Annotated in this window: 97 protein-coding genes, 3 tRNA genes and 1 pseudogene (1 of these 101 running past the window's edge); 70 read left to right on the plus strand and 31 right to left on the minus strand. The window is 55.5% G+C overall.

Features of this window, described 5'->3' with window-relative positions:
- Positions 1–973 precede the first annotated feature (973 nt).
- Complete coding sequence (locus AB1644_07550; protein ID MEW6050899.1) at positions 974–1,498, plus strand: transposase; 525 nt, start codon at positions 974–976, stop codon at positions 1,496–1,498.
- Positions 1,499–1,646: 148 nt separating this feature from the next.
- On the opposite strand, the gene AB1644_07555 is transcribed toward AB1644_07550, so the two are convergent.
- Complete coding sequence (locus AB1644_07555) at positions 1,647–2,597, minus strand: Gfo/Idh/MocA family oxidoreductase (protein MEW6050900.1); 951 nt, start codon at positions 2,595–2,597, stop codon at positions 1,647–1,649.
- Positions 2,598–2,854: 257 nt separating this feature from the next.
- Here AB1644_07555 and AB1644_07560 point away from each other — a divergent pair, with 257 nt between their 5' ends.
- The 10 genes from AB1644_07560 (at position 2,855) to AB1644_07605 (ending at position 13,470) form a co-directional block, all read left to right on the plus strand.
- Positions 2,855–3,388 (plus strand): hypothetical protein, encoded by a 534-nt coding sequence (locus AB1644_07560; GenBank protein MEW6050901.1) that lies wholly within the window; start codon positions 2,855–2,857, stop codon positions 3,386–3,388.
- 9 nt (positions 3,389–3,397) lie between these two features.
- Positions 3,398–5,371, plus strand: coding sequence for a homoaconitase (gene lysF / locus AB1644_07565; protein MEW6050902.1), 1,974 nt, complete (start codon positions 3,398–3,400; stop codon positions 5,369–5,371).
- A 15-nt stretch (positions 5,372–5,386) separates the two neighbouring features.
- Complete coding sequence (locus AB1644_07570) at positions 5,387–6,760, plus strand: MmgE/PrpD family protein (GenBank protein MEW6050903.1); 1,374 nt, start codon at positions 5,387–5,389, stop codon at positions 6,758–6,760.
- Positions 6,761–6,903: 143 nt separating this feature from the next.
- Complete coding sequence (hisS, locus tag AB1644_07575; protein MEW6050904.1) at positions 6,904–8,343, plus strand: histidine--tRNA ligase; 1,440 nt, start codon at positions 6,904–6,906, stop codon at positions 8,341–8,343.
- A gap of 37 nt (positions 8,344–8,380) precedes the next feature.
- Positions 8,381–9,472 (plus strand): 4Fe-4S binding protein, encoded by a 1,092-nt coding sequence (locus AB1644_07580; GenBank protein ID MEW6050905.1) that lies wholly within the window; start codon positions 8,381–8,383, stop codon positions 9,470–9,472.
- A 93-nt stretch (positions 9,473–9,565) separates the two neighbouring features.
- A complete protein-coding gene (locus tag AB1644_07585) occupies positions 9,566–10,327 on the plus strand; it encodes a methyltransferase domain-containing protein (protein MEW6050906.1) in 762 nt (253 codons plus the stop codon).
- A 43-nt stretch (positions 10,328–10,370) separates the two neighbouring features.
- Positions 10,371–11,849 carry a hypothetical protein gene (locus AB1644_07590; GenBank protein MEW6050907.1) on the plus strand — a complete coding sequence of 493 codons (1,479 nt, stop codon included), beginning with the start codon at positions 10,371–10,373 and terminating at the stop codon, positions 11,847–11,849.
- Between the two features lie 120 nt (positions 11,850–11,969).
- Positions 11,970–12,941 (plus strand): ROK family protein, encoded by a 972-nt coding sequence (locus tag AB1644_07595; GenBank protein ID MEW6050908.1) that lies wholly within the window; start codon positions 11,970–11,972, stop codon positions 12,939–12,941.
- Positions 12,942–12,959: 18 nt separating this feature from the next.
- The gene (locus AB1644_07600; protein MEW6050909.1) at positions 12,960–13,334 is read left to right on the plus strand and encodes a hypothetical protein; all 375 of its coding nucleotides are present in this window, start codon (positions 12,960–12,962) and stop codon (positions 13,332–13,334) included.
- A gap of 63 nt (positions 13,335–13,397) precedes the next feature.
- A tRNA-Phe gene (locus AB1644_07605) sits at positions 13,398–13,470 on the plus strand.
- Positions 13,471–13,519: 49 nt separating this feature from the next.
- On the opposite strand, the gene AB1644_07610 is transcribed toward AB1644_07605, so the two are convergent.
- Positions 13,520–13,651: a hypothetical protein gene (locus AB1644_07610; GenBank protein MEW6050910.1), complete on the minus strand. Its 132-nt coding sequence runs from the start codon at positions 13,649–13,651 to the stop codon at positions 13,520–13,522.
- A gap of 225 nt (positions 13,652–13,876) precedes the next feature.
- Here AB1644_07610 and AB1644_07615 point away from each other — a divergent pair, with 225 nt between their 5' ends.
- From AB1644_07615 to nrfD, 3 genes are read left to right on the plus strand one after another with little or no spacing between them, the layout of a single operon-like run.
- Positions 13,877–14,617 carry a hypothetical protein gene (locus AB1644_07615; GenBank protein ID MEW6050911.1) on the plus strand — a complete coding sequence of 247 codons (741 nt, stop codon included), beginning with the start codon at positions 13,877–13,879 and terminating at the stop codon, positions 14,615–14,617.
- Positions 14,614–15,387 carry a 4Fe-4S dicluster domain-containing protein gene (locus AB1644_07620; GenBank protein ID MEW6050912.1) on the plus strand — a complete coding sequence of 258 codons (774 nt, stop codon included), beginning with the start codon at positions 14,614–14,616 and terminating at the stop codon, positions 15,385–15,387. Before AB1644_07615 ends, AB1644_07620 begins: the two co-directional genes overlap by 4 nt.
- 3 nt (positions 15,388–15,390) lie before the next feature.
- On the plus strand, positions 15,391–16,599 hold the full coding sequence (gene nrfD / locus AB1644_07625; protein MEW6050913.1) for an NrfD/PsrC family molybdoenzyme membrane anchor subunit: 1,209 nt from the start codon (positions 15,391–15,393) through the stop codon (positions 16,597–16,599).
- 87 nt (positions 16,600–16,686) lie between these two features.
- Here nrfD and AB1644_07630 read toward each other — a convergent pair whose 3' ends face one another.
- Entirely contained in the window at positions 16,687–17,130 is a 444-nt protein-coding gene (locus AB1644_07630; protein ID MEW6050914.1) for a hypothetical protein, read from the minus strand.
- 227 nt (positions 17,131–17,357) lie between these two features.
- On the opposite strand from AB1644_07630, the gene AB1644_07635 reads away from it, so the two are divergent.
- The 33 genes from AB1644_07635 to AB1644_07795 all read left to right on the plus strand — a co-directional run bounded on the left by AB1644_07635 (position 17,358) and on the right by AB1644_07795 (position 56,595).
- The gene (locus tag AB1644_07635) at positions 17,358–18,566 is read left to right on the plus strand and encodes a PLP-dependent aminotransferase family protein (protein MEW6050915.1); all 1,209 of its coding nucleotides are present in this window, start codon (positions 17,358–17,360) and stop codon (positions 18,564–18,566) included.
- Between the two features lie 106 nt (positions 18,567–18,672).
- Positions 18,673–19,524 (plus strand): diaminopimelate epimerase, encoded by an 852-nt coding sequence (dapF, locus tag AB1644_07640; protein ID MEW6050916.1) that lies wholly within the window; start codon positions 18,673–18,675, stop codon positions 19,522–19,524.
- Positions 19,525–19,533: 9 nt separating this feature from the next.
- Complete coding sequence (locus AB1644_07645) at positions 19,534–20,127, plus strand: aminodeoxychorismate/anthranilate synthase component II (GenBank protein ID MEW6050917.1); 594 nt, start codon at positions 19,534–19,536, stop codon at positions 20,125–20,127.
- An 81-nt stretch (positions 20,128–20,208) separates the two neighbouring features.
- Positions 20,209–21,486 carry an MFS transporter gene (locus AB1644_07650; protein MEW6050918.1) on the plus strand — a complete coding sequence of 426 codons (1,278 nt, stop codon included), beginning with the start codon at positions 20,209–20,211 and terminating at the stop codon, positions 21,484–21,486.
- Between the two features lie 97 nt (positions 21,487–21,583).
- Positions 21,584–23,386, plus strand: coding sequence for an arginine--tRNA ligase (argS, locus tag AB1644_07655; GenBank protein ID MEW6050919.1), 1,803 nt, complete (start codon positions 21,584–21,586; stop codon positions 23,384–23,386).
- 28 nt (positions 23,387–23,414) lie between these two features.
- The gene (gene aroF, locus AB1644_07660) at positions 23,415–24,431 is read left to right on the plus strand and encodes a 3-deoxy-7-phosphoheptulonate synthase (GenBank protein ID MEW6050920.1); all 1,017 of its coding nucleotides are present in this window, start codon (positions 23,415–23,417) and stop codon (positions 24,429–24,431) included.
- Positions 24,428–25,771 (plus strand): 3-phosphoshikimate 1-carboxyvinyltransferase, encoded by a 1,344-nt coding sequence (aroA, locus tag AB1644_07665; GenBank protein ID MEW6050921.1) that lies wholly within the window; start codon positions 24,428–24,430, stop codon positions 25,769–25,771. The genes aroF and aroA overlap by 4 nt, the downstream gene beginning before the upstream one ends.
- Positions 25,768–26,616, plus strand: coding sequence for a hypothetical protein (locus AB1644_07670; GenBank protein ID MEW6050922.1), 849 nt, complete (start codon positions 25,768–25,770; stop codon positions 26,614–26,616). Before aroA ends, AB1644_07670 begins: the two co-directional genes overlap by 4 nt.
- A gap of 11 nt (positions 26,617–26,627) precedes the next feature.
- Positions 26,628–27,203 (plus strand): shikimate kinase, encoded by a 576-nt coding sequence (locus tag AB1644_07675; GenBank protein MEW6050923.1) that lies wholly within the window; start codon positions 26,628–26,630, stop codon positions 27,201–27,203.
- Positions 27,178–28,308, plus strand: a complete 1,131-nt coding sequence (locus AB1644_07680) for a 3-dehydroquinate synthase family protein (GenBank protein ID MEW6050924.1) — start codon at positions 27,178–27,180, stop codon at positions 28,306–28,308. The genes AB1644_07675 and AB1644_07680 overlap by 26 nt, the downstream gene beginning before the upstream one ends.
- Positions 28,286–28,726 carry a type II 3-dehydroquinate dehydratase gene (aroQ, locus tag AB1644_07685; protein MEW6050925.1) on the plus strand — a complete coding sequence of 147 codons (441 nt, stop codon included), beginning with the start codon at positions 28,286–28,288 and terminating at the stop codon, positions 28,724–28,726. The genes AB1644_07680 and aroQ overlap by 23 nt, the downstream gene beginning before the upstream one ends.
- A gap of 94 nt (positions 28,727–28,820) precedes the next feature.
- Positions 28,821–30,176 carry an MATE family efflux transporter gene (locus AB1644_07690; protein ID MEW6050926.1) on the plus strand — a complete coding sequence of 452 codons (1,356 nt, stop codon included), beginning with the start codon at positions 28,821–28,823 and terminating at the stop codon, positions 30,174–30,176.
- Between the two features lie 111 nt (positions 30,177–30,287).
- Positions 30,288–31,058: a fumarylacetoacetate hydrolase family protein gene (locus AB1644_07695; GenBank protein MEW6050927.1), complete on the plus strand. Its 771-nt coding sequence runs from the start codon at positions 30,288–30,290 to the stop codon at positions 31,056–31,058.
- On the plus strand, positions 31,039–32,847 hold the full coding sequence (locus AB1644_07700) for a M1 family aminopeptidase (GenBank protein MEW6050928.1): 1,809 nt from the start codon (positions 31,039–31,041) through the stop codon (positions 32,845–32,847). Before AB1644_07695 ends, AB1644_07700 begins: the two co-directional genes overlap by 20 nt.
- Complete coding sequence (locus AB1644_07705; protein ID MEW6050929.1) at positions 32,847–33,749, plus strand: hypothetical protein; 903 nt, start codon at positions 32,847–32,849, stop codon at positions 33,747–33,749. The genes AB1644_07700 and AB1644_07705 overlap by 1 nt, the downstream gene beginning before the upstream one ends.
- Positions 33,742–34,932 carry a DHHA1 domain-containing protein gene (locus tag AB1644_07710; GenBank protein MEW6050930.1) on the plus strand — a complete coding sequence of 397 codons (1,191 nt, stop codon included), beginning with the start codon at positions 33,742–33,744 and terminating at the stop codon, positions 34,930–34,932. The genes AB1644_07705 and AB1644_07710 overlap by 8 nt, the downstream gene beginning before the upstream one ends.
- Positions 34,925–38,290: an LPS assembly protein LptD gene (gene lptD, locus AB1644_07715; GenBank protein ID MEW6050931.1), complete on the plus strand. Its 3,366-nt coding sequence runs from the start codon at positions 34,925–34,927 to the stop codon at positions 38,288–38,290. Before AB1644_07710 ends, lptD begins: the two co-directional genes overlap by 8 nt.
- 135 nt (positions 38,291–38,425) lie before the next feature.
- Positions 38,426–38,701 carry an HU family DNA-binding protein gene (locus AB1644_07720; GenBank protein ID MEW6050932.1) on the plus strand — a complete coding sequence of 92 codons (276 nt, stop codon included), beginning with the start codon at positions 38,426–38,428 and terminating at the stop codon, positions 38,699–38,701.
- A gap of 104 nt (positions 38,702–38,805) precedes the next feature.
- Positions 38,806–41,109 carry a DNA translocase FtsK 4TM domain-containing protein gene (locus AB1644_07725; protein ID MEW6050933.1) on the plus strand — a complete coding sequence of 768 codons (2,304 nt, stop codon included), beginning with the start codon at positions 38,806–38,808 and terminating at the stop codon, positions 41,107–41,109.
- Positions 41,110–41,136: 27 nt separating this feature from the next.
- The gene (locus AB1644_07730) at positions 41,137–41,745 is read left to right on the plus strand and encodes an outer membrane lipoprotein carrier protein LolA (GenBank protein ID MEW6050934.1); all 609 of its coding nucleotides are present in this window, start codon (positions 41,137–41,139) and stop codon (positions 41,743–41,745) included.
- A 4-nt stretch (positions 41,746–41,749) separates the two neighbouring features.
- Complete coding sequence (gene rimO, locus AB1644_07735; protein ID MEW6050935.1) at positions 41,750–43,072, plus strand: 30S ribosomal protein S12 methylthiotransferase RimO; 1,323 nt, start codon at positions 41,750–41,752, stop codon at positions 43,070–43,072.
- Between the two features lie 3 nt (positions 43,073–43,075).
- Complete coding sequence (locus AB1644_07740; protein ID MEW6050936.1) at positions 43,076–43,720, plus strand: lytic transglycosylase domain-containing protein; 645 nt, start codon at positions 43,076–43,078, stop codon at positions 43,718–43,720.
- Positions 43,717–44,652: an outer membrane protein assembly factor BamD gene (bamD, locus tag AB1644_07745; GenBank protein MEW6050937.1), complete on the plus strand. Its 936-nt coding sequence runs from the start codon at positions 43,717–43,719 to the stop codon at positions 44,650–44,652. Before AB1644_07740 ends, bamD begins: the two co-directional genes overlap by 4 nt.
- Complete coding sequence (gene nadD / locus AB1644_07750; protein MEW6050938.1) at positions 44,621–45,247, plus strand: nicotinate (nicotinamide) nucleotide adenylyltransferase; 627 nt, start codon at positions 44,621–44,623, stop codon at positions 45,245–45,247. The genes bamD and nadD overlap by 32 nt, the downstream gene beginning before the upstream one ends.
- Complete coding sequence (gene polA, locus AB1644_07755; GenBank protein ID MEW6050939.1) at positions 45,244–47,967, plus strand: DNA polymerase I; 2,724 nt, start codon at positions 45,244–45,246, stop codon at positions 47,965–47,967. The genes nadD and polA overlap by 4 nt, the downstream gene beginning before the upstream one ends.
- Positions 47,968–47,992: 25 nt before the next feature.
- On the plus strand, positions 47,993–48,610 hold the full coding sequence (locus AB1644_07760) for a hypothetical protein (GenBank protein MEW6050940.1): 618 nt from the start codon (positions 47,993–47,995) through the stop codon (positions 48,608–48,610).
- Between the two features lie 87 nt (positions 48,611–48,697).
- Positions 48,698–49,291, plus strand: a complete 594-nt coding sequence (gene coaE, locus AB1644_07765; GenBank protein ID MEW6050941.1) for a dephospho-CoA kinase — start codon at positions 48,698–48,700, stop codon at positions 49,289–49,291.
- A gap of 82 nt (positions 49,292–49,373) precedes the next feature.
- A complete protein-coding gene (locus tag AB1644_07770) occupies positions 49,374–51,386 on the plus strand; it encodes a transketolase (protein ID MEW6050942.1) in 2,013 nt (670 codons plus the stop codon).
- An 11-nt stretch (positions 51,387–51,397) separates the two neighbouring features.
- The gene (locus AB1644_07775; protein ID MEW6050943.1) at positions 51,398–52,570 is read left to right on the plus strand and encodes a pyridoxal phosphate-dependent aminotransferase; all 1,173 of its coding nucleotides are present in this window, start codon (positions 51,398–51,400) and stop codon (positions 52,568–52,570) included.
- 97 nt (positions 52,571–52,667) lie between these two features.
- Entirely contained in the window at positions 52,668–53,459 is a 792-nt protein-coding gene (locus AB1644_07780; protein ID MEW6050944.1) for a C40 family peptidase, read from the plus strand.
- Positions 53,459–54,487: an enolase C-terminal domain-like protein gene (locus AB1644_07785; protein ID MEW6050945.1), complete on the plus strand. Its 1,029-nt coding sequence runs from the start codon at positions 53,459–53,461 to the stop codon at positions 54,485–54,487. Before AB1644_07780 ends, AB1644_07785 begins: the two co-directional genes overlap by 1 nt.
- Positions 54,474–56,354, plus strand: a complete 1,881-nt coding sequence (locus AB1644_07790) for an N-acetylmuramoyl-L-alanine amidase (protein ID MEW6050946.1) — start codon at positions 54,474–54,476, stop codon at positions 56,352–56,354. The genes AB1644_07785 and AB1644_07790 overlap by 14 nt, the downstream gene beginning before the upstream one ends.
- Positions 56,344–56,595 carry a hypothetical protein gene (locus AB1644_07795; protein ID MEW6050947.1) on the plus strand — a complete coding sequence of 84 codons (252 nt, stop codon included), beginning with the start codon at positions 56,344–56,346 and terminating at the stop codon, positions 56,593–56,595. Before AB1644_07790 ends, AB1644_07795 begins: the two co-directional genes overlap by 11 nt.
- Before the next feature lie 82 nt (positions 56,596–56,677).
- Here the strand turns inward: AB1644_07795 and AB1644_07800 are convergent, their stop codons facing one another.
- The 12 genes from AB1644_07800 to AB1644_07855 form a co-directional block, all read right to left on the minus strand.
- Positions 56,678–57,316, minus strand: a complete 639-nt coding sequence (locus AB1644_07800) for a hypothetical protein (protein ID MEW6050948.1) — start codon at positions 57,314–57,316, stop codon at positions 56,678–56,680.
- Between the two features lie 389 nt (positions 57,317–57,705).
- Positions 57,706–59,082, minus strand: a complete 1,377-nt coding sequence (hemG, locus tag AB1644_07805) for a protoporphyrinogen oxidase (GenBank protein ID MEW6050949.1) — start codon at positions 59,080–59,082, stop codon at positions 57,706–57,708.
- A complete protein-coding gene (gene hemH, locus AB1644_07810) occupies positions 59,069–60,025 on the minus strand; it encodes a ferrochelatase (protein ID MEW6050950.1) in 957 nt (318 codons plus the stop codon). Before hemH ends, hemG begins: the two co-directional genes overlap by 14 nt.
- Before the next feature lie 9 nt (positions 60,026–60,034).
- On the minus strand, positions 60,035–61,432 hold the full coding sequence (gene hemN, locus AB1644_07815; GenBank protein MEW6050951.1) for an oxygen-independent coproporphyrinogen III oxidase: 1,398 nt from the start codon (positions 61,430–61,432) through the stop codon (positions 60,035–60,037).
- On the minus strand, positions 61,429–62,460 hold the full coding sequence (hemE, locus tag AB1644_07820) for a uroporphyrinogen decarboxylase (GenBank protein MEW6050952.1): 1,032 nt from the start codon (positions 62,458–62,460) through the stop codon (positions 61,429–61,431). The genes hemN and hemE overlap by 4 nt, the downstream gene beginning before the upstream one ends.
- On the minus strand, positions 62,451–63,758 hold the full coding sequence (gene hemL, locus AB1644_07825; protein MEW6050953.1) for a glutamate-1-semialdehyde 2,1-aminomutase: 1,308 nt from the start codon (positions 63,756–63,758) through the stop codon (positions 62,451–62,453). The genes hemE and hemL overlap by 10 nt, the downstream gene beginning before the upstream one ends.
- Positions 63,745–64,719, minus strand: coding sequence for a porphobilinogen synthase (hemB, locus tag AB1644_07830; protein MEW6050954.1), 975 nt, complete (start codon positions 64,717–64,719; stop codon positions 63,745–63,747). Before hemB ends, hemL begins: the two co-directional genes overlap by 14 nt.
- On the minus strand, positions 64,707–65,420 hold the full coding sequence (locus AB1644_07835) for a uroporphyrinogen-III synthase (GenBank protein ID MEW6050955.1): 714 nt from the start codon (positions 65,418–65,420) through the stop codon (positions 64,707–64,709). Before AB1644_07835 ends, hemB begins: the two co-directional genes overlap by 13 nt.
- Entirely contained in the window at positions 65,408–66,334 is a 927-nt protein-coding gene (gene hemC, locus AB1644_07840) for a hydroxymethylbilane synthase (GenBank protein ID MEW6050956.1), read from the minus strand. Before hemC ends, AB1644_07835 begins: the two co-directional genes overlap by 13 nt.
- Positions 66,335–66,339: 5 nt before the next feature.
- Positions 66,340–67,596, minus strand: a complete 1,257-nt coding sequence (hemA, locus tag AB1644_07845; protein ID MEW6050957.1) for a glutamyl-tRNA reductase — start codon at positions 67,594–67,596, stop codon at positions 66,340–66,342.
- A 211-nt stretch (positions 67,597–67,807) separates the two neighbouring features.
- The gene (locus AB1644_07850; GenBank protein ID MEW6050958.1) at positions 67,808–68,818 is read right to left on the minus strand and encodes a radical SAM protein; all 1,011 of its coding nucleotides are present in this window, start codon (positions 68,816–68,818) and stop codon (positions 67,808–67,810) included.
- A 161-nt stretch (positions 68,819–68,979) separates the two neighbouring features.
- Positions 68,980–70,185: a radical SAM protein gene (locus tag AB1644_07855; GenBank protein ID MEW6050959.1), complete on the minus strand. Its 1,206-nt coding sequence runs from the start codon at positions 70,183–70,185 to the stop codon at positions 68,980–68,982.
- A gap of 377 nt (positions 70,186–70,562) precedes the next feature.
- Between AB1644_07855 and rlmB the strand changes: the two are divergent.
- From rlmB to AB1644_07880, 5 genes and pseudogenes are all read left to right on the plus strand, one after another.
- Positions 70,563–71,069 (plus strand): annotated as a pseudogene (gene rlmB, locus AB1644_07860) (23S rRNA (guanosine(2251)-2'-O)-methyltransferase RlmB).
- Between the two features lie 92 nt (positions 71,070–71,161).
- On the plus strand, positions 71,162–71,749 hold the full coding sequence (locus AB1644_07865; protein ID MEW6050960.1) for a YceI family protein: 588 nt from the start codon (positions 71,162–71,164) through the stop codon (positions 71,747–71,749).
- 242 nt (positions 71,750–71,991) lie between these two features.
- Entirely contained in the window at positions 71,992–74,076 is a 2,085-nt protein-coding gene (fusA, locus tag AB1644_07870; GenBank protein MEW6050961.1) for an elongation factor G, read from the plus strand.
- Between the two features lie 288 nt (positions 74,077–74,364).
- A complete protein-coding gene (gene lexA / locus AB1644_07875; protein ID MEW6050962.1) occupies positions 74,365–74,979 on the plus strand; it encodes a transcriptional repressor LexA in 615 nt (204 codons plus the stop codon).
- Between the two features lie 85 nt (positions 74,980–75,064).
- Positions 75,065–75,137, plus strand: a tRNA-Thr gene (locus AB1644_07880).
- Between the two features lie 30 nt (positions 75,138–75,167).
- Here AB1644_07880 and AB1644_07885 read toward each other — a convergent pair.
- The 3 genes from AB1644_07885 to AB1644_07895 form a co-directional block, all read right to left on the minus strand.
- The gene (locus tag AB1644_07885; protein MEW6050963.1) at positions 75,168–75,944 is read right to left on the minus strand and encodes a hypothetical protein; all 777 of its coding nucleotides are present in this window, start codon (positions 75,942–75,944) and stop codon (positions 75,168–75,170) included.
- A 233-nt stretch (positions 75,945–76,177) separates the two neighbouring features.
- Complete coding sequence (locus AB1644_07890; protein MEW6050964.1) at positions 76,178–77,389, minus strand: 6-phosphofructokinase; 1,212 nt, start codon at positions 77,387–77,389, stop codon at positions 76,178–76,180.
- A gap of 189 nt (positions 77,390–77,578) precedes the next feature.
- Positions 77,579–77,782, minus strand: a complete 204-nt coding sequence (locus AB1644_07895; GenBank protein ID MEW6050965.1) for a hypothetical protein — start codon at positions 77,780–77,782, stop codon at positions 77,579–77,581.
- Between the two features lie 482 nt (positions 77,783–78,264).
- Here AB1644_07895 and ccsA (AB1644_07900) point away from each other — a divergent pair, with 482 nt between their 5' ends.
- The 8 genes from ccsA (AB1644_07900) (at position 78,265) to AB1644_07935 (ending at position 89,194) form a co-directional block, all read left to right on the plus strand.
- Positions 78,265–78,918 carry a cytochrome c biogenesis protein CcsA gene (gene ccsA, locus AB1644_07900; GenBank protein ID MEW6050966.1) on the plus strand — a complete coding sequence of 218 codons (654 nt, stop codon included), beginning with the start codon at positions 78,265–78,267 and terminating at the stop codon, positions 78,916–78,918.
- A 3-nt stretch (positions 78,919–78,921) separates the two neighbouring features.
- A complete protein-coding gene (locus tag AB1644_07905; protein MEW6050967.1) occupies positions 78,922–79,035 on the plus strand; it encodes a CcmD family protein in 114 nt (37 codons plus the stop codon).
- Positions 79,032–79,472, plus strand: coding sequence for a cytochrome c maturation protein CcmE (locus AB1644_07910; protein ID MEW6050968.1), 441 nt, complete (start codon positions 79,032–79,034; stop codon positions 79,470–79,472). The genes AB1644_07905 and AB1644_07910 overlap by 4 nt, the downstream gene beginning before the upstream one ends.
- 2 nt (positions 79,473–79,474) lie before the next feature.
- Positions 79,475–81,889, plus strand: a complete 2,415-nt coding sequence (ccsA, locus tag AB1644_07915) for a cytochrome c biogenesis protein CcsA (protein ID MEW6050969.1) — start codon at positions 79,475–79,477, stop codon at positions 81,887–81,889.
- A gap of 248 nt (positions 81,890–82,137) precedes the next feature.
- On the plus strand, positions 82,138–84,111 hold the full coding sequence (locus AB1644_07920; protein ID MEW6050970.1) for a cytochrome c3 family protein: 1,974 nt from the start codon (positions 82,138–82,140) through the stop codon (positions 84,109–84,111).
- Positions 84,112–84,410: 299 nt separating this feature from the next.
- The gene (locus AB1644_07925) at positions 84,411–85,154 is read left to right on the plus strand and encodes an ABC transporter ATP-binding protein (GenBank protein ID MEW6050971.1); all 744 of its coding nucleotides are present in this window, start codon (positions 84,411–84,413) and stop codon (positions 85,152–85,154) included.
- Positions 85,151–87,805: a Gldg family protein gene (locus AB1644_07930; protein MEW6050972.1), complete on the plus strand. Its 2,655-nt coding sequence runs from the start codon at positions 85,151–85,153 to the stop codon at positions 87,803–87,805. Before AB1644_07925 ends, AB1644_07930 begins: the two co-directional genes overlap by 4 nt.
- Positions 87,806–87,808: 3 nt before the next feature.
- The gene (locus AB1644_07935; GenBank protein ID MEW6050973.1) at positions 87,809–89,194 is read left to right on the plus strand and encodes a DUF4340 domain-containing protein; all 1,386 of its coding nucleotides are present in this window, start codon (positions 87,809–87,811) and stop codon (positions 89,192–89,194) included.
- Positions 89,195–89,284: 90 nt separating this feature from the next.
- Here AB1644_07935 and AB1644_07940 read toward each other — a convergent pair whose 3' ends face one another.
- The 13 genes from AB1644_07940 to AB1644_08000 all read right to left on the minus strand — a co-directional run bounded on the left by AB1644_07940 (position 89,285) and on the right by AB1644_08000 (position 104,839).
- A complete protein-coding gene (locus AB1644_07940) occupies positions 89,285–90,418 on the minus strand; it encodes a cytochrome c3 family protein (protein MEW6050974.1) in 1,134 nt (377 codons plus the stop codon).
- Positions 90,419–90,524: 106 nt separating this feature from the next.
- Positions 90,525–91,562 (minus strand): hypothetical protein, encoded by a 1,038-nt coding sequence (locus tag AB1644_07945; GenBank protein MEW6050975.1) that lies wholly within the window; start codon positions 91,560–91,562, stop codon positions 90,525–90,527.
- Between the two features lie 427 nt (positions 91,563–91,989).
- Positions 91,990–92,955: an NHL repeat-containing protein gene (locus AB1644_07950; protein MEW6050976.1), complete on the minus strand. Its 966-nt coding sequence runs from the start codon at positions 92,953–92,955 to the stop codon at positions 91,990–91,992.
- 2 nt (positions 92,956–92,957) lie between these two features.
- A complete protein-coding gene (locus tag AB1644_07955; GenBank protein ID MEW6050977.1) occupies positions 92,958–93,548 on the minus strand; it encodes a hypothetical protein in 591 nt (196 codons plus the stop codon).
- Positions 93,549–93,560: 12 nt separating this feature from the next.
- Positions 93,561–94,148, minus strand: coding sequence for a hypothetical protein (locus tag AB1644_07960; protein ID MEW6050978.1), 588 nt, complete (start codon positions 94,146–94,148; stop codon positions 93,561–93,563).
- Between the two features lie 18 nt (positions 94,149–94,166).
- Positions 94,167–95,879: a hypothetical protein gene (locus AB1644_07965; protein MEW6050979.1), complete on the minus strand. Its 1,713-nt coding sequence runs from the start codon at positions 95,877–95,879 to the stop codon at positions 94,167–94,169.
- On the minus strand, positions 95,879–98,035 hold the full coding sequence (locus AB1644_07970; GenBank protein MEW6050980.1) for a hypothetical protein: 2,157 nt from the start codon (positions 98,033–98,035) through the stop codon (positions 95,879–95,881). The genes AB1644_07965 and AB1644_07970 overlap by 1 nt, the downstream gene beginning before the upstream one ends.
- Positions 98,020–98,994 carry a cytochrome c3 family protein gene (locus tag AB1644_07975; protein MEW6050981.1) on the minus strand — a complete coding sequence of 325 codons (975 nt, stop codon included), beginning with the start codon at positions 98,992–98,994 and terminating at the stop codon, positions 98,020–98,022. Before AB1644_07975 ends, AB1644_07970 begins: the two co-directional genes overlap by 16 nt.
- Complete coding sequence (locus tag AB1644_07980; GenBank protein MEW6050982.1) at positions 98,991–99,902, minus strand: hypothetical protein; 912 nt, start codon at positions 99,900–99,902, stop codon at positions 98,991–98,993. The genes AB1644_07975 and AB1644_07980 overlap by 4 nt, the downstream gene beginning before the upstream one ends.
- 12 nt (positions 99,903–99,914) lie before the next feature.
- Complete coding sequence (locus tag AB1644_07985) at positions 99,915–103,115, minus strand: cytochrome c3 family protein (GenBank protein ID MEW6050983.1); 3,201 nt, start codon at positions 103,113–103,115, stop codon at positions 99,915–99,917.
- A gap of 9 nt (positions 103,116–103,124) precedes the next feature.
- Positions 103,125–103,661 (minus strand): hypothetical protein, encoded by a 537-nt coding sequence (locus tag AB1644_07990; GenBank protein MEW6050984.1) that lies wholly within the window; start codon positions 103,659–103,661, stop codon positions 103,125–103,127.
- Between the two features lie 264 nt (positions 103,662–103,925).
- Entirely contained in the window at positions 103,926–104,714 is a 789-nt protein-coding gene (locus AB1644_07995; GenBank protein ID MEW6050985.1) for a hypothetical protein, read from the minus strand.
- 53 nt (positions 104,715–104,767) lie between these two features.
- Positions 104,768–104,839: transfer RNA gene (locus tag AB1644_08000), tRNA-Arg, on the minus strand.
- 791 nt (positions 104,840–105,630) lie between these two features.
- On the opposite strand from AB1644_08000, the gene AB1644_08005 reads away from it, so the two are divergent.
- From AB1644_08005 to pnp, 10 genes are all read left to right on the plus strand, one after another.
- A complete protein-coding gene (locus tag AB1644_08005) occupies positions 105,631–107,349 on the plus strand; it encodes a proline--tRNA ligase (protein MEW6050986.1) in 1,719 nt (572 codons plus the stop codon).
- A 99-nt stretch (positions 107,350–107,448) separates the two neighbouring features.
- The gene (locus AB1644_08010) at positions 107,449–107,898 is read left to right on the plus strand and encodes a hypothetical protein (GenBank protein MEW6050987.1); all 450 of its coding nucleotides are present in this window, start codon (positions 107,449–107,451) and stop codon (positions 107,896–107,898) included.
- A gap of 15 nt (positions 107,899–107,913) precedes the next feature.
- On the plus strand, positions 107,914–109,320 hold the full coding sequence (gene nusA / locus AB1644_08015; GenBank protein ID MEW6050988.1) for a transcription termination factor NusA: 1,407 nt from the start codon (positions 107,914–107,916) through the stop codon (positions 109,318–109,320).
- A 65-nt stretch (positions 109,321–109,385) separates the two neighbouring features.
- On the plus strand, positions 109,386–111,674 hold the full coding sequence (gene infB, locus AB1644_08020) for a translation initiation factor IF-2 (GenBank protein ID MEW6050989.1): 2,289 nt from the start codon (positions 109,386–109,388) through the stop codon (positions 111,672–111,674).
- Positions 111,675–111,736: 62 nt separating this feature from the next.
- Positions 111,737–112,102 carry a 30S ribosome-binding factor RbfA gene (gene rbfA, locus AB1644_08025; protein ID MEW6050990.1) on the plus strand — a complete coding sequence of 122 codons (366 nt, stop codon included), beginning with the start codon at positions 111,737–111,739 and terminating at the stop codon, positions 112,100–112,102.
- On the plus strand, positions 112,083–113,090 hold the full coding sequence (locus tag AB1644_08030) for a bifunctional oligoribonuclease/PAP phosphatase NrnA (protein MEW6050991.1): 1,008 nt from the start codon (positions 112,083–112,085) through the stop codon (positions 113,088–113,090). The genes rbfA and AB1644_08030 overlap by 20 nt, the downstream gene beginning before the upstream one ends.
- Positions 113,083–114,027, plus strand: coding sequence for a tRNA pseudouridine(55) synthase TruB (gene truB / locus AB1644_08035; GenBank protein ID MEW6050992.1), 945 nt, complete (start codon positions 113,083–113,085; stop codon positions 114,025–114,027). The genes AB1644_08030 and truB overlap by 8 nt, the downstream gene beginning before the upstream one ends.
- Positions 114,024–114,977 (plus strand): bifunctional riboflavin kinase/FAD synthetase, encoded by a 954-nt coding sequence (locus AB1644_08040; protein MEW6050993.1) that lies wholly within the window; start codon positions 114,024–114,026, stop codon positions 114,975–114,977. Before truB ends, AB1644_08040 begins: the two co-directional genes overlap by 4 nt.
- Positions 114,968–115,237 (plus strand): 30S ribosomal protein S15, encoded by a 270-nt coding sequence (gene rpsO / locus AB1644_08045; GenBank protein MEW6050994.1) that lies wholly within the window; start codon positions 114,968–114,970, stop codon positions 115,235–115,237. Before AB1644_08040 ends, rpsO begins: the two co-directional genes overlap by 10 nt.
- A 22-nt stretch (positions 115,238–115,259) precedes the next feature.
- Positions 115,260–115,343, plus strand: the 5' end (the start) of a protein-coding gene (gene pnp, locus AB1644_08050; protein ID MEW6050995.1) for a polyribonucleotide nucleotidyltransferase. Its footprint extends 2,016 nt past the window's final position; only the first 84 of its 2,100 coding nucleotides appear in the window; the start codon lies at positions 115,260–115,262; its stop codon lies off the right edge, out of view.

A 115,343-nucleotide genomic window follows, 5' to 3' on the forward strand; every position in this document is an offset into this window, starting at 1 on the left:
CCGCACCCAGGCATCGATCACCCGTTGCTCCTCAGAAGACAGCGCGATTGGCTCGGCGATATTCATCGCTGGCCAAAATATCAAAGTTCAAATCAAATGTCAATACAATTATGAAACACTACACTAGGATGTCACGAAAGCTAGTTCCTGAATCCGGTGCGGGTGATCTGCATTCGCGATTAGTGATACTGTTTGTTGTAGCCAGCGTTTGTGCCCTCACACTCGCGTGCCCAAAAGGGTACAGGTATTACCGCGTAACATCACCAGGTTTCCATGCTGTTAATGTGAAGCCTTGGACGACATTCAGGCGTCACTACGATGGATTTGATATTGAGACGCGGGCACAACTTGGACCTGCACTTGGGCAAATAACAATTGATGTAATTGTCAGCAATCAATCTGTTGAGAGTCTCTCATATTGCATGGATAAGGTCATGCTAGAGGACCGATGCAAACAATCAATTAACTTCGAAGGTGCTGTGATTCACCACGGAACGAGGACATCAGGCTCACTTCAGGAGTCAGACATTTGTGCGAAGGCTGTTCCCGGGAAACATGTTGCGATTGGGTTAACCTTTTCATCACCCCAAGAGAATGGAATGGATACTGCACGTGACTCGTGCATTGCGCAACTGCTTGCGACTATCGGTACAGTTACGACTTTCCCCCAACACGAGGTGATCCTCATTGACAGTGTGAACTATTCGGGTTTGGTGAAAGGTGGATGGAGATAAGGTCCAAGGTACATTCGACGTCAGACAGATTCAGAGATGGCACCCGGCAGACATCGATGCCAATGAAGGGCTCTCTGGTGGGGGCGGTGGCGGTTTGCAGTGCCCCAGCCCAGCCTTGTCGGGGACGTACTACCTGCCATTCCCACCCGCAAGCGGGTGGGGCACCCCGCGGTTGGTGGCTGTTAACGTCGTGCAAGAGAGTGATTGACAACAACCGACCTGATGCTTAGTACTGGGGCATGCCGAAACTTCGACACTATGACCATCTGGGAACTGCTCGCTTCGTCACCTTCAGTTGTTATAATCGTCAGCAATTGCTTACGAATCTCGTGGCCAGAGAGACCGTTCTCGCAGAACTCTCCAGATTACGCGGCGTGTATCGCATCCGCCTTCTTGGATATGTAATTATGCCGGAGCATGTACATCTGGTCCTTCTTCCGCCGGACGATCTCAGGCTCGGCCCGACGATTGGCGTATTTAAGACTCGTTCTGCGCACACGATCCTGAGTTGGATGCGATCCGACCCACAGCATGCCTGGTGGATACAAAGGCGTGCTTCGGGGGGCGCCGCGGTGTGGGAACGGCGGTGCTATGATCACAACTGTAGGACGCCCGAGATTGTGATTGAGAAGATCAAGTACTGTCACGACAATCCGGTGAAGCGAGGACTGGCGGATCGACCAGAGGACTGGCAGTGGTCGAGCTGTCGTTGGTATCTGGGACAGCGTGAGGGAGTGCTGGAGATCGACGGGATAGAGTTGTAAAACACGCACGAATGAAAATATTATAATCCAACCAGCAAGAGCGTGGGTGGCCCACCTGCTTGCAGGTGGGGTTCAAGAGGATAATTGACGGTTAAACCCACCCGCAAGCGGGTGGGGCACCAATCACTCGCTCGGTGGCTTCAGACGCCTACTTCTTCACCAGCATCTCATGCGAATGCTCATTTGGGCCGGTGGCCTGTGCTTCGCGAATCTCATGCGCAAGTCTGACTGAGGGATACGCATCCTTCAAACCAAAGCCGTTGCCGGCAAGCGTTCGCTTGTAGACTTCGGTGTGAAGCTCGGTGAATCCCTCGGAGAACTCCGCCTCTGTCCCATCGATAGTGATTGAGCGGAAAGTCGTCTGTTCTTTCTTGAGCGCCTCCGCATGTAGATCGGTGCGGTCGATGGACAGAAACCACCGCACGCGTGCCCGCTCGAGTTCAAGATAGCCACCTGTACGAGTCGGAGTTGCCTGATGCACCTCACTGTGCTGGACATCGCCAAAGAACCAGATAAGCAGATCGAAAAAATGAATGCCTATGTTGGTAGCCAGCCCGCCGGAGCGGTCCGCTTGCCCTTTCCATGAAACCAGATACCAGGCGCCGCGAGAGGTGATGTAGGTCAGCACGACATCATGCTTTTTGCCCGATTTCTCGGCGCGCAGTTTGTCGTGCAGCGCGATTAAGGCAGGGTGGACGCGCAACTGGAGAATGGTGTTTACCTTGCGGCCATGCTCTTTTTCGAGTTCCTCAAGCGCCTCGAGGTTCCACGGGTTCAGCGCCAGTGGTTTCTCGCAGATGGCATCGGCACCGATGCGCAGCGCAAACCGTACATGGGCATCGTGCAGATAGTTCGGCGAACAGATCGAGACATAATGCGCTCGGTGCTCCTCACCCATGCGACGGAGTTTCTCCAGGTGCCGATCGAACCGCTCGAACTCGGTGAAGAACTTGGCCTGGGGGAAGAAGCGGTCGAGAATCCCGACTGAATCGTTCGGGTCGACAGCTGCGAGAAGGTTGTTACCGGTATCCTTGATGGCTTTCAGGTGGCGCGGGGCGACAAAGCCGCCAACACCAGTTATGGCAAAGTTTCTGGACATCTGTGCTCCTCTGGTTCTGTATCGGCAAACCGGCAGGTGTCATTGGCACGCCGCTCGGAACGGTGTAAGCTATCGCTATGATAGGATTCGTCAAGGAGTTTGTTTTGAGGAGCGATCCATAGCTCGTGCATCCGTCGGAGAACGTCAGCACTCCGTACTCCGAAAGTGTGTCTGCCAAAAACCAGTTGACCCACAACGGCATACGTCCTTATTTTGCCTCACGATTTGGTGCTTGAAATGACTGGAAGAGGATATCTATGAAAGATTTCGTGCTGCGGCTGTTGCCGGAGATTCAGCAGATAAAGAACAAAGAACTCCAGACCCAGGTGATGGAATGCTGGCAGGATGCCATCAAATTCCGTGGCTGGACCGAAGAACTGCTTCGGAATATACCATTCACCTTGCTGGCGCAGAATGTCAAGATCACGTTTATCGACCATGTCCGGGCGGTCTGTAAGATGTGCATTGCTGTCGATGAGGTGCTTGATGAATGCCATGGCCCTCGCAAAGCACATGTTAACAGGGATTATCTCATAGCCGGAGCGCTTCTGGCCGATGTCGGCAAGTTGCTTGAGTTCGAGATAGTCGATGGCAAACCGGTGAAGTCGACCTATGGCCAGCATATTCGTCATCCGTTCAGCGGAGTCGGATTGGCGTTCAAGCATGGGTTACCATCGGAAGTGATGCATATCATCGCCACGCATTCTAAAGAAGGGACCGGCGAAAAACGGAGCCCGGAGAGCATCATTTTCCACCATGCTGATTTCATTGATTTTGATCTGGTGCAGTGAGTGCCTGAGATGTCACAGAACTTAGTCGAAAAGATCGCACAGAAATACGCCGTCGGTTTGGAACCGGGACATGAGGTTCATGCCGGTGATTACCTGTCGATTCAGCCGGCGCACGTGATGACGCACGACAACACCGGCGCGGTGATTCCCAAGTTCAAGGAGATCGGCGCCACGAAGATTCACAATGTCCGCCAGCCGGCGTTCACGCTGGATCACGATATTCAGAACACCGACGAGAAAAACGTTTCAAAATACGCCAAGATTCAGGCGTTCGCAAAAGAGAAGGGGGTCGATTTCTATCCGGCCGGACGAGGTATTGGGCACCAAATTATGTGTGAGGAAGGATACGCCTGGCCAGGAACGATGGTTGTCGCTTCCGACAGCCACTCCAACATGTACGGCGGACTCGGCTGCCTGGGCACACCGATAGTCAGAACTGACGCCGCTGCCATCTGGGCGACCGGTCGCACCTGGTGGCAGGTGCCGCCGGTGGCAAAAGTGGAACTGACCGGCAGACTCCGTCCGGGAGCAACCGGCAAGGACGTGATTATTACATTGTGTGGTGTTTTCAACAAGGATGAAGTCCTCAATCACGCGGTGGAGTTTGTGGGGGATGGTGTGGCGACACTTTCTGTCGATGATCGGCTGGCTATTGCCAACATGACTACCGAATGGGGGGCGCTGGCGGGTCTGTTTCCAATAGACACTGTCACGATCAATTGGCTGCGCAGTCGGGTTGCGACAATAGCAAAGCGTGGATTGGCGGGAGTAGCATCGGATGCCGACGGGAACGGCATACACCCGCGCATGAATGAAACGCGTCTCAGACAGCTTGAATCGAATATACCGAGAGCGGATTCAGTCGCTGTATACGTCAAGACACTCTTGCTCGACTTGGGCACGGTATCCCCACATGTCTCTGGCCCTGACCATGTGAAGGTGATGACCTCGATTCCGGAGATCCGCAAAAAGCAGGTAAAGATTCAGAAAGCGTACCTGGTGTCCTGTGTCAACAGCCGCGTGGAAGATCTGGCGGCAGCAGCAAAGACGATTCGAGGGAAGAAGGTGTCGCCGGGTGTTAAGTTCTATGTGGCTGCGGCCTCGAACGAAGTTCAGGCTGAGAGCGAACGGAGAGGTGACTGGCAGGTGCTGCTGGACGCCGGTGCAATCCCGCTTCCTCCCGGATGTGGCCCCTGTATCGGGTTGGGTACCGGACTTCTGGAGGACGGCGAAGTTGGAATCTCGGCCACCAACCGGAATTTCAAAGGGAGGATGGGCTCCCGGAGTGCGCAAACGTATTTAGCATCGCCGGAGGTCGTGGCAGCCTCGGCAGTGACGGGGATGATCGACCTGCCCGGGTTTGGTGATGAAGTTAAGGTAAAAGCATCGATCAAGGAACCAGTCTCTGCCATAGCTTCGACCGGCAGAGTAAAAGTGCTGCCTGGGTTCTCGGAGACGATCGTTGGGGAGCTAATCTTCTGCCACCAGGATAATATCAACACCGACGGCATTTATCCCGGCAAGTACACTTATATGGATGACTTCACGCCGGAGCAGCAGGCGCAGGTGGTCATGGAAAACTACGATCCGGAGTTCATTCAGATCGTGAAGAAAGGTGACATTCTGGTCGGCGGATTCAACTTTGGCACCGGCAGTTCGCGCGAGCAGGCGGCGACATCGCTCAAATATCGCGGCATTCAACTGGTCGTGGCCGGGTCGTTCAACGAGACGTACAAGCGGAACGCGTTGAACAATGGATTTCTTGCTATCGAAGCGCCGGAGTTTGTGCTCGCGTTGAAAGGTCGTTTCGGTACAGGGAAGCTTTCGGTCCGAACCGGCGTAATGGTGAGACTCGATTTTGTCAACTCGACACTTTCCGGCGAGAGGAAAACGTATCCTATCAGTCCGGTAGGTGCTGCGGCGCAGGAACTGATACTGGTCGGCGGATTGGAAAACTGGGTGAAAAGGAATCTTAACAAGTAACGATACGGGCAATCAATGACAACAGATAAATCGATGTCGCGACAGATATCTGAGTTTGCAGTGGGGCTTTCGTATAAAGACCTTCCATCAGATGTAGTTCACGAGGTCAAGCGGTATATCTATGACTCGGTCGGCTGCGCGTACGGCGGATATCATACCAAAGACGTGCAAATCCTCCGCGACATCTATACCGATTTGGGGGGCAAGGAGGAAGCGACCCTCATTGGGTTCGGCGACAAAATGCCGGCGGTGAATGCCACACTTGTAAATTCGCTCATGGTGCGGGCGCTCGATTTCAATGACATCTACTGGAAAGAAGACCCATCGCATCCCTCGGATATCATCCCGGCGGCTTGGGCGGTGGGGGAGATGGTGGATGCGTCTATGAAAGAGGTCATAGTTGCTATCGTTCTCGCCTATGAATTTGAAATGCGACTCTGCGAATTCGCCGTGCCTGGAGTGCGAGAACGTAAATGGCATCACGCCACGTTGACGCAGTTCGTGTCGCCCATAGTGGCCGGAAAGCTCCTGGGGCTGACAGTTGACCAGATGGTGAACGCTATCGGCATCAACGGTTGCCACAACCATACTATCGGTTGCCCGACCGCCGGTAAGTTGACCATGATGAAAAATACAGTCGATCCGATGGCCACTCAGAGCGGGGTGTTCGCGGCACTCATGGCGCAGAAAGGGTACAGCGGCACCGAGGCAGTGTTCGACGGCAAAGAGGGGCTGATGGATGTGTTCGGCCCGAACTGGGCGAAAGACAAGCTGGTCGGCAATCTGGGTGACAAGTTCAAGATTCGTGAATGCAGCATGAAAGCATTCCCGACCGAGGCGCTCACGCACACGCATATCACCTGCACTTTGAAAGTGATTCGTGACAACAATATCAGCTATGACAACATCGAACAGGTGACGGTGACTACAATCGCCCGGGCCTGCGACATTCTGTTCGACCCGCACAAGTATCGTCCGGAGTCGCGTGAGACGGCGGACCATTCGCTGCCGTACTGTATCGCGGCGGCGATTGTGGATCGGAAGATAACCACGCAATCCTTCTCGGACGAGAAGCTCAAGGACCCGCGCATTTGGCAGGTGATCGACAAGATCAAAGGTGAGGCATCGACCGAGTTTGAGAAGATGTTCCCGACCAAGCAGCCCTCGAAAGTGGTTGTGCGAACGAAGGACGGGCGGGAGTTTTCGGCCTATCTGGAGTATCCGAAAGGGGACCCGCGCGAGCCGATGAGCATGGAAGATCTGGAATCGAAGTTCAACGCGCTGTCCGATCCCCTTCTCAAACCTGAACGTCAGAAGGAAGTCAAAGAGAAGATATTCAACTGCGAGAAGCTGTCGGCGCGCGAGTTCATGAAGGGGCTGGTGGCGTAATGACAATATGCCGAGATTGCTTCGGCGAAGCGCCTCGCAATGACTCGTAAGGTGAGTATCGAGAGATTTGATTGTTGGCAGGAAATAGTAGGTCGGGTTCCGAGTCCACTTCGGGCGAGAAATCCGACAATCGTTAGGGTCAAATGGTCAAAGAGAAAACGCACAAAGTCAGACCGCAGGTCCTGAAGGGGTTTCGGGATTATCCGCCCGAAGAGCAGATCGCCCGCGAAAAGATGTTGGGTAAGGTCCGTGAAGCGGTCGAGTTGATGGGGTTTCTGCCGCTGCAGACGGCATCGCTTGAATTTGCCGAGACGTTGCTTGGCTCTCATTACACCAAGGACTCACTGGCGGAACTATTTGGATTCCATGGTCCTGACGATGTGGAAATGGCGTTGCGTTACGAGTTTACGCTGTCGTTGGCTCGCTACGTCGCCAGCCAGTCGGATTTGGCCATGCCGTTTCGTCGGTATCAGTACGGTAATGTCTGGCGAGTAGACAAACCTGGGCCGGGTCGGTTCCGCGAGTTCATGCAGTTCGACATCGACATTGTGGGTACCCAGAATCTTTTGGCCGATGCCGAAATCATCGCGGCGATGGTGACAATACTTGAGCATCTCGGTGTGGAACGATTCAAGGTCAGATTCTCCGATCGCAAACTGTTAAATGGTGTCATCGTGTGGGCAGGTGTGCCGCATGAGCGGGCTCCGGATGTCATGCGGGTAATTGACAAACTGGAGAAGCAGGGAAAAGAAGCGGTGATGCTGGAACTTGGGCCAGGAAGAACGGATAAGTCGGGGGACAAGATCACAGGACTCAACTTGAGCGCGAACCAGATCGACAGGATTGGACAGTTTCTCGAACTGGCCTCTGCACACGAGGGGGACCCGCTGAAGAAGATTGAGCAATTGGCAGGCGGCGTGACGGCCTCAGCTGAGGGAGTCAGTGAGCTTACGCAGATCGCTTCGCACCTTCAGGCCATGGGCGTCTCGACAGATAAGACGACGATTGACCTCACTATCGTTCGTGGCCTTGGTTACTACACCGGCCCGGTATTCGAAACCACGCTGCTTGACCTGCCTGAATTCGGCTCGGTCTTTTCCGGCGGGCGGTATGACAATCTGGTGGAGCGATTCCTCAACAAGTCCATCCCTGCAGTCGGCACATCGATGGGGGTTGATCGGTTACTCGCCGCGTTGATTCAACTGAAGGCGCTGAAGCTGACGTCGTCGACCTCGCAGGTGCTGGTGACGGTGATGGACCGGGAACGGCTGGCGGATTACTTGGCCATTCTCAGAGAGCTGCGAGGGGCAGGAATTCCATCGGAAATCTACTCGGGCGATACCAAGAATCTGACCAAGCAGATCAAGTACGGTGATAAAGTGGGGATACCATTTGCCGTAATTGCCGGTTCCGATGAGTTTGCCTCGAATCAGGTCACGGTCAAAAATATGGCGGCCGGAGCGCAAAAGGCCCACGGCACCGCCAACCGGGAGCAGTGGCTGGCTGCGGAGGGGTTTCAGGAGCGGATTGCCAGGTCCGACCTGGTCAGGTATCTCAAAGAACGGCTTACGCCTGCGTCATAATCGACCATTCTTGACTATAATCAAGGCCGACAACCCCATGACATCCGATATTCCCGGCATGGAATCGAAAGTCGCCACCCGGAGGCAAATACCGGTCGGGGTACAGTTGCGGAGAAGGCACGAACGGAACAGCGCTCAGCCATTTCGATTCTACGCTCAGTTGTTTTCGCTGGCGATCAATCTCTGGATAGGCGCGCAGTTCTATCTCTGGTACAGTTCACTTCAATCCGGAGTCGGTGGCCCGATAGTCTCCCGTCCGCCCGGGGTGGAGGGATGGCTACCCATCGGTTCGCTGGTGGGGTCACGGTACTTCTTCGCTACCGGCATTCTTAATACGATCCATCCGGCGGGACTGGTCATCCTGGTGGTGATCCTTCTGACAGCCTTCGTGTTCAAGAAGGGATTCTGTTCATGGGTCTGTCCGATTGGATTCATCTCGGAGATGCTCGGGGACCTTTCAGACAAACTATTCCGAAAGAGAATCAAACCACCCCGCTGGCTGGACTATCCGCTTCGCTCGCTCAAGTATCTTCTGCTGTTGTTCTTTGTCTACGCTGTGTTTATCAGCATGACTTCTGATTCCATCAAGGCGTTTCTCTATTCGGATTACAACGTGGTTTCGGATATCCTGATGCTTCGCTTTTTCACCGATATCAGCATGTTCGCACTGTCGGTAATAGCCGTGCTTTTCGCATCTTCGCTTATCGTGCGTGGCTTTTGGTGCCGCTACCTGTGCCCGTATGGTGCGTTGCTTGGGTTGGCGAATCTGATTTCCCCCACCCGGATCCGCCGCAACGCCTCTTCCTGCATTGATTGCGCCGCGTGCGCCAAAGTCTGCCCAGCGTTCATCAAGGTGGACAGAGTAACTGAAGTGGTCTCGGATGAGTGTGTCGGTTGCATGGCGTGTGTGGATTCCTGCCCGGTGAAACAGACGCTTGAGATTCACATGGTGAGAAAGAACCGAACCGTCTCAAGCGTCAAATGGGCTGTGGTACTGGTCATCTTCTTCTGGGGCGCCCTGCTGGCGGCCAAGCTGTTTGGTCCGTGGGGCAATTCAATCACCACAGAGCAGTATCGCGAGTACATACCCGGAGTCGAGAAGGGACAGTACACACACCCATCATACTAACCAACGAACATGCTCACGCGGTAGCCATAGGTCGGGTTCCGAGTCAGCTTCGGATGAGAAACCCGACAATGATCATAGATAGTAGCCGCCGGTATGCACAAGCAGTCCTTCTTTGAGCAATACGCGCACGAATACGATGCGCTCACGAACGCCTCCACACGGGTCGATAAACATCGTCAGGAGGTAGCGGCGCTGATTGAGCGGTTCAATCCAACCCGCGTGCTCGATGCCGGCTGCGCCACCGGATTGACCAGTTCGCTGTTTGCGGAGGCCGGCGTTGCCACCGTGGGTCTTGATCGGTCGCGTGCGATGCTGACGGTGGCACGCCGTAAGTTCGCCGGAGCAAGCTTGCCGCTTCGCTTTCAATATGGGAGGTTTGAGGCATTACCCAGGAGTCTCGACGTGCGTTTCGATCTGATCGTCTGTCTGGCGAACAGTATCACCGGCGTGAATTCGATAGCGAATCTGAAGCGCAGTCTGATGAACTTCAAGCGAGCGCTCAAACCGGGTGGAGCGCTCGTCATCCAGCTGCGAAATATCAATGCCATCAAACAGGGAGAGATCGTGCCGGTCCGTGCCACTCAGCACGACGGTATCCTTTATCTCAGATATATGGAGCGGATCGGCTCCCGCACGATCCTTCACATCGTTCGGGCAGACCTGAGCAGCCGTCCGGTAACATTCGAACCGTTCCGTAATGAGAGTGAGAACTTCTCGTTTGCACAGATCCGGTCGGCGTTACGAGCGATAGGCTGGCGTCATATCACGGCTTACTCCGATCTGACACTAAAGAGTCGATTCGTCCGACACTCGGTCGACTTGGTCTTCGTGGCGTACCCCCCGACGGCGCGTTAATCGTTGCTTTCAACAGCAGTTTCCGTATCTTCCCGCCTTCAATATGAAGCTACTTTACGCCATTCTCGCGCTGGTTCCTCTTTACGGAGGGGGAACACCTGCTCAACCGGCCCCACGCACCGTCAGCCGGTCGGTATCGGTAGAAGCATTCCGCCCGGTCGGCAACACCAGAATCTGGACATTCGTGAGTCGGGACTCAGCCGTCGGCCAGCTTACCTCGACCATCGTTGAGCGGACTGTCCTCGACGGTCACGATGCTGTGAAGATATCCGAAAAGTTGAGTTTCGACTACCGGAAGATTGGTTCGGAGTTGACGATCAGCACCGAAGGGGACCATTTCGTTGCGCCGCAAGGGGCGTACCTTGGTGACGATCTGTCGGTATCGATAGCGGGCCAGACGGAGGCGCTGAGCATCCGTCGACAGGGGGACAGTGTTGTTACGACCTTCACACGCGCCGGCTCGAAAGTTTCGCAGGCGCGGTATTTTCCGTCGTACGGGCTGGCCTGGGATAACAACTTTCTCGACCAACTGGAAATTCTGCTGGCCCTGCGGGACCTGACGGTCGGCGATGTTGTTATCGACACCGTATTCGCCGCTCAACCGATGGTGACGTCGCCGGTACACGCCCGTGTGGATCGCTTTGGGTTTGTCCGGCTATTTGAAGGGCGGTCCGATTCCTGTTTCATAATCACGCTGATTGAGCCGCAGCAATGGGTGCTGTTTTTCACGCCAGACAAGCGACTGGTGAAAGTGGAAATGCCGGGCCAGAGCACCAAGGTATACCTCGATCTCGTTCGTCAAACTACGCAGCCGAAACCGCAAGCGGCCAGGTTGAACCTCGCGTTACTTTCTCGAATGATCCCTTCGTACCTGGGGTATTTCATCATAACCGTTCTGGCGCTGGCCTTCTACGTGCGTGGCGGTTACCGGTGGGGAGTTTCGTATATCGCGCTGATCGTTGGAGCCATACTGGCCGTGTCGGTCCCCTGGGTGCAGGAACCGATGCAGATGTGGCTGATCACCAAGTGGCTTATTCCACAGGTGACCAAGGGGGGCTCCCTCTACTTCTGGGGGTTGCTGCCCGGACTGGCGGCGGGTCTGTTCCAGACGATCCTCCTTCTGGTTGCCTTGTTTGCCGTGGTGCGGTGGCGCCGTCCTTCGACCTCCCGGATCGCCGTGATTGGGGCCTTCTGCGGCGCCGGAATTGGTCTGCTGGAGGCAGGCTACCTCGGATATGCCACTCATGCAACGACCGTCTTCTCGTTCCAGTTGCTGGAGCGCGGTTCCCTGATCCTCTTCCACGTGACCGCGGGGCTTGTCGTCGGTGATGCGCTGACAATGGACGATAGCAGTTTGCTCAAAGTGCTCGGGATCACAGTGCTGGTGAATACATTCTTCCGGTACCTGCCGGTTTTCGTCCAGCAGAAAGCGCTTTCCATTGAGATCACGTATTTCCTCATGTCTTTCGCCTGCCTGGCTATGGTGGCAGCGACGCTGCTGTATCGGCGAAAAGCCGAATAGTCCTTTGATGTTGACGGGAATGTCGGCGCTCGCTATTATCGGGCCTGTCCGAGCGGTTGTGCGGCCATGAAGTTGTTGGCCGGTGTGGTCATTTCATGCGATAGGGAGTTCGCGAAGTAGATGTCGCTAAAAGTAGCCTTTGCCGGTGTGGATATCGGCGGCACGAATATCAAGTATGGGCTCGTGGATCCAAAGGGAAAGGTCCTGTTTCGCGAGCAACGCCCCACCATGGTGGAAAAAGGGGCTGAACCGCTCATGCATCTCGTCACGAACATTGCGGAGCGTCTGTTGTATTATGCCGCAGACGAGGAGTTCGAGATCAAGAGTCTGGGAGTAGGGACTCCGGGAGCGGTCGACACGCGGATTGGCAAGGTGATCAGCCTGAGCCCGAATATCAATGGCTGGCAGGGGATGGAGATAGGACGGATTCTTCGCGAACGTCTCAATCTCCCCGTTCATGTCGATAACGATGTCAACGCCATGGCGCTCGCCGAATCCAAGTTTGGCGCCGGGGTCGGTTACAATTCGGTAATCTGTGTGGCAGTAGGTACGGGCGTAGGTGGCGGTATCGTAATCGATGGCAAGATATGGCGCGGCGCGAACTACACGGCCGGTGAAATTGGGCACCTTTCTATCGATTTCGATGGCCCCAAATGCAGGTGCGGTAGCCGGGGATGTCTTGAAGTGTACTGCTCATCCGAGGCGATGATTGAACGCGTTAAGATACTGCTTAACAATCAGTTAACGCCGACGCTTGAAGAAGTACTTGATGGCAATCTTGAAAACCTCAGCATCAAGAAGTTGTTTGCCGCGGTTAAGCGTGGGGATGAGATCGCCCAGCAAGTGGTGGATGAAACTGCCGGGTATCTGGGAGCCGGTCTGGCCGGGGTGGTGAACCTTTTGAACCCGGAGATCGTAATAATCGGTGGCGGTATTGCCGATGGCGGCGGTGGGTTTATTGAAGCCATAACGGCGGAGATACGCAAGCGGGCGTTTGGCTCGGCTGTCGAGAAACTGCGTGTCGCCAAGGCTACGCTGGGTAACGATGCCGGGTTTATCGGCGCCAGCATTCTGGGTGAATACAAGAACTGAGTTGCGGAGGATCGCATCATGGGACCGGAGACGCCGAGCTTGCCACTTACATTCAATCTGACCAAATGGCATGGCTACGGCCTTGCCGGGATCTATCTGCTGTATGCCGGGGTGAAGATCATCCTGTCGTTTCTCGACAGAACGTACGCCGACATGGGACAGTCATTCCTGTTTCTGATCGTCGGTATCATCCTCATATCGGTTGTCTTCGCGTACCGCGATCTGAAAGCGTGGGGTTGGTATGGTCTGGTAGTTATGAACGCGGTCGTCATTCTCCTTAGTTTGTTCGGACTTAGCCATTATGAATATATCGTGATGATGGTATTGTCGCTGGCATCGCTGGCGCTTTTGTTTGCCGCTCCGACCAAACGGTTCGTGTTCAAGAGCCGATAAAACCATTTGACATCGCCGAAAATCCGGATAATTTTCCGGTTCCCGACAAGCAAAGTCTGTTCTGGCGCCCTAGCTCAGTTGGTAGAGCAACGGACTGAAAATCCGTGTGTCCGCAGTTCGATTCTGCGGGGCGCCATTTTCTTTGTCTCACCTGCCGCGCAATAATGCCGTGGAATCTCAGTGCCTTACCTGAGGGCTGTGCTCTTTGGTGCTCGGTTGAATCGATGAAACTGAAAGAGAATGACACCGAGCAGGACCGCCACCAAAGCGACGGCGACGACTGCGATCAAGATCAGAAGGATGAGCCAGATTGACATTCAACCGCTCCTTTGTCTTAAGGTACCAGTCAGCCTGCCCGTTTGGGAGAGGCTCTGTATCGTGAACTGATCTGTGTCGGTCGCTATACACTCGAAAGTGGATAGTGTACTCCCGAGTGTACTTTCACGCCTTATGAGAATAAAACAAGTTGACTGTTTAGGCCATTATTGTATAGTTTCCAATGTACGGGATTTAGAAACTAACGCAAGACAAATAAAACCGGAATGAATCGACTCCCTCGGCAACTGACTCCGCTACTGGTGATCTTTGTGGTCGCTATAGGCAGTCTGTTCGTCGCACGTCATCTGCTCGTCCCAAGGACTTTCGGCGAATACGGTCACTATCGCGCCGCCGCGGTAGGGGAGATCGCCGGACAGGAGTTCACCTATGCGGGATCGCTCGCGTGCGCAGATTGTCATAGCGATGTCTACGACCTCAAGCAAAACTCATTTCATGCCGGCGTGGCATGCGAGGTCTGTCATGGACCGGCCAAAAGACATGTCGACGCCCCGGATGAGTTCGTCCCGGAGAAGCCGAAAGGCCGTGGGTTCTGCCCCTTGTGTCACGGTTATAACCCATCGCGCCCCTCCGGTTTTCCGCAGATTTTGCCCGATGTTCATAATGCCGGAAAAGCGTGTATGACCTGTCACGAGCCGCATAATCCGACGCTACCGCACCCACCGGAGGAATGCAGCGCTTGCCATCGCGAGATAGCCAGCAAAAAGATGGTCTCGCGGCACACGAACGTAGCATGTACCGTTTGTCATACCGTTCCCCCCGAACATTATCAAAACCCGCGACTGGCGCTGGCCAAGAAACCTCTCAGCAAGGCGGTGTGTGGCCAGTGTCATGCGAGCGACGCTTCGAGTTCAAGAGAAATCCCACGGGTCGATATGACCGCGCACGGCGGTCGGTACCAATGCTGGGATTGCCATTACCCCCATTATCCGGAGGCAATACAATGAAGAAACTCGGTACGGATATGCCCCGGCGAGAATTCCTTGAGAATTGCTCGCGCGCCTTGCCCCCCTGGCTGCTTGTTTTTTCGGTGGTCGGTTCGGCCGAGTCCCTGGTAGCAGACGAAGAAGGCCAATATGATGCCTCAAAGCACAACTATGCCATGGGCGTCGATATTCATCGATGTATCGGGTGTGGTCGTTGTGCCGATGCCTGTAAGAAGGAGAATAAGGTCCCGCTGGAGCCCACTTTCTTCCGAACCTGGGTCGAGCGATACATAATTCCGACGAGCGGGGAGGCAAGAGTCGACAGCCCCAACGGCGGTATTGACGGATTCCCTGAACCACAGGAGGATATCGATGTCCTCCGGACCTTCTTCGTCCCCAAGCTGTGTAACCACTGTGCCAATCCACCGTGCGTGCAGGTCTGTCCTGTCGGGGCGACGTTTGAGTCGCGCGACGGCGTCGTTCTGGTAGATGATTCCTATTGCGTCGGTTGCCGGTATTGTATCCAGGCATGCCCCTATGGCGCTCGGTACCTGCATCCGGAAAAGAAAGTCGCCGATAAGTGCACATTCTGTTACCATCGGATCACAAAAGGACTGGCGCCGGCATGCGTCGAGGTATGTCCGACCCAGGCGCGAATTTTCGGAGAATCCGGCCAACAGAGCAGCCCGCTCCGACATTTCTTGCGCTTCAATGATGTGAGCGTGCTCAAACCCTGGCTTAATACCTCGCCGAAAGTGTACTATGCAAACGCAGATGGGGAAGTGAGGTAACCCGTGTTATTCGCATCGATTGCGGCGGTCCAGAACCTTCCCGAAGCGACCGGCTACATGTATCCGAATGAATTTGAGCTCCATTGGGGCTTGCTTATTGTCGTTTACCCTTATTTGACCGGTCTGGTCGCCGGGGCCTTTATTCTGGCGTCTCTGGAACGGGTATTTAACGTAAAAGCTCTTCAGCCGGTGTATCGCCTGTCCCTTTTGACGGCCCTGTCGTTTATGCTGGCGGCCCCGCTTCCCCTTCTGGCCCACCTGGGTCACCCGGAGAGAGCTCTGGAAATGTTCCTGACACCACACACGCAGTCGGCCATGGCCATGTTTGGCTTTGTATACGCCTGGTATCTTGCGGTGGTATTATTGCTGGAAATCTGGTTTGACTACCGTAAGGCGATCGTAATGTGGTCCCGTGAATCGAAAGGTGTCAGGAAGTTCATCTACAAAGTGTTGAGTCTCGGAGCTACAGATACCACAGACGCCGCCGTCAATTTCGATGACAAAATCGGTCGGGTCATCACCATTATCGGTATCCCCTCGGCTTTCTTGCTGCACGGCTATGTCGGTTTCATCTTCGGCTCGGTCAAGGCGAACCCGTGGTGGAGCTCCGTGCTTATGCCGATCGTGTTTCTCTTTTCAGCGATTGTCTCGGGCATCGCTTTGGTGCTGCTCGTCTACATGGTTACAACGATGCTTCGCTGGAAGCAGATAAGCATGACCTGTCTCAACAAGCTGGGGGAATTGCTATTGTATGCCCTTATTGTCGATTTCGCTCTCGAGTTGCTCGATTTCATACATCGCTTATATGAATCGGAAGAATCCATCAATATCCTCCGCGAGATGATCTCAGGGCGGTTATTCATCAGCCTCATCGTCACACAGATTCTACTCGGAACCGCAATCCCCATGCTCTCATTGGCCTGGGCCCGCTTCGGTCGTCTGCCCGATGAAATGCGTAAAATCTTGTTCCTGATCGCTGCTTTCCTTGTTCAAGTTGGTATCTTCAGCACGCGCTGGAATGTCGTGATCGGAGGACAGCTCTTCTCGAAGAGTCTGCGAGGATTAACCGTGTACAAGTTAGAGCTCATGGGCCTTGAGGGTCTGTTCATGGCTATGGCGCTGCTGGCGCTTCCGTTTGTCATCCTCTTTGTCCTCACGAAGTTGTTGCCACCCTGGGCACCATCTGAAGCATCAGTCTCAACCGAGACCTAAATCTCCCAGGATACTTTTCCGTATTTGGGGGAATTTAATGTGGTGAGTGCCTTGGCGCCGAAATTGGCAATACCGGTGTTCTGAAATTCAGTGCGCTTGCGAACTCGACGACGAACAGTTTCCGCACGTCCCGCCACCACACGCCTTGATCTCGCTGGTGATCATGTCGACGCGAATATCGGCTTCCATGCGAATCCCCTTTTCCGTACCTATCACGGAGATAACGATGCACTGGTCAGAAGGTCGAGAAGGAACAAGGCCCAGAAACGCCGAAAGTCCCTGTTGGAGTGCCGCCAGGTGCTTACGGGTGAGAAACTCCCATGTTTCGCTTAGAGTAGGCATAGCGGCCAGCACGGCTTCCGGCTTCGCCTCAAGGACTTCCTGGGCAGGTCTATTTGCCACCAACTTGCGTAACAAAGAGGGGTTTCCTACTGACCCACCACAGGTGAGTTTCGAAAGCGAGTAATGCACCACGCGGTCCTGCTGGTCCAGCGTGACAGTCAGTTGTTCTGTGACATCCTGGCACGGCATCCTTAAATATACTGTCGCTCACCCAAGTCCGTCAAGGTATCTTCCGAAAGGGACTGCTATTACTACAGTGAATACCTTAGGGGCAAGTCACGATGGCTGCCCGGCACCTAACAAGTTGTTCTTTTGTGGTTTTCTTTTTACACGGGGAGTGTATATTGGTGTTGTACGTAGACTGGACCGTCCGGTTTATTCGGACGATATAGCTGATAAGGGAAAGGATGACGTCTATGATTACCGATGTCAATCACCGCGTTCATACCGATAAATGGGGCATTGCCGAGCACGTTATCCGATTGGAGACATCGATCATCCGCGAGATACTAAAGATCTCGTCGCAGCCGGGCGTGATCTCCTTTGCGGGAGGGCTGCCTGCCCCGGAGTTGTTTCCGATCTCTGATCTCAAGAAGATCATGGTGGAGGTGCTGGACAAGTATGGTCCCGCCAGCTTGCAGTACGCGCTCTCTCGCGGCATCACGCCGCTTCGGGAGCTGATCGCAAAGCGTGCGACAGAGCGCGGGACACCATCGGATGTGGACAATATTCTCGTCACGGCGGGCGCGCAGCAAGGGATCGAGCTTCTGGCACGGGCGTTCGTGGACCGGGGCGATTACGTCCTGGTCGAGAACCCTACCTACGTCGGCGCGCTGCAGGCGTTCAATTACTACCAGGCGCGCTACGTGACAGTGGCTATGGATGACGAGGGGATGATCACCGACCAGGTCGAGCAGATGCTCATCAAGTACAAACCGAAACTTATCTACACGGTCTCGAATTTCCAGAATCCGACAGGGATCAGCATGTCGGAAAGCCGGCGCCGGGAGCTGGTCGAGCTGGCGATCAAATACGAAGTGCCCATCATGGATGATAATCCGTATGGCGACATTCGGTTCATGGGACAGCGCATTCCTACCGTTAAGTCGATGGGGGGGGATTCCGTGATCGCACTGCGGACTTTCAGCAAATTGGTCTGTCCGGGCTTCCGGATAGGCTGGATGAACGGCCCCAAACCGATCATGCATCAATTCGAGAAAGTGAAGCAGTGCTCTGACCTTCACACCAATTCGTTCAATCAATATGTGCTCTATGAGTATGTTGTCCGCGGCCTGCTGGAGCCACACATCGAGAAGATCAAAGCCGACTATCTGATGAAGCGGAATCTAATGCTCAAGACGCTGGAGGAGAGCTTCCCTTCGGAAGTCACCTGGACCCGCCCCGAAGGAGGGCTGTTCCTCTGGTTGACCCTTCCGTCTAAAATGTCGGCCAAGGAACTGTTCCCGAAGGCGGTGGCCCAGAAGGTGGCCTATGTGTACGGGTCGCCGTTTTTTGCCAACGGCGGCGGCGACAACACTATGCGCCTCAATTATTCCACGGCGTCTCCGAGCGAGATCGTGGAAGGGATCAATCGGCTGGCCAAGCTGATCAAGGAGAATCTCTGATCGGTTACCTGCGCACAGAAAATCCGTGGGTCAGTATGACAAAAACCCGCCTCAGGGCGGGTTTTTTCATTGCCCATTGAGCTGTCCCGAATAGATTAGCAGGGCGATGAAGATGCTGTTTTTCAAATATCACGCACTCGGCAACAGTTTCCTTGTAGTCGAATCGGGTCCATCCCGGCGGACCCGGACCGAGTTGTCCCGACTGGCCCGGACGATCTGTGATCCGCAGCGAGGGATCGGCGCCGACGGCGTGCTCCATCTGTCTGCACACAAGGGAGTAGATCGCAGGGTGGATGTATACAACGCCGACGGCAGCTGGGCGGAGAGGTCGGGGAACGGGCTTCGGATCGCCGCCTTGTACCTGGCGATGCGCGCTCCAACAAAGCGCCAATTCACATTCCACATGGGGGGCGAGCGATGTGTGGCTGAGCTCACGAATAGAATCTCGGGCGGGCAGTTAGTTCGTGCCGATTTGGGGAAGCCGGACTTTGTTGCTCGCAACGTGCCGATGCGGGCGGATCGGAAATACGTTATCAACAGCCCGATCAAAGTGGGCGGCACGAGGCTCGACCTCACCTGTTTGTCCGTCGGCAACCCGCACTGTGTGTTGTTCGTTGATGGTTTCGACTTCGACTGGAAAAAGCTGGGGCGCGAACTAGAGACGGCATCGATCTTCCCAAAAGGGACAAACGTAGAATTTGTCCGACCGATCTCCCGTCGAAAGCTGCAGGTCAGGGACTGGGAGCGGGGTGTCGGTGCGACGGGATCGTCCGGTACCGGCGCCGCCGCAGCCACCTGTGCGGCAGTCATGCTTGGCCTGGCCGAAAGAAACTGCGAAGTGCAGTTCGAATCCGGCTCGCTCCGGGTGTACTGGCGTCAGGATACCGGCAGCATAGAACTCTCGGGTCCGGTGCAGTTCATCGCACAGGGCGAGTTTCAATTGCCGCCGAAACTCTGATGGCACTCCATGGTATTCGTTCTGGACAATTACGACTCATTCACGTTCAACCTCGTGCAGTATTTTTCTACGCTTGGGGTAGAGGTGAAAGTGGCACTTAATGACCAAGTATCCATCGAGGATGTGCAACGTGTGAGTCCGAGCGCAATTGTGTTGTCACCGGGCCCGGGGCGTCCCGAGAATGCGGGTATCATGAATGCGCTGATCAGGACGTTGGCGGGCTCCTGTCCCATTCTCGGCGTCTGCCTCGGACACCAGGCGATCGCCCAGGTATACGGCTCAACTATCGTATATGCATCGGCCATCATGCACGGAAAGGTGTCGACTGTCAGGCACGACAATTCACGCCTTTACCAGGGGGTTGCCAATCCGTTCAGCGCGACACGGTATCATTCGCTGGCGGTCGACAGGAAAACTCTGGCCCCAGAATTACGGATTACCGCCTGGAGTGATGATGGGACTATAATGGGAATCGAACATCTGACAATGCCGGTGTTTGGCGTTCAATATCATCCGGAATCGATCATGACACCGGACGGCATGACTATTCTGCAAAACTTCTGCAAGATAGCAGCCTCGCATCGCGCCGGTACTGCCGCGTGATGAGACAACAACCGGCGTACGAGAGATGTGACCATGCGCCCTCGTGCTGAAACCATAAGTGAGGGTGCAGGTAAGCACGCGGTGCCCCGAACGGGGTGGCATGCCTGGCTGGACGAATACCTCTTTCATGTGCGCCTGTTTACGCGCAACGCCCGGTTGTACCTGCTGGCGGCGTTCCTGGTTGGGATCAATTTCGAGGTATTTCAACTACTTCTGAACCTGTACCTGAGGGAGCTTGGCTTTACAGACACGCGAATCGGACTCGTGAACTCCTTCCGCGCCGTTGGGATGGCGTTCAGCGCGATCCCCGTGGCGATGGCGCTGGCACGGATACGATTGAAACCAATGCTTCTGGCGGCTGTTGGGCTGTTCGCACTCTGCAGCTACTTTGTGGTCAGTACATCGATCTTTCCCGTCGTGCTCGCTTTCTCCGCATTGGCGGGCACGGCCTTCACTGTCACGCGTGTGGCCGCGGCGCCGTTTTACATGCGCCATTCAACGCCCAGAGAGCGCACGCACCTGTTTTCGTTCTCGTTCGGGGTGATGCTGCTGGCGGCCATGGTCGGTTCTCTGACGGCCGGCAAGGCGGCGGAATTGATCGCCGAGTGGTCCGGTAGTCTGCTTTTGGGGTATCGCTACACGCTGTACGCGACGATCGCCATTAGCTTGCTGAGTATTATACCATTCTCATTGATCCGCGAGCACAGTGTCTCGAACGACGAGAATCGCCTGTCGTTCTCTCGGGAACAATGGCGGCGGCGCAGGGGATTTCTCTTCAGGATCGGTTTCGCCAATTTCCTCATAGGTCTGGGGGCCGGATTGATCATTCCTTTCCTGAATCTTTATTTCCGGGACCGTTTTGACCTGGAGCCTGACACGATCGGCTTGTTCTATTTCTGTGTTACGTGCGCCATGTTTGCCGGGACCGTGGCGGCACCGATGCTTACCAGGCGATTCGGTCTGGTGCGTGCTATCGTACTCACGCAGCTGGCTTCGATACCGTTTATGCTGGTGCTTTCGTACACATACTATCTGCCGGTGGCATTCGGAGCATTCGTTATCCGTGGTGGGCTCATGAATATCGGCGTACCGCTGGGAACCAATTTCGGCATGGAGATGTGCGAGCGACGCGAGCAGGGGCTGGTCAACGCGCTCCTGATGGTCAGTTGGACCTCCGCCTGGATGATATCGGCCGCGATCGGCGGGCGACTTATCGACTTGTACGGCTACTCGCTTACCTTCAATATTACGATCGCTCTCTATATTGTCTCGTCGGTTTTCTACTACTGGTCTTTTCGGAACGCGGAACGTCGCAACGGTCGCCACGGCTGGGCAATCACGGAAGGGGAGTCGGCATAGCTGGACCACTAACAGTGCCTGTAATGGTCAACATTCCAATTGCCGAAGGCAATTCGGATAACCATATTTGTTGCTGAAGTGTGATACAGAATCAGGTATGTCAGTCAAAGAGAAATACAAAAGAGAGTTCGCTGCCGCGACGGCCGATGCCTTCCGTCGCACCTATAGGGACATAGGTGTTCAGTTTGGCAACACTGGTCCGTTTAATGAGGCGGAAATCCTCGCTGCTATCGAACACCCGAAGGACCCACAAATGGGTTGGTTGGCAGTTCCAGTACATCGATTCTCGGGATTGCTGGGGCAGAGTCCGGTCAAGATCGCGGCATCCGTTCAGTCGAATTATCAGTTCTCAAAAGGGACAGCTTTTGCAACGCTTGCGGTCAACGCTTTTGTCAATGCCCGCGTCCCCGTTAATGAACTGGCAACGAGAGTGCTCTCAGAAGCATTGTCGCAAGGGCAATCCTACGGCTCTCTCGATATCGGCGCTGGCAAGCGGTGTCTGGTCGAGTATTCGTCACCAAATATCGCCAAGCCATTTGGGGTAGGGCATCTTCGGTCTACTGTGATTGGCAATTCACTCCGTCGGATATTCAAGAAGCTTGGCTATAACGTCACTGGTATCAATTACCCGGGGGATTGGGGGACCCAGTTCGGCAAAATGATCGTAGCCTATCGACGCTGGGGGAAACCGGGGATGCTCGAGGGGGAGAAGGCGATAGCAAACCTGCTTGACCTGTACGTGCGGTTTCATGCCGAAGTAGAGACCGATAGGTCGTTGGACGAAGAGGCGAGAACCGAGTTCAAGCGATTGGAAGAGGGTGTTCCCGAGGCAGTACGACTGTGGGAGCAGTTCAAGACCATCTCCAACGCCGAATTCGACCGAATCTATGGGCGGCTCGGTGTGGAGTTCGATCTTGTGTACGGGGAATCGTTCCTCAATGACAAGATGGAGACCGTGATCGACAGGCTATCCAAGGCGGGGTTGACCAAAATGTCCGATGGCGCGTTGATTGTCGATCTGCATGAGCCGAATCTGCCGCCCGCCCTTCTGCGCAAGGCAGACGGCGCCACGCTCTACCTGACGCGTGACCTGGCCGGAGCATACTATCGCTGGGATCGATTCCGTTTCGATGAATCCTTGTATGTGGTCGGATCCTCGCAGGCGGATCATTTCAAGCAGATGATCGCCGTTATTTCGCGATTGGAAGAGGCTGAGAAGACACTCCCCGCCGAGAGAATCTCCGCGCGTATCAGGCATGTTGATTTTGGGTGGGTCAAGTTCGGCGACAAGACGATGTCCACCCGGCGAGGGAATATCATCTTTCTTGAAGACGTGCTGGATCAGGCGGTGACTCTGGCCCGGAGTAAGATAAGAGAGAAGAATCCCAGCTTGGCGCATTTTGAAGAAACCGCCCAGATGATCGGCGTGGGCGCGGTCATTTTCTCCCAGTTGTCGGTGAGGCGCCACAAGGATGTCAATTTTGTCTGGGAGGAAGTGCTCAATTTCGAAGGGGAGACCGGACCGTACCTTCAGTACACGCACGCCCGGCTCTGCTCTCTGGCGCGACTCTATGGCAAACCGATCGCCGCCGATGTCGATTGCAGACTGCTTGACAAATTCGAAGAGCAACGAATTTTGGAGCTGTTGGCGGATTTCCCGGAAACAGTCGAACTCGCCGCAAAGAACTATGATCCACACCATGTATCGGTGTACCTGCTGCGCCTGGCCGGCGCCTTCAACAAATTCTACCAGCGAAAGGACAGCCAGGGCAGAATTGACAAGATTATTTCGGAGAATGTCAAGTTGACCGCCGCACGGATGGCACTGGTGAAGGCGGTGCAAACTGTCCTTCACGAGGGGCTGTATCTGCTTGGTCTGAAAGCACCGGAGGAGATGTGATCGTGCGTTCCGTCGTTTGGAGTACATTGTGCTGATTGTCATGGGAAGAAACGCTACGCCGGAAATGGTGGCGGCGGTGTGCGAGGTGATACGGGAGATGGGGTTGTCGGCTCACGCGATTCCGGGCATGCATCGAACTGCCATAGGCGTGACCGGGAACAAGTCGCAGGTGGATTCGGACAGAGTCCTTACTCTCCCCGGTGTGGAAGATATCGTTCATATCACCCAACCGTATAAACTGGTGAGCCGCGAGTTCTCTGGTGCAGATACTATTGTGAGTGTCGGCGACGTGAGGATCGGCGGCTCCAATTTCGTCGTTATGGCCGGTCCCTGTTCGGTAGAGAGTCGCGAGCAGTGCTTTGTCGTGGCAGAACAAGTGGCCAAAGCCGGAATCAAGGTGTTCAGGGGAGGGGCTTTTAAGCCGCGCACGTCACCATACAGTTTTCAGGGACTTGGTATGCAGGGGCTGGAGATATTGAGCGAGGTGCGCTCGCGATTTGGCCTTTTGATCGTCACCGAAGCCGTGGATACCGAGACACTCGATGCCGTCGCGGAGCACTCAGATATCGTACAGATCGGCGCTCGCAACATGCAAAACTACTCGCTGCTGAAAAAGGCGGGGCGATGTACCAAGGCGGTGCTCCTGAAACGAGGCCTGTCCGCCACGATCGAGGAGTTCCTCATGGCGGCAGAGTACATTCTGTCCGAAGGGAATGCGCGCGTTATCCTCTGTGAGCGTGGTGTGAGGACCTTTGCCGATCACGCTCGCAACACCCTCGACCTCTCGGCCGTGCCGTATGTCAAACGGACCAGCCATCTGCCGATCATCACCGACCCGAGTCATGGCACGGGCCGGAAGGACAAGGTGATTCCGCTGTCGCGCGCATCGATTGCGGTTGGCGCCGATGGCCTCCTCATTGAAGTACACCACGAGCCGTCACGCGCCCTGTCAGATGGTCCACAAGCGATCACGCCGACTGATCTCCGCCAGCTCATGACCGAGCTCAGGGCGCTGGCGCCGGTGCTTGGCCGAGTTGTCACATGAAGCGGACCATCAAACCGGCCCGCAAGTTCGGTGGGACGCTGTCTGTCCCAGGCGATAAGTCGATTGCCCATCGGGCAGCGCTACTGTCTATCCTGTCAAACGGACCAATAGTCGCCCGTAACTTCCCGGATAATGCTGACTGCCGCAGCTCACTTAACGCCGCAGCCATGTTCGGTGTACGGGTTGAACAGGCAGGCAGCACGGTTACCCTGCATCCCCCCGCCAAGTTGAGCCTGCCTCCTGATGCCATCATCGACTGCGGCAACTCCGGCACGACCGCACGGTTGCTTGCGGGATTGATAGCAGGGTCAGGATTGGAAGCCACGCTGACTGGTGACGAATCGCTCAGACGCAGACCCATGAAGCGAGTGATCGATCCTCTCACTGCCATGGGAGCCAGTTTAGCTGGCACCGAGAACCGCCTGCCGTTGAAAGTGGTCGGCAGCAAACTACTGCCGTTTGAATACACGCTCAAGGTGCCATCGGCACAGGTGAAATCGGCGTTGCTGCTGGCCGGCCTTGCCTCCAAATGCTCCGTAGTAGTGAGAGAAGAAACACCGACACGGGATCACACGGAGAATGTGATCGAGGCTATCGGTGAGGGGATTACCGTTCGTGAGATCAAGCCAGTCGTCGAACCGGATCCAGTGGACCCGAGGAGAAAACGAACCCGCATGCCGGAGTCGTTCAAGCGCGAGGTTGCGCTATCGGCTCAGACGCGCATTGACGGAGGCGATATCGACATTCCGGGGGACATATCCACCGCGTCGTTCTTCCTGGCGGCAGCGGCAATTTCCGGCAAGAGCATAACAGTGACCAACGTCGGACTCAACCCGCTCCGCACGGAGTTCCTGGACCATCTGAAGGCCATTGGCTGTACTGTTGCCATCACGGATAAAACAGTGGTGTCCGGTGAAGCGAGAGGCAACGTGACCGTTGTCGGCAGCCAGTTGAAAAGTCGAAAACTTCACGGTGACACGATTGTTGGCTTGATCGATGAAATTCCGATGGTTGCCGTCATGGCTGCATTTGCCGATGGCACAACCATTATTCGCGACGCCGCAGAATTACGTGTGAAGGAATCTGATAGACTCATGGCAGTGTCGGAGAATCTTCGTCGAATGGGGGTCAAGTGCGGCTTACTCGCGGACGGCCTGGTGATCGAAGGGCGGAAAGAGATAACCGGCGCGGACATTCAATCGTACGGCGACCACCGCATTGCCATGGCGTTCTCGATAGCGGCTCTTTTCGCAGTCGGACCGTCGACAATTGATGAAGACAACGTTGTGGCTGTCTCCTGCCCTCAGTTTTACGACTTGCTGAGCAGCATTGCGTCATGAGCGAATCAATTCGCCTGGGTTTGATCGGGGAGAACATCGCCTATTCCAGATCGCCTGATATCTTCCAGGCGATCTTCAGCGTGACAGGGAGATCCGGAGAATTCAAAATCTACTCGGTCTTGCAAGCTGACTTGCCACACACGATAGAGACGCTTCGAACTTTGCCGCTCGACGGCCTGGCCGTGACGGTGCCGTTCAAACGAACAGTGATCTCGCTCCTCGATGAACTGGACGCGGTTTCGACCTTACTTCAGGCAGTGAACTGTATCCGATTCGATGGGAGTTTCACTCGTGGATTCAACACCGATGTTGACGGCTTCGCCGCAGGCTTACAGCCGCTCCGAGCCAAAGTTACCGGCTGTCGGGCGCTGATACTGGGCGCGGGGGGAGCTGCCTCTGCAGCGATCTACAGCCTGATTCATGAGTTCGGTGTTCGTGAGATCGTGGTGGCGGCCAGACCGGGGAGAAACCTCGATCTCCTAACAAACCAGTTTGCTGCCTATCCAGACGTGGCGTTCAACACCTTCACGCTTGACTCGTTAGAATCCGGCGATTATGCGACCTGCGGACTGATAGTGAATTGCACTCCGTTGGGCGGTTGGCATTTTCCTGAAATCTGCCCATTGCCGGCTTCCTTTATATGGCCGTCAGATGCCGTCTACTATGACATGAACTACAACGACAACGGTATCGGGGTCCAGATCGCAAGAGAGGCAGGTTTGATCGCCATCGACGGGTCTTCGATGCTCGTCGCCCAGGCGATCCGGTCGTATGAAATATGGACAGGGGTACAGTCACCGTTTGAGCCTGTCTATGAAGCTTGCTTTGGTCGATCCAGTCGATAGGTGTTGCGATAATGAATCGTGCTTCTGCATGCTCACTCTTTCTCGTCGGTTTTTCCGGGTCGGGAAAGACGACCGTCGGGAAAATGCTGGCACATAGGTGCAAAATCCCCTTTATCGACACAGATACGCAAATAGCACGTCGCGCCGGCAAGAGCATAAAGGACATATTTGCGGAGCACGGGGAGTCTTATTTTCGCAAACTCGAGTCAACAGTGATTCGCGATTTGACGACATCGAAAGTCCGAAAAATAGTGGCCCTTGGTGGGGGAGCATACCAGAACAGAGTAAATCGACAGTTGATCGACCGTGCCGGTATCATCATATATCTCTCCTGTTCGGTTCGTGAGCTATATCGGCGACTCAGCCGGCACACCGACAGACCGTTGCTGAGAGCTGCCCAAAAGGGCGGCAGTGAACCACGGCACGTGCAAATGCATCGCATAAAGAAGTTGCTCTCCACTCGGATTCATGCCTACCATATGGCCAACATCCGCGTATCTACAACCGGTAAGACAGTCAAAGAAATCGTGGTTCAGATCGAAAGAAAGTTGAAAGCACTCGATGCCGCGCGTTCTGGTCAGGCTTGATGATCGCTCTTATCCCATAGAGATCGGCAGAGCACACGTATCCGTTCTGCGGAAGCTGCTTCGCCGGCATGTGGGTTACGGACGAGTGTTTGCGTTGTGTGATGCCAAGTGGTACGCGCTCCACGGGGTGCGGTTCTTCGGGCAACTTTCGAAGACTCGGCTGCAAACGGAAGTATATGTTCTCCCAGACGGCGAGCGAACAAAGAGCGCACAGGTGCTGGCTCACGTGTATGACTACCTGCTGTCATCACGTATAGCACGGGATGATTTTATCCTGGCCTGCGGCGGCGGAGTGGTTTCGGACCTGGCCGGTTACGCCGCGGCTACGACACTGCGCGGACTGTCGTGGGGCGTGGTCCCAACCACGCTGGTTGGCATGGTGGACGCCGCAATTGGCGGCAAAACAGGAATCAATCATCGAAGCGGCAAAAATCTCATCGGTGCAATCTGGCAGCCGAAGTTTGTCTGGACCAACCTCGATTATCTTCACACCTTGCCCAAGCGACATCTTGTCGCCGGCATGGGTGAGATTCTCAAGACAGCGGGTCTGGCAGGGGGACCCTTGCTGGTTCGTTTCGCGCGTTTTCTTGACCGTGGCATCGAGTTGGGGAGCCCGGAAATGGTCGACCTCGTTGTTCGAACAACTGTCTACAAAGCTGGTCTGTTGGCCAAGGACGAACGAGACCTGGGCAAGCGGATGTTTCTCAATTATGGCCATACGTTTGGTCACGCGATCGAACGAGCGCTCGGTTATGGTGCCCTGCTGCATGGAGAAGCAGTGATCCTGGGTATTGCTGCTGCGCTCGAACTCGCGGAAACGGCGCTCAAAACAAAACCGTCGTTGCTGAGTGGATACGCTGAATCAGTTGATCGGATGGTCGCCCTTGTGCCGCGCCGTCAGATCGAACTTCACGATGTTATACAGGCCATGTCGCTGGACAAAAAGCGCGCCGCGCAAAAACTCCGCTTTATTCTACTAAAAGCACCGGGCAGACCGGTGATAGTCGATGCCGTATCTGCATCGCAGGTGTCTCATGCTCTAAGACAGATGCTCTCTCGATATCAGGACATTGGAGGAACGGATGGCAAAGGTACTGGTCGTTAATGGTCCAAATCTCAATCTTTTGGGGAAGCGCCAGCCCGAAGTCTACGGCACGCAACCATTGGACGAACTCAACAGGCGGTTGAACGATCTGGCGAAAGAGATCAACCTTGAACTGCAGTTCTTTCAGTCCAACTCTGAGGGGGCGATCATAGACTTCATTCAGCGTGAAGCAACTGGGTCAATGGGGATGATCATCAATCCGGGATCGCTGACCCATTACAGCTATGCGATTCGCGACGCCATCGAAGCGGTCAATATCGAGACCATTGAAGTGCACTTATCCAATATCTACTCACGCGAGGAATTCCGGCGGCATTCCACGATCGCGGCTGTCTGCCGGGGCCAGGTAACCGGTTTCGGATTCTATGGCTACGCCATGGCACTTTCCTATTTTTCTGACACCCTTCGCGACAAATAGTTCGCTACCATGTTAGTGTCTCAGTAGATACGGGCATAGAATCACCACTGCCGGTCGAATCACTCACGGCGAAATCGCGTTCCGATGAGCAATCATGCATACCTCGGCCACAACTAAGATCACCTCCGGTCCGATCGGGCGAACGGTCCTCTCACTCGCCGTACCTGTGGTGCTTGGGATGTTCATGGAAATCGCGCTCTCGGTCGTGAACTTCTTCTGGGTCGGCAAACTCGGTCCGTCGGCGCAGGATGCAGTCACCAGTTCCATGGTCATCACCTGGACAGTCTTCTGCGGTTTCACGATGATCAACATTGGCCTGACCGCGATCGTTTCGCGCCATGTGGGGGCGAAGGAGCCAGAACAAGCAGCCTTTCACGCCCGCCAGGGCCTGCTCATGGCGTTGGCGCTTGGACTCGTGTTTACCGTACTTGGCTTTATACTGGCGCCGGTTATCCTCAGATTCATGCACACGAGCGACACAACGCTCGTGCACGCACTTCCGTATTTGCGGATCTTCTTTCTGACGGCGGTCTTTTTTGCCTTGTACGACACGTCCGCGTCCATTTTCAGAGCATCCGGGGACACCAAAACGCCAACTGTGGTGGGAGCCAGTTTGATCGCATTCCAGATGATCCTCGATCCGTTGCTGATTTTCGGGATTGGGCCATTTCCAAAACTCGGCGTCGCGGGTGCCGCTGTGGCCACCCTTGTCGCCATTTCACTGGCAGCTCTGGTGTTATTGTGGTTTCTAATGAAAGGAAAACTCGGATACGCGATAGGCACGCCATTCAGGACCCGTCCTGATCTTTCCGCAATGAGAAAAATCGCACGCATCGGTCTGCCTATAACCATCCAGCAACTGACGTTCACTGCGGTCTACTGGTTTCTCATCAATATCGTCCATCACTATGGCGAGTCGGCGGGTGCCGCCATGGGGATCGGCAATCGCATGGAATCAATCTCGTATCTGACCTGCTACGGCTTTTCAGTTGCCGCCTCGACCATGGTGGGTCAGAACCTTGGCGCCGGGAACGCCGATCGCGCCGCACGCTGCGCCTGGAGTTCCGCGGGATTGGCGGTGGCATTCACGTTCGTCATTTCAATACTCTTCCTGACAATACCACACTTCATCGCGCGGATTTTCACCAGTGACCCGGAGGTCATGGCGATCGCCGTCGATTACCTTCGGATTCTGGGACTGTCGCAGTTCACCATGGCCATAGAGATTGTCCTGGAGGGTTCATTCAGTGGGGCCGGGGACACCGTTTCTCCCATGGTAGTGATGATCCCCGGTGCGATCGCACGGGTTCCACTTGCGTACTACCTGTGCTTTGGACTGGATTGGGGGATCAACGGCGTCTGGTGGACCCTTACAATAACCACAACGGTGAAAGCGGCAGCGTTGGCGCTGTGGTTCAAGCGCGGCCGGTGGCAAGCCAAGAAGCTTTGACAATATCTTGTTGACCGTCGTGGTCGAATCGTCTTATTTCATTGCAAGAATATGAGTTGCACGAGAGCGCGAGCGGTATTGGCGCGCGCTCGGTCTACTGCCGGAGGTAGCATGCCGTTGAAATACATTCGTTTCGCACATATGAGACTTGGAGGGGAGCACTTTGGTGCGATAGATGATCAAACAGTGACAATGTTGGATAACGCTCCTTGGCTTGGCGGGAAACCGACCGGGGAGAAATTATCCGTGGACAGCATCAAGCTGCTTGCACCGGTAGCGCCATCGAAGATTGTCTGTGTGGGATTGAATTATCATGCACACGTGGCGGCGTCGTTATCCGCTGACAAACCGCCCGAAGAGCCACTCCTGTTTCTCAAACCACCGTCGTCGATCATCGGCCCTGGTGACAAGATCGTACATCCACCCCAGTCTCAACGGGTAGACTACGAAGCGGAATTGGGCGTCGTAATCGGCTGCAAGGCGACCAAAGTCTCAGTCCGACAAGCAGAAAGCTGCATCTTCGGATATACCTGCATCAACGATGTCACGGCGCGAGACCTTCAGAAAAAGGACGGCCAGTGGTCGCGGGCCAAAGGGTTCGATACATTTTGTCCGATCGGGCCCTGGATAGTGACCGACTTGAATTATCGAGACGTGCTGGTCGAAGGGATTCTGAATGATACGGTGATGCAGTCGGGTCGAACGTCGATGATGATCTTCGACGTGCCGTTTCTTATAAGCTATATTTCACAGGCTATGACTCTGTACCCCGGGGACCTGATCTCAACTGGTACACCATCGGGAATCGCCCCCATGAAACCAAGTGACAAGATCCAGGTCCGCATAGAAGGGATAGGGACCCTTGAGAACATTGTCGCATAGTCTTGGACTGGTTTTGCTCATGGCGGCCGGGCCAGTCACGGCATTTGACAAGTTGACAATCGATGCCACGTTGAATCCATCGGCTCAGACCATCAACGGGCGAGTGACGGTTGAATTCTCAGTCCCTGATTCTAATTGGGAAGAGGTGCTTTTCCGACTCTACTCCAATTTTCCGTGTGACAGTCCGTCGACGCGGACCGACTTACCCGACAACAAACCGTGCGGGACGGAAATACACGGCGTCACCGTCAACGGCGCGGACGTACGCAATGAAGCGAAGATCGAGGGGACCGATCTGGACGTACCGATTCCAAAAGCGAATCACAGTAGCGGCCCGCTTGAGATAACAATTGATTTTGCCACGCACATTTCAGACACGGGCATGGATTACGGCCGTCAGGCGGACGGCTATTTCCTCTATGGTTGGTTTCCAATGCCGGCGCCCCGACGCGGTAACGAGTGGCTGAAGATACAGTACGGTCCGGAATCCGAACTGGTCGGTGATTGCTTCGACATTACGGCCATAATCCATGTGCCCGATTCACTCGAACTCGTGAGCCCTGGCATAGCTCATATAGATTCGACTGATGGAATCAGAGCGTACACCTGTAATCTACAAGAGTCCCATGACTTCCCCGTCTGCATTCTCCCGAAAGGGTATGAATCAGGCACGCGTACGTTGGACCACATTCAACTGACAATTCGTTATCGGCCTGAAGACAGTGTTGTTTTGGACACGGTGGCCGAGCAGATCGGTCACACCATGGCGTTCATGTCGGAAAACGTCGGACCGTATCCATTCGGTGAACTGGTGGTCGTTATCGGGGGACCGTGGATTCGTGGCGGGTTGGAACTGCCGCGACTGATTCTCCTTGAGCGACCGCGCTCCCGTTTCGCTCCGGCGCTGTATCGTTCACTGGTGGTTCATGAGACGATCCATGAGTGGTTCTATGGAATCCTCAACTCCAACCAGGCCCTTGATCCCTGGATGGATGAGGCAGCCACGGAATATTTCACGGAACGGGTGATCCGAGACATATCGGGCGGTGAGGGAGACCGCTTCTCCTATTGGGGAATCAGTGCATCATTCCAGGACATGCGTCGGCTGGCTGCTCGCTCAGTATGGACGTTGGTCCCCGTCACGCTCCGGTCCGAACAGTATGCGGAGCCATTCGAGTATTTCAATGCTGTGTATGATAAGGGATGCCTGGTGGTGCAGACTTTGGTCAACCACCTGAACGACACCGACCGCCGTCGATTCTGGCACGACTACTATCAGCAATTCTCTTTTCGTTCGCCGACGCCATTGGATTTCGTGACCCTTCTCGCCCAGTATCCGCCGTATAGTTCGGTTTCGCATGTACAGCATATTTTGAACAGTAACGAACCGATCGATTACCAGGTTGAAGACATATCGATTCGTGAAACCTCCCGTAATGACACTATCCTCTCTGATTCGGCAGCCGAGCGAGTCTCGCAGTATACGACCAAAGTCACCTGCGTGTTCTATCACCCGCTGCCGCTGCCGGTGGCGTTGCGGGTCGAATATCTCGATGGTACTGCCCGGGACACCACAATCGTGCCGGACCCCGGCTACCATACGTATAGCTTCGTGGGCTCGAGCCCGGGGCAAACGGCAATACTTGATCCGTACTATCAGATAAGTCTTGATGTCAATCTGTTGAACAACTCATTGAGTCGCCAAGGTGGCAGAGGTGTGGCACTCCGCTTGATGTCCGGGCTCACATTTCTCCTTCAATCATTGTTTCAGTCGGTGTGGGGATTCTGATGGTGACAGTTATACGCGCCGGGGTCTCCACGTTCCGTCGAAACCTGCCGATCTGGTACGGGCTCTATGTGGGAAAACTGGCCTTGTCGCTTCTGGTAGCGGTACCGGTACTCGTGCTGATCCATGCCGTGGTCGACCGATCGGTTTTCGCTCAGGCGGTTTCGCGAGAGTGGTCGCTGGGTGTCATTTCGGAGCTGGTGGCGGCCAAAGAAAACTTGCTGAGCAGCTTTATGCTGATGACGCTGGCACTTGCGGCCGCGGCATTTCTGTTGAAACAGTTTCTAAATGGCGGAATCTATACCTCTCTCGTGTCGTCCGGAAAACCGGGAATACGGCGCTTTTTCGCCGAATGCGGGGGACGATTCACCGACCATATTCGCATCTCGCTTATTATGGCCCCGATCTACCTGGCGTTGGCGGTGGTTGCGCTGGTGGTTGTATCGTTAGTGCCGGATCGCATTTTCGGCCTTTGGGGAAACGCCTATCTTCATACTATGATTCTCAAAGTAGCGATCACTTATGTCATTATTCTGCTCGGCAGCCTGTTCTCGGATGTCGTGCGTCTGCATGCCACCGTGCAGTCAGGGATTCCAGTCGGTACGTGGTTCAAGCTGTCCTTGAACTATGTGGGTAGGCATGGTGTACAAACGTGTGTCGTGTATCTTGTCTATTTTGCGCCGATGGTCATCTGCTGGCTCTTATGTGAACGGCTCGCTCTGGTTGCCACAAGCCGAATTCAGAGCCTGAGCGGCGTTGTTCTTGAACTGCTGCTGTTTCAGATTTGCTCGCTCTTTCGAACAGGTCAAGCGCTCCTGTCTATAGCCACGCTGGCGCCTTTGGTTGCAACACACGCCGAACGAGCAGTGACAGCAACAGCCGACTCGGGGATCCCGCATGACTGAGCGTCTGTACTATCGCCAGCCTGGGCTTTTGGAGTTCGATGCTGTCATCGCGGACATCGGCAACAGCGGCGATCTGTTCTATACCGTCCTCGACCGGTCGGCGTTCTATCCCACATCGGGCGGTCAGCTTCACGATACAGGCAGAATAGGCGATATCGACATTGTTGAGGTGATCGAATCCATAGATGGCGATGTCTGGCACTTGTCGAAAAGCTCGCCCGGGGAGAAGGGTAATCGGGTGCATGGGGAGATCAACGGCGACCGCCGCTGGAGAAACAGGCAGCTGCACACGGCTCAGCATATTTTGAGCCAGGCGTTTATCCGACGCCATGGCTGGGAGACGGTTTCAGTACACTTGGGCGAGGAGTACGGTGCCATCGAATTGGCGAGTGCGGCGCTCGATCAGCAAAGCCTGGTCGAGACCGAACAACTTGCCGCAAGTGTCATCAGGCAAAACCTGGCAGTAGAGATCCTTTTCATTGACTCAAACGACATCGCCTCGACGCCGCTTCGCAAAATTCCGGATCGTCAAGGGACTATTCGTGTCATAAAGATCGGCGAATTCGACTGGTCTGCCTGTGGTGGCACGCACTGCGTCAGTACAGCCGAAGTCAGTCTTATCAAGATCGTTGGTTTAGAAACTATTAGGGGGCATTCCTTAGTGCGGTTTTTGGCCGGCGCGCAAGCGCTTGAGGATTACAGCGCCCGGTTCGGCATCACTGATGAGCTGGCACGGTCGCTCACCTGTCATTTCGCCGATCTGCCGGCGAGATTCGACAAGATGTCAGCCGAGAATCGTGAGCTTCGCAAGCAACTGTCCGACGCCCGGAAACGCCTGCTGCCGATACTGGCCGATGAGATCGCACAAATCGCCATTGCATACCCCGAACCAAGAGTTGTATCGTCAGTCCAATCTTCAATGGATGGCGCTACCGCCTCACAGCTTGCCCAACTCGTTGCTGACAAAGTGTCGGGTGCAGCGCTCGTGCTGGTCGATGGGCGCCTGGTATTGGCCGTGCCGGACGCTAGGAAATGGCATGCCGGTGAGTTAATCAAAGCGATCGCATCATCACTGGGTCTGCGTGGCGGCGGCTCCAATCGCGTGGCGCAGATGGGGGGACTTGACGCCAGCAGATTGCCCGAGATCGAGAAACTGTTGAGGGAGAGGCTGACGCGTGCGTAGGCTGAGCCTGTTTGGTCTGGTCGTTCTCTCCGCCTGGGCGGCTTCGGCTTATGCCCAGCGCTCCGACCGGCTCGATCTGCAGCATGCCGACTTGCTTGAGGTTGTCCTCTCTTCAGCGCAAGATACGACCTTCGTTATCGGTGCGGTCGTCTTTCAGTCCGACAACGGCCTGATCTACTGTGATTCGGCGGTCTGGCTCAAGGGAAAGCGGGTGCGGCTTATCGGTTCGGTCATTATCGATGACCCCGCGTATCGGTTAACCGCCGATTCGGTGGATTACAATCTGGTCAACGGGGACGCTGTCGCCCGGGGTAAATATGTTGAGCTGTGGTCGCGCGACGATTCACTGTTCGCGGTGGGACACCATGCTTTCTACAACAAACAGAAGAAGTATTTCAACATGGAGGAGCGGCCTACCTTGTATCTCAAGTACCCGGACAGCGCTTCGATGGTCGAAGTAACGGCCGATTTCATCGAATACGACGCAAAGGTGGAGCGGGCAGAGGCCACCGGCTCGGTCGTGATCGTATCGAAGGATGTAACCGCAGAGTCCGGGTGTGCCGTGATGTATCCCAAGACCAATGCCCTCGATCTGACAGAATCACCGGTGGCGCGGCGCGGTAAGTCTGAGATAAGCGGCCAACTCATCGCCATAACGTCCGTGAACAACAGCATCGCGCAAATAGATGTCCTCGATTCGGCCAAGGGAACATTCGTGGAACCATCCGAGGGAACCAGTGACTCGTACGATAACTCCGTCCTCAAAGGGAAGCGGATCATCATGGATTTCGATGATGGTCTGCTTAGCCGCATCACGTGCTATGGCGAGGCGTACTCGTGGTACTATCCGGCGTCGCGCGACAATAAAGAAACGAACGAGAACAGCGTATCCGGCGACACGATTAAGTTTGCGGTCAAGGAGGAACGACTGCAGTCGGTGACGGTGGTCGGCGGAGCCGTGGGGACATATATTGCATCGAAGACTACAGCCGCAGACACGGCCTTGGTGACCAAAGCAGACACGATTGACTACAGCAGCCATTATATCAGATATGACTTGAAGGATTCTTTAATTACGCTCCTGCGACAGGCTCACGTAACATCAGGGAGCGTTGCTCTCGATGCTCACCGCATCGTTTTTGACACTAAGAAGCGGGTGATCGAAGCGTTCTCAGCCGATGTGAAGAGCGACAGCATACCGACTGATACGACACTCACTGCCCATCTCCAACCGAACATAATACCGGTATCGCTGAAGGATAAGAGCGAGACGATCCTCGGCGATTACCTCGACTATTCCATAGACACGGAAAAGGGGCGGATCGTCCAGTCCAAGTCTAAATACGAGACCGGATTCTATTATGGCGAGAAGGTGTTTCGGGCGCGGAAGGACATCTTCTACGTGGACGAAGGGCGCTACACCACCTGCGACGCCGATGAACCGCATTTTCATTTTTATTCCACGCACATGAAACTGATGGAAGGGAACAAGTTGATCGCCAAACCGGTAGTGCTCAATATCGGTCGACTTCCGATCCTGGCGTTGCCGTACTACGTGTTCCCGTTGAAGAAGGGGAGGCATTCTGGTTTCCTGCCGTTTCAACTTGGCAATATCGAGCGCGGCGAGCGGTATGTCCGAAATGTCGGGTATTACTGGGCCGCCTCTGATTATTGGGATACACAGGGAGCGCTGGACTATTACGAGCGGTCCAGCACGATCAATCTCTATGGCCGATTCAACTATCGGAAGTTGTACAATTTTGACGGGACGGTCTCAGGGAACTACACCAGAACCAGCGATTACAGTACGACAATCGGCACCGATACGCGTCGCACCCGGTGGACCATACAGGCCCGGCATAACCAGGACATAACGCCGTCGCTGAAGATTAGCGCCGACGGTCAGTACCAATCTGATGCATCGTACTACAAGGACTATTCGCTCGACCTCAACCAGCGCTTGAACCGGACCACCCGATCTCAGGTGAATTTCACGAAGCGGTTCTCACGGAGCGTTTCGCTCTCCGGTAAATTCTCACATGACCTGAATCTGGATGAACAGAGCAGAGTGGATTACCTGCCGAGTGCGGGGCTCTCGGTACCCGCCATCAAGCCGTTCGGCAGCGGCTCCCGCGATGCCGAAGGAGTGTTGAAAACCAGATGGTACCACGCCCTCACCATGACCTGGCGTCCCACCATGACCAACTACTCTTCACGCGTCACCCGCTACCAGTATACAACACCGGACTCCACCGAATCGGTCAGTTATCGGAGTCGGAAGGAATACACCAAGTACGATCACGCCGTCGGTCTGTCATTCCCGCTGACCATCGCCAAGTACTTCATCTTCAACCCCTCCGTCAGCTATAGCGAGAACTGGACCAAAGTGAATCGGACGGATCAGTCCGATTCGCTGGGAATCAACCCGTCCAGACTCTACCGCACCTACCTGTATAGCGGTGGGGCGTCGCTCTCCACCAAGCTGTACGGAACGGTTTCACCGAACCTGTTTGGCCTTACCGGCCTCCGGCAGGTTCTCTCGCCGTCTGTGTCCTATGGATTTTCACCGAAAGTCGATCCTGAACCGGTCGTTCGTGCCTACGTCGGAGGGTATGGAAGCACAGCGCGTTCCTCCAGTATGACCTTGTCCCTTAATCAGGTGTATCAGGCAAAGGTCAGACGGGACGAAGAAGAGAGGTCACTTGACCTGCTCTCGATAACCAGCAGCACCAACTATAATCTGGAGACAACGGGGCGGAAGTTCTCGGATCTGAACACGACTTTCAATTCGAATGTCCTGCCCAATGTACGACTCAACGGGTCAATGGTACATTCGCTGTATAAACCCGGCACCAATGATCTGGATCTGTGGTCGCCATATCTGATGAGCTTTGGCGTCAGCACGACATTCGGCCTCGCCGGGAGGTCGTTCTTGTTCGACGATGCCGGCAGCGGTCCGGTTCAGCGCGATACCGCGACCACTCCCGGGCAAACTCCGACGGTATTGCCGACGCACCAGGGAAGAAGCGGTTGGAACCTGAGCGCCACTTACTCTTACAACGAGTCCGGCCGGGGTTCGCAATTCGTCAAGTCCAGTTATATCCAATTCAGCCTCGCCTTCAAGCTGACATCATCCACCGACATTTCCTACTCTCAGTATTACGATTTCACCGGCAAGGGAACGATCAACAACCAGGTCTCCATTACCAAGCAGTTGCACTGCTGGCGCGGTGAACTCTGGTGGGTTCCGATCGGCTCAAATCGCGGTTATGGTTTCCGCCTTTATGTAATTGCTATACCGGCGCTCAAAATCGACAACACGCAGAGCCCGACCAGCGGCAGCCTGCTCTACCGATGATCGGTACTATAGTCTCGCGTGAACACGGGCACAGTTGTCCACCTGTTTTTTTCTTGACTGTCTCGTGTTCGATCGTACCATGCCGTATGCACTGATGATGAATCCAGAGTCAATCGAACAGGAAAGGGAATTCCTATGACCAAGGATGACATGATAGCCATGATCGCGACCGGCGCCGGTCTTACGCGAAGACAGGCAACACAGGCGCTTGAGACGTTCATGAGCGGGGTGACAGCACAGTTGAAGTCCGGAAGAAAAGTCAGCTTTTCCGGGTTTGGCACCTTCGCGGTGTCCAAACGCAAGGCCCGGACAGGGCGCAATCCGCGCACCGGAGCCCCCATCACCATCCCGGCGTCCAAGGTGCCGGTCTTCCGGGCAGGTACTCGCCTCAAAGAAGCTATCCGAAAATAGGTTCACGTATAGTTGGTCTCGGGCGGGCAGCACATGCGGCCCGCCCATTTGTTTACAGTTTTAATTGCATTTTCGCCGTTCTGACGCCACTTTTGGTACCTGCTATGGCGCGAAAGAAATCTCATAAGGGAAGAAAGACGGTAGCGGCGGTACTGGCGCTGCTGGCCCTGTTTATCCTGATCTCGTTGGTCACCCACCGGGCATCGGATGATGCCTATATTCGCGGCGAGGCGGACTACAACACCAGCCCATATGAATTCAGGTTTGGCAATGAGGCGGGGATGTTCGGGGCCTATTTGTCATACTTGTTATACTTCTTGATAGGCTGGCTCTCGATATTCATTCCGCTGGGGCTGGGTTCGCTGTCATTGCGGCTATTCTCGGAGAAGCTGGCGGAGCGACTCCCCATACGAGTTTCACTGCTCTTTGCGGTGGGCATTATGGGTACTATGATCGTCGACGTCTCGGTCGTAGCAGACGGGACCTCGGGGGAAGGGGATGCGCTGTTCGGCGGTTACACGATTGAGCTCCTTACTCGCATTGCGGTGAAACTCGTCGGTACTATGGGCGCCTACGTGGTTCTGGGAGGAACGATCGGTGTACTCCTCGTTCTGTACACCTATTTCACCCCCATTTTCCTCGGACAGCTGCGCCAGGCGGGCGTATCGCCGCTCAAACGTTTGGGACAATTGATTTTTTCGGGCCTTAAGTCGCTTCTCAGTTTTCGCTGGTTGTTCCGGCGGTCCCGATCGAGAGGCGAACTGCCCGAATCAGCCGCACAGGAGTTCGACAGCTTATTGAACAACGAAATTGCGGCCTCTCGCGCCGAGGTTTCCGAAGCGGCTTTTGAAGCCCAGAAAGAACTGGACATAACCGGGTCCGAGAAGGTCGCGCGCCGGAAGACAACCATGAAAAAGGCCGCCGAACCGGTGCAGATCTCTTCGCTGAATTTCAAATACCCAACCATGGATCTGCTTGAGGAGAATACAAGCGACGGCACAGCCGTAAGTACTGATGAATTAAACGCTACGGCCAGGATGCTTAAAGAAACGCTTGAGACATTCGGCGTATCGATTGAGGGAAATATCGACCGCTATCCGGGACCTATCATAACGCGATACGAGTTCAAGCCTGGGGTCGGTGTGAAGGTCAACCAGATCGTTAACCTCTCCGACGATCTCGCCCTAGCGCTCAAGGCCAAACGAATTCGAATCATAGCCCCCATTCCAGGTAAAGCGGCGGTTGGGGTCGAAATCCCCAATCGCATGCCGCAGAAAGTATTTCTGCGCGACATACTGAGTGCAGACGAATTCAAGAACGCTTCCATCCGCCTGCCGCTGGCGCTCGGCAAGACGATTTCCGGAAAGCCGTTCGTGACGGATCTCACCCGCATGCCGCATCTGCTGATCGCCGGCGCGACCGGGTCGGGGAAATCGGTCTGCATGAACGCGCTGATCACATCTTTGTTGTATCGGCTTCATCCGCTGCAGGTGCGGTTCATATTTGTCGATCCCAAGATGCTCGAACTCTCGGTCTACTCCGGCATTCCACACTTAGGGAGACCGGTGGTGACAACACCCAAGCAGGCCGAGAAGGTGTTTGCCGACACGGTCGCCGAGATGGAGAATCGCTACCGCAAGCTGGCGTCGGCCGGCGTCCGGAATATCGAGGATTTCAACCGTAAGCAACAGGCTGAAGAAACCAAGCTGCCGTATATCGTGCTGTTTGTCGATGAGTTGGCGGACCTGATGATGTCGTCGACTTCGTCCAAAACCGAACTTCTCATCACACGTCTGGCACAAATGGCGCGGGCAGTCGGCATTCATTTGATACTGGCGACCCAGCGCCCCTCGGTTGATGTCATTACCGGTCTCATCAAAGCGAACTTCCCGGCGCGTATAGCGTTTCAGGTTGCCTCAAAAGTGGATTCGCGGACGATCATCGATGCCAACGGCGCCGAGAAATTGCTGGGCTCCGGTGATATGCTGTTTCTGTCGGCTGGGCAGCCTGAACCGATGCGTCTGCATGGTGCGTTCTTGTCCAGCGACGAGACCGACAGAATTGTCACGTTCATTCGCGATCAGGGGATTGGGATGATGCCGCTCGAGGGGATCTCACAGTCCGCGGCTGACAACGGGGACACCGAAGTTGACCTGGGGGACCCGTTGTTCCGCGAGGCATGTGAAGTAGTCGTACGCCACAAGCAGGGCTCGGTATCGCTCTTGCAGAGACGACTTGGCATCGGATACCAGCGCGCCGCCCGTCTGATCGACAAGCTTGAGGAAGCGGGCATTGTGTCGCCGTTCGACGGCTCCAAAGCACGCGAAGTCATAGTCGATCGGAGCTATCTGGAGACCTTGTTCGGCAGCGCTCCGGCTGCTGCTCGGACGGAATCCGAACAGAACTGAGGCCGGTTCCAATCCGTATAACTCAAGATGAGAATCCTCCTCACGATTACATTCTTGTGCCTCGGGCTGGCTGCTCCGTCGTCCGTCGTGGCCGATCAATTCACCGAAATCAAGGCAAGGCTGGCGGAGTCGAACTGCACGCGATTCGAGTTCCGAAGCATTCTGTTTTCATCGATCTTCAAACAGACCGACACGTCCCGTGGAACGGCCTATATTGCCAGAGACGGACGGTACCGGATTAACCTTGGTCCGGATCAGTATGTCAACGATGGTTCGTATCTGTACTCATACAGCCCATCCAGTAACCAGGTGGTGATGCAGAAAGCGGATTCGACGACTGCATTCAGCAAGGAGGTTTCGTACCTGACACGGCTTGACGAATTCTTCAAAACCATTATACTTAAGGCCAATTCTGAATATCGGTTGATTAAATTAACCGATCGAATGCAGAATCTTCCCGATTCGATGAATCTCGTCATCAATAAGAAGGCACGGACAATCGAACGGATCGAGTATTTCGACATAAACGATGAGAAGGTACGGATCGAATTTTTGAAGCAAACGACCGGCAGCGAATGCGATGACAAGCAGTTGGCGCCGGATTTTCCGGATTCCGCAGAACGCGTAAAGCTGTAGCGATATGAAGTTTTTCGTGCATAAGCTGGGGTGTCCTAAGAATGACGTCGACGCCGACTACATCTCGGCGAGGCTCATTGACGAAGGGCATGAACCGGCCGGTTCGCCGGAAGAGGCGGAGTCAATCATCGTCAACACGTGCGGTTTCATCCTGCCCGCCAAGCAGGAGTCCGTCAACGAGCTTCTCCGGCTCGGCCGCCTAAAGAAAAGCGGACAACTGAGAACGCTGTATGCTGCCGGCTGCCTGGCTCAACGGAACGGCGACGAACTTCTGAAGGGGATGCCCGAACTGGACGGCTCGTTCGGTCTCGGAGCACTGGATTCGATTGCCCAGGCAGTGTCGAGTTCCCGGCGCACCGACACAACGGTCAAGATGGAGTCGCGCAAACTCGGATACCTGAGCTGGAAGAACCGATTCATCGCCGACTCACTTCCATATTCGTATCTCAAAATTTCGGACGGCTGTGACCGTGGCTGTACTTACTGTGCCATACCGCTTATGCGTGGGAAATTCCGAAGTCGCCCGATGGAAGGGGTTGTTCGTGAAGCGGAGTATCTGGCGCGAAACGGCAAAAAGGAACTCATTCTGGTATCCCAGGAAGCCACCATGTATGGCTACGGCTTGCCTGGACGGCCAACAATCGTCGACCTCTTGAAAGAGCTGGAGCAAATAGACGGGGTGGAGTGGATTCGGCTCATGTACCTTCACCCGGCAATGCTCGATGATAAAGTCATCAATTACCTGCTTTCTGGAACGAAGACGTTGCCATATTTCGATCTGCCCCTGCAGCATGTCAACAGCGCGCTCCTCAGGAACATGCACAGGCAGATCGACAGGCCAGGCATCCAGCGATTACTCTCGAACATTCGTGACAAAGGTGCGCCTGCAACCATCCGGACCACCTTCATAGTCGGGTTCCCCGGCGAGACAGAGGTGCAATTCGAGGAGCTTCGCGACTTTATTGCCGATCAGCAGTTCGATCGTTTGGGTGTGTTTACATACTCCCGGGAAGATGACACACCGGCGGCTCAACTCGCTGGGCAGGTCCCTGAAGAAACGAAAGTACGAAGAATGGACGAATTGATGACGGTCCAGAGGGACATTGCGTTCGCCAATAATCAGGCACTTATCGGAAGCGAGTTAGCCGTTGTGATCGACTCCGTTACAGCAGAAGGCGCCGGCACGGGGCGTACGAAGGCGGATTGCCCCGACATCGACCAGGAAGTTACGGTGCGGGGTCACGATCTCAAGACAGGCGATATCGTGAAGGTAAAGATCGACAGGGTCGAGGGATATGATCTTGTGGGAACTGTTATTGCGGGGTGAGCCATGATACACTTTGAGAAACTGGGCATCTATCTGTCCAAGCCGGTAGCATTCATTCTGTTGCTCATTTATCTGGTCCAGTCGTCCCTGGCGCTATATCTGGTGAAGAACAAGTTCGATCTGGAGAAACAGGTATCCTTTCAACAGAAGAAGATTACCGAGCTGGAAGAAAAATTGCAGTTGTACAAAGCGATCGAGGATTTTCAGATCGGGTTTACACCCGATGAAGTGGGGAACCTTACCAATGTCATTTATAGCGAGAGCAAGAAGTACAGCTACGACCCGCTGTTCATCGTGTCGATAATCATCGCCGAATCCTCGTTCAAGAAACACCAGGTATCCGAAAAGGGCGCCTCCGGGTTGATGCAGCTCAAACCGTCGACCGGCGCCGATGCCGCTACGCGTGCAGGTGTGCCGTGGGTCGGAGCCCCCACGCTGTTCGAGTCGGAAGCGAACATCAAGCTGGGCACCTATTATCTGTTCGAGCAGATTCTGAAACACCGGGACCTGAAAAAGGCGCTTATCGCGTATAATATCGGCGAGACAAAACTGCGCGGCATCATGAGACAGAACCTGCCGCTTCCCCGTCAGTATGTTGAGAAGGTGATGCAGACGTACAAGATGCTAAAGGAGACCTACCGGGCGTGACGAAACTCAGCCATTCGATTCAGGTACTGCTTCTCGTGGGGGCAGCGATGATTATGTTCGCCGGGTGCGGCGGTAAGACAACGCTTGTCAGTCAACAACCGGACGAGTTATTCAAAATCGGCAAAGAGAAGTATGATCACAAGAAGTATCTCGGCGCAATTGAGGCATTTCAGTCGGTCATCTACAATTTCCCGGGCAATTCGATTGTCGATACGGCTCAGTACTATCTGGCACTCTCGTATTATGGGAACAAGGACTATGCGCTCGGCGGGGTGGAGTTCAATCGCCTGCTGGTCAATTACCCGGCCTCCGTGTACGCGCCGCACGCGCAATTCATGAAGGCCGTGTGCGCGTTCGAGTCGACGCCCAGGAGTTCAGGTCTTGACCAGACTGAACTCGAGGATGCCATAAGGCAATTCGAGGAGTTTCTGGTCGATCGCCCGGAATCAGTGCTGGCACCTGACGTGAAAAAATACCTGGTTCTTGCTCGCACTCGCATGGCCCAGAAATACTATAACAGCGGAGTCGTGTATTCCAATACCGGCGCGGCCGACGCCGCCAAGCGATATTATCAGAAAGTGGCGGATGATTACACCGACACCGAATACGCACCCTTGGCGATTTTCAATATCGCGCGTGAAGAGTACAAGCAGCGACATTTCGACGAAGCCCGGCAGAAGTTCGAGGGGTTCCAGAAGGCATTTCCAGACCATGCGTTGACGCCAAAAGCGGCCGACTTGGCGGTCACCAGCGCCTTCAAGAGCGGCGAAGAGTCCTTTCGAAAGGGGGACATGGCGGCGGCGCGCGAGAAGTTTGAACGATTCGTGAAGGACTATTCCCAGGATAAGCGCGTCAAGAAAGCCGACGAATACCTGCAGAAGATTGGCGAACGGGTGCTCAGTGACTCAACCGGCGTCAAAACTGACTCCTGAAACCGGCGGCAGCTGGGGTTTGTTCGGAGGGGCGTTCGACCCGGTCCATTTGGGGCATCTGGCGCTCGCCCGCGACATGACGAAATCGCAGCACCTTTCAGGTATTCTGTTTATCCCGTCGTTTGACCCTCCACATCGCAAGGAGCCCTGCTTTGCCCCGTTCGATCAGCGACTCGATATGCTGCAAGTTGCTCTGGCTGAGCACCCGGCGTATGACGTCAGCACTGTCGAAGCGGAAATGGCTGAACCGAGCTACACGCTCAACGTGGTGCGCACACTCAAAAAGCGATACCCGGCGACCCGGTTTCATCTTATTCTGGGTGCTGACAACCTGGCCAAGTTCAGCAGTTGGTATCGACCCGATGAGATACTCAAGGAGATAGATCTGCTGGTGGGGGCACGTCCGGGGTTCGACAAACCATTACCGCTCCCGGCGCCGATTGAACGCGTAACATATGTGTCCGCAAGTCTTGTCGATGTCTCCTCGAGCCAGATTCGCAAGTTCGTTGCGGCAGGCGCCTCGCTTGGTCAACTCACGGCACTGGTTCCGGGAGTAGTAGCGGAGATGATCATTACACGCGGTTTATATCGATGACAACAGGTAAAAAGAGACGCATATATCTTATCGATGGTTCCGCGGTGTTCTATCGTGCCTATTTTGCACTGATTCGCAACCCGCTCATCAACTCCAAAGGAGAGGACACCTCGGCGACCTTTGGATTCGTGAATTCGCTGCTGAAGATCCTCCGCGACGAGAACCCTGACGCCGTGGCAGTCGTATTCGATTCAAAGCACCCCACTTTCCGTCATGAACGTTATCCTGAATACAAGTCGACTCGGGCCAAAATGCCCGAGGAGTTGGTAGCGCAATTGCCGCGGATCCATGCGGCGGTGGAGGCGCTCAACCTGCCCAAGTTTGAACTGAAAGGGTTCGAGGCCGACGATATCATCGGTACCCTGGCACGAGCGGCCGAAAGGGCCGGCTATGAGGTCTGGTGCGTGACCGGTGACAAGGATTATTTCCAATTGGTGTCGGACCAGATCAAGATATACAATCCAAAGAAGGTCTCAGAAGCTCCGGAGCGGATGGGGAGAGACGAGGTGAAGGCCAAGTTCGGTGTTTATCCCGAATTGGTGATCGACAAACTCGCCTTGATGGGGGACAGCTCCGATAACGTCCCAGGCGTGCCGGGTGTGGGTCCCAAGTCGGCGGACATTCTGCTGGAACAGTTTGGCAGCCTGGAGGCGATCCTGTCACGGCATGCTGAAATCAAGGCCAAAGGTCTTCGCGAGAAGATCGCGGCTAATATCGAATCCGCCATGCTTTCAAAAGAACTTGTCACAATTGATACCAACGTGCCCATACCGTTCGATCTGGCTGCGCTGGATCGCAAACCGATCAATTATGAGGCCACGAAGAAGCTGTTTCTTGAACTGGAGTTTTCGAATCTGCTCAAACAGATCGGCGTGGAAAGCGCCTCAATTGCGAGCGAGCAAGGCGTGTCCACTGCGGAAGCGGATTACAGGACGGTGACTTCACTCGACGAATTGCGTCAATTGATCGAGGCGCTTTCGGCCGCTCGTGAAATTGCTGTAGACACGGAAACAACTTCTGTTGACGCGCTCCAGGCTAAGCTTGTGGGCGTCTCTTTGTCAAGCAAAGCCGGGAGCGGATACTATATCCCGCTGGGCCATACTCAAGATTCCAGCCAGAATCTGCCGGTCGCGGAGGCAATCTCCCTGTTGAAAAAGCTGCTTGAGAACCCTGATGTCCAAAAAGTGGGACAGAATGTTAAATACGACTATGAAGTGCTCCACAGACACGGAATTGATATTACTCCCGTCTCTTTCGACACCATGCTGGCATCGTACGTTCTGAATCCGTCTGGACGGCAACACTCTCTTGACTTCCTGGCACTTAAGCATCTGGACCACCAGATGCAGCCGATCACCGACTTGATCGGGAGCGGCAAGGGGCAAAAAACCTTCGATTCGGTCGGCGTAAAGGCGGCCACGTACTACTCAAGCGAAGATGCCGATTACACATTTCGCCTTCGCGGAATCCTCGCGCCGCAGATCGATCAGTTTGAGTTGAATAACCTGTATTACAATGTCGAACTGCCGCTCATCAAGGTGCTGGCGACCATGGAAGAAGCAGGTGTCAGGGTGGACGAGTCGTTTCTGGCCACGCTGTCTGGTGAGATGGAAAACCGGCTGCACGAACTGACCAGAGAGATATTCAAAATCGCCGGTGGTGAGTTCAATATCAATTCCACCCAACAGCTTTCACACATTCTGTTTGATAAACTCGGACTCAAACCAAGAGGGAAGACTGCCAAGAAGACAGGTTACTCGACCGATGTCTCCGTGCTTGAAGAACTGGCCAAGCTGCATCCGTTTCCGGCTCTTATCCTCCAGTATCGGCAGGTGGGCAAACTTAAAAACACGTACGTCGATGCCATACCGCGCATGATCAACTCCGAAACCGGACGCGTGCACACGTCGTTCAATCAAACGATCGCTGCCACCGGACGGCTGTCCTCGACCGACCCAAATCTGCAGAACATTCCGGTCCGGACGGAAGAAGGGCGGGAGATTCGCAAGGCGTTCATTCCACGCGACACTGAGCACGTGTTGTTGTCGGCCGACTATTCGCAGGTAGAGCTCAGGATCCTGGCCCACTATGCCGATGACCGCGGCCTGATTGAGGCGTTCAAGCGGGGTGAAGATATTCACTCGCGGACGGCGGCGGAGGTCTTTGGCGTGGATATTGAAGAAGTCACTTCCGCTCAGCGCCGGGTCGCCAAGACCTGCAACTTCGCCATCATCTACGGGGTCACGGCGTACGGCCTGACCCAGCAAACGCAGATGACGGTGAGTGAAGCGCAGCAGTTCATCGACACGTACCTGGCGCGGTATCCGGGGATAAAAACGTACATGGAGTCCACTAAGGAGTCTGCCCGCGAAAAGGGGTACGTAACCACCATGTTCAACCGCCGGCGGTATCTACCGGAGATCAACGATAAGAACTTTGCCGTCAGGCAGTTCGCGGAGCGGACGGCCATCAATACACCTATTCAGGGGACAGCAGCTGACATTATCAAGGTGGCAATGCTGCATATCCACGAAAAACTTGCGAAACTACACACAAAAATGGTTTTGCAGGTGCACGACGAGTTGGTGTTCGACGTCTATAAGGGTGAACTCGATGAAGTTCGCGAGCTGGTCCGCGATGGCATGGAAAAGGCGGTCAAGCTCAAAGTCCCGCTGGTGGCGGACATCAGTGTCGGGGACAACTGGCTCGAAGCGAAATAAAGGAGCAGTAGTAAGGGGGTGAAGCATGATACGATTCTGGATAACCATCGCGCTGTGCGCAGCGGCTGTGGCTGTCTCCGCTCAGGATAATTGGCGGAGCGACACGTCTCTCCGTGTCATTCCCCAGCTGGAACCCAAGAACCAGCTGGCAGTTGGCATTGGATTCCCAATTGATGAAGTCAAGAGTACCGTACAGGTCGCGGCGCAGTACTTTCGCTATCTTGCAGATATCTTCGCTCTCAAAGCAGAGCTTGGATACGTTCCGAATACCAGTTATGACCGTGGCGCGCACGCCAGCACTGTCTCGCTCGGCGTCGGATTTCGACTGCAAATGCCGACCCGTATCATCGGGATGTTCCTGGATGGCAGCGTCGAAACAAGCAGCATTTTCGCAGTTGAAAGAGGTCGAGAATTTAGGGCGAGTCGAACCGGTGTCGGCTTGGCTCTCGGCTGGTCGGCGGGTCCTGTTAAGCGATATCGGCTTGATTTTGGTATTAGCGGCAGTCTCAACCACGTCGGTTATACCTACCATGTCGACATGATCCCTGAGTCGGGGCCAAGCTACGATATGCCGAGTACGGACAATTCTAGTGATCTCTACAACAGAGCATACTGGTTTGTCCGTCTGCGGCGAGGCATTTGACTGCTGAGCCAGGGGCAAATTCACTGTCCTGACTGCATGCTGCGGATTGACCTTGTTGAGCAACGAAACAATCACTTAGATTCAACCATGCTCCTCGGTATCACCGGACAGATCGGCAGCGGGAAATCATCGGTCGCGGCTGTCTTCGCGCACCTTGGCACTTATGTCATTGATGCGGACCGGATCGGCCGAAATGTTGTCGAGCGTGATCCGAAGCTGCAGAAACGACTCGTCCGAGCGTTTGGCCCGGAAATTCTGCGGGGCGGGAAATCACTCGATCGAAAGCGACTGGCGGCATTGGCATTTGCATCGCCGGCTGCCAAAAAGAGACTCGATGAACTGGTGCATCCATATCTCCTGCGTGAACTTCGACAAGAAACCAAGCGGTCACTGAAAGCCGGTTTGGTGGTCGTGATTGATGCCGCGTTGTTACTCGACTGGGGTATGGACAAGGAGGTTGACCGTGTTATCCTCGTGCATGCATCGCGCCGTCTGCGCATGGCCCGTCTGGTCGCGCGCGGCATAGCTCTTGCAGATGCCAGAGCGCGTGAACAGGCACAGTTGCCGTACGAAACCTATCTCCAACGCTCCCATCACGTTATTTTCAACAGCGGCACCAAGGCTGAACTCAGAAGAAAAGCCACGCGTCTTTGGCACCGCCTGATCAGCCAATCCCGTTGACAGAACGTCAGTTATTGAGCTAATTGAGTCGATGAAGGGTGGACGAACCACCCAATGTTGCTTACTAGCGAGGCAGGAATCGGTGCCATTGGTTGACTCGATTACAAACGCGACAATCCGCGACTACACCATAGCCGAGCTTGAAGAGCGGGCGAACTACATGCGGGGGCTCAACGAGATAGCCCTCTGTTCCGCCGGCTCCGGCCATTCCGGGGGCACGCTCTCGGTCATGGATATTGCGGCGGCGTTGTATCTCAGGGTGGCTCGCCACAATCCCCGGGATCCGTTTTGGGGGGACCGTGACCGGATCGTCTGGTCGGCAAATCATAAAGCGCCGGCGCTCTATGTGGCGCTCGCCGTTTCGGGCTATTTCCACGAAAAAGAGCTGATGAAACTCCGGATGCTGGGTTCCCCATTTCAGGGTCATCCGCACTGGCGTGATCTACCGGGCGTAGAAATCTCCGGCGGTTCGCTGGGGCAGGGGTTTTCCGTTGCGGTTGGATTTGCCCTCGCGGCCAAACTTGACGGCAAAGCGCATCGAGTGTTCGTCATTTCTACCGACGGCGAGCAGCAGGAGGGCTCGGTCTGGGAAGCGGCCATGAGCGCGTCACACTACCATCTCGACAATCTGATCCTTATTATCGACTGCAACAGCCTTCAGATCGACGGCGCCGTCAAGGATGTTATGAATATCGAGCCCTTGGCAGCCAAGTATCAGGCGTTCGGATGGCATGTTGAAGAGATCGACGGGCACAACATGTCGCAGATTGTCGAAGCGCTGGAAACCGCCCGCAACAAGAACGGGACTGGCAGGCCGGTCGTTATCATATGCCACACGGTGAAGGGGAAGGGAGTCTCCTTCATGGAGAACGTTGTCGCCTGGCATGGGAAACCGCCGAACCGGCAACAGATAGACCAAATACTGGCTGAACTTCACCTTGCCGATTCGCTTCATGTCGAACGCCTTCTCGATTTTGGAAAGCAGTATCAACTTCTGGTAGAGAATGAGCTTGCCTCAGACCTTCCTGCATATTCCAGGGACTTCTGGTGGAATAGTTCGGACTACATGAAAGTGGAAATGGACCCCACCAGAATGGGATTCGGACGAGCACTCGATAAGTGCGGTGATAATGAGAGGATCGTCTGCCTCGGTGCCGACATCTCGGACTCGATCTGTATCAGCGATTTTTACAGGAATCACCCGGGACGAAAGCGACGTTTCATTTCCATCGGCGTTGCTGAGCAGAACGCGACGACCATAGCGGCCGGACTGGCCAAAGAAGGAAAACTGCCGGTGTTTGGCACATACGGCGTCTTTGCGTCGGCGCGCAACCTTGACCAGGTACGAATTTCCGTCTGTTATGCCAATCTGAACGTTCTTATCGCCGGAGCACACGGCGGGATTTCGGTTGGTCCGGACGGCGCCACGCACCAGGAGCTTGAGGCATTGTTCCAAATGTGCGGACTCCCGAACATGCACGTGGGGGTGCCGTGCGACGCCATCGAAACTGAAAAAATGACTAAGGCACTGTTGTTCGATATCGAGGGACCCAAGTACCTTCGGTTTGCCCGCGAAGCAACTCCGGTCATCACGCGACCGGATAGCCCGTTCCGCTTTGGCGAAGCGAATATCTATCGCTTCCGCAAAGAGACATCGCATTTTGTCGATGCTTTCGATCTGTACCTGTCGTCAGAGTATCAGGACGAACATGAAACGCTGACTATCATTGCCTGTGGACCGGAGGTGGCCGAGGCGCTGCGCGCAGCCTATATTCTCAAAACCGATCGGAACATCGAAACGCGTATCATAAATGTGCATACGGTCAAACCGCTCGATCGTCACGCCATACTCAGAGCGGCAGGCGAGACTCAGGTGATTGTCACGGCCGAGGAGCATCAGGTGGGAGGCTTGGGCAACCAGATAGCTGCCGTTATCCTCGGGGAAAATTCATTGAGGACTAAGCCGCAATTCGGCATGATTGGCGTACAGGACCGCTTCGGTGAATCCGGCCAACCGTGGCAGTTGATCAAGCGCTTCGGTGTCGCGGCCGAGCATATCGCCCAGAAAGCAATTGAACTTTTGAGTATACAATAGGGAACAGGTCCATGAAATACACTGAACGGATCATGAAGCTTGAATCTGAGGGCGCCTATGTCGTGCTTGCCAAAGCCAAGGCGATGGAGCGCCAGGGGAAGTCGATCATTCACCTCCAGATTGGCGAACCGGATTTCGAAACCCCTCGGAACATCATTGATGCGGCCGTCAAAGCAATGCAAAGCGGTCAAACACATTACGCACCATCGGCGGGAATACCGGAAGCTCGCGAAGCAGCGGCAGAATACTTGAGCAAGACGCGCGGCATCAGTGTGAAGCCCGAGCAGGTAGTCGTCATGCCCGGAGCGAAGCCGTTCATATTCTGTGGGGTGATGTCGTTGGTCAACGAAGGAGATGAGGTGATCGTGCCGAACCCCGGCTATCCGCCGTATCGGGCGGTGGTTAAGTTCGTCGGTGGGAAGCCGGTCCCGGTCCGGTTGCGCGAGGAGAATGACTTTCGATTCAAAATCGACGAGTTTCGCAGGCTCATCACACCAAAGACACGAATGGTGATTCTCAATTCTCCCTGCAATCCTACTGGCGGAGTACTGACCAGTGAGGACCTTGAGGCCATTTACGCCGAGGCAAAGAAACACGACTTCTGGATCCTGTCCGATGAGATCTACTCCCGAATGATTTACGAGGGGGAATTCCATTCCATTGCCTCGATCCCGGGCGCCATGGAGCGGACTATCTGTATCGACGGCATGTCAAAGACGTACGCCATGACCGGGTGGCGGCTTGGGTTTGCCGCGATGCCCGAAAAGCTGGCACAGTATTTCTTTACGCTGGCGATCAACAATTTCTCGACCACGGCGACATTCTCGCAATGGGGCATGGTGGAAGGCCTTAGGGGTCCCCAGGGCGCTGTTGACAATATGATCTCGGAGTTTCGCCGTCGCCGCGAGGTCATTGTCGATGGGTTAAATGCCATTGAGGGGATCACCTGCAAGAAACCACAAGGGGCGTTCTATGTGTTCCCCAATATCACCGGAACCGCTCTGAAGTCACAGCAGTTTGCCGATATGATGCTGGAAGAGGCCGGTGTGGCGTGCCTTTCCGGCACCGCCTTCGGCGAGTACGGTGAGGGGTACATTCGGTTCTCATACGCTAATTCAATTGAAAATATCAAAGAGGCGCTAGCGAGGATCAAACGGGTACTTGCGGGGGTGAAGCAGCACTGAACGCCATACGCAGATTGGGCTTTCAAGGCCGGGCGCCAGTGCCCGGCCGTTTCCTTTTTTGTTGCCGCTTTGACCAACAGTTCCTAAGATAGACTTTATGAAATATGCCTACGTAACGACCAACCTGATCGACCTATGGGCCGAGCCGCGCTACAATTCCGAGCGTGCCAGCCAGCTTCTGTTTGCCGAATTGGTGACCTGGGCGGACGAGCAGGATGGCTTCGCGCGGGTACGGCAGGTTGACGGCTACACCGGTTGGGTGGATGCTCGTTTCCTTCAGGGAATCGACTGCGAGGCGTACGAGAAGTACGGGAGGGCAGCGACCTGGGTTGTCTCGGCAGTGCAAACGCCAATAATGGGCGTACGGAAGGGCGTTCCAATGGCGCCGCATTATCTCTACCATGGTACGAGAATTCTCATCAAACGCTCGCGGTCCCTGTGGTCGAAAGGCCTTTTGCCGGATGAAGCGGTGTTTCTCGTGAAGTCGACGGCTGTAGCACCTTCGCCGGTCAAATCTGTTGGTCTCGTAGCAAAGATCGTTAGAGAGTCACACAAATTCCTTGGTGTCCCGTACCTGTGGGGCGGTGTCAGCCCCGCCGGATTCGACTGTTCTGGATTTGTGCGTGCAGTGTTCGGTCGATTCGGAGTCTACCTCCCGCGCGACACCAAGGACCAGATCAACGCCGGCTCACCGGTGACTCGCGACGAAGTCAGGGCAGGCGACCTCCTCTTTTTCAAACGCCACGTGGGAATTGCCCTCGACAATAAGCGTCTGATCCACGCCTCACTCGCGGGCGGCGGCGTGCGGATCAATTCCCTCGATGCGAATGACCCGGACTATCGCGCCGACCTGGGTCGGGATTTCAACCAGGCACGGAGAGTCCTGTAATGGAAATCAACGTCGCCCGAGTGGCGCTGCCACTGAAGAAGCGATTTGCCGTTGCGAAGGGTTCGGCAGAGGTCAAGACCAACGTTCTCACGATCCTTAACAACCGGTACAGCGGCGAAGCTTCCGGCTCAGTCTACTACGGCCCCCCGGTTGAGTTGATCGAGGTCGATATCCGTAAGGGTATCGAGTTTATCAAATGGCTGCCGCGTATCGATGTCTCCACCCTGAATTCAATCACGTGTCTCGACATTTTGCCAATCGCCCGTTCCGCCTTGATGGGGATGGTACTTAATGCGATATCGGGAGAAAGCGGACGATACCCTTGGGAAATTCTGGGGCTCGGCACGCCGGTTGGCATACGAAGTTCCCTGACGATCGGCATCGACACACACGAAGTCATGAAGAAGGCCATTCTCGAAAGCCCGCATGCCATCATCAAGTTGAAGTTGGGTCATGAACAGGACTGTGAACTGCTCGACGTCATCAAGGCTGTGACCGACAAAGAGATTCGGGTTGATGCCAACGGCGGTTGGACGTGCGCGAAGGCCGAAGAAATGATCTACTATCTGGGAAAGGCCGGTGTGACGATCGTGGAACAGCCGACCGAGCCGGAGTATTCGTCGGAATGGCCGCATTTGAAAAAAGCCTCACCGTCAGTCGAGCTGATAATCGATGAAGGACTGAATCGACTTGAAGACTACGATCAGTTCAAGGACTCCATCGATGGCGTCAATATCAAGATGGAAAAGTGCGGCGGGATTCTGGAAGGTATCAGGATTGCCCGCCAGGCCAGAACCGACAAGAAGAAGGTAATGCTCGGCTGCATGGTGGAATCATCGATAGGGATTGCCCAGTCGGTGTACATGTCGTCGCTCGCGGACTATTGCGATCTCGATGGCCCACTCCTTCTTGAGAACGATATCGCCAGCGGCATCGTGTATCAACGTGAGTATATCAAAGTGGATCGCGAAATCATCGGCGGACCAAAACTCAAACGCGACCTGTTTGACAAATATGTCCAGACATAGCCGTTATAAGATTATCACATCATCGGTAGTTCTTGTGGTCGCTCAGCTCTTAGCCGGGCGGTTAATGGCTGAGCCGCAGGCCATCACGATCATCTATCCGAAACCGGACCAGACCGTGGCGGCGGTCGATTCGACGTTTATCCTCGGGCATCTGCCAGAATCTATGCTGGAACAGATCAAAGAGATCGGCCTTCTGGTGAATGGAATCGCCACGCCAGTCCATCCTGACGGCGGCTTTATCGCATACGTGCTGCTACAGCCGGGGGATTTTGTTTTCCAGGTAGAGGCATTCCACAAGAAAGACCTTGCCGGCAAAAAGCGCCCGACCGGCCAGCCGCTTGCATTTGGCTCTGTTATCGTCAAAGTCCTCAAGCCGCTCAGATCGTTGCCGATGGACACACTTCAAATTGCCGGCGAATATGCTGCTCCGAAAGGTGACCTTGCGCTATCAACTGGGGATCGACTGGAAGTGGGGTTCCACGGCACTCCCGGTGGGATCGCCTGGTTCTCGATACCCAAGGTTGTCGATTCGGTGCCGATGGCTGAACGAGAGCCGCAAATCCAGCCATACTGGGGCGAGGCCCTCTTTGGTGCCGGCGCGGTCCCTGAATCGCTGCTCGTGCGCGGCATTTATTCCGGACATTATGACATACCATGTTCGGTGAGCACTGATGCAGGCCGCATTATATATCATCTGGCGTCGTCACGAAAGGGCCAGGCTGCCGTTACGGGCGAGAGCGATTATAAAATATCCCTCAACAGCAAGCAGTTTCCTGTTACAGTACGTTTTGTCGATTCCATTACCACCGTTCGGTTGGAACCTTCACAAGGATACTTCGCTATTTTTCAACCCAAAGGGGTAGAGGCGCTGGCCGTAGGAGCGGAGGGGGATTGGTATCGCCTGCAATTTTCAGGAGTATGCCACGGTTGGGTTGAGAAGAAAGCCGTAGAGCTTTTGCCTCAAGGAATTTTGCCGCCACACTCCTATGTGCGGTCGGTCAGGACATTCGGCTTTCCGGATAGTGTCGTGATTGAGTTCCCCTTGTCCGGTGTCCATCCGTTTCGCGTGATAGAGGATGATCTGAGAACGCTCCGTGTCCAGTTGTTCGGCGTGACCTCCAACACCGACTGGATTCGTTATGACTTCGCCGATACGCTCATTGACATTGCGACCTGGTCACAGCCGGACGACGGCCTGTATGAGTTCTGTATTAAACTCACCCAGGATTTGTGGGGATACGATTGCTACTATCGCGGTAACACGTTCTGCCTGGAACTCCGAAAGCCACCTGCAGATCTCGAAACTTTGCGCGGAAAGCGTATTGTGCTGGATCCGGGTCACTCCAAGGACCCGGGCGCAACCGGGCCGACAGCTTATACTGAAGCAGAAGCAAACCTAGCCTTGGCAAAAGTAGTCAGGGATGTCCTGGTAGCGCACGGGGCGACCGTAGTGCTAACGCGCGATGACGACAGAAATCTGCCTTTGGCTGATCGGCCGGTGGTAGCTAAAGCGAACCACGCCGACATCTTCGTCTCCATTCACAACAACGCGCTTCCCGATGGCGTGAATCCGTTCGTCAACAATGGCGTCTCCACCTATTACTATCATCCGCATTCCATCGATCTGGCCAGAGCTGTCCAACAGGAGATGATCAAGGTCACCGGGCTTCGAGATTACGGGCTCTATCACGGCAACCTGGCAGTGAACCGGCCAACTCAATACCCTGCTATCCTCGTCGAATGTGCGTTCATCATTCTGCCGGAACAGGAGGCGCTGCTCAAGACGGACAAATACCGGCGAGCGGTAGCGCGTGGGATCACCGACGGCATCGAAGCTTTCTTGAAGGGGTATGGCAATGGGCGATGAACAAGGCGGAGCACCAAAGCCGACCCAGCCGTACTGGCTGGTGTATCTCGCAGCTCTTCTATCCGGCTTGTTGATGCTCGCTCAGGCAATGCACTATTATCCCGCCACCAAGATCACCGCCAAACTTGGAGTAGCGTTGATTTATTCTGCGATTGCTCTGTTTATCGGTAACGGCCGCCCGGCCGGCTTCATCGCTACGACGATCATCTGGGTGGCAGTGATAGTCAGTCTTCTGGTCTAAAATCGAGAACTTTTGTCAAAGCCAAGGCCCGGTGCCAGTGTCGGCATCGGGCCTTTGAATTAGCTGCCGCAATCGAGGCTGCTTACTTCGGCTTTGGTCCCTTGTTGCGGTCGGCAAAATTCCGGGCTTTGGGTGCATCGGATTTCTTCTTCGACTCCGCCACATACTGGATCGTCTCGTCATGCAGCAGCACATAGCTCCTGGACTTCGCGCGCAGAGCGATAACATCGTCAGGCGACGCGTGGCAGTGATTCGAAATGAAGCGCAGGTTTACCAGGTTGACGATATCGTCGTCGTCGAGTACAACTTTCTTCCACTCAGATTTCGACCGCTTCTTGAAATGGCCATATGCCTTACCGAACGGCGGCCCCGGATCCGTTTTAACCGGTACGTAAAAGATCGCCGGGCTAAGTTGGAACAGCAGGGTAATGTCCAGGTAGGACTTGCCTGCCTTCCGCAGATCGATGACCGCTTGCGGAGTAACGCCAGCCCGTTGCGATAGGTAGAAAATGACTGCCAGTTCTTCGTCCGAGATCTTCTGCTCCCGGACTGCAACAACTTCCCGCTCCGGCATTTTGAAATAATCGCTTATGGCCAGATGGAACGACTTTAAGTGCCCGTCACTGATCGACAGTCCGGCAGAAATATCGGCCGACTGACCGGACGCCGGTACCAGCAGCAAAAACGCCGCTACCGCCGCCAACAATGCTGTCTTGCGCATATTGGCTCCCTTCGTGAACTCACTGTCCTTATTATCGGCTCCTATCGTTGGGTAGTTAAAACATATTATACAGACCAACTCGGATCCGGACTCCTTTCAAAACCAGTTGAATAGAAACACGTGTCAGAACGTGAATGGAATACTTGAGAATAGAGGCGTACTGCACTGTGGCGCAGCTGGATAGCTCATACAACGTATCATCAGAACAGCAAATAAGTCTTGACAAGATAGGTGCCAGTATCTATTTTGAAATTAGAAGGTCTGGCCCAATGGGCATTAAACCGAGCCCGCCACGAAGTGTGGCATTCACGGCCGGACGTTCGACTACAATCTTCAAAGGTTTGAAACCCCTCGGCATCGGCCGAGGGGATTTTATATCAGGTAGTCTGTTACGGCCAAACGACTTGTGCAACGCGGTGAGACTGCTTGATACAATCGTTCAAGCCGATCCCATAATAAGCATTTCCGGTGATATGCAGGTTACCGATCAACGCCAGTTCGGTTTCGATTTGCTTCATGATTCCGCTGTGACCGATATGAAACTGAGGTATCCCATGTCGCCATCGGTAGATACGCGTGATCTCGGGCGTGCCGGAAATCCCGACTATGGCATCGAGGTCGCGCCGGACCAATTCCACCAACTCGGAGTGAGAAAGGCCAGCCGATTCGTGGTCACCATCGCCTCCAACCATCGTCCGAAACTGTACTTTCCCTAACGGCGCCCGGTCGGCGAAAATCGATGATGTCCAGATCGAGCCGAGGATCCGCCTTCTCTCTTTTTTTGGTACCAGAAATCCAAAGCCGTTGAGGTCGGCACGCACGGCACCCACAGGGTACCCCATGCAAACGACTGCAATCGGCGCGTACGGGATCGATGCGAGAGCAGCGGATAGCTGTGCGGAAAGACTCTTAACGATTTCGGCTCCAGCGTGCGACGGTACCGCGAGAATGACAGTAGTTGCCGTCACCAGGCTGCCGTCTGCAAGTGCCACCAGGTACTGGGAATCACGTTTGGCAATACTTCTTACACCGAGCCCGGTTTGTATCTCGGTTGCGTACTTTTGCCTGAGCGCGTCGATGATCGCATCTAATCCACCATGGAACGATGTCAGCCAGCCGCCGGGTCCGGATGGTCCGCCGGTCGTACGCCCTGCTGCTTTGTGTCGACGTCCTCTGACAATCATTGCCTTCAATAGCGACCCATACTCCGATTCCATCTCTTTCATAATGGGAAAACAGGATTGGAGCGAAAGCCGCTCCGCATCCCCGCCGTAGATACCGGACACCATCGGCTGTATCAGATAGTCGGCGGCCTGTCTGCCGATACGGCGCACCCCAAAGCTGTAAACGGACTCATCGTCACCGTTCGGTGGCCTGGAACCGAACGGCTCCATCATAACTCGCAGCTTGCCGGAAAGAGGGAGGATATCTGAAGTCAGGAATTTGCCTGGGCTCATAGGAACAGACCGTAGCCTTCCTTCGCGCAGGATGAATCGGTTGCTCACATTGGCGTTGGCCGGTTCAAGTTGTTTCGTCAAACCCAGATCGTTACAGAGCTGGAGCGTCAACGGCTCGCGATCAAGGAAGCCGTTGGGACCCCAATCAAAGCTGTAACCGTCGATATGGTCAGTTCCGATCGTGCCCCCGAGCCGATTCTCGGATTCATAGAGGCAAACCGTCAGTTCAGGCTTGCGCTGCCGAATGAAGTGCAGAGCGGACAGACCTGAGATGCCGCCGCCTGCAATCAAAACATCAATGAGTGACACGTGCCGAAACCCTTTCCCTGATCAGGTTAGCAAGCACCTGTGCGAATCGGTGATCGTCGTTGAACATTGGCATCCGCCGAATGCGAGGAGCGAGCGCGGGCCCGACCATCTCTCTCAGCTCGATGTCGAGTTCATATAGCGTCTCGATATGGTCACAAACGAAACTGATCGGCACTATGAACAGCCCGCCAGGACGCGAGGAAAGCAGGCGGCGCACTTCGCTGACCGTTTCCGGCTGGACCCATCTGACCGGGCCGGTCCGACTTTGAAACGCGACGTGGAAATCTCGGCCGCCCGCGGTGAGTTTGGCACTGCGCTTGATCTGTTCGACATACGGATCGCCATCCTGCACGAACTTTTCCGGCAACGAGTGAGCGGAGAATAACAGAGTCTCTCCCGGTCTGATATTCGCGTCGATGAAGTCGCGAAGAAGCGATATATACATCGGATTGTCATGGTAGTCCCGTACGAACACGGAGGTGATTCCGCGGTAACCCGCCAACTGGCGCCCCGCTTCTTCGAACGATGATCCGGTTGTGGCGCGGCTATACTGCGGATACATGGGGATGAATATGAGCCGTCGAAATCCTTCGTGAAACGCGCGGTGTACAGCTTCTCCGATGGTCGGTTCGAAATAACGCATGCCGACAAAACACCGGAACCCGGGAAGTTCGGATCGCAGCAGTTCTTCGACCCGCCTCCGTTGTGCATCAGTCCATGCGAATAGGGGCGAGCCACCGCCTATCATCGCATAATGACTCGCGACTTTGCCTTTTCGAGCACTCGATATGAACCACGCGAGCGGCTTTTGCAGAAAGGGTCCACCCGGCAGCCGAATGATCGACCGGTCTGAGAATATATTAAAGAGATACCGTCGTACGTTGTGGGTATTGTCGGGTCCTCCCATGGCCAGCAGGATGGCGCATGTCTTTTCGTCACGCATAACAATCGCTCAGATCGTCCGGGAGAACGTGGAGCCGGGAGTTGTTTCCTGGCTTTGGAGGTACGCATCAAATGTCATGGCTATATTTCGCACAAACGTGCGTCCCAGCGCCGTAATGCGCAGGCCGTCGTCGCCGATAACCAACAGGTCGTCATCCACGAACTCCGCCAGCGCGGATTGCTCGTGAACGAAGTACTCGATGAAGTTCACACCGAACCTTGTTTGCAGGCCGGAGAACGGTAGTTGGAAATTGCACATGAGTGTTGAAATAACAAACTGGCGGATTTGATCATCCCGGGAAAGGCGTATGCCGCGATATACCGCAGTCTTGTCTCGGTCGATGGCCGTCTGATAGCTGTCGAGCCGCGACAAATTCTGATAGAATCCATTGTCGACATAACCGATTGACGACATGCCAAGGCCGATCATCTCCGGCGCGGCCTGGACAGTGTACCCCATGAAGTTTCGATGCAACCTGCCGTCGACCTGGGCGATGGCCAGTTCATCGTTGGGAAGTGCAAAGTGGTCCATGCCGATCTGCCGGTAGCCGCCGCCGGTGAACCGCTCGACAGCAGTGGAGATGAGTCGGTATTTTGTCTCGGTACTCGGCAAGTCCTCGTAGCGGATCATTGACTGATGCGGCATCGCTTTCGGCAGATACGCGAACGAGTACACGGCAACGCGATCGGGTTTCAGTCGCAAAGACAGTTCCAGGGTGTTTTCAAATGTCTCCGCAGTCTGACACGGCAGGCCGTAGATGAGATCGATGTTAATACCTTTGAATCCGCGTGTGCGGCAATGCGCGATCAGATCTGCCACAAGCTCAAAGCTCTGGACGCGTCCGACGGCCTTTTGCACCGATTGATCGAAGTCCTGGACGCCCAATGAAATGCGGTTGAAACCGTTTTCCGAAAGAAAGTCGATCTGGTCGAATGACGTAACCCGCGGGTCGACTTCGATTGACTTTTCGCAGCCGTCCTCAAAGCGAAACTCCTCAGACAGACTCTGTAGAATGCGGGCAAAGCGAGCCGGATCGATAAACGTGGGAGTGCCACCACCGAAATGAAGCTGATTGATGGTACGCCGGTCGCCGAGCAGGGAAACAACGTGGCGTGTCTCACGCAACAAGGCGCTGGAGTAACTGTCCACGCGCGAGGTGCTGTTGGTGATTACCGTGTTGCACCCGCAGTAATAACAGCGCCGTTGACAAAACGGAATATGGCAATAGATAGCCAACGGGTCAGTGGCTCGCTCTGATGCCGCTCGCAACGCCTCTTCATAATGTATCCTGCCAATCTCCTCTTTCCAGACCGGAACTGTCGGATAGCTGGTGTACCGCGGCCCGGAACGATCGTACTTGCGAAGCAGTTCAACGGGCACAGTCGTGCCGGCTGTCTCTGGACTCATGTCGGCCTCCGATAATTGTGCACTGTCTGCACCAGAGCCTCGACCGATGCCAGCGGTGTTTCCGGCAGTATCCCATGGCCGAGGTTGAACACCAGTCGTTCATGACAATCCAAACTGTCGAGGATTTCTTCGGTATGTTGGACCACTCGTTCAGGTGTGCCGAATAGCACCGCCGGGTCAAGGTTTCCCTGAATCGCTTTTCCCGACAAGGCCGAGGCAGCTTCGCTCAAGTCCATGCGATAATCAACACCTACGACCTCGCACTCGATGTCCTGTACGACATCGATATAGGGAGCGAGGTTGTTGACAAACAGGATCCTGGGGGTTCCCGGCCGCTTGAGCTCCCGGAAAATCTTGTTGATCGGTCTGGCGGACCAGTTGCAGTAGTCGTCCTTGGAGAGTATCCCGCCCCAACTATCGAATATCTGAACCGCGTCGGCGCCGGCATCAATCTGCGCCCGCAGGTAGTCGACCGTGACATCGACAAGCAATGTCATCAACTCCTCGGAGGCGTCCGGATAGCGGTGCAGAAACTGCTTGGCTTTGTCGAACGAGTGCGATCCTTTGCCGTTGATAAGATAACAGGCCAGCGTGAATGGGGAACCGGCGAACCCAATGACCGGAGTCGAGGGGAGTGCCAATTTAATCCGGCGAATCCCCTCGGGTACGAACCAGAGTTCTTTGTTGACATCAAACCGCCGAAGTTCGGCTACGTCGGCTGGGTTTTTAATAGTCTTCTGAAGCTGCGGTCCACCATCGGGGAACACAACCGGGATTCCCATTGGTTCGACTATGGTGAGTATATCTGAGAACAAGATCGCGGCATCAAGTCCAAATCTCTCCACGGGCTGGCGGACCACCTCAGCGATCAGTTCGGGGGTTCGGCACAGTTCCAGAAACGAGACTCGTTCGCGAACAGCACGGTAATCCGGCAGATACCGTCCCGCCTGACGCATGATCCAAACCGGAATCGGCCCATCGTTTTCACCACGGCAGGCCTTAAGGAACGGGCTGTTGCTTATGTCCATGAATGTGCTTCCTTGCCGATCGCGGAAGCGAGGACCTCGACCGCTTGATCGAGCATTTCGTTAGTATGCGCGGCTGACAGGAAACAGACCTCGTAGCCCGAAGGAGGCAAATATAGCCCGGCATCGAGAATCCTTTCGTGCACCCGGTTGTAGTGTGAGATACCGTCACTACTGATAGTGTCAGCAGACAAGGGGAGCTCGCGCTGAAACACGATCCAGAAAATGGATGCCACGCCGGCAATGTTCACGGCTCGCCCGCTCAGCCGCTGCATGAGCGAACCCACAAAACGGCGATTGCGCTCTTCCAGCTGGGCGTGAATCTTCCCGTCAGCGAGTTTTGTGAGTGTCGCCAACCCGGCCGCCATGGCTACCGGATTGCCCGAAAGCGTTCCAGCCTGATAGACCGGTCCAAGCGGGGAGAGCATATCCATAATATCTGTGCGGCCACCGAAGGCGCCGACCGGCATCCCGCCGCCGATGATCTTACCGTACGTTAGAAGGTCAGGTCGAATACCGTAATATGCTGCTGCGCCACCCATCCCGAGACGGAATCCGGTGATGACTTCGTCGAAAATCAACAGTGCCCCGTGTTTTTCCGTAAGTGCCCGAAGCAGGCGAACGTAGTCATGCCGCTGAATAAGCAAGCCGTTATTTGCCGGGACCCCTTCGATTATAACGGCCGCCAATTGGTCGCCATGCTGGTCGAAGAAGGTCTGGAGTGCCTCCTCATCGGCAAGCGGCAGGACTGCAGTGTGGCTGGTGATAGCGTCCGGAACGCCCGCCGATGACGGCTGCCCAAAGGTGGCCAGACCCGAGCCGGCCTTTACCAACAGGTGATCGCTGTGACCATGATAGCAGCCCTCAAATTTTAGTACGAGGTCTCGCCTGGTGAACCCCCTGGCCAGTCTAATAGCCGACATCACGGCCTCGGTACCTGACGACACGAAACGAATCTTTTCTACCGGATCGATCTGTCTGACGATGAAGTCGGCGAGTTCGTATTCAAGCTCAGTCGAAGCGCCAAAAGTCATGCCCCGCTCGACTTGGGATTTGACAGCGGCAACGACATCCGGATCGCCATGTCCCAGAATGAGCGGTCCCCAGGAACTGCAGAAATCGATATAGCGGTTACCATCGATGTCATACAGGTACGCCCCCTCGCCCCGGTCGATCACGCGCGGCGTGCCCCCAACCGATTTGAACGCCCGAACCGGAGAGTTTACTCCGCCGGGGATGACCCGAGATGCGAGGCTGGTCAATTCTCTCGACCGCCCAGTGTTCAGTTTAGCGCCAATCATGTTTGAGAATGTCCCTCAAATGATAGGTGAGAATGATCGAGGCACCGGCGCGCATGATGGCGGTGAGATTCTCGATCACCATGATCTTCTCATCGGCCAGCCCGGCCTGGGCAAGTAATTTAACGGCTGTGTACTCTCCTGAAACGTTGTAGGCTGCGACCGGTAATCTGCTGTGAGCCTTGAAATCGGCAATGATATCCAGATAGGGGAGAGCCGGCTTAACCATGACGATGTCCGCCCCTTCATCAGTATCGAGTGCCAGCTCGTGCAACGCTTCGGCGCGGTTGCGGAAATCCATCTGGTACCCCTTGCGGTCTCCTTTGCCCGGCGCAGATTTAGCCGCCTCGCGGAACGGACCGTAGTAGGAAGATGCATACTTGGCCGTGTAGGCCAGGATCAACGTTTCGTGCCGACCGTCGGCTTCGAGCGCCCGGCGAATAGCGCCAATGCGCCCATCCATCATATCCGAGGGCGCTACACAATCGCATCCGGCGTTCGCCAGTGCCAGGGCCATATTCGCCAGCACCGTTACCGACTGGTCGTTATGCACATGATCGCTTACCGTCACACCACAGTGCCCGGTGTCCGTGTAAGCGCAGAGGCACACATCGGCGCTGACAAAGAGGTCGTCTCCGAATTTGTCCTTCAGCCGCTTGACAGCCACAAGAACCGGGTTTCTTTCATCCCATGCCGTGGCCGCCATTGGATCTTTGCGATCAGTGACCCCGAAAAGCATCACTTTGTTAATACCGATCTGCATGTCGGTGACAATCGATTGCGCGAGTCTATCTACAGACTCACGGTAAATGCCCGGGAGCCCCTTGATCTCCTCTCTGATACCGGTGCCGTCGCATACGAAGTAAGGCTGGATCATCCCGCGCGTGCTGAACGTCGTGTCTGCGGAGAGGTCGCGGATGATCGGATTTCTCCTGAGCCGCCTCGGGCGAGTTAAGAGTTCCATGTGATGTACTCCAGGATAGTGTTGACATCGGGGACAGGCATAGTCGAAATTCGCGGCCAACCCAGCAGCGTCATCTCCCGCTCGGTCGTGCGGCCGATGGCAATCGCCCGGCAACGCGGTTCCCCGAACTGCTCATGCCAGGCCCGCACGGTCGAGGGGGCTGTGAACAGGATGTAATCTGTTGGTCCGAACGAGCCGACTGCACGTTTGGAAACCGGCGAAGGCTCAGTCCGATAACAGATGAGGGGATAATATTCAACCTGCTTCGCGGCGAGCATGGGAGCGGGATCAAAATTTATCTCAGCGCCACGAGCATACAGAACCCTATTCCCGGCGGAGACGTGTTCCGCAACCAACAGAGTGAATAGCTGCTCGCCGTAAGCTTCATCCGGCACCAGGGTGGCGAACCGGCCGAATTGTGCGAGCGCCATGGCGGTTTTGGTGCCGACCGCTGCGATCTTGCTCGAAAAGGAAAGAGGGCGACCCAGGTCCGACAGACGCCGAAAGAATGATTCGACGCCGTGAGCGCTCGTGAATACAGCCCAGTCGGGAGCAAGACCATTGAGCGCCGGAGGCCATTCGAAAGCTATCGGGCGGATCGTTTGAAGGGGAATTGGAACTATCTCCACATCCCTCTGCACGGCTTGACTCTTCAAGTCGACCAGTTGCGAGAGATCTCGTGTGATGCCTACGCGCAACATACCGAGCTTTCCTGGAGGCTGACAAAGGCGCGTTCTATGATTTCCTCGACATCGGCACCGGTAATATCGGCGCGCTTGAGGCCGGTCCACGCCTGCTCATTCCGCACCCCCAAAACCGCTTTGAGCCGGAACAAGTGGCCAAGTTTCTCCGAATAAACGCCGAGAGGCAAGGAACAGCCGGAGTCGAACCGTTCCAGCAGCCCCCGCTCAAGGCGCGCTACGATGGCGTCCTCGCGAGTCCCAAGATTCGATACCACCGACTCCACCCGTGGGTCATCTTGCCGGATCTGGATTCCCAGAATTCCCTGTGCGGGGGCCGGCAGAAACTGTTCAGGGTCCAGCTCTATCGTCACCAGATCATTCAATTCAAGTTTCAGCCGTTTCACACCGGCTGCCGCGATGAGGATGGCGTCATACTCACCGTTGCGGAGCTTCCCTACGCGCGTCGGCACGTTCCCGCGGAGGTCGACGATCCGTAGGTGAGGATTGTAGAATGCGATCTGCGCTTTACGGCGGGCCGCGCTGGTGCCGATGATCGCTCCGGGCTTCACCGGTATAATTCCGCCCTCGATATATGCGTGAGGTCGTACGAGCAGGAGTTCACGTCGATCAGCGCGATAACCGACTGCGCCGAGCTTGAGCCCCATCGGCTGAGTGGTCATCAGGTCTTTGAGTGAGTGGACGGCCAGATCGATCTCGGCCGCCAACAACGCATCTTCCAATTCTTTTGTGAAGAACCCCTTGCCTTCCATTTGGTCGAACCCGACACTGTCGATCCGGTCACCAGAGGTTTTGATGACCCGGATGACCACCGTGCAATTATGGTCGCGTTCGAGGCAGTCACGGATGAAGTTGGCCTGATACAACGCCAGATCGGATCCTCGCGACCCGATGATCAAATGTGTGCGAGGCATATTGATTACTGCGCCCCACCCAAGTCATTCGGGCACAGGCCGCTGCGCATCTGCGCCAGCCTTTCCGACAGGACTCGGACCGGCTGGAAAGAGGAATGGCCGATCAATTTCGTCACGAGCCGCTTGACCGCCTCACGCTCATCGTGCTGCAAACTGGTCAGCTTCTGTGCAAACAGATCATTCAGAGCTCGGTCCGCCAACTCAAGTGACTCTTTGTAGCTGTCGTGAAAGATCGGTTTCAGGGACAATTCCATCCGTCCCGAGAGATAGCTGTTGACGGCTTCACGTACGATCTCGCTGGCCTTGCCGACCTCAACAAATTTCTGGCGAAGGTTGCCGTTGCACCGAGACTTGAGTATCGGGATGTCGATGAATCTCACGCGTGAGTCGCGCTCGAACTCAATCGAAAAATCGCGCGGGACAGCAAGGTCGATACACAGCACCGGATTGGTGCTTGCTGTGAGCCGATCCAGGAAAGTACAGTCAAAGACCGGCTCGGAAGCCGCGGTCGCAGAAATGATAGCATCGACGCCAGTCGGCTGGCGCAGGAACACCTCAAGCGAGACTGCCGTGCCGCCAAACTCCTGCGCCAGCGGCCGGGCGTTTTCCAGCGTACGATTCACAAAAACTATGTCACCCAGGGTGAAGTCTTTAATATAACTGGCCAGCTTCCGAGTCATCGCGCCTGTGCCAACCAGCGCCACGACTGCTTGCATGTTTGCTTGGAGATGTCGTTGAAGCTCCGAAGCTGCGAGCGATGCCATCGACAGCGCTCCTTCACCAACCGAAGTCTCGCGTTTGACCTTTCGTGCAATCTGAAGCGCTTTCTCTGCCAGGTCGGCCAGAACCGGCCCAGAGAGACCATCCGCGGCAGAGTCCTGCCAGGCTTGCTTGAACTGACCCGTTATTTGCGTTTCACCCACGACCAACGATTCAAGTGATGCGACGGTCCGAAAGAGGTGCGTGATGGCCTCGCGGCCGGTGAGATGATAGAAGTCGTTGGGGAAGAAGCCTACGTCATGCTGCCCGGCAAAGAAGAAGTCTATCAACCGATGGAGCGGGCGCTCGCCCTGATCCTCCCCATTGATAGCGTACATGAATTCCACACGATTACATGTCGCAAGGTAAAGTAGTTCGTTAAGCCCGAGCACCTGCTTGAGCTCCGCCAGGAAGGTATGCTTTTTCCCCCTCTCGAGCGTCAGCCGCTCAAGAAGCGGCATGTTCTGCTGCCAGATCGATGTCCCAATTATCCCGAACTGCACGCCTTAGTCCGTCCTCATTTCTGCCATCACTCGATAACTTTGATGGAGATACAACAAAATTGGTCGCAATTGTCACGGTATTGTCACGGCTTGTGAAAAAGATAACAAAAAACGGGATGATTCTATCGATGAGAGCTATTGACTCGGACTTACGGGCTGGACTATTGCGTACAGTTCGGTATGTTTTGGAGGAATTGGTGCTGAATGGAATTCATACACGGCGTAGACATACAGGGAACGAGGCATCCAGATCACCGGTATGTGCAAATGCTGCACCTCGACAGCCACCCAGACAGTCATCGAACGCCTCGCAGCCCCGGCAAGGACCATCGATCCTGCCTCGGTCGTACAAGGCGATCTCGCGCATGCGCGGGTCCTGCCATAAATCCCGAAGTGACGTCTCTCTCACGTTTCCGACTCTGAACCGAGAATCAAGCAACCCGGTGCAAGGATAGACGTCACCGTTGGCCGCCAGGTAACAGGTTTCCACACCAGCGACACATGTATGAAACAGGTAGCCAGGAGGCAGCGGGCCAAATGCAGGATCGAACAGCACCACGGGTGACTCATACTCCTGCAGGCCCTGCACCAGACGACTGAGTTCCGGCAAACCAGTGGTGAATTCCAGACGCTGTCTGACTTCGGGTGAGATTCCTCCGCCCCATGGCACGAATCCGCACAAGCGGACCGATTCGACGCCGAGACTTCGAGCCAGATCTACATATGGTATTACATCGTTGAGGTTTTCCTGTCCCACCAGCATCGCCATATGTGCCTGAATGCCGAGATCCTTGCAGGTCCGCACAGCATCGATAGCCTGTTCGAACTGCTTATCCGAAGCCAGGCGCAAACGCCCGTTGGCCGCGGCCGTGGAACCGTCGATGCTCACCTGGATCGCCTGTACGCCGGCAGCGCGCAGCTCTTCGGCTCGCAAGGGGGTGAGGACTAGCCCGTTGGTAGTGATAGCCGACGTGATACCATAGTGATTATGAGCATAAGAGATCAGCTCATCCAGATCGCGCCGCACCAGCGGCTCGCCGCCGGTCCAGCCGATCACGCTAAACGACAAGTCATTGAGAACGTCGATGACCTGTCGGCACTCATCGGTTGTGAGTTCATCGCGTACTGCCGTGTTCGCAGAGCTATAGCAGTGCGGGCAACTCAGATTGCACCGATTGGTGATCCCCCAGCCAAACATGCGTGGCGTAGTGTTCTGGTCCATTCCTCTTGGCTCTCGAGACTGCGGAACGCTCCGGGGGGAACCCAAGGGAGCGCTCCGCAGTGTGTGTAATTACTTCACCGGGTTAGGCGGCAGAATATAAAATAACCGGTTGTAGCAGGGACACGGTTTCGCCTGCGCAGTTTTCGGCTTCTCGATAAACTTCATGTGTTCACCTCCTTCCGATGTTCACAAAGGTACCGTAACTCCAATATCTCCTGTAAGTTGAACTTCCAGGAGCAACAATATCCATGTCGGTCACCCGACATTCTCAGTCCTTCGATTGGACACCCACCCATACACATGGGAAGAATATCGCATTCCACGCAGCCGGGCAGAGCGAACTGGTCCCACCCCATGTACCGGGCGAGGTTCATCTGTTGACCAGGCGACATGTCGTCGTTGAAGATCGTGCCGGTCGAGCGGTCAGGACCATGTCCGAGCTCTTCCCAGCATTTGAAGAGATTCCCATCGGGATCGATCACGAAGCTGTTGGCGCTGTCCGCACCGCAGTGACCCCCCGCTACGAGGTCGGGATACTCTATGCGATAGAAACCGCGTTCGATGAGCTGCCGATATAACTGCACCTGCCGCTTCGCGAACCGCTCCGTGGAAAGGCATTGTCCGCGCACGTCCGCACACGCTGATCCGGACGGATTAACCTGGGCGAAGTAGACGAACACGTGTTCCAACAGGCCGGCTGATTCCAGTGACTCGATCAACCGGTGCGCGTCGTCGAAATTGCCTTCATCGAGGTTAGCACGGATGACGATCTTCATCAATCTTGCTGCCGCGTCGAGATTCGAGAGAATGCGGTCAAACGTCCCAGTGCCATTGCTCAATTTGCGGCGTCGGTCGTGAACCTCGCGTGGTCCATCGAGCGTTACCTGCGCCGACGAGATTCCTGCCGCTACTAATTTCTTGGCCATCTCGCCATCAAGCAAATAGCCGTTTGTGATTATCGAAGACGGATGGACAACGGCATCGTAGCGCAAGGCTGATTCGGCGAATGCCCGTTGGAATCGCTCGATTTGACGGAGACAAAGCGTGGGTTCGCCGCCGAACCAGGTAACCGCCAGGGCATCGGAGCGCTTGAGTCGGCGCTCCACAAAAGAGATCAACGCATCGGCGGTATCATCTGACATTCGACCTGCATGGCGGTTTTCAAAACAGTATGTACAGGCAAAATTGCATGCCATGGTCGGCGCGATGGTAAGGGAGAGGGTACTGTTGGCGAACCGTCGGAGACGGTTCTGTGCCTTCAGCCAGGAGACCTCATCAAAGCTGTCATCAACAAGAAACGAGGCACTCGAAAGCTGCGATAGCAGGGCTTGCTGTTCCGGTTCGGTGCAGTTCCCGTTGCCGGACATGATATGCTGGATGCGTTCGTGTGTCCCGGTCGAGCTCGGCCAAGGCTGTGGTCGCAGCGTTAAACGCCAACCGGTGGTCGTCATCAGCCACGAAGAAACGATTGTAGCGGGATGGCTTCATAAGGCGCCCGTTGATACTCTCCGTCGTTGCCAGGTCAAGCGAATGGGAGCAGCGTCTCTGCCACCTGACAGTATAGGCTTGCTGGCGTGTGAGTGTCAAGCGGAAACGAGGAGCAATTGGTCTATCCAGCGGGGTATAATACCGGGTTGTTGATTGTGCGTATACTATGACGTATACTTTAACAATGGGACAGAATCCTCGGTCTTCAGGCCGGCGGTCGCACCGGCACGGCGATCCTTCCGGCAAACTATCGGCGCTCAATGAGCATGACCTCATGTCGCTATTGGACAAAGCCGGTTCCACGCCGTTGCTGCTGGTGCTCGATGGCATTCAGGATCCGCACAACCTGGGCGCCATTCTGCGATCCGCTGACGCGGCTGGTGTGACAGCAGTTGTAGCGCCGCGGGACAGAGCTGTCACAATTACAGAGACGGTTCGACGGATTGCTTGCGGTGCGGCGGAACGGGTCCCTTTCATACAGGTCACCAACCTCGCTCGCACGCTGTCTCAACTCCAGGAACGCAGCATATGGATTACTGGAACCGCCGATGACGCTCACGAGACAGTGTGGGATGTGGACCTAACTGGACCCCTGGCTCTGGTGATGGGGTTCGAGGGTACGGGATTGCGTCGATTGACTCGCGAGCACTGCAACCGGATCGTTCGCATCCCCATGCGCGGATCAGTAGAAAGTCTGAACGTATCGGTGGCCACTGGCATATGCCTGTTTGAAGCGGTTCGTCAGCGGACACGCAAGACCTGAAACCACCGATTCGTCAGGAACCATTCCACCACGCGGTTGTTTTCCTACCAGAACCAGCTACAACCACAACAAAGATGAAGGAGTGTTACGCGATGGTGAAACGCATCAGTCTGGCCCTTGTTGCGGCCCTGACCCTGGCGACAGTTTCATTTGCACAGACCTGGGACATTGACCCTGCCCACAGTCAGATCGGATTCAGTGTCAAGCACCTGGTCATTTCCAACGTATCGGGCAAGTTTACCGATTTCGACGGCAAGATCGTATTCGACGGTAAGGATCTGGCCGCCGGATCGGCCGAGTTCACGGTTCAGTCCAAGTCGATCACAACTGAGAACGAAAAACGCGACAATCATCTTCGATCGTCAGACTTTTTTGCGGTCGACAGCTTTCCTACGCTCACGTTCAAGTCAACACAGATCGTCCCTGGCCCCAACAACTCGTTCAAGATGACCGGCGATCTGAGCATCCGGGGAGTGACCAAGCCGGTCACATTCGACTGCGCGTACAATGGATCGGTGGAGGCATTCGGCGGGACCCGGGCATCTTTTTCTGCGTCAGCTACGATCAATCGGCAGGATTTTGGCGTTTCGTGGAGCAAGACGCTTGACAATGGCGGGCTTGTCGTGAGCAATGACGTAAAGATCAGCATCGAATTGGAGATCGTAAAAGCCAAAGCCTGAGCATCGTGGACAGGCGCTCAATATCAGGCCCGTTCTCGGCGGGCCTTTTGTTTGCCCGTCGGTGCAGGGCCGGCGTGGGCTATTTAGTCCGCGTTAACCGGTCCAGAAGCGCAGACAGGGGCCAACTCACGGCGAAAAGCGGTTGACTTGGGCGGGTCGTTTGCGTATTCTCGACAACCTGTGAACGGACTCCGGTAATATTCCGGCCTGGCGGCCGCAACCATAGATTTGGAGGTTTTCCGGTGAAGGAATTCGCGACTGAGAGGATACGCAATGTCTGCCTTGCAGGTCAGCGGGGCTGTGGCAAGACCAGCCTCGCAGATGGTATTGCATTTGCAACAGGACTCAACAATCGAATCGGGCGGGTCGATGATGCCACTTCGTTGCTCGATTTCACTGAGTCGGAAATCTCCCGAAAAACCTCAATCTCGCTGAAGCTCCTGGCCTGTGTCTGGCAGGATACGAAGATAAACCTGCTCGACTGCCCCGGTCATACCGACTTCATGGGTGAATTTCAATCGGCGTTGCGCGTCGTCGATGCTGTCGGCGTGCTTGTCGATGCCGCCGCCGGTGTGGAGATCGGCACACAGTTACAGTGGCGAGTGATGCCTGAGTCCGGACTCGCCCGTTTCTTCGTCGTTAATAAAATGGAAAAAGAACATGTCCGGTGGAAGACCACGCTGGACTCAATCAAGAGAAGTTTCGGCAAGCACGCCGCTGCTCTGCAAATGCCGATCGGGGAAGCTGAGAACTTCAAGGGGCTGATCGACCTGCTGAAAATGAAGGCGTATGGCTTTGACCGGGACGGCAAACGGTCCGATATCGACATTCCCGCTGAACTGAAATCTGAAGCGCAGGCCCAGCGCGATGCGTTGATTGAAGTGGCTGCGGAAGCCGATGACGAACTGCTGGAGAAGTTCTTCGCCGAGGGCTCGCTGACGGACGCTGAAGTACTGAAGGGACTTCGTTCCGGGATCGCCAAAGGGACGCTGTACCCGGTGCTGTTCAGTTCGACCGGACGCAATATTGGCATCGGCCTCATCCTTGATTTCATTGCTGAGTACCTGCCGTCGCCGGTCCAGATGCCACCCGTGAAGGCAGTCAAGACCGGCACGGAGAATGCAGTCGAACTCAAACCTGATCCGACCGGTAAAACCGTAGCGTTCGTGTTCAAGACCATGTCCGAGGGACATCTCGGCGATATGTCGTTGCTTCGATGCATGTCGGGGTCAATTCGTTCCGGCATGGATCTGTATAACCAACAGACCTCCACAGCCGAGCGCATTGCCCATGTCTACACCTTCCAGGGAAAGAACCGGATCGACGTAGACTCCATTTCGGCCGGGGATATCGGCGCACTCGTAAAACTCAAAAATACGCACTCTAACAACACGCTCGCGGATAAGGACTTTGGGGTCAGCATTCCCCTGGTTGTCTATGCGAACCCTGTCATGGATGTTGCTGTCCGAGCCAAGGCGAAGGGGGAAGAGGAAAAAATCGGAACCGGTTTGCACCGTCTGGCCGAAGAGGACCCAACGTTCAAAGTAGTCCTCGATCCGGCTCTGAAGCAGATCGTTCTTTGGGCTCAAGGCTCTACTCACATTGAAGTACTTGTGGAGAAACTACAGAAGCGCTTCGGTGTGAATGTCGAGCTGGTGAAGCCGAAAATTCCCTATCGCGAAACGGTACGCGGCAAGATCGAGAAACAGTACAAACACAAGAAACAGTCGGGCGGCCGTGGCCAGTACGGCGATGTTCATATCCGGATCGAGCCGAACACCCGTGGCGCCGGCTTTGAGTTCATTGATGCCATCACCGGCGGCGTCATCCCCGGCAAGTACATTCCGGCTGTGGAGAAGGGCGTTGTCGAATCGATGGAGCACGGCGGATTGGCCGGTGCGCCCGTGGTTGACGTGAAGGTCACCCTGTTCTTTGGCTCCTACCATGACGTTGATTCATCGGACATGGCGTTCAAGATCGCTGGTCTGATGGCCTTCAAAGAAGGGTTTCTTGATTGCAAACCGGTCCTTCTGGAACCGATCTACACCGTGGAAGTCATGGCCCCAAGCGAATACACGGGAGATGTCATGGGGGACCTTTCGGCTCGCCGCGGCAAAGTGCTCGGCATGGACCCTGATGGCTCCAATCAACGCATCAAGGCCACGGTGCCTCAGGCGGAGCTGTATCAATATTCGGTGGATCTCCGCTCCATGACCCAGGGGCAGGGCGTCTATTCGGCGCTGTTTTCGCACTATGAGGAAGTGCCCAACGAGACGGCCCAGAAGGTGATTGCAGAGGCAAAAGCACAACAGGAGGCGGAGAGCTAAGACGAATCTCCACATTCCACGACTTGACAGGAGGCGGCCCGACAGGGTCGCCTCTTCTGTATCACATTCTGTCGCTCGTTCGCATCGTTCTTCTTGACAACTGTACAGATGGGCAGTAGGTTGCCGATAGCGAAATGTCAACGGCGTCGCAGCCTGGCCCTTCTTTCGTCGGTTCGAGCAAAGGCGAGAACCGTTCCGGACCATGCCGACAACGCTGCGCTCATCGCGTCTCAACTTCGTTCGACGCGACGACCCTCAGAGGTCAGGAGCTTGTAACACGGAAGGCTTATGAAAGCAGAATTAACGAATCGGCAGCGCCGGGTGCTGGAGTTTATCGAGGGACAGATACTCCAGCGAGGCCACAGCCCTACGATCCGTGAGATAGGCGAAAAATTCGGGATAGCGTCGACCAACGGTGTACGAACCCATTTGACGGCACTTATCAAGAAGGGGTACCTCAAAAAACAGGAGTTCATATCGCGGGGTATCCAGTTGACGCGCAACCTCGCGGGGCAGATCGGAAGGGTGCCGGTGGTCGGTTCCGTGCCGGCGGGACTGCCGATTGACGCCGTGGAGAACATCGAGGGGGAGATCGCACTCGACCTGTCGTTTCTCCCCAAAGGGGATTGTTTCAGCTTGCGCGTAAAGGGAGATTCCATGTTAGGCGCCGGGATTCTGAACGGCGACATCGTCGTGGTCAACAAACAGTCCGTGGCGCAAAAGGGGGATATCGTGGTTGCGGTCATCAACGGCGAGGCGACGGTCAAACGGTACTTCCCGGAAGGGAAGCAAATACGCCTTCAACCTGAGAACGACGCTTACGAGCCGATACTTATCGAGAAACACTCCGGAGAATTCAGGATAGCCGGCAGAGTGGTAGGACTGATGAGACGCCTTGGCTGAGAGGCCATAATTCCAGTTGACAATCCTCGTTGCCGGAATACATTTGAAGGGCTTCGGTTATCACTGAAGCCCGTCTTTATGTTTGGCCACAGTAGCTCAGCTGGTAGAGCAGCTGATTCGTAATCAGCAGGTCAGCGGTTCGATCCCGCTCTGTGGCTCTTCTGTTGCGAAATGTCGGCCTGAGCGAATCATGGGCACGGCGGCAGATTCGGAACCACTCCCAATAGCAGCCAATCGATGAGGTAAGAAAGGTCAGAAATGTCGATAGTCCCATCAGGCGAGCCGTCGATATTCCCTTCCTCCGCGCAATCCGGCGGGCGGCCACCCGGAAAGCCCATGAGGAAGTCGACCAGAAACTGAAGGTCGGAGATATCTACGACCTGGTCGGGCGAGCCATCAATATTCCCCCGGTTGCCAACGCAACAGGTTACCTGCAGATTGATATACCCACGCCTGAACTGCGGCACGAACGGAACAAACGTCTCATCCGAAAAGGTCGTGCTGCGTTCGATCTGGTTGCTGAATGTCGTCACGGAATCGATCGTGATCAATTGCGGTGAGATCGGTCCCGTGTAGCTGAAGAACAGGTTCCCAAGCAAACCGCTTCCGGCCGGGATGGTCTGGGAGGAAGGGACGCAAAAGATCACGACGACGTTGCTGTCGACGGAAAATCCCTGAAAAGCACCGGAATTGAACGTCCTGCCGCCAACGAAGGAGAATGAGTCGACCTGAATGTTTGTCTTGGTGTGAATGAGGGTGATCTCCAAGGCCCCAAGTGGCTCGTCGTTATAGAACCGTACCGCGACCTGTGGGGTGGTAGGAAGCGCGACATGGACCGAGTCTACCGATACCGAATCCGGTATACCCGGGTCGTCACGGAGAGTCGGACCGGCTTGCAGCACTGCCGCCGACACGAGAAGACAGAAAACGACAATAGTTCCAATGCTCGAATGCCTGGTATTCATAGAGGCCTCAGCTTCATCCTCAATCTGCGATACATCTGGCGTCGGCACCGGCTCGAAAAGGTCCGGTAGCCGCGGCAGGCTGGAACATCTATAAGCGAGTAATCGGACTAACCTATAGTATATCCGAAACCGGCCAAAACGCAAGCAATATGCTGAGTATCGGCCAAAGCAAACGCCCCCTGAAGTGGTGAGGGCAATGTCACAGGGCAGCTAATTATCTGTCATCCGGCAGCTTAGTAGAATCTCTCGATCTGACCACTGACTGACTGGACATCGGGGTGGAACTCCTGACGTACCCGCCCAAAGCAAAACCCGAGTTGCTCGTACAGCGAAACCTGCCCCAGATCGACATGCCGCTGCTTGATGGCTTCCTTGATGTTCATGTAATGGATCTTGCCGTCGTGAAATCCCGTTACGGTTACCCCCGTGACCCCATCCAACAGCAGACAGACCGCGCAGGCTCCAGCCTCCATGCCGAAATTTGCGTCATAAGCGGACGTGAACCCGGACCGGACCAGATGGCTTGGCACAATGACCCGAACTTCAGGAATGGCGTTCAGCTCCTCGACATACATCCCTTGCTGTTCCATGAACTGCCGTATTTCCGAATCCGCCTTCAGCATTTTCGTGACTTCCTGAGCCACAAACTTGCCTGCTCCCGCCAGTTTCTTGTGCCCGAACGAATCCAGTCCGGCACTATCGTCATACATTTCGCGCCCGGATGCATCTTTGAGCCCTTCTGCAACCACCACCGTGTAGGTCCCGGCCTTGATATCGCTCTCCATGATCCGCTTCATATAGACTTTCTTCAAGTGACGGTATAGCTCGTTGAAGTCTACCGGAATCTCGGGGATGAGGATGGCATCCGCTTCGCCGGCAACGCCACCGCGAAAGGCAGTGTGGCCCGCGTATCGCCCAAAGACCTCGATTACCATAATGCGGTTGTGGGTTCGCCCGGTGGTTTTGAGGTCGCGCAGGAAGTCGCTGATGCGGTTGATAGTCGAGTCGCCGCCGACACTATACGGCACCAGATCGAGATCCATAGTCTTGGGCGCATGCACGCACTTGATCCCCTCGGCGTCCAGATCCAAAATGACCGCGCCGGTGTCATCCCCTCCGCTGATCACCAACCCGCTGATATTGAACTTGGCCAGTCCTTCGCGAATGCGGTGGAATTTGTTCGGGTCCTTGATCTTGGATATCTTCACTCGTGAGTGCCCGGCTTCGGAGCCAGCCAACCCGATGCTGAACGTGTCAACCCGCGACGGAGTCAATTCCACCAGGCGCTCCATGTTGACCAGATTGTACAGTCCCGCATAACCGTTTGGTATAGCCACCGCGGACAAACCCCGCCGAGTCGCCATTTGTGCCGCGCCTTTAACGACTGCATTCAGTCCTCCGCAGTCGCCACCACTGGTTATCAAGCCAATTCGCTTAACAGACATGAACGTCCTCCATCTGAATCAAATGCACCTCACCCGGCATTCGCGAAAGGCGCCGAGAGGTGCAGAGTCCCACCTTGGCAACGAACACAAGACGACAGCCCAGGCGCGGAACATAATACGACGACAATGTGTGGGAGTCAAATGGTGCGAGACAGTGAGGTGATGACGAACAACAGAAGAACAGGTGCTCTACATCTTGCGATGATCCTTCAGGACCTGCCTCACCACAACAAACGCGCGGCCATCCTTCTGGGTGAAGTCAAAATCGATATCGTCTTTGCGTGAAAGGCGTTTGTCCCCGTCGGCAGACACGTACGGTGTCTTGAACCGCAGTTGCTCATCCACCTGAAGGTAGATCTGCTTGTCATTCACTTCGATTATCCTTGCCCGCATAACCCGCTCCTTCGTGATGATCAGACCGATCATTACGCTACAAACAACAGGCGTGCACTTAGCGGGGCCTATGACCTACTGTGACATCGCCGAAAGGTGCGATCCGAGATGAACGTGTGCCTGTTGTAATACCCGTTAGTAGACACACAAATCTATATCGGTCCGACGCGCGCTGTCAAGCGGTTTCCGGACGTCGCTTCCCCGTTCCCGGCCAAAGCGTTCCAAATAGTGCCATTCAGTCTCCGAGCCGGATCCAGGCAATATGGACCACCCGAAGGCGGTTTCCATGCGTAACTTCAATTTTGACAGCCGAATAGAGGAACCGATAGTCGGCTGAGCTGTTAAAAGAACAATGCGCAGAAACGCGAGCCTTGTGAAAAAATGAGCAAAGGGAATGAATTTTGTTGCGTTTTTCGAGCGCTGGTCTATTTTGCCCTTCGAGGTTCCGATGATATACACGAAGTCTAACGTGGTCTGATGTTATGTGGTGGAAGTTACTGTTGTTTCTCGGCATGGCGGCCATGATCCTGGCCAGTTTCCTCACGCCGGCACCGCAGGCCCAGATCGGCGAGGCAAGCAGGATATTCTATTATCATATTCCCCAGGCGTGGCTTTGCGTGGTTGCCTTCGCGGTGGCAATGGTCTATTCAATCCTCTACTTGCGAACCCGCAAGATCGGCTATGATGATAAGGCCTCTTCGGCGGCGGCACTCGGGTTTGTCTTTTGCCTGTTGGCAACGGTATCGGGCTCGGTGTTTGCAAAAGTCACATGGGGGTCGTTTTGGAACTGGGATCCGCGCGAAACCTCTATCTTCGTACTTCTGTTGATCTACGGCGCTTATTTCGCGCTTCGCGGGGCGATCGAGGTCGAAGAACGTCGCGCCAGTCTGGCGGCGGTATACGCGATCTTCGCCTTTGTTACCGTTCCGTTCCTGATTTTTGTGGTACCGCGCGTGGTGCCGTCGCTGCACCCCGAGGATTCGGTGATCGATAAGAATTTGAAATTCACCATGGGGCCGCAGGTGCGAGCGATCTTCTTCTCGTCCCTGGCCCTGTTCAGCGTATTGTTCATATGGATGCTTGGTCTGGCCAACCGCGTACAGGCGCTGGCCAGGTATAGAATGGAGAAAGAATAACGAATGGATGGCAATTACGTCGCGCTCGCAGTTACGATGGTCGTGTGGATCGGTCTGTTCGTATTCTTACTCCGACTGGACAAGCGCGTGAAGAAACTCGAGGAGCATAAGTCATGAAGGCAAAATACATTATCGGCGCCGTTATCATCGTGGTGTTCCTGGCCTGGGGGGCCTCGGCCTTCCTCAAAACGACCGTACAGTACGTCTCCTTGAACGAAGCGATAAAAAGCCAGCGGACAGTTCAGGTGATGGGGAAGGTCGATTTCAACCAGGTGAACTACAACGCCGACTTGAAACGACTCGAGTTCGCCGTGTATGATCCGCAGTCGGCAGATTCGACGACCGCCTGGCGAATGAAAGTCATGTACTACGGTGTGGTGCCCGGAAATTTCGATCAGGCAAAATCGGTCGTGCTCAAGGGCAAAGCGAACGATGGCGTATTTGTGGCCGAACAGATGCTGGTGAAGTGCCCCTCTAAATATCAGGGCGAGGGCGGGCAGGAATACCAGGATATGAAAAAACATGATGAGGGCGTGGGTTCGTCCGACGTCTAAACATGACTGCACAGATCCCGGGCGAGCTTCTCATCTTCGGCGCCTTTGCCGTTAACCTAGTAGCGGGATTTGCATTTCTTCGTGCCACTCGCGGTGATGCGAGCTATGCGCGGCTGGCCAATCGCGCTTACGCGCTATTCACCGTTCTTGTCGGATTGGCAGTCGCGTATCTGTACTTCCTTTTCTATTCGCATAATTACGCTTTCAAATACGTGTTCGAATACTCAGCGCGGGATCAATCCAATTTCTATATCCTCTCGGCGTTTTGGGGTGGGCAGGAAGGAACCTACCTGTTATGGCTGTTCTTCAACGCACTGTTCGGATTCATAATCATAAGGAAAGGGGCTCAATACGCATCTTGGGCGATGGTTGTATACAGCATCATCAACCTGTTTTTTCTGGCGATTCTCATCAAGCTCTCGCCGTTCGCTTTGCTTCCGGAGCCGGCTCTTGACGGCCTCGGATTGAATCCACTCCTGAGAGACCCCTGGATGGTGATTCACCCGCCGGTGATCTTTGTAGGCTATGCCATGGCGGCAGTTCCGTTCGCCATAGCGATGGCTGCTCTGATACTAAACGACTATCAGGGCTGGGCTAGGCGAGTGTTTCCGTGGGTGGCGGTGACAGCCTTCGCGCTTGGTGCCGGCAATATTCTGGGAGGATTCTGGGCCTACAAGACTCTTGGTTGGGGCGGATACTGGGGCTGGGATCCGGTTGAGAATTCCTCGTTCGTTCCGTGGGTAATCGCACTGGCGCTGGTGCATGGACTGATCGTCGAACGGCGCTCGGAAGCGCTGCGAAAAACGAACATCCTACTGACTGCTTTTGTGTTTTTGCTGGTCGTATACGGCACGTTTCTGACCCGAAGCGGGGTATTGGCGGATTTCTCGGTTCACAGCTTCACCGATCTTGGGATCAACAATCTGCTTATCGGCTTCATGGTGTTCTTCGTGGTCTTGACGGCAGCGCTGTTCGCCTGGAGAGCCCGGAGCATTCGCTCCCTGCCGCTGAACTACAATTTTTATGGACGTGAATTCTCGTTGTTTGCGGGATTGGTCATGCTCACGCTGTTTGGCCTAGTGGTCCTGGTCTGGACTTCGCTGCCTCTTCTGACCAGACTGGTTGGAATTGAACCGCGCGCGGCCGCCCTTTCCACCTACAACGATTTCGCGCTCCCCCTGGCTACACTGATGGCGTTTCTGCTGGCTATCTCACCGGTAGTAGATTTCTCGGAGTTCAAACCACATCACTGGTCACGCAAACTGATGACCGGCGCGCTCGTGTCACTGGCGCTCGGATTTGGGCTGTTCTACCTAGTGCTCAAAGCGCCGCTGGTATTCGCAGTCATCTTTGCGCTTATCGCGACCGGACTGTTCATGTATCTCCTGAAGAAGGTCCTGGTGCGCTTGCTGGCGCCCGCACTGGTGGCGCTGGCCGGAACGATCACCGCCTGTCTCTGGCTCGGCGTAACCGATTACTCGTACATTTTGTTTTTTGCGACGGCTGCAATGGCGGCCGTTTCTAATGTCATCGCATTAGCCGGTTACTTTCCGGCTCGGTGGAAGCTCATAGGAGGCCACCTGACGCATGTCGGGTTCGGATTGATGTTAATCGGGATTCTGGCATCGTCGGCCCTTTCAACCGGCGAAAAGCTGGTCATTCCACGCGGCGAAGCCGGCCGGGCATTTGGGCGAGAGATTCGTTACAGTGGCATGGCCTTTGACATCAATCACCCGAACAATGAACTCGTTTTGTCGCTCGATACCGGTGACGGTCCCAGCGAAATCCGCCCCCAGCTTTATTTTTCCGAGCGCATGCAGGGGATCATGCGCAAACCGTATGTCGACCGTTCACTCCTATACGATCTGTACCTGGCGCCGGAGCAGATCGAACCCGGCAATACGGGAGAGAGCCTCGTTATCAGGAAAGGGGAGACGAAAAGAATCGGTGACATTGAACTCACGTTCGATGGGTACGACATGAAAGGGGCACATGGTGAATCCATGGAGTCGGGCATGCGTGTGGCAGCGAGATTGGCAGTTAAAATCGGAAATGATGCGAGAGCGGTAGCTCCAGCCCTTGTGCAGGAGATGGGGACCGATGGCTCAGCTAAGGTCATCAGCCAGCCGGCCGTCATTCGAAGTTCGGGCAAGGAGTACAGTGTCACGATCGAGCAGATTTTGGCGGACCAGGGAGCAGTGGCGCTTAGTATCCCCGGATTGACCGATACCAATACGCCTGACCGCCTGATCCTTGACATCTCTCGCAAACCGATCATCAATCTGGTCTGGACAGGGGCGATTCTCATACTCTTTGGTTCATTGATCGTCTATGTACGCCGCCGCGAAGAAATGGTGCGCACCACAGCCCTACCGGTAGCTTCCAAAGAGTCGGTGCCGCAGCAGGCGACACCGTAAGAGCCTCTCGTTTCGCCTTCCAACTCGTATCATTAGGCCCCACAGCGAATTAAAGGCGCACTTCAGAGTGGTCTATTGGCCCCAATATTGCCCTAAGATAGTCATTTAGGTCTATTTGAACCTTGACACGAGGTCCAGATTGTTATATTTTTCACAAAAGACTGGTGATACAACACGATTATCGTGTCGATTACACCAGCTGGGACGGTATGAGAGCGATGGCACGACAAATGGACCGAGGTGACTCGATGATAATAGTGCGGTTTCTGGCACTGGCGATCACGCTGGCATTGGCGGGGGGACTCAAGGCGCAAGACGACAATCAGAGTTGTCTCACTTGTCATGCCGAACAGGGCATGACCGGCGTAAACGCGCATGGGGAAGAGATTCCGATGACCGTGGTGCAGGCGTCGCTGGACTCATCGATTCACAAGGGCATGAGCTGTATCGATTGCCATGTTGACCTGGCCGGCACCCAGGACTATCCCCACAAAGAAGCGATCGGAAAGGTCGATTGCGGGGTCTGCCACGATGATGTCAAGCAGGTGTATCTGACATCGGCACACGGTACCGCGCGCCAGGACAATCCAAATGCCCCAACATGTGCGTCGTGTCACGGCAAGCACAATATCCGTCCCGATTCCGATCCGGCCTCGATGGCATCGCCGAAAAACCTCCCGTATACCTGCTCGTCCTGCCACGCCAAGATCGTGCTGAAGAGCGATCCGGATATACGAATCGCAAACTCCTTTGACCGCTACATGCGCGGCATTCACGCCCAAGGGATAGCCAAGGGGATTGGCTCCGCGGCCACCTGCAACGACTGCCACGGAATGCACGATTTGCGGAAGGCATCGGATCCCAAGTCCCTGGTCAACAAGATGAATATTCCGATGACGTGCGCCAAGTGCCACAACGATATTTACATCCAGTACAGCCGGGGGATACACGGCAAGGCACTGGCGGCAGGGATATTGGATGCTCCCAACTGCACGGACTGTCATGGTGAGCACTCTATTCTGGAGATCAACGATCCCAACTCGCCAGTTAATTCCGCCAACATTGCGGACTACGTGTGCTCCAAGTGCCACAACGACCCGCGTATTGTTGAGAAGTATGGGTTGGCGAAGGGGAAATTCAGTTCCTATCAGGATTCGTACCATGGGCTGGCAGTGAAGGGCGGGTCGGTGAAAGCCGCCAACTGCGCCTCCTGCCACATGGCGCATGAGATCCTGCCAAGTGCCAACCCGGCGTCGTCGGTGAACAAAGAGAACATCACCTCGACCTGCCAGAAATGTCACCCGAAAGCGAACCTGGCGTTCGCGACCAGCTATTCACACAACACGGCGGAGGCGGAATTCAGCGCGCTGGACGCCTGGGTCAGGAACATTTACATCATCGCCATTGTGCTGATCATCGGCGCTATGCTCGTACACAACCTGATCATTGTCAGCCGGTACGTTGTTGTGAAACATCGCCAAAACAAGGCGATGCCGACGGTTCAGCGGTTTACGGGCGGCATGGTCTTTCAGCACCTGGTCCTGACCGTGGCGTTCATCATCCTGGTCATTACCGGATTCGCCCTTCGCTACCCCAACGAATGGTGGGTGCGGGTGTTGAATTTCGTAGGCATCTATGAGGATACACGCTCCGTCATTCACCGGATCGCAGCGGTATTCCTGATCTATATTTCTGTCCATCACGCGCTGTTCCTGCTCCTGACGCGCCGGGGCAAAGAAGAGATGAAGGCAATGCTTCCGATTAAGGAAGACGCCGTCAACATCAAGAAGAACCTGATGTACTATCTTGGCAAAGCGGTCGAGCGCCCCAGGTTCGATCGATATGATTACACCGAGAAAGCGGAGTATTGGGCGCTGGTATGGGGCACGTTGGTCATGGCCCTGACCGGATTTATCCTCTGGTTCCCGACATTCTTCACCGGGTTTCTGCCGCCGTGGATCGTGAAGATCGCGGAGACTGTGCATCTGTACGAGGCCTGGCTGGCCACGCTGGCGATCGCGGTTTTTCACTTCTTCTTTGTCATTTTCCATCCCGACCAGTACCCCATGTCTCTCACCTGGATCACCGGCCAGATGACAATTGAATCGTGCAAACATCATCATCCCAAGTGGTATGAGCGTATAACAAGTGAGGATGAACACAGGGAACTGTCGAAAGAGAGCCAGACAACTCACAGGGATGTGCGAAGCCCGCGCGAGTAGTTTTTGATCGACAGCTTTCCCGACTTGAACCGGCGCATCCAAGGATGGTTGCGCCGGTTGTTTTTTTGACAGCACCAAAAGCCCGACGCTGGAACTCTCGTGCCCGCTTGAGTATATAATCCCATTGATGAAAAAGTTCGCCGCTCAGAGGGTCGGCCCATGCTCTTGACAGAGTCCCTGATTAGCTGTTATGTTGTCAACCCGTTTGTCGTTCGAATGGTCCTCGAACCGACATACCGGAATCACCACAGGCTCAAAGTTTGTCGCGAGGGAAGAGGATGGAGAAAGAGTCGGTAACGATGATCGAAGCCCGGGGGCTGTCGAAGTTCTATGGCCCCTTTGTGGCCATCAAAGAGATTTCATTCACCATACCACGAGGTCAGATTGTGGCATTTCTTGGCCCGAATGGGGCAGGCAAATCTACCACTATGCGGATCCTGAGCGGCTACTTGGCCCCCAGCGAAGGGAGCGCGAGCATCGCCGGGTGCGACGTGATCGCGGACCGGCTGGAGGCAGCCCGGCACCTTGGGTACCTGCCTGAAAACGGTCCCCTCTACGACTCCATGACGCCCCTTGAACTCCTTCGTTTTTTCGGCGAAGTGCGTGGCCTCGCGCCGGCGCATTTGGCCCATCGCATTGAGACCGTAGCGTCGCAGTGCGCATTAGCAGACGTTTTGGAGAAGCCCATAGGCAAGCTCTCACGTGGTTATCGCCAGCGGGTCGGTCTGGCTCAGGCGCTGCTGCATGACCCGGATGTACTCATTATGGACGAGCCCACCGCCGGTCTCGACCCCAACCAGATCCGGGACTTTCGGCACAACATCGTAGAGCTTGGCAAGTCCAAGACCATTCTGATGTCAACGCACATCCTCCAGGAAGTCACGGCAATCGCACAGCGCGTGTTATTCGTGCACGAAGGAAGACTGGTTTTTGATGGCACGCCTCAGGATCTTGTTAAGAGCGGATCGCTTGAAGAAACGTTCTATACGATGACGGCCCCGACGCCAGTGGCGGCCCGCGTGGCCGAGGGAGGGGCGCTGTGAAAATCAATTGGACGGCCACGAAAGCCATCATGAGACGCGACCTGCGCGCCTATTTCAGCAGCCCCACCGGATATGTGTTTACGACACTCTTCATTCTGCTAAGTGCTGCCGCGGCATTCTGGCAGGAGCGATTCTTCGCCGACAACCTTGCCAACCTCGATCAGCTTAACCGGTATTTCCCCTTCATACTGCTGTTCTACATCCCGGCTCTTACCATGAACATCTGGGCGGAGGAACGGAAACAGGGCACCGATGAACTCCTGCTGACACTACCAATATCCGACCTTGAAGTCGTGGCGGGGAAGTACATGGCCTCACTGGCGATTTATACGGCGGCACTTGTCCTTTCGCTAAGCCATGTTATTGTGCTGTATTGGCTTGGTAGTCCCGACCTTGGGCTGACGATCGGAAATTATTTTGGTTTTTGGTTGTTAGGTGCCTCTCTGCTTGCCGTGGGGATGCTGGCATCGCTGCTGACCAGCAATCTGACAGTGGGATTCATTCTCGGCGCCGTCTTTTGCTCCGTCTTCATCTTTGGGAGTTCGGCTTCGGTGGTCCTGAGTGACACACTCCAGCACTGGTTCGCTCCGATCGGCCTGTTCGACCCATTCAATGATTTTGCGCAAGGCATAATCGGACTTTCCGGTCTGCTATATTTTGTCACGATGTCAGCCGTGTTCCTTTACTTGAATGTCGTTCTGCTGAGCCGCCGCCATTGGCCCAAAGAGGCCGGCGGATATCGCTATTGGCTCCACCATCTGGCAAGAGGTATAGCCGTGGTAATCGCGGCCATCAGTCTGAACATCCTCAGTCAGCGCACGGCCCTTCGTCTGGACGTCACCGCCGAGCAGCTACATTCGCTGTCGCCCGAAACGAAACAACTCATACGGGAGATCCCTGTCGATCGGCCGGTGTTGATCCAGGCCTACATCAGCCCTGAGGTCCCGCGAGCTTACGTCGAAACCCGTGCGAATCTTTTGAGCACGCTGCGCGAAATCGAGGCGCTGGGTGGCTCCCGATTGCAGGTAGCAGTCAAGGAGACGGAGCCGTTTAGCGATCGGGCGCGCGAAGCACGCGAGAAATTTGGCATTGGGCCCAAAGAAGTCATGAGTTCCGAAAGCGCCCGCACCAGCAGTTCCCAAGTATATCTCGGGTTAGCCTTCACCAGCGGGCCAAGAGAAGAGGTGATTCCGTTCTTCGACCGGGGTCTAGTGCCGGAGTATGAGTTGACGCGTTCTATTCGGGTCGTGGCCAACACGCAGCGCAAGCGGATCGGCGTGCTCCAGACTGATGCCAAGTTGTTCGGTGGTTTTGATTTCGAGTCGATGAGCAACAACCCGGCCTGGTCGGTCGTGGAGGAACTCAAAAAACAATATGAGGTCGTACAGATTTCCGCCTCTGATTCGATCGGAGAGAATGTCGATGCCCTGCTGGCAGTCATGCCATCGACCCTGCCCCAGCCGGAACTAGACCAGCTTGCCGCCTACGTGCTCGCCGGTCACCCGACGCTGCTAGTCGACGATCCGCTCCCGATGTTCGATGTCGGCTTGTCACCAGCGCTGCCGTCAGGCGCACAGACCAACCCGTTCATGCGTCAGAATCAGCCTGAGCCGAAGCCAAAGGGAGATATTGAAGGATTCATGGCCAAACTGGGTGTGAACTGGAAGTCGCAGCAGTTGGTCTGGGACAGTTATAACCCTCACCCAGACCTGATCCAGCTTCCGCCGGAAGTGATTTTCATGGCGCGCGGCAATCCGAGTGCTGAGCCGTTCGCACAGGAGAATCCGGCGACTGCAGGGCTCCAGGAAGCAGTGTTCATGTACCCGGGCTATCTCTACAAGGCTGTGGAGAGTAAAATAGGGTTCACACCGCTTTTGCGAACCGGCCGGGTCTCAGGCATGCTTCGGTGGGATCAGGTAGTCCAACGCAGTTTCTTCGGGATGGGGATCAATCGCAATATTCGCCGCCAGGCCGGCAACGATTCATATATACTTGCTGCCGAAGTAACCGGTATGCCGACCGATTCGCCCGACGCCCGCAACATCAAAGCAATTGTCGTTGCTGATGCCGACTTCATCTCGGAGCAGTTTTTCCGCATCCGCGAGCAGGGGATAGCCTCCCTCAACTTTGATAACGTCACCTTTTTCCTGAACTGCATAGACCTGCTGCTCGGAGACAAATCCTTTATAGCTCTTCGGAGCAAGCGGGTGAAATATCGAACCCTTGAAACGGTCGAGGCCCAGACGCGCGAGTTTGTCGAAAAGCGTCTGCAGGAAGAGAAGCAGGCCGAAACCGATGCTCAGAACGCATTGGACGAAGCCCGCAATAGATTGAATCAGAAGGTGGCGGAGGTACAGAACCGACCCGACCTGGATGCCCAAACGAAGGGGATCATGGTGCAGAACCTTCAGGAGGTGGAGAATCGCCGGTTCGAGGTAGTGAAAGCGAATATCGAAGCGAACAAGCAGGCCATGATCCAAAAGAGCAAGGAGAACATGGAGGCGTCGGTCCGGACGATTCAGACCCGCATCCGAAGTCTGGCCGTGCTTCTGCCGCCGGTTCCGGCGTTCGGGCTGGGGATCGTGATTTTCGTCAAGCGACGAAAACGGGAACGCGAGGGGGCTGTTGCGGCCAGAAGGTTGAGGAGCTAAACCATGTACGAGAATAAGAAAACGCTGGCTTTCCTGGGCGTGGCGCTGGTATTGGCGATACTTGCGTTCGTTACGGCACCACGTCAGATCACGCCACAGGCATTCTCCGATCAGGGTGAGCCGTTTTTCCCGGGCTTCACAGATCCAAATTCGGCCACAACTCTGGAAATCGTCTCGTACGACCCAGGCACCGGTTCGGCCAGCCCATTCAAGGTGACGTTCGATGGAGGCAAATGGATCATCCCGTCTCACAACAACTATCCTGCCGATGCCAAAGATCGCCTGGCCAAAACAGCCGCCGGCATTATCGATCTTCGGCGCGATGACTATCGCTCAGACAACGTCGCCGACTATGAGGCGTTCGGCGTGATCGATCCGCTTGAGGTGAGCGCCACCGGATTGACCGGTCGCGGTACGCGCGTGACCGTGAAAGGAACTGATGGTAACGTGTTGGCGGATTTCATCGTCGGTAACGCGGTTGCGGGAATGTCCGGCGCCCGGTTTGTCCGGGTACCATCAGAAAAGCGCGTTTATGCGGTGAAAACCAACGTCGACCTGTCCGGGCGTTTTGAAGACTGGGTGGAAAAGGACCTACTCAAGGTCAGCAAAGGTCAGATCGATCAGGTCATTCTAAAAGACTATTCCATAAACGAGCGGACGTTGTCGGTCGACCAGAGAGATAACCTGGAGCTGACTCTTAAGGACGGTGTCTGGAAAGCCAACCGAACAGGCGGCGACCAGATTGTTGACTCTGTCACGATGCAGGGATTGCTGACTGCACTCGATGAATTGACGCTGGCAGGAGTCCGCACCAAACCTGCTGGATTATCGCAGAGTCTTCAGGCATCCTCCGGACAACACCAGATAACCCAGCAGGACGTGGCGTCTCTGCAGAGCAAGGGGTTCTACCTGTCTCGCGACGGCCAGCTACTCTCCAACGAAGGAGAATTGAAAGTCCGCACGAAACAGGGAGTGCTGTACACTCTGCGTTTCGGTGAAGTGCTGTATGGCACCGGGCTTTCGGTTTCTGCCGGCGCCGATGACGGGGCACAATCTCAGTCAGGGGGCGCCGCCAATCGGTACCTATTTGTCACCGCGAATTTCGATGTTTCCGGCCTTCCGGAGCCAAAGCGCCCCAAAGACGAGTTATACAAAAATAAGCCGGATAGCCTGCTCAGTGAGGCTGACAAGGCGAACAAGACACTTGGCGAAGCATATGATCGTTGGGTTCGTGATGTCGAGAGTGCGAGGAAGACGGTCGACGATCTTAACGCGCGATTTGCGGACTGGTACTATGTCATCTCCCAAGCCAGTTTTGACAAGTTGCATCTTTCGCGAAAGGACCTCGTGGTCAGCAAGAAGAAGTCTGAGGGGAAGACCACAGGTTGATCTGACCGGGGGGGGAATCATCCAAAGAATCACGGGAGCGTCGCAAATCGGCGCTCCCGTTTCAATTACCAGTAATCAGCGTGCGTTAATTCATTGAAGCGCTCTGGCGTGGCACTGGTCGCATCCTTCACCGAACTTGCCGGCTACCGGATCCCAGGCCAACGCAAATGCCTTGTCACTCCCATGCGCTTTATGGCAGGACAGGCAAAACACACCATTCAGATCCGGGTCGACAACCGTGGCAGACGCATAATCAGCCGCGAAGTGGTTGACGAACCGAAGGCGTGGTGTCGACAGGAAGCCTGCGCCTGTACCGCCGGACCAGTGAGCCGGGTCAGTCGTCCCACGCGGCTCACCCTGTGTGATATTATTGGTCGAACCGCGCTCCGAATCGTAGGTCGGGTGCAGGTTGTGAATACCGTTTCCGTTCGGATCTATGTAATAGCTCCCCGAAAACACATGGTGACAATCGGTACACATATTGGTAACCTCCCGCACCGTCGAGATGCCGGGATTACCATATCCGATGTTCTGCGATTCATACTTCTGCATACCAGTAGCACCGGCGTTCGTGTACAGCCCGAAATCCGGCTCACCGCCGGGCCAAGAGGCCCATTGGAGATTTCGAGCCTTGGCGTTACCGTGCGGATTGTGGCAATCGATACACGTCACTGACGCAGTCGCAAACGAGCCGACGAAATGGCACCGGTAGCAAAGGTCGTTGGGGTCTGAACTCAGACCATATTCGAGCTTATGGCCACGCGGATTGTCTTCGTTTGCAGAAGCAAAGAAACCGCCGGCACGATCGCTCAACCCATTAACATCAGCCCCGACCACGTCAGGAATGCCGGCGAAGCCGTCGTGACACGTCAGGCACAACGCCACCGGGTCGGCGGCCTTAAGCAAATGTGGTGAAGGCGTAAAGCTCTGCGGGAACGGTCCAAACGGATCGGGCACGAGAGCGCCGTCGGTCGGGTGCTGAGTGCTGGCGTGCATGACGTGACACTGCGAGCAATACAGCGTGGCACCGTTGTGGTAGACATCTCCGGCATCATGAGCACCTAATGTCATGGCGGGTTGACGCGCGGAGGCGCCGCCGGGGTGCAAAAGAGATCGGGCGGCATTTATATCAGTAAAGCCGTCGGCAAGCGTCGTGACGGAGCCCAGAACAAAACAGACCAGGGCGAACGATGCGAATGCAGTACGCCGTAGGTGTTTTTCCATACTTGCCTCAGTCTCCGAATTGTTGTCGTTTCAAGAAAAGGGAAGGAGAGGGTTGGCCTCTCCTTCCTTGAGAGTAAAATCTCAGACTACAAAACCGGTCGGTCGATTACAGACCCCGGGTATGGCACTGCTGGCACAGGTTCTTGTATGCCGTGCCGTCGCCGTTCTCACCGAGATCGGCAGCGCCTGCCGCGAAGATAAGGCCGTACGAATTCTGGTTGCCATGCCCTTTGTGGCACGAGAAGCAGCTCGGAGTCAGGTCTGTCGGAGCGCCGACCCACGGCGTGCCGTACGTTCCCCAGTTGCCGGAAGCGCTCATCATCTTCACACGATAGGCTAGACCTGCGTAGCGGTTCAGGAAACTCGTGCTCGATAGATCAGCATCGGCGGTGGGGTGACGCAGCCACTCGGTGCCATCGTTCATGTTGGCATCTGTCGACGTGCCATGGAAGTTGGTGTGGCACTGCTTGCAGAAGCCGGCATAATTAGAGCCGTTGGTGATCGGCTCGTTGAAATCGACGTTGTTTATATCGTAGTGATCGCCGCCCATGGCATTGCTGCGCTCGAAGACGTCCTTAGCGAGGTCGTTCGTTCCGACGGCATAGCTGACGCCAGGAGCGGTCGACGCCGGGTAGAGGACATATGAACTCAGGTTGCGATAAGAGCCCTTCGGATCAACAGCCGACGATATCGGTGTACGGCCGTGCACGGTGTGGCAGTCGGCGCAGTTGAGACCGTTGGCGTTGGCCCAGGTGCCGCCCGGGGCGGTCGCCATGCTGCCAAGGGTGTGGCCAGTAGCGTCGAAGTACGGCGACGTGTTGTCGCGGTTCAGAGCACCGCCCAAACGACCAGAGGTCGGAACAACACCGCCGTTGGCCGTCAGGACGTCGGGAGCAAAGCTGCTTCCGTCGTGACAAGACAGGCACAGGTCATTGATGTCGTTGCGCAGCAGGTACTCATAGGGACCGGCGGTTCCGAGAGGAGTGGTGATACCGCCGCCATTGGCGTTGTAGCCGTGGCTGGTGCTGTAGTGCATCACATGGCACTCTTCGCACGCCAGGGTGCTTCCCTTGTGGTAATCACCGGCCATAGCCAGTCCGGCGAGGGCCACGAGGGCAATTCCGATTGCGAATAGCTTTTTCATACGTGTTACCTTTTTGATACCTCAAAAAATGGCAAGTTGCGTTGACAAGTAGTCACATCAAGATGTGTGATGTTTCCGGTGATCCTCCTTTCGCCGCGAAGCAGATGAGTATTTCTGACCTTAAGAATTGGCTGGATTGGATAAATGAATCGAGTGTAGAAATTGGCTACCGAAAGGGCCAAAGAGGTCAATGAACGCCGTTCTTTGCAACGGGCCATATTGTGATATTCTTCACAAGCCGTCATACTCTATTGGCCTATTCCTGCGTTTTTCCTGGGGTGTCGCCGCAGCAACTATACCCCATAACTATGGTCGAAAAATACCCAAAAGACGAAAGTTGTCAAGAATAATCTTTGATTATTTTATCTATTTTTAGTCTACTATTCGGTAGGGAATTAAGGGGTTGTGTTCCAATAAAGTACCGGCGCTACCGGTATTCGAATTTCTGCACCCGCGCGCCCACTTTCTCGACCACGAAGACGATATTCCGGCCGTCGGACGCTATCCCCGATGGGTACCGGTATTCGCCGAGATTGTATCCGAATCCCCCGACTTCCGAAATGAAGTTCCCCTTGGCATCAATCACTTTCACGATCTGGCGCAGCGCGTCGCAGAACCACAGCAGCGGAGTTCCGGAACTATCGACAGTTACCGTGATTCCCCCGGGGAGAGAAAAATCGGTCTTTTCAACCTCGTGGGCTCCAAATCCGCTCAGATACGCGCCTGATGTATCGAACACTTTGATGGCCGGCTTGGCCAGAAGGTCGGTCAGGTAAAGCCTACCCTGGAACTCGGCTATAGCCAGCAGGGTCGTGAAGTCTGATTCACCGGGGCCTTTCCGACCGATCTTTCGTTTCAACAGGAAGTCCTGATCCAGAACAAGGATTGTCTGGAGGTCACCACCGACCACCACATAGAGGTTGTCCCTATCGTCGACGGCCAGGGCGTCACAGGTGAGCCGAAGGGTGGTGTCGCCGATGAGCTGGTTCGGGAACACGCGCTGGAGCGGCTCACCACGGAAATCCAGTACATCGATGAACTGGGCCAGATTGTCGAGGAGGATTATCTCGCCCCGGCTGTTCGTGACGACCGCCTTAGGTTCGCCGGGCACAAGGCGGTCCGAATCCCGGGACGGGACGAAATGTCGAAACGCGAACTTTGGGATGAGATTCTCATCGTAAATGATCACCTGGTTGTGACCACCATCACAGACGAACAACTCCCGTGCCTGGCGGTCGAAATACGCGGAGCCGGCGCCGCGAAGGGAAGCCCCGCTGCCGTCGTCAAGGGCAATGGCCGTGACGGAGACACGGTCGCGGAAATCCTGTGCCGACAAGCCGGCAGGAAGCGCATACAGCAGGACGACAATCGCAAGAGATTTCAACGCAGACATATTTACTGTTTGGCGAACGCGGCTGAGAACTTGACGACAGCATCGGAGACCATCGACCGGGCCAGATTGTCGGCAGAACGGACCGCCCCGAGACCGAATACAACCTCGCCTTTGTCCCCGCTGCCATTCGCGACACCCACCCAAATGGTCTTCCCGGTGCTGCATTCTATGAGGCGGGTATTAAACGAGACCTGAGGTGTCCGGCCGAGATAGGTGTTTTCGAATTCATCATATTCGAGCACCGACCCGGTGAGCAGGTAATCCAGGTTGAGCAGAGATGCGACGCTGTCAATCTGCTCGTTGGTGATCAAGGCAGCGGAGCGAACCCGGAGTTTTCGCAGCACGTCGAAGGACTGACCATAGGGGACAGTTTCGTAGCGCGGGTTGGCGGTCATCAACGAATGAAAATAATCGGTCACCTTGACCCCAGCTTTTTCCTTGCCGCTGAGATTCTCAAACGGCAGGATGGCTATGCGCGGGTGAACCGGCTTGGCCGGTTGAACGATCCTGCGCGCTGTTAGCGAAGAGGAGCAACCGAACGTCAGCAGCCCGGCCAGGGCCGCAGTGGCGAAAAATACCGTGTGTCTTGTCATGAGCGACCTCGTTTACTTCAGAGTGGCGGCAAATGATGCGGCCGCTTCTCGGCACACCTTGGCCGTCATCTCGCCGAGCGTGTGAGTCTCGCCGAACGAGAAGATGGGGAATTTGGGCCCGCCTTTCCGCGTGATGTCTTCGCTCCACACCACTTGTCCGGACTGACAATCGATGAAGCGGATGGTGACCGAGACAAGCGGAAACTCTTCCTGGCCCGAACGGACCATGCTAAAGTCCTTGACGGCTCCGACGAACAGTCCCTGCACCTTGGTCACTTCGCCGATCGATTTTACCTCTTCGGCGGTGAGTCCGTCGAGCCAATTGGTGCGGTCCTCTTTCACGATCTGCCGTATGGCGCGCACGAAATCCCCCATCGTGGCCACCTGAACTTTGCCACTGATTAGCAGCTCGGTGACCCATCCGGCGGTGACTTTGTCAGAGGCACTGCGGTCGGCGGACAGGTTCGAGAACGGTACCACACCGACATTGGTGTAGAAACCGAAATCGGCCTCTTCGTTGACATACGTACGGGATCCGGCGCAACCGACGAGCGGTACGGCCAGCGCCAACAGCATCAGACAAACAGGTGATCGTTTCATTCCATATATCCCAGAAAACTACACTTGAATATTCAGTATGGTTTGCAGCGACCTGTTGGTCGTCGCGCCGACGGTAAGGCTCGGCGACTTCGTATACAAGTACGAGATCGACAAGGTCGTGCGGCGACTCAGGTACATAATCATCTGCGCGTTGACGCTCTGAGGGCGGAGCGTCGATCTCTGAAGGACGGTTGGGACGCCGACCAGTTCTTCACGGATCTGTTCCTGCCGGTTCACGGATACGTACATGCTGAACGCATGCCGAAACGCGTAACTCACATATCCCGTCAGCGAGCCGGTTTTGGTACGGATCGCGGCATTATACGTCGAGTAAATGTAGGTGATATTGACGTTGATGTTGCTCTCCGGTATGTACGTGACCCCGGCATTGTAACTCTGGGAGTAGCTGTGGCCGAGCCGCAACCGGCTCCCCTGATACAAGGCGCTATAGGCGAAGCGTGCCTCGGTGGCTCGCGACAGGTTCATGCGGGTGTCGATGCCTCCCGTCATTTGGTAGCGCTGGTTCGGATCGACCGGATCGCTGTTGTGCGTCAGGGAAGCATCAAGATACGTCTTCATGTAATTGTACGGTCCCATAACCAGGGAACCGTAGTAGGTGTCGAGTGAGTACTGTCCGCGGGAAGTGGTGGAATCATCGGCCAGCTGGAGAACGCGGTCGGACTGCTGGAAGACGGTTCGGGTTACCGAGAACCGGGTGTCCACTCCGTTGCGGAGATACCTCGTCATATGGGACGAAAACGCGACATACTCCGTGATCTGATTGCGTCCGCTCTCAGTACCGAGTTGATATCCCTTGGTCAGGTCAAACGAAAGATAGCCGGTCGGCGCGACACTCAGCTGACCTGCGAAGATCTCGTTTCGATAATCTCGTGATATCACAACCTGCTCGGTGCGAAAGAACCGCCCGGAGTAACTGGCGTTGCCGTTGAACTTGAGCAGCGTGGGCGACGAGTACATGGCGCTGACGGCATGCGTGCGGGATTTGATGCTGAGGAGGTCGTTGTCGTACCGCCGTGTGGTATAGAGACTATACGAAGTATTTATGGTCCCTAAACGGACCGCCGACTTGCTGTAACCGACTGTCGAGCTGAGGGTCCGCGTGTGGTTATCGGTACCGCCTCCTTGCAGGAAGGAAGCTTTCAACGAGTTGAAGCTGGCTTGATAGGAGAGTCCGTGGTACAGATAGCTGCTTTGCATGACCAGATTGCTGGACCGTGCGTCGCGCGTGTAAATGTACCCCTCATACCAGTTTCGGTTCGACGTATAGGTCATCCCGAAGGATGGCCAGTTGGTGTAGCTCGTAGATAAGGAGCTTCTCCAATCCCGGAAGTGCTGATAGAACAGCCTCGTACCGGCAGCATCAGTCACCAGGCGTCGATACGGTGAGTAACTGGAAGAGATGGTATAACCAAAGCTCCGCAGGTCCAGATAGAAGATGGGGCGAAACTCGTGATAACTGGAAAAGGAGTATTCTCGCCGGTTCAGGTTCATGCCGAGCCTGAGCTGATTCTTGGTAAACAGGGCATCCTCGTAATTGAGGATCGCCGATTCCTGCGTCAGATCATCTGTTCGAGTCTTGAACCCCAGGCTATCGGGCGATGTCTCCCGGAGGCGCTGGTAGGAGAAACTCAGGTTTCCATACAAGCGATCGCCGAGCGCCGATGTTCCAACCACGCATAGCAAAGCCACCAGAATACCAGACCGGAACATTAGTAATCCTCGCCGTTCGGGTGGTGGCAGTTGGCAAAGCAGGTGTTGTTACTGGCGTTCTTCACCCGCCATCCTTTCAGATAGCCGCCCGTAAGGAATCGCGGTGGCTGAGTGCCCGGCGTGGCTGCACAGGACGGATAGGTAAAGCTGTAACCGTGGATCCGGCCGATCCCCGAGTTGTTGTCACACGCGGGTAGCTGGTCAGTGTCATATATCCCAGCATGACAACCGCGACAGGCCATCGTGTTCTGACCCGAACCTGACGGGGAGTTGTGAGGACCTTCAGTGTGTTCTGGGAACCGGGAATTCTGCGCGTTATTCGTGTACACATTGATGTCGTGACAGCGCCCGCAGAAATTCCGTTGCGAGGTCGCGAAGTTCGGATTCGGCGTGACTTCGCGGAAATAGGTCTCTTCCAGGAGCATCCCGCTGTTAACGCTCCCGTGACCGCTCGTTTCATGACAGTCGAAGCAACTGATCAGGTCGTGGGTGGTCTGGTTGAATGGCGGAAGCATCAGCGGCGTGAAATTGTTGGCCGAGCTTGGAATGGTGTACGGATTCACGCCGCGAACCACGACAGGATGGGAAGTGGTGTTACCGGCTGCGAATTGCGCAGCGACATTGATGACCGTAGCCTGAGGATCCGAAAACGGCGCCAACGCACTGCCTCCCGGCACCTGAGCCAGAGGAGAGACGGCACCATCGGCATCGTGACATTTCAGGCAGAACTGGTTCTGAACATCGGTCACCCACGGCTCCAAGAAGGACGAGGACAACTCACGTGTGAAGGAAAGGAATCCCGGCAGAGGGAAACCCGTGTCCGGATTTCGCAGGTCCACCTGGCCGTTGGCGTGATAGGTCTGATCCGGGGAACCGTTGGCCGGAGATCCCTCGGCATGGCATACGATGCAGTCGCGATTGGTGATTGTCCCGTTCTGGCCAATGCGTATACCATGATGGCTTGCGAGTCCGAACTCCGGTACGACCGGACGTCTCCCTGCACGCGTGGTGGAGTGGCAACTGATACAGTCACCGCCGGGGCTCGGGTTGTGCACGTTGTTGCTCGTGGGGGTCGTATAGTCGCTGCCATGGCAGCTATAGCAGTGAGTCGTGGAGGAAGACTGATGAGCGCCGACCGTCGACGGCAGCGGCGCCAGAGTCAACCCCTCGACTGCTCCGCCAAATTGCATATCGGAAGACCGGTGGCAACCGAAGCAGAATCGACGAGCCTGAACCGAATCAGTACGGATCGCGGTAAGACCGGCCCAGCCGGACCGTTCATCGCTCAACAGGAAGCCGTTTGGGCCGGCTCCGGCATTGCCGATACTTCCGTGTGGGTTATGGCAGTCGTAGCAGGGGAGTCGGGCGCCGGACGGCACATATCCGCCTCCGGTCGTGACACCGTGGCCGCTCGACATGCCGGGATTGACGGAGCGATCGTAGTAATAGGCGATGTTGCGCGAGGCGTCATCCATTCCCGTGGGACCATTGACGTTGTGACACGAGAGGCAAAGCGTGAAATTGTCGGCGGCAGTGCCGAGTTGAGAACCGACTATACCGAGGTGTGTGGAGTCAAGCATGTCGTGCAAGGAGGAGCCGCCGTGAACATCATGGCAGTTGTCACATGCGCCGCGACCGTAGACATCTTTGATCGGCATGTCCGGATCGGCATAGTGCGTCGAGCTAAGCGCATCCTCCCAGATACTGCGCCCGGGCCACCTGACGAGATTGTTGAGTCCCGGCGTCCGCACACCTCCGGCATTGTATTCGAAATATCCCGGATCGGCGGAACCGACCGGCATACGATCGGATTCCTGTGCCGGATAGCCGCTCGAAGCACCGGCAGGCCGGTCGGCGTGGCAGCCTCCGAGCGATGCGCTGAAGCATAGTTCGTTCGAATTTTCTCTGAACAGTCCATACGGTTGCGCATTGCCGTCATCGTGCGAGGAATGACACTGAGCGCAACTTCCGCGCGGATAGTCATTGACTCTGAGCACACCCGTGGTCTGCGATCCATGCGGTGACAGATAGTAATCCCCGGCGCCTGCCAACGCCGCCGAAACGGCAACGGTCAGGAGTCCGGCCGGCCACCAACGCTGTAGGTAATTTCCAAATGCACTCATGATCGCAAACCGGTCTGTCATTTGTTGTGACATTGCTGACATCCGCTGATAAAGCTGCTGCCGCCTTCGACATACGGCCAGTGCATGGCGTTGGTATTTGGACCACCGTGAGCCTTATGGCAACTGAGGCAGAAGACATGGTTCGATTCGAGAGGCGTGGCAGCGGTGGTAAAATCCGTTCCCTGTGAATTCACGAACGGCAGCCTGGGTATGCCCGCAGCATCACCACCGTCAACAAATCCGGCACCCGTCCCCATGCGCCAGTGGGTCGCATCGGTATGACTGTCCGGCAGCGCCTGGTTGATCGCAATATCACTGGGATGGCCGTTGAAATGAGCCGGCGGAGCCGACTGGGTGTTGAAGCGCACCAGATCGTGGCACGATGCGCACCAGGCGGAGTAGTTGGCCGCGTAGGCAACGTTGCTTCGGTCGTAGGCTCCCGCTGAACCGCTTGCCGTGGGTGGATTATCGGGATCCCTTGCGGTAAAGACGTCGCGGCCAAGGAGAACTTCCAGCGCGCTTCCAGCACCCGCAGGGTCCTCCAGCAGATTGCGATAATTGGCATTGCCGTGGACCGCGTGGCAATTGGAACACTGCAGTTCCATCGTTACCCCGGCTGCTTGCAGGGGTGTAGCCGCGGGCAGGCCGAGATCGTGACCACCCGCATTCATCGTCAGTACCGAAAGAAAGAAACCCGCGCTGCTTTCTTTGGCGGGGCTGGACGAATACATCGGGGTCGGTGACAGAACATCGGGGGCGGTCGGGTCGGTGCCATCATGACACGACAGACATAACTCATTCACCGTGTTTTTCTTGAGGAGGGCAGAGAACGGGCCACCGGGAATTTCCTGACCACCTTCGGTCCCGTGCCCAACATGGCAGTCGTTGCAAGGGAGTGAACCGGCGATGTGCCACTGGCCGGCAGTTGCGGAAACCGCCAGCCAAAGGACGAGCGTGGCCATCAGCCCGATAGTGCGGGTCATCGTGATCATGGCAGACTGTATAGCAACAAGGTTCCTCGTTCCTCTACAACGATCATACGGTCATTGGCGGTAAAGGCAACCCCCACCGGGTGAAGCAGACCACCTGTAAATGGGCGTTTCTCGATCTCATTACCCGTGCGATCAAAGAGGCGCCATTGCGATTCGCGCCAGTCGGCTGCCCAAATGATGCTTTGGCGGTCGATGCCCACGCACGAGGCTTCCCAACTCCGCTCGCCACCGGGTCGACTCCAGCCTGCACTGAATAATACGGAGCCATCACTGGACACAGCCTGCATCGGAAAATTCCGGCTATCACTTATCATGACATGCCCGGACGGATCGAGGGCAAGTCCGGTAGGGGACCAGACTCGGCCCCGCCCCTGGCCGTGCGCAAGAAGCAGACGCATGCGTTTCCAGTCGCTGTCGAACATGACGATCTGGTCCTTGGCGGCATCGAGAACAACGTGATCTCCGCGCGACGTGGTCAACAACTGATCAATGGCGCCGAGTTTATCCTGGTAGGCGGACAGGTCCGCTACAGTATCGATACTCAAGAGGTCGCGCGAAGATGCTTTCAGGATCTGCAATTTGTCTTTGAGGCTGAAAAGTAACTCGGTGTCATTGGTCAGACACACCGCGGTGGGGCGTTCAAGTGTCAGATTCTCGCCAATAGTCCAGATTACATGACCCTGTGTATCGAATACGAATAATCGATTGCCGTGTTGGTCCGCAACAGCAAAGGCACCGCCGCTGGGAGAGAGACTAATGCTCACCGGTTTTGAGAGCAGTATATGATCATCGACCGATTTGACCTCCAGCTCGAGAGTCTGAGCGCGGACCGAAGAAGCCGTCAGGGACAATACCCCCAAGAGGAATACCGCTGCCACGCGATTGGGTATGCCGGTAACCGGGTTCACAATCTGTCGCTCCTACTCATCCATGAGTCCGTGGCAGAGAATGCACAGTTTGCGGTTCTTGTCGGCGATCAGCAGCGGCTTGAATTCGGACGAGTGCGGCGTATGGCAGCCGATGCAATTAACCGGCTGCTTCGTACGTGGATCGGTGGCTTTGTCGCCCATGGGATGGTAATGCTTCTTCGGGGCGTCTTCATGGCACGTCATACACAGATCCATGATGTTGGTGTTGGTGAGCAGATTCCTGGACTCGCCCGCATGCGGTTGATGGCACGTCTGGCAGTCTTCAAAAGCCGGCTGGTGCTTATTCGAACTTGTGAATTCCGGTGTGTTGTGACAAGTCAGACAGGTCTCAGACCCTTCCTTTTTTTGCAACGCCTTGCCGAATCCCACATGCGGGCCGTGGCATTTTACGCAGCCGTCAGCATCCTTGAGCGGCGCATGCACGACTGCCTTTTGCAGGTCGGACTTGACCGCTTCATGGCAGGTGAAACAGAGCTCGCGCGAAGAAGCAGCGACCAGTTCCCGTTTGCCGCCTGTCTGATGGCATTTGGCGCAGTTGGCGCCCTCGAACGGTTCATGCATGACGGGCAACAGCAGCGCCTTGTTCCCTTTGCGCCCGACATGCGAGGCATGGCAGTTCTGGCAATCGGCATCCGCGAGCGGGAAGCCTTGATGAGCTGTGGACATGGCTGCAGTGTTCAGGTCGTGACAGCCGGCGCAAAGCAGTTGTTTGTTCTTCGTAAGCAAGCCCGGTTCTTTGCCGGCGTGGGGGAGATGGCAGGCCACACACTGGCCGGTCCGAGCCGGCGTATGCACCAGCCCCTCTTTCATCTGGTTCTTGAGATCCGTGTGACAGCTGAGGCAAAAACTCTCAGCCGGTTTGTTAACCAGTTTCGGATAGTTCGAGGCGTGCGGCAGATGACAATCCATGCACTTCCCCTCGCCAAACGGCTTATGCTGGATCGGCAGCTTGGCGAGAAGTTTCATATCCGAGTGGCACGTGACACAGAGAGTATTGGCATCGGCCCGCAAATACTTCGGATAATCGGAACTGTGAGCCGAATGGCACGATGTACACTCTCCGGCTTCGAATGGGGGGTGCTGATGCGCCTGCCCGCTTTCCTTAGTCAAATCGTGGCATGAGGCGCAGATCTCGGAGACTGCGCCGGCCAATTGCACTTTACCCTCCGGACCCACCGAATGACAGGACTCGCAAGACTTTTCGTCAAACGGCGGATGGTTATTGGCACGAACAAGTTTGGGCTTCTCTGAAATATGGGGATTGTGGCAGTCCAGACAGTTGGCCGATGATAGATCGTACCCGCTGTGTTTTGCGGTCAGAGTGGAGTCAATTGTATGGCAGCTGCCGCACAGTGCCGCCGGCGCATCTTTGATGAATGCCGCATGGTCCGAACCGTGGGATGAATGACACGCATCACACTGGCCCAGTGCGACCGGTTTGTGCACACCCTGGTGGCGGAACTTCTCTTCCAGCGACTCATGACAAGTATAGCACAGGGACGACATCTGAGCCGTAATGGTTGGTGTTCGGCTCAAGGGGATCCCGTTGACTATGACTTTTTGAGCTCGGCCGGTGATCAGCTTCTCCTTCATGGCACCGTGCGGATTGTGGCACCCGGCGCAATCCCCCTCGACGACCGGCGTGTGAACAAAGGCCTTGTCGAGGCTAATAGCGGAACTATCGTGGCAGCTTAGACAAAGGTCTTTTTCGTGGCTCAAGAGGAGGTTGATCTCCTTCGAATAGTGCGGCACGTGGCATGACAGGCAGTTTTCTGTAGCCGGCGGGTGCGGCACTTTCATGTTGGTGCGGCTGACAATCTCCGAATGGCATTGGAAACAGAGCTGCGGGCCTTCCTTTCGCACCAGGTGGTCCAAATTGCTGTAGTGAGGCGAGTGACAGGCACCGCAATCCTTATTGACATAGGGGGGATGCTGCGATGGCAATCCGGCCATCGCCTGGTCCGGTTCGTGGCAATCGGCACAAAGCTGGTCGGACGGTTTGCGCAGGATGTTTGCAGTTTGTCCCTGATGCGGATGGTGGCACTGCAGGCAGTCATCGGCGCCGGCATGAACGGATTTCGCGGCGTCTTTGGCCGTCGCGAATTCTTTGTGACAGTCCAGGCAGAGTGAGGCATCAGCCTTTTTGACCAACGCCTTGTGATCCGAGCCGTGAACCTCGTGGCAGGCGCCGCACTGACCGCTGACAACCGGCATATGCGGCGTGCGTCCGTCCCCCTTGATGATCTCACCATGACATTCGGCGCACAGTTTCGATTCTTCCTGTTTGAGCAGATGCGGATAGCGCGAGGAATGCGGCGAATGACAATTGTTGCAGTTGTCCGGCTCGACCGCGGCGTGGGGAAACGCCTTTTTGCTCCCCTCAGCTTGGTCAGAATGGCAGTTAGCACAAAGATTTCCCGGCGTGACACCTTCGGCGAACGCAACTTTACCTGTCGTGTCCGGCAGGGAGTGGCACGACTCGCAATCGCCGGATGCAAACGGCGCATGACTGGTTTCGGACATCAGTCCTTTGGTGCTGGTGGAATGGCCAGAGTGACAGTCGATACAGGCAAGGTTTTCGGTATGCTTGCCGGCATGTGCCGTCTGAATGTTCTTCTCGGAGGCCTTGTGGCAGGCCGCGCACAGTTGATTCGGGGAGGATGTAAGAAGGGCAGGGTGGTCGCTGTTGTGCGCGTTGTGACAGGCTATACAATCGAGCTTTGCAAAAGGCTGATGCGGCACGGTTCCATTCAAAGCGCCTGTCAGGTCATCCTTATGGCACACCAGGCAGGCATTGGGATCATCGGCCCCCTCCGGACCGGTACGCAGAAGCGCGTGTTTGTCGGATGCGTGCGGATCATGGCAATCCCAGCACGCTCCTTTTTCCACAGGAAAGTGAATCTGGCCTGTAGAAAACTTCTCCTTCGCATCCTGATGACAGGAATAACAGAGATTGGAGGTCTCGTCAGTGAGAATCAGCTTGTTGGCAAAACCGTGGCGCTTGTGACAGGTTTCGCAATTCTGCTCTTTGACGGGCTGATGGATGCTCTTTTTGGAACTGAACTCTGCCTGCTGTTTCTTATGGCAATCGTAGCACTTTTTGGCGGCTTCTGCGGACGGGACCGCCAGCAACAGAATGAGCAGACCTGCCCGCACGACTGCGTCTATCCGTAACGTCCGGTCGGATTTCATGCGAGGTCCTTACTTTGCTGCCGGGACTTTGATGTACTTGTCGGGAACGCGGTACTCGACTATGCGGAAAGCAAAGTAGGCATTCCTTCGGAAATGCGGTGAGCCGCCGATATTGAACGCCCAGCTTTCCTGCTGAGTGCGGCCGTTGGAGACAACGCGTACATGCACGGCCGGGTTGATGAGCGAATCGGACACCTGAATTACCCGACCACTGTCGGAGATGCTGAAATCCGGATTGAAAGCATACACGTAAGCCGTGTCTTTCTCTTCTTCACCGAGCACGAACGACTGGCCGAAGTACACCGAATCAGTCTGCAGGAAGTTGGCGAAGATACGGTGGCGGGTCTCGATTATAAACCAACCGGCAGCAGAGTCCAGTTTGGGAATCTCGGCGATTGGTTTAGGCGTCGTGTCGACCATGGGAGTGTGAGCGGCATCCATAGGCATCTGGGGACTGCCGGTGCTGGGATGCTGGGCAGATATAAAGGAGGCGGAGATCAATATTGCGATCCCCGCCATCAAGCCGGTGAAGGAAATCCGTTTCATGTATCCTCTGAACATCATGTCGTTATTCAGGTTAAGTCAAACTTGTGAAAAAGATAACAAATTCGGTCCGGTTGTCAAGCAGTATTTGGACCTTATTATCGCTCTTTGAAGTCGCTGACATTCGCACGACTGACAATCTACTGGATGTGCATCGGTACGGCAATACTTGTCACCGCAATATCTTACGGCATGCCCAAAATATTCAATGGAGAGCGCGATGGTCGATTCAATCGGGTGAAATATGTACGAATTTGTGCAGATTCGCTATTCGAAGTAATGGCAGGCTCGGCAAAGATCGTCCTTATCTTTGAATCCGGCCAAATGGTGCGGAAGCGGTGAACTCAACGAATGACAGGTTTGGCACTCCATGCGGTTGTCAAACAACTGAACGCGGGGATCGAGCTGTTTCAACAGTCGTCTGCCATCGCGTCCGCCGCTTGGGACGACCCGAACGCCCACCGGGTGGCTGCCGTGCTCGGAGAACCGAGGCGCTTTGGACATGGCCGCTGAAAGCTCGGGTGTTGAGATCGACTGCTCTGAATGGCACACAAGACAGGTCTGTGACGGGGTGAGCGCGCCTACGATTCGGTAATCTGTGTGATATAATCTCGCCGCCGCCTGGTGTCCCTCGGAAAGGGATGCAAGCTGCTGATCGAGGCCGTGGCACGCACGGCATTGACTCAAACGGTTTCGCTGTTCAAATCTCATCAGGAACTGGCGATCGCCGACGGTGATGCCCATCGGTTCGTGGAAAGAGTGGCACTCGCGGCAAGGTCGGCTGCTGTTCTGATGGAACGAAAGCGAGTTGGACTGGTCAATCCGGACCAGGTTGGTATGACATGATCGGCATTGAGTGTCGAAGTCGGGCATGGCAGCATTGCCGTCGCCAACAGAAGCGACGACCGCGTGGCACCGGGAGCAATCGATATTGAGGTGGCTGGCGACCGACGATTCGCCGGCGTTTCCCTGATGGACGCGGGGAAGAAAGACAGCCGTCAGCAAAAGACCGATCCAGGTCGTGAGGGCAGTGAGCAGTACCAGAGGTCGACGCATATATAGATGTTATCGGCAACATGAGAGGGTAGGTAAACGGCTTCTGAAGTAAATACCCCCGACAGGAATCGAACCTGTATTCCCAGCTCCGGAGGCTGGTGCGTTATCCATTACACCACGGGGGCAGGCGGACTCGTCCGGCTCAGGCGTTAGGCCCAATGCATGGACGTTTTTCTTCAGGCCTCTATGTAAGCAATCCTCGCATGACGGGCAACCACTTTTTGTGGCATTCTGAAGTGTCAGGTCACACCATCTGCCTGTCGGCAGATGGCAGGACCTGACACAACTGGGAATGACTCACGTCCTTTCGTGCGTCGGCTAATTTTCTTGTCTCTGCAGCCGGCGGTCAAATGAGAAGTGTTTAACGTCGTTCTCGCGACGGGCATCCCTTACGGTCGATGCCAAGATCGGTCCGAACCGATTCACCAGTCGTGTTGAGTGGCGCGAGTCACCCGGGTGTGCCTGGCGGGCTCGTTCGCTTTGGTGAGCGGACAAGCCGGACGAGTGGCGCCCGCGGGAGTCGATCGACGAGCGACGGACTGCGGCGGGGCACTCCGACCAGTTCGGAGACACCCGAGAAGGGTTTCGGCAGTGGTTGCCAGATGACCGTTCCCTCCATGGCGGGACGGCTGCAGAGACAACCAGTTTCTACTAAATATAGCTCCGTGCAGGAATCAGCAGCGAAACTATAGCGAAATTGATTGACGGGTGTCGGGCGGGGACGCCCGACACCACAGTCGAACCCTCACCTGCTCCGCGAAGCGCGGGTCAACCTCTCCTATCTGGAGAAGTGAACGCCTGACAGTTTTCGTTTGATTTCCACGGCAGGTCGCGTTTTCTTCCCTGCAATGAATAACCGGCCACACGCTCGACTCAAAAAGTCGTGCTAACTGCATAACAGATAAGGACTCACACCATGCGCTGGTCGCAGACATATATCCCGACACTACGAGAGAATCAATCCGAAGCCGAACTTATCTCCCACCAATTACTGCTGAGGGGCGGGTATATCCGGAAGCTTGCGGCCGGAGTCTACCTCTATCTGCCGCTCATGCAACGGGTGATCGAGAAGTTTGCCAATATTGTCCGTGACGAGATGAACAAGGCGGGAGCGCTGGAGATCACCATGTCGGTTCTCTGCCCAGCGGAGGTCTGGCAGCAGACTGGACGCTACAGTACGGTCGGCAAGGAACAGATGCGGATGAAAGACCGTCACCAGCACGAGATGATTCTGTGTGGGACACACGAAGAGACGGTGACCAGCTTGTTGGCGGGCGAGGTGAAAAGCTATCGGCAGTTGCCGCTCAATCTGTATCAGATTCAGGTGAAATTCCGGGACGAGATCCGGCCCCGGTTCGGCCTCATGCGCGGGCGGGAGTTCATCATGAAAGATGCATATACATTCGATGCCGATGAGCAATCGTTCATGGTGGCGTATGAGAAGATGGTGCAGGCCTATTTTAATATCTTCAGGCGGGCTGGAATTGATGTCGTCAAGGTGGAGTCGGACACGGGCGCAATGGGAGGAAAAGCGGCCCATGAATTCATGATGCTTGTTGACACAACAGCAGGCGAAGAGGTGATCTTGTTTTGCGACAAGTGCGATTATGCGGCGAATCGCGAGAAGGCACCATTCAAGGACCTGGCAAAGATACCGGCGGAACCGGTGAAAAAGCCAATGCAGGTAGTGGATACACCAGGTGCTGCGACTATTGAAGAGGTCACATCGTTTTTGAAAGTCGATGCAACTCGTCTGGTGAAGACACTTATCTATATGGCCGACGGCCAACCGGTCGCGGCGCTGGTGCGCGGGGACCGCGAACTGAATGAAGTGAAACTCAAGAACGCACTTAGTTGCAACGAACTGGTGATGGCTAACGCCGATCAGGTTCAACAGTATACCAAAGCGCCGGTCGGTTTCGCGGGACCGGTCGGGCTGAAAGAAGTGCCAATCTTAGTAGACCCGTTGGTCGCCGGACTTGTTAATTTTGTAGTTGGTGCTAATCAGAACGAAAAGCACATCATCAATGTCAATCTGGATCGGGATTTCAAAGCGACCCGCATGGTGGACCTGAGCCAGGCACAGGGTGGTGACGGTTGCCCGAAGTGTGACGGTCGGCTGACAGCAAAGAAGGGGATTGAAGTGGGGAACACGTTCATGCTGGGCACTAAGTACTCAATCCCGCTCAATGCGACGTTTCTGGACGCAGAGGGGAAAGAGCATCCGATGATTATGGGCTCCTATGGTATCGGTATCACACGGACGCCGCAGGCGGCCATAGAGCGGTATAACGATGAAAAAGGGATAATCTGGCCGAAGCATCTGGCTCCGTATCTTGTCGAAATCATTCCGCTTAATGTCGAAAAGGAGCACATCCGTCAGGCGTCGGAGAAGGTCTACGCCGACCTGGCGGCAGCGGGGATTGATGCCCTTATGGATGACCGAGACGAACGGGCAGGGGTGAAGTTCAATGACGCCGACCTGATCGGCCTGCCGATCAGACTTACGATCGGTGATAAGTCGTTGAAAGATGGGAAAGTAGAGATCAAAGCACGCCGCTCGGCGGCCGTTGAGTTGGTCTCGATTGGCGAGGTGGTGGCCGCAGTCAAAAAATTGGCCGCAGAGCTTCCGTAGGCAACAATTTGGTTGCTTGATAACGAGTTAATCCCTACATTAGCAGGTTCGGGAAGTGGGCATTTGCCCACTTTCTCGTATTGGACTATTGGTGCAAACATGGCTGACCAGGATAAGGACAGGGTCATACAGTTGATTCAGGCGCCGCTCGAAGCGGAAGGGTGCGAACTGGCGGATATTGCGTTGTCTCGTTACCGTACCAGTGTAACGTTGCGCGTTTTTGTCTATTCGGCGCAGGGTCCGACACTCGAGCAATGCACCCGTCTGTCGCGTGCGATCGGGGACGTTATCGATGGAACCGAGCTGTTCGGGAAAGGTTATACTCTTGAAGTGTCCTCCCCGGGTCTGGATCGACCGCTGCAATCAGCCAGAGATTTCAAGTACCGCATCGGCGAGACGGTTCGGGTGCTGTTTGCCGACCCGAAGCGGAAGCATGTGACGGCCCAGATCGTCGCAGCAGCCGATGACCAGGTGGAGTTCAGGGATGACCTCGGCGGCACGTTTAGTGTCCCCCTGGTCGACATAGCGAAGGCAAAAATCGTTTTTTAGTGGGAGACTGTCGATATGGCATTTGACATGGTCGAAGCGATGACACTCATCGCGCGGGAAAAGAATATCGATTTCGATGCGGTCGTGGAGACGCTTGAGACCAGTCTCATGGCGGCGGCGAAGAAGAAATACGCGTTCACCGACAATATCTCCTTCAAGTTCGACAAGAAGGCCAACGAGCTGTACATGATCCGGACCCGCAAGGTGATGGAGCAGGTGACGGACCCGACGATCGAGATCGGGCTGGCAGAAGCTCGCGAGATCGACTCGGACGCCAAACTCGGGGATGATCTCGATGAATACCTTGATTACGAATCCGAGTTCGGCCGCAACGCCATCAACTCGGCCAAGCAGATCCTGATCCAGAAGATCCGTGACGCCGAGCACGAGCGAATCTATGCCGAGTACATCGACAAGGTGGGGACGCTGATCACCGGCGTGGTGCAGCATATCGACAAGGGAAATGTGATTGTCAATCTGGGGCGTGGCGAGGCGATTCTGCCGATCAAGGAGCAGATCCCGCGTGAGAAGTTCCGCCAGGGGGACCGGATCAGGGCGTATATCCAGGACGTGCAGAAATCGCCGCGCGGGCCGCAGATCGTGTTGTCGCGCGTGAACAACGAATTTCTGCGCGCCTTGTTCGCACTGGAGGTGCCGGAGATATACGAGAAAGTGATCGAAATCCGCGCGATCGCCCGTGAACCCGGCGAGCGGGCCAAAATCGCCGTGTATTCCTCCGATGAACGGATCGATCCGGTGGGGGCCTGCGTGGGGATCAAGGGGGTGCGGGTACAGAGTATTGTCCGCGAGTTGAACAATGAGCGGATCGATATCGTGCCGTTCTCATCGAATTCCGAGGTGTTTGTCACGCGCGCGCTGGCGCCGGCCAAGGTGTACCATATCGATGTATTCGATATGGAGAAAAAAATGCGGGTGGCGGTCGAGGATGAGAAGCTATCGCTGGCGATCGGTCGGAATGGCCAGAATGCCCGTCTGGCATCGAAGCTGACGGGTTGGAAAGTGGACATTGTCTCCGAGTCCGAATACAACGAAATGAAGCGTCGTGAGGCCGAACTGCTGGTGCCGGTGGGTGAGCTGGAAGGCGTTGGGACGAAATTGCGCGATCGGCTGCTTGATGCGGATATCAGCTCGGTACAGCGCCTGGCGCTGGCCTCGCCGGAGATATTGATGAAGATCGAAGGGATCGGCCAGAAGACGGCCGACACCCTGATCGAGAAGGCCAAGGCGTTTGTCGAACGGCTGGAGAGGGAGCGGAGCCAGCGCGAGGCCGCGGAGAAGAAGGCGGGCACGGCCCAGCCGGAAGAGGAAGCGAAGCTGGAAGTCAGCGATGTGTTTGTCGACGAGGGGTCGGAGACCCCGCACGTGAATGACACGGCCGACAAGGGCGAGGAGCGCCCATAGGACAGGGACACGAAACCGGCCCGCACCGGTCAGAGCGGCGCAGCGGCTCCGGGAGGTGAAAGAACATGGCAATAAAGACAGTACGCATCTACGAACTGGCCAAGGAGCATAATGTCTCCGCAGCGGCGATGATGAAGATCGTCCTGGAGCTTGGGTTCACGCCGAAGTCGCATATGTCGGTGGCGACGACCGAGTTGGTTCTGGCGGTTGAGCAGAAATTCGCCCGCGAGAAGCAGGAAGCCAAAAAGGAGATGGAGCAGAAGGTTCAGGTGCGTGAAAAGGTAACGGCCGCCGCCGCTGCTGCCGCAGCGCCGCCGACACCTGTGCCGCCAGTTCCAGGCGCGCCGGTTCAGCCGATCTCGTCACAGATGAACATCGGCGGTATCAAAGTGTCCGGCACGCAGAGTCCGGTAACCGATCTCATGCGACGTATCGATAAGAAGAAAAAGAAAAAGGAGCGCCGCAAACGGAAAGACCGACGTGACGTCAATCAACTCGAAGTGGCACGTGCGTTCAAGGCCACCATGGCCAACCTTTCCACGGCACGCACCAAACGGAAAGTCAGACGGTCCGACAGTGACGATGTCTCGACGCAGGTCGAGGAGACCAATGTGATCGAGGTCAATGAGTTTATGTCGGTGGCCGAGTTGGCCAGACTGCTGGACCGGAAGCCGGTTGAGGTAGTGGCCAAGCTGATGGAAATGGGCATGATGGCGACCATCAATCAGCGTCTGGATATGGATACGATCGAGATGGTGGCTGCGGAATATGACTTTGAGGTCCGGCCAGTGGCGGAGATCGGCGAAGAAGCTCGCGAAGAGGAAAGCGAAGAGAGTCTCGCCACCCGGGCGCCGGTGGTGACCGTCATGGGGCACGTGGACCACGGCAAGACTTCGCTGTTGGACTATATCCGCAAGACGAATGTTGTTGCCGGCGAGGCGGGTGCGATCACGCAGCATATCGGGGCGTATGAGGTCACGCATGGCGACCAGCGGATCGTGTTTTTGGATACGCCGGGGCATGAGGCGTTCACGGCCATGCGTGCCCGCGGAGCACAAATCACCGACCTGGTCGTGCTGGTGGTGGCGGCGGATGAATCGGTTATGCCGCAGACGGTAGAGGCGATCGACCACGCACGGGCCGCCAACGTGCCGATCATTGTGGCGATCAATAAAGTCGACAAGCCGACCGCCAACCCTGAAGCGGTCCGCACGCAACTGGCGCAGCACAACCTGTTGGCCGAGGAATGGGGCGGCAAGACCATCATGGTCGAAGTTTCAGCCAAGTCCGGCCTTGGGGTCGACAAGCTGCTTGATATGATAGTCCTGCAGGCGGAGATGATGGATCTCAAGGCGGACCCGGAGATCCGGGCTCAGGGTGTGGTGGTGGACGCTCGACTGGAAAGGGGACGTGGTCCTGTGGCCACTGTTCTCATCCAGAAGGGAACGTGCGAGGTTGGGGACCCGATCGTGGCCGGTGTCTGGAGCGGACGTATCCGCACTATTACCAATGACCGGGACAAAAGGTTGTCAATAGTAGGGCCGGCGACGCCTGCGCAGATCACCGGTTTAGGCGGCGTGCCGCAAGCCGGCGACAGCTTCCTCGCGGTCAAGGATGACCAGGAAGCCAAGGAGATCTCGCTCAAGCGAAGCCAGGTGAAGCGCGAATCGGATTTCCGTCGTCCCCACGGGGCGGTTACACTTGACCGAGTATTCGACCAGATCAAAGAGGGGCAGATCAAAGAAGTCCGTCTGGTTATCAAGGGGGATGTGGATGGCTCGGTAGAGGTGCTGTCGGACACGCTCGGCAAGATCTCGACCAGCGAGGTGAAAACAAACATCATTCGTCAGGGTGTGGGCGGGATCACGGAATCGGATGTCCTGCTGGCGGCCGCTTCCAATGCGATCATTATCGGATTCCAGGTGACACCGGACAGCCGGGCCCGCGAGTTGGCGCGTCGTGAGAAAGTGGATATCCGGCAGTACAATATCATCTATGAAGCCGAACAGGACGTCCGGAAGGCGCTCGAAGGGCTGCTGGCGCCCACGATTTCGGAGAAGTTTGTAGGCATGGCAGAGGTGCGCAATACGTTCCGGGTGCCCAAGGTAGGAGTGATAGCGGGTTGCTATGTTAAGGAGGGGCGCATCAACAGAAAAGACCATATTCGCCTGACGCGTGACGGCAAGGTGATACTGAGCGGGACGGTCGGCTCCCTCAAACGGTTCAAAGACGATGCGCGCGAAGTAAAAGAGGGGTTTGAGTGCGGTATCGGCATCGAGAATTTCAATGACGTCAAGGTCGGCGATATTATCGAGGCATTCGAGACCGTCGAGACGGCACGGACGCTGGATTGATAGAGCGATCCTGGAGGACCGGAGCTCGTGCTACCTTGCGGAGCTGTGCGCAACGGGGGTAGATGGCTGTGAAGCAATATAAGCGATCGGACCGACTGGCCGAGCAAATCCTGCGCGACATCTCGAGTCTGCTGGCACAGGAGTTGGCCGATAAGATGCCCGGCCTGGTGACGTTCACCCATGTTCGGCTCAGCGACGATCTTCGCTACGCCACTGTCTATTACTCGTACCTGGGGGACCAGGCGCATCGGGACAAGCTGGATGGATATCTGATTAAAGAAAACAAGCGAATACGGTCATTGGTGGGACGAAATTTGCGAGTGCGCACAATTCCGGAGTTCCGGTTTAAGTTCGACCCATCGATTGAAGAGGGCATCCGGATCGAGCAATTGCTGAATGAAATCAGGAATGAACGCAAAGACACATAACGCCATATCGACCACGGTGATGCCGGCCGGTGCGATCCGAGAGATCCTGCTTGGCGCCCGGCGTATCCTTGTTGCCTCCCATATCGACCCGGACGGCGATGCCCTGGGAACACAGCTGGCGTTCGCCAGCTACGTGCGCCATCTGGGAAAAGAACCGCTCCTGGTCCGCGATTCGGAGGTTCCGCACAAGTACCGCTTTCTCCATGGAGCTGAGTCGATACCCCGAACCGAATCGCTGCCCGACGATACGACTATCGACGCTGCCGTCATCCTGGAGTGTCCGAATATCGAACGGATTGGGACCGCCTGTCGGTGGCTGAAGGACGGCTTGCCGATCGTGAACATCGATCATCATCGGGACAACGCGGCTTTCGGGCGAATCAATTGGGTGGACAGCAGCATGTCATCGGTCGGTGAGATGGTGTATGAATATTTCCGGGCGGACGGTTACAGACCAACTGCCGATGTGGCCGAGCAATTGTATACGGCCATACTGACCGATACCGGACGATTCCGGTACAGCTCCACGTCACCTCGCACCATGGCCGTGGCCGGCGAACTGATCGCAGCGGGAGCTGACCCGCACAAGATCTGCAATATGGTGTACTACAACGTTCGTCCGAGCACAATGAAGCTGATCGGAGCGGTGCTGAACACTCTTGAATTCCACGACCATGGTCGGATCTGTTTACTGACGCTGACAAAGCAGATGTTACGGGAGGCGGGCGCAGAGGAGTCGGAATCGGACGGCCTGGTGGACTACACGTTATTCAGCGAAGGGGTGTTGGCCGGCGCGCTGCTAAAAGAGCTCGATGTTGCCAGGACCAAGGTCTCCTTGCGTTCGGCCAACGGCATCAATGTATCGGGTATCGCCGCACAATTCGGCGGGGGCGGTCATTACAACGCGGCCGGTTGTACCCTGCCGCTGCCTTTGGAGCGAGCGCGGGCGGAGATAGTTCGTTTATTGACGGAGGCAGGCAATGGGTGACCGTGACCGATTCCACGGCGTGCTGCTGGTAGACAAACCGACGGGCATGTCGAGCCATGACGTAGTGGGGAAGGTGCGCCGGATAGTGGGACAACAGACCGTGGGGCATACCGGTACGCTTGACCCGCTCGCGACCGGCCTTCTGGTCATGTGCCTCGGCAAAGCCACCAAGATTTCGCAATACTTGATGATCGAAGAGAAGGAGTACCTGGCACAACTGCGGCTGGGTGTCCGATCCACCACGTACGATGCCGAAGGCGTTATTGGCGACCCCGCATCGGCGACCGTGCCGATAATTACCCTTGACGACATCTCGCGCATACTTCCGGATTTTACCGGCTCTATTCGCCAGAGAGTTCCAGCGTATTCTTCGGTACAGATCGACGGAAAACGCCTGTATAAGATCGCCCGCAAGGGGAAAGAAATAGCATTGCCCGAACGCGAGGTAGTGATCAGCTCGCTCTGTGTCGTTCAGTACGATCCGCCGTTCCTGGCGCTTGCGGTGACGTGTTCAAAGGGGACGTACGTTCGGTCTCTGGCGCATGATATCGGCGAACGACTGGGCTGTGGGGCATACCTTTCAGGTCTGCGGCGGACCCGCATGGGCTCGTTTCGGATCGAGCAGGCGCTGACATTGGAACAACTGGCGTCGCGGGCCGGGGGCGGAGCACTGCCAGACCTGATCTCTCCGATCGACAGCGCCCTTCCCTGGGGGGCAATTCAGATCGCAGAACAGTTCAGCGAATCGGTAGGGTTCGGAAGACTGCCTCACTGGACCGACATCGCTGGGTATCGGGGCGATTTCAGAGCCGGGGACAGGGTGATCGTCAAGGACAGTCACGATGTGCTGGCCATGGGCGTAGCCGGAGCGGATTCCTGCCAGTTCGCATTGCACGTCGGAACGCCGCTGACAGAATACTTGCGGGTGCTGGCGTGAAGAATCGGTTTGTTCGTGGATTGGCGAATCTGGGACCTCGTCCCGAATCGGGCGCCGTGGTGACTATCGGGACGTTCGACGGGATCCACCGCGGTCATCAGGCGATTTTCGCACGCGTTCGGGAAGCCGGCAAGGTGACCGGACTGGAATCAATCCTGGTCACGTTCGATCCACACCCACGCGTGGTGGTGCAGCCGGAGCGGCCACCCCGGTTATTAACGACCATCGAAGAGAAGGAACAGTTCATCCCGTGTTTTTTCGAGGGCCGGGTGCTCGTGCTCGCATTTGACCAGGTGCTCATGAACAAGTCGGCCGAGCAATTCGTGAAAGAAGTTCTCATTGCAGGTATCGGAGTGCGTCGGTTAATTGTAGGTTACGACCACGCGTTCGGCAAGAATCGCACGGGGAATCCGGCCGAGTTGAAACGATTGGGACAGGAATACGGTTTTGAGGTTGAGGTTGTGGAGCCCGTCATGGTGGCGGGGATGGCAGTCTCGTCGTCGCGGATACGCAAGGCGTTCGACAGCGGGCGATTTGACGAGGCCGTGCGGTTGCTGGGCCACGATTACGCGATATACGGCACGGTGGAGCGGGGGATCGGGCTTGGCCGCAAGCTGGGCTACCCGACCGCAAATGTACATCACGGCGCCGCCAAACTGCTGCCGACCGAGGGCGTGTATGCATGCCGTGTGCAGGTAGAGGGTGAAGAATTCAAGGGAATGATGTTTATCGGGCGCAACCACTTCAATCCGGCGGGACGGATCACGGTCGAAGCCAACATCTTCGACTTCGATCGCGATATTTACGATGAAGAGATCACCGTGTACCCGACCCGGTTCGTGCGGGAGAATCGGGTGTTCCCGTCGACCGGCGACTTGGTGCAGCAGATCGAAAAAGACAAACAGCATATTATGGGAATAGTGAAACAAGGAGAAACAGCATGCCAGTAACGAAGGAGCAGAAGGCCAAGACCATTCTGCAGCATCGCCTTCACGAGTCGGACACCGGCTCGCCCGAGGTGCAGATCGCTCTGTTGACGGAGCGGGTGAACATGATCACAGAGCATCTCAAGACGCACAAGAAGGATTATCACACCCGACACGGACTGTTGAAGCTGGTCGGACAGCGTCGCCGTTTGTTGGATTATTTGAAAGATCGCGATATCGTCAGCTATCGCGAGGTCATTGCCGAGCTTGGGCTGCGGCGATAGGTAAGGAACAGGTATTTCATTTATGGTTCACAAAGTAGAATTTGAGATCGGCGGTCGTACGATGACGATCGAATGCGGCAGGATGGCCAAGCAGGCCAACGGCGCC

Source organism: Candidatus Zixiibacteriota bacterium (assembly GCA_040753875.1).
Lineage (GTDB): Bacteria > Zixibacteria > MSB-5A5 > GN15 > FEB-12 > DATKJY01.

Excerpts from the sequence above, each read along its gene's own strand:
- AB1644_07630 (MEW6050914.1), bottom strand. The coding sequence starts at position 17,130 with ATGCCGTGCCAGGATGTCACAGAACAACTGACTGTCACGCTGGACCAG.
- aroA (MEW6050921.1), top strand. The coding sequence starts at position 24,428 with ATGAAGCGGACCATCAAACCGGCCCGCAAGTTCGGTGGGACGCTGTCT.
- AB1644_07695 (MEW6050927.1), top strand. The coding sequence starts at position 30,288 with ATGCCGTTGAAATACATTCGTTTCGCACATATGAGACTTGGAGGGGAG.
- AB1644_07670 (MEW6050922.1), top strand. The coding sequence starts at position 25,768 with ATGAGCGAATCAATTCGCCTGGGTTTGATCGGGGAGAACATCGCCTAT.
- AB1644_07705 (MEW6050929.1), top strand. The coding sequence starts at position 32,847 with ATGGTGACAGTTATACGCGCCGGGGTCTCCACGTTCCGTCGAAACCTG.
- AB1644_07905 (MEW6050967.1), top strand. The coding sequence starts at position 78,922 with ATGGATGGCAATTACGTCGCGCTCGCAGTTACGATGGTCGTGTGGATC.
- aroQ (MEW6050925.1), top strand. The coding sequence starts at position 28,286 with ATGGCAAAGGTACTGGTCGTTAATGGTCCAAATCTCAATCTTTTGGGG.
- ccsA (MEW6050966.1), top strand. The coding sequence starts at position 78,265 with ATGTGGTGGAAGTTACTGTTGTTTCTCGGCATGGCGGCCATGATCCTG.
- AB1644_07835 (MEW6050955.1), bottom strand. The coding sequence starts at position 65,420 with ATGTTGCGCGTAGGCATCACACGAGATCTCTCGCAACTGGTCGACTTG.
- nusA (MEW6050988.1), top strand. The coding sequence starts at position 107,914 with ATGGCATTTGACATGGTCGAAGCGATGACACTCATCGCGCGGGAAAAG.
- AB1644_07935 (MEW6050973.1), top strand. The coding sequence starts at position 87,809 with ATGTACGAGAATAAGAAAACGCTGGCTTTCCTGGGCGTGGCGCTGGTA.
- hemN (MEW6050951.1), bottom strand. The coding sequence starts at position 61,432 with ATGAGTCCAGAGACAGCCGGCACGACTGTGCCCGTTGAACTGCTTCGC.
- AB1644_07730 (MEW6050934.1), top strand. The coding sequence starts at position 41,137 with ATGAGAATCCTCCTCACGATTACATTCTTGTGCCTCGGGCTGGCTGCT.
- AB1644_07720 (MEW6050932.1), top strand. The coding sequence starts at position 38,426 with ATGACCAAGGATGACATGATAGCCATGATCGCGACCGGCGCCGGTCTT.
- AB1644_08010 (MEW6050987.1), top strand. The coding sequence starts at position 107,449 with ATGGCTGACCAGGATAAGGACAGGGTCATACAGTTGATTCAGGCGCCG.
- AB1644_07895 (MEW6050965.1), bottom strand. The coding sequence starts at position 77,782 with ATGCGGGCAAGGATAATCGAAGTGAATGACAAGCAGATCTACCTTCAG.
- AB1644_07555 (MEW6050900.1), bottom strand. The coding sequence starts at position 2,597 with ATGTCCAGAAACTTTGCCATAACTGGTGTTGGCGGCTTTGTCGCCCCG.
- AB1644_08005 (MEW6050986.1), top strand. The coding sequence starts at position 105,631 with ATGCGCTGGTCGCAGACATATATCCCGACACTACGAGAGAATCAATCC.
- AB1644_07595 (MEW6050908.1), top strand. The coding sequence starts at position 11,970 with ATGTCGCTAAAAGTAGCCTTTGCCGGTGTGGATATCGGCGGCACGAAT.
- AB1644_07725 (MEW6050933.1), top strand. The coding sequence starts at position 38,806 with ATGGCGCGAAAGAAATCTCATAAGGGAAGAAAGACGGTAGCGGCGGTA.
- dapF (MEW6050916.1), top strand. The coding sequence starts at position 18,673 with ATGAAGATGCTGTTTTTCAAATATCACGCACTCGGCAACAGTTTCCTT.
- AB1644_07960 (MEW6050978.1), bottom strand. The coding sequence starts at position 94,148 with ATGAAACGATCACCTGTTTGTCTGATGCTGTTGGCGCTGGCCGTACCG.
- AB1644_07985 (MEW6050983.1), bottom strand. The coding sequence starts at position 103,115 with ATGAAATCCGACCGGACGTTACGGATAGACGCAGTCGTGCGGGCAGGT.
- AB1644_07955 (MEW6050977.1), bottom strand. The coding sequence starts at position 93,548 with ATGACAAGACACACGGTATTTTTCGCCACTGCGGCCCTGGCCGGGCTG.
- hemC (MEW6050956.1), bottom strand. The coding sequence starts at position 66,334 with ATGCCTCGCACACATTTGATCATCGGGTCGCGAGGATCCGATCTGGCG.
- AB1644_08030 (MEW6050991.1), top strand. The coding sequence starts at position 112,083 with ATGAACGCAAAGACACATAACGCCATATCGACCACGGTGATGCCGGCC.
- AB1644_07590 (MEW6050907.1), top strand. The coding sequence starts at position 10,371 with ATGAAGCTACTTTACGCCATTCTCGCGCTGGTTCCTCTTTACGGAGGG.
- AB1644_07865 (MEW6050960.1), top strand. The coding sequence starts at position 71,162 with ATGGTGAAACGCATCAGTCTGGCCCTTGTTGCGGCCCTGACCCTGGCG.
- AB1644_07620 (MEW6050912.1), top strand. The coding sequence starts at position 14,614 with ATGAAGAAACTCGGTACGGATATGCCCCGGCGAGAATTCCTTGAGAAT.
- AB1644_07995 (MEW6050985.1), bottom strand. The coding sequence starts at position 104,714 with ATGCGTCGACCTCTGGTACTGCTCACTGCCCTCACGACCTGGATCGGT.
- AB1644_07910 (MEW6050968.1), top strand. The coding sequence starts at position 79,032 with ATGAAGGCAAAATACATTATCGGCGCCGTTATCATCGTGGTGTTCCTG.
- AB1644_07970 (MEW6050980.1), bottom strand. The coding sequence starts at position 98,035 with ATGTCACAACAAATGACAGACCGGTTTGCGATCATGAGTGCATTTGGA.
- rbfA (MEW6050990.1), top strand. The coding sequence starts at position 111,737 with ATGGCTGTGAAGCAATATAAGCGATCGGACCGACTGGCCGAGCAAATC.
- AB1644_07775 (MEW6050943.1), top strand. The coding sequence starts at position 51,398 with ATGAAATACACTGAACGGATCATGAAGCTTGAATCTGAGGGCGCCTAT.
- AB1644_07855 (MEW6050959.1), bottom strand. The coding sequence starts at position 70,185 with ATGTCCGGCAACGGGAACTGCACCGAACCGGAACAGCAAGCCCTGCTA.
- AB1644_07925 (MEW6050971.1), top strand. The coding sequence starts at position 84,411 with ATGATCGAAGCCCGGGGGCTGTCGAAGTTCTATGGCCCCTTTGTGGCC.
- AB1644_07570 (MEW6050903.1), top strand. The coding sequence starts at position 5,387 with ATGACAACAGATAAATCGATGTCGCGACAGATATCTGAGTTTGCAGTG.
- lysF (MEW6050902.1), top strand. The coding sequence starts at position 3,398 with ATGTCACAGAACTTAGTCGAAAAGATCGCACAGAAATACGCCGTCGGT.
- lexA (MEW6050962.1), top strand. The coding sequence starts at position 74,365 with ATGAAAGCAGAATTAACGAATCGGCAGCGCCGGGTGCTGGAGTTTATC.
- AB1644_07785 (MEW6050945.1), top strand. The coding sequence starts at position 53,459 with ATGGAAATCAACGTCGCCCGAGTGGCGCTGCCACTGAAGAAGCGATTT.
- AB1644_07760 (MEW6050940.1), top strand. The coding sequence starts at position 47,993 with ATGATACGATTCTGGATAACCATCGCGCTGTGCGCAGCGGCTGTGGCT.
- AB1644_07610 (MEW6050910.1), bottom strand. The coding sequence starts at position 13,651 with ATGTCAATCTGGCTCATCCTTCTGATCTTGATCGCAGTCGTCGCCGTC.
- AB1644_07675 (MEW6050923.1), top strand. The coding sequence starts at position 26,628 with ATGAATCGTGCTTCTGCATGCTCACTCTTTCTCGTCGGTTTTTCCGGG.
- rimO (MEW6050935.1), top strand. The coding sequence starts at position 41,750 with ATGAAGTTTTTCGTGCATAAGCTGGGGTGTCCTAAGAATGACGTCGAC.
- AB1644_07890 (MEW6050964.1), bottom strand. The coding sequence starts at position 77,389 with ATGTCTGTTAAGCGAATTGGCTTGATAACCAGTGGTGGCGACTGCGGA.
- AB1644_07560 (MEW6050901.1), top strand. The coding sequence starts at position 2,855 with ATGAAAGATTTCGTGCTGCGGCTGTTGCCGGAGATTCAGCAGATAAAG.
- polA (MEW6050939.1), top strand. The coding sequence starts at position 45,244 with ATGACAACAGGTAAAAAGAGACGCATATATCTTATCGATGGTTCCGCG.
- AB1644_07580 (MEW6050905.1), top strand. The coding sequence starts at position 8,381 with ATGACATCCGATATTCCCGGCATGGAATCGAAAGTCGCCACCCGGAGG.
- AB1644_07585 (MEW6050906.1), top strand. The coding sequence starts at position 9,566 with ATGCACAAGCAGTCCTTCTTTGAGCAATACGCGCACGAATACGATGCG.
- coaE (MEW6050941.1), top strand. The coding sequence starts at position 48,698 with ATGCTCCTCGGTATCACCGGACAGATCGGCAGCGGGAAATCATCGGTC.
- AB1644_07780 (MEW6050944.1), top strand. The coding sequence starts at position 52,668 with ATGAAATATGCCTACGTAACGACCAACCTGATCGACCTATGGGCCGAG.
- hemH (MEW6050950.1), bottom strand. The coding sequence starts at position 60,025 with ATGCGTGACGAAAAGACATGCGCCATCCTGCTGGCCATGGGAGGACCC.
- AB1644_07615 (MEW6050911.1), top strand. The coding sequence starts at position 13,877 with ATGAATCGACTCCCTCGGCAACTGACTCCGCTACTGGTGATCTTTGTG.
- AB1644_07950 (MEW6050976.1), bottom strand. The coding sequence starts at position 92,955 with ATGTCTGCGTTGAAATCTCTTGCGATTGTCGTCCTGCTGTATGCGCTT.
- AB1644_07550 (MEW6050899.1), top strand. The coding sequence starts at position 974 with ATGCCGAAACTTCGACACTATGACCATCTGGGAACTGCTCGCTTCGTC.
- truB (MEW6050992.1), top strand. The coding sequence starts at position 113,083 with ATGGGTGACCGTGACCGATTCCACGGCGTGCTGCTGGTAGACAAACCG.
- AB1644_07885 (MEW6050963.1), bottom strand. The coding sequence starts at position 75,944 with ATGAATACCAGGCATTCGAGCATTGGAACTATTGTCGTTTTCTGTCTT.
- AB1644_07680 (MEW6050924.1), top strand. The coding sequence starts at position 27,178 with ATGCCGCGCGTTCTGGTCAGGCTTGATGATCGCTCTTATCCCATAGAG.
- AB1644_07975 (MEW6050981.1), bottom strand. The coding sequence starts at position 98,994 with ATGATCACGATGACCCGCACTATCGGGCTGATGGCCACGCTCGTCCTT.
- AB1644_07920 (MEW6050970.1), top strand. The coding sequence starts at position 82,138 with ATGATAATAGTGCGGTTTCTGGCACTGGCGATCACGCTGGCATTGGCG.
- AB1644_07940 (MEW6050974.1), bottom strand. The coding sequence starts at position 90,418 with ATGGAAAAACACCTACGGCGTACTGCATTCGCATCGTTCGCCCTGGTC.
- AB1644_07645 (MEW6050917.1), top strand. The coding sequence starts at position 19,534 with ATGGTATTCGTTCTGGACAATTACGACTCATTCACGTTCAACCTCGTG.
- AB1644_07990 (MEW6050984.1), bottom strand. The coding sequence starts at position 103,661 with ATGAAACGGATTTCCTTCACCGGCTTGATGGCGGGGATCGCAATATTG.
- infB (MEW6050989.1), top strand. The coding sequence starts at position 109,386 with ATGGCAATAAAGACAGTACGCATCTACGAACTGGCCAAGGAGCATAAT.
- AB1644_07965 (MEW6050979.1), bottom strand. The coding sequence starts at position 95,879 with ATGTTCCGGTCTGGTATTCTGGTGGCTTTGCTATGCGTGGTTGGAACA.
- AB1644_07790 (MEW6050946.1), top strand. The coding sequence starts at position 54,474 with ATGTCCAGACATAGCCGTTATAAGATTATCACATCATCGGTAGTTCTT.
- AB1644_07600 (MEW6050909.1), top strand. The coding sequence starts at position 12,960 with ATGGGACCGGAGACGCCGAGCTTGCCACTTACATTCAATCTGACCAAA.
- hemB (MEW6050954.1), bottom strand. The coding sequence starts at position 64,719 with ATGGAACTCTTAACTCGCCCGAGGCGGCTCAGGAGAAATCCGATCATC.
- rpsO (MEW6050994.1), top strand. The coding sequence starts at position 114,968 with ATGCCAGTAACGAAGGAGCAGAAGGCCAAGACCATTCTGCAGCATCGC.
- ccsA (MEW6050969.1), top strand. The coding sequence starts at position 79,475 with ATGACTGCACAGATCCCGGGCGAGCTTCTCATCTTCGGCGCCTTTGCC.
- AB1644_07945 (MEW6050975.1), bottom strand. The coding sequence starts at position 91,562 with ATGAAAAAGCTATTCGCAATCGGAATTGCCCTCGTGGCCCTCGCCGGA.
- hemE (MEW6050952.1), bottom strand. The coding sequence starts at position 62,460 with ATGGACATAAGCAACAGCCCGTTCCTTAAGGCCTGCCGTGGTGAAAAC.
- argS (MEW6050919.1), top strand. The coding sequence starts at position 21,584 with ATGTCAGTCAAAGAGAAATACAAAAGAGAGTTCGCTGCCGCGACGGCC.
- AB1644_07635 (MEW6050915.1), top strand. The coding sequence starts at position 17,358 with ATGATTACCGATGTCAATCACCGCGTTCATACCGATAAATGGGGCATT.
- hemL (MEW6050953.1), bottom strand. The coding sequence starts at position 63,758 with ATGATTGGCGCTAAACTGAACACTGGGCGGTCGAGAGAATTGACCAGC.
- AB1644_07710 (MEW6050930.1), top strand. The coding sequence starts at position 33,742 with ATGACTGAGCGTCTGTACTATCGCCAGCCTGGGCTTTTGGAGTTCGAT.
- AB1644_07690 (MEW6050926.1), top strand. The coding sequence starts at position 28,821 with ATGCATACCTCGGCCACAACTAAGATCACCTCCGGTCCGATCGGGCGA.
- hisS (MEW6050904.1), top strand. The coding sequence starts at position 6,904 with ATGGTCAAAGAGAAAACGCACAAAGTCAGACCGCAGGTCCTGAAGGGG.
- AB1644_07800 (MEW6050948.1), bottom strand. The coding sequence starts at position 57,316 with ATGCGCAAGACAGCATTGTTGGCGGCGGTAGCGGCGTTTTTGCTGCTG.
- AB1644_07850 (MEW6050958.1), bottom strand. The coding sequence starts at position 68,818 with ATGGACCAGAACACTACGCCACGCATGTTTGGCTGGGGGATCACCAAT.
- AB1644_07795 (MEW6050947.1), top strand. The coding sequence starts at position 56,344 with ATGGGCGATGAACAAGGCGGAGCACCAAAGCCGACCCAGCCGTACTGG.
- AB1644_07740 (MEW6050936.1), top strand. The coding sequence starts at position 43,076 with ATGATACACTTTGAGAAACTGGGCATCTATCTGTCCAAGCCGGTAGCA.